Source organism: Roseomonas haemaphysalidis (genome assembly GCF_017355405.1).
In the GTDB taxonomy this organism is placed as follows: Bacteria; Pseudomonadota; Alphaproteobacteria; order Acetobacterales; family Acetobacteraceae; genus Pseudoroseomonas; species Pseudoroseomonas haemaphysalidis.
Window position 1 is genome coordinate 1,954,574 of record NZ_CP061177.1, and the last position, 112,694, is coordinate 2,067,267.

The window sequence follows — 112,694 nt, forward strand, 5'->3', positions numbered from 1 at the left end:
GAAATGCGTCTTTGCCCGCCAGGCACAGATGATATTCTTTTTTCAGCCGAACATTATCATTGGCAAATCAATGCCCCGCAGATTCAGCTTTCTTGTGCGAATCGACACCGAATCGTCTCAATAACAAAACGGAGTCCACGCAGCGGATTCGTTGATAACCAAAGAATTAACGCCGTCTATGCGAAAAACCGCGGGTTGCATGCAACCGATGCAAACCCGATTCGGCGCCAAGCCGCCCGGCCTCGCGCTGATGCGAAACGCCGGCAGGTTTACAGGCCAGGGACGGAGGGGGCGGGGAGGGGGCGGCGGCCGGTCGCCGCCGCCCCTTTGTCCGGCTCAGCGCGGGGCGCGCCGGATGTTCCACAGCACGGGGAAGCCGAAGTCGACCACCCCCTGCAGCTCGCGCCGCCACGCGGCGGGGCTGGAGAACTGCCCGGTGAGCGGGAAGTTCACGTTGAGCAGCGCCTGGCGGTTGATGTCGGCCATGATGGCCCGGCGGCGCTCCGGGTCGGCTTCCGCCTCGAAGCGCCGCAGCAGGGGCGTCATCGCCTCGTCGCAATACAGCCAGGGCGCCGTGCCGGTGCAGTTGTAGCCGATGCCCACGTTGCTGAGCGGGTCCGACATGTCGAAGCCCGTGTAGATCACCGGCACCGCGCTCCAGCCGCCGCGCTCCACCGGCTCGCGGCTCAGCCACCGCTGCGCCGCCGTGGCCCAGTCGAGCGTCTGCTGGTCCACGTTCAGGCCGATCCGCTTCATGCGGTCGGCCACCACCATGGCCATGGGGTTGATCAGCGCGGAATCCGCCGGGTGCAGCAGCACCACCCGCTCGTTGTTGTAGCCGGAGTCCCGCAGCATCTGCCGCGCCCGCTCCAGGCTCTGGTCGCGCAGGGCCTCGCCGCCCGCCTCGCTGCTGTAGCGCGTGCCGCACAGGGTCATGGACTGGCAGCTCGGCAGGAACATGCCGTCCGGCAGCCCGTGCACCGCCACGATCTCCGACTGGTCCAGCGCCATCTGCAGCGCCTGGCGCACCTTCAGGTTGTTGAAGGGTGGCTGCGCGTGGTTCAGCGCCACCCCGCCCATGATCTGCGCGATGCCGCCGGGCTTGGCGATCACCAGGTTGCGGTCGCGCGACAGCACCGGCAGGAAGTCCAGCGGCGCGTATTCCAGGTAGTCCACCTCGCCGTTCTGCAAGGCCGCGGCGCGCGTCGCGGGGTCGGAGATGTTGATCATCTCCGCCCGCTCGATGAACACCGCCTTGCCGCCGGCCAGCCCGTCCGCCGGCTCGTCGCGCGGCTTGTAGCGGGGGTTGCGGCGGAAGGTGGCGCGCTCGCCCGGCACCCACTGGTCGGCCTGGAACAGGAAGGGGCCGGAGCCCATGATCTCCTTGACCGCTTCCGTCGGCGGCGTGCTGCCGGCGATGCGCGCCGGCATCATGAAGGGCACGTGCACGCTGGGCTTGGCCAGGGCATCCAGCACGCCCCCGAAGGGCCGGGACAGTTGCAGCACGAAGCGGTCCGGCGCCTCGGCCCGCAGTTCCTTTGTCGCGGCCAGCAGGCGGCGCCCGGAGGAATCCCGCCCGCCCCAGCGGCGGAGGGAGGCGACGCAGTCCTCCGCCGTCACGGGCGTGCCGTCGTGCCATTCCAGGCCGGGGCGCAGCGTGAAGGTATAGGTCAGCCCATCGTCGCTGACCGTCCAGCCTTGCAGCATCTGCGGCCGGATCTCGCCCTTGCCGTCCAGCGCCACCAGGGTGTCGAACACCATGTAGGCGAAGTTGCGCGTGACAAAGGAGGTGCCGACGATCGGGTCCAGCACCTGCAGCCCGACATTGACCACCAGCCGGAGCGGCCGCTCGGCCGGCTGCGCGCCGGCGGCACCGAGCCCGGCGCCCAGCAGCGCCGCCGCCAGCACCCCGCGCCGCAGCCAGCGGCCGGGGCGGGCCATCACGTCACTTCGCTTCATGGGCGGCGCTCCAGGCCTCGGCCACCTCGGCACCGGTGGCGAACCAGACATCGGGAAAGGTCTTGATCCACTGGATCATCTCGCGCAGCAGCGCGACGCGCCCGGGGCGGCCGCTGATCTGCGGGTGCATCACCAGGTTGTACAGCCCGCCCCAGCGGTAGATCTCGCGGAACTCGTCCTGGAAGATCTCGCGCAGGTGGCTGTTGGGAAAGATCGGCCGCGGGCTCTTGATGGAGAACAGCGCGTGCGGCGCGTCGTCCAGGCTCCAGTGCCAGGGCAGCTCGATCGGCCCGCGCCCGCCATCCGGCAGCTCCAGCCGGTAGGGGTTGATGTCGGACATCAGCGAGCTGTCGTAGAGAAAGCCGTGCTTCTGCAGCAGCCCCACCATGCTGTCGCTGCTTTCGCCGGCGGGCGAGCGGTAGCCGCGCGGCGTCACGCCCAGCACGCGCTTCAGCGCGTCCAGGCCCTTTTCCATCTCCTCGACCTCCTTGTCCGGGAAGTCGGGGTCGATCCAGTTGTGGGAATAGGAGTGGTGCGCCACCTCGTGGCCACCGCGCAGGATCATCTCGCCACGGCTGGCATGGTTCTCCACCGTCCAGCCGGGCACGAAGAAGGTGGCCTTGACCTCCTCCTCCGCCAGGGTTTCCAGGATCTTGGGCACCGCCACCCGGGCGCCGTAGACGCCCTGGGACAGGATGCCGGGGCGGCGCGCATTGGCCGGGTCGCGCGACAGCCACAGCGTTTCCGCGTCGAAGTCGAAGGTCAGCATCACGGCGACGCGGGCGCCGTTGGGCCAGTTCACTCGCATGTCGATCAAGCTGTGTTCCTTAGCTGCGGTCCGCGTCGCGCGGGGGGTTGCGCCCGTCCAGCCAGCCGCCGTCCGCCACGATCACCTGCCCGGTGACGAAGCTGGCATCGGCGGAAGCCAGAAAGGCGATGACGGCGGCGATCTCTTCCGGCCGCGCGCTGCGGCGCAGCGGCGTGGCGTCCAGCATGGCGCGGCGGTAGTCGGGGTTGCGCAGGTGCCCCTCGGTCATCGCCGTTTCGATCACGCCGGGCGCCACGGCGTTGACGCGCAGCCCGCGCGGCCCCTGCTCGGCGGCGAGCTGCCGGGTGAACTGCGCGATGCCCGCCTTGGCCGCCGCATAGGCCGCCGTGCCGGGGTAGCCCGCCAGCCCGAACACCGAGGACAGGTTGACCACCGCGCCGCCCGGCCGCGCCAGGTGCGGCAGCACGTCCCGCGTGACGCGCAGCACGGCGCCCAGGTTGGTGTCCAGGAACCGCGCGATCAACGCGTCGTCGCTGGCTTCCAGCGAGCCGGAGCCGCCGATGCCGGCGTTGTTGACCAGGATGTCGATGCGCCCGAAGGCGGCCAGCGCCGCTTCCGCCAGCCGCCGGCCCGCATCGGGCGCGGTGATGTCGAGCTGCAGGGTGGCGGCGTTCGCGGGCGGCTGCGGGATGGGCGCGCGGTCGGCCAGCAGCACCCGCGCGCCTTCCGCCGCCAGCCGCGCGGCGGTGGCGGCGCCGATGCCGCCGGCCGCCCCCGTGACAATGGCGGCCAGGCCGGCAAAGCGCGTCGGGTCAGGCAAGGCGGCCTCCATCCACGGGCAGCGACACGCCGGTGACGAAGCCCGCGCCCTCGCCCAGCAGAAACAGCACGGTATCCGCCACCTCGCGCGCTTGGCCGAAGCGGCCCAGCGGGTGGCGGGCGCGGAACTCGGCCATGCGCGCCGCCGGGTCGGCGGCGGCGGCGAAGGTGGCATCCAGCATGGGCGTCTCGATGGAGCCGGGGCAAACGCAGTTGACGCGGATGCCTTCCGGCGCGTGCGCCAGCGCCAGGCTGCGGCTGAGCATCACCACCGCGCCCTTGCTGGCGGAATAGGCGGGCAGGGACAGCGAGCCGGTGAGCCCCGCCGCCGAGGCCAGCGTCACCACCGCGCCGCCGCCCGCCGCGCGGATCTGCGGGATGAAGCACTTGGCCGCCAGCCAGGTGCCCTTGACGTTGACGTCGAACAGCCGGTCCCAGTCGGCCTCTTCCGCTTCCACCGCCGGTGCGGTGGGCCCCAGCATGCCGGCGGCGGTGACCAGCAGGCTGGCGGGGCCGAAGCGGTCGAGCCCCGCGGCCGCCGCCCGCGCCATGTCGGCGGCGGAGCTGACGTCGATCACCACTGTCAGTGCGTCCGGGCAGCGGGCGGCCAGCGCCTCCAGCCCGGCGGCGTCGCGGTCCATCAGCAGCAGGCGGGCGCCTTCCGCCGCGAGCGCTTCCGCGACGGCGCGGCCGAGGCCGGATGCGGCGCCGGTGATGGCCGCCACGCGGCCCGCGAAACGTCCCGTCATGCAGACCCTCCGGTCGTGGCCAGGACGCGTCGCTGGACGTCCGGCCGTATTGCTGAGCAATATGGTCGCATTGCTCAGCAAGGGTATGAAGCAGTGGAGCGGCTGTCAAAGGGAAAGGACCCCGGGGTGGACGAGCGGCTGTTCCTGCAGTCGCTGGCGCGCGGCCTGCAGGTGCTGGAAGCCTTCGAGGGCGTGGCGCAGCCCTTGTCGCTGGGCGGGCTGGCGGCGGCCACGGGGCTGGACAAGAGCGCCACCCAGCGCATCGCCCACACCCTGCTGGCGCTGGGCTACCTGGAGCGCGACCCGGGCGGGCAGGGGCTGGTGCCGGGCAAGCGCCTGCTGGACCGCGCCTTCGACATGCTGCGCCTCAACCCCCTGGTGCAGCGCGCGACGCCCGTGCTGCAGGAGCTGCGCCGCACCGTGCAGGAACGCGTGGACCTCAGCTTGCCGGATGACACGCAGATCATCTACGCGGTGCGGCTGCAAAGCCGGCGGGACACGTTGTCGGCCACGCTGGTCGGCCGCCGCATGCCCGCCTTCGCCACCTCCGGCGGGCGGGCCATGCTGGCGGCGATGCCGGAAGCGGAGGCGGAGGACATCCTGGCGCGCTCCGACCGCCGGCCGCTGACGCCGGCCACCATCACCGACCTGCCCGGGCTGCGCGGCAAGCTGGCGGAAGCGCGGCGGGACGGCTTCAGCATGGCGCTGGAGGAATCGCTGCGCGACGAGGTGGTGCTGGCGGCGGCGGTGCTGGATGCGCAGGGCCGCCCGGTGGGGGCGGTGCACGTGGCGGGCTCGCTGGCGGAATGGGACGCGCAGCGGTTCCGCCGCCGCATCGGCCCGCTGGCCATGCAGGCGGCGCGCGCGCTGGGCGGCTTCGCCTGACGGGGCGGGAGAACGATCAGGCCGTTGCGGCGTTACCAGCGCACCCATACCGAGCAAGGACATGAGCATGGATGACGACCGCGTCTGGACCTTCGAGGAAAGCCTCTGGACCGCCGATGCCGAGCATTACCGCGAGTCGATCGACGACGAATGCCTGATGGTGCTGCCGGCGCCCCCCTTCGTGATGAGCGGCCAGCAGGCCGTGCAGGCCGTGACCGAAACGCCGCGCTGGTCCAAGGTGGAACTCTCCGAGCGGCAGGTGAAGCGGCCGCAGGAAGGGCTGATCGTCATCGCCTACAAGGCCAGTGCCGAGCGTGACGGCATTCCGCCCTACGTGGCGCACTGCACCTCCACCTACCGCCGCCTGTCGCATGAGAACTGGAAGGTGGTGCAGCACCAGCAGACGCCGCCGCTGGTGTCCTCCTCCGCCGCCGACGACTAAGGGGCGGGGGGCGCCGGCTCCGGGGCCGTGTCCCCGGGGCCGGGCTCGCCGCGCGGCGGCGGCACGCCGGCATGGCCTTCCAGCCGGTCGCGGTGCAGCGCGGCGCGGGCCACCAGCATCAGCGTGACCGGCGTGGTGGCCAGCACCAGGATGCCGATCAGCACCTCGTGCAGCACCAGCCGGGTTTGCAGCACCGAAAAGAAGATCACGGACGCTAGTAGGATGCAGGCCATGCCGTAGGAGGTGCCGATGGTCGGCGCGTGCAGCCGCTCGTAGAAATCCTTGAGCCGCAGCAGGCCGATCGAGCCGGTCAGCGCGAAGCCGGCGCCGGCCAGCAGCAGCAGCGCCACGGGAATGGCCGCCCAGATCGGCAGGTCCGCCACGTTGGCCCAGGGCGGCAGCTCGGCGGCGTGGCGCCAGAAGCCGATATCCACCTCCCTCATTCGATCACCTCGCCGCGCATCAGGAACTTCGCCAGGGCCGCCGTGCTGACGAAGCCCAGCAGCGCGATCACCAGCGCCGCCTCGAAATACAGCACGGTGCCGGAGCGGATGCCGAAGGTCAGCAGCAGCAGCATGCCGTTGATGTAGAGGGTGTCGAGGCCCACCACCCGGTCCTGCGCGCGGGGGCCGCGCACGGCGCGCCAGCAGGCGCACAGCATGCCGGCACCCAGCATCACCTGCGCCAGCAGCAGCGACCAGCCCAGCAGCGCGGCGCTCACCGGCGTGGCTCCGCCGCGGCGGGGAAGATCTGCAGCAGCGGCGCCTCGTAGCGCTCCTTGACGATACGCACCCACTCCTCCTCGTCGATCAGGTCCAGCACGTGCAGCAGCAGCCAGCCGTCGTCGCTGTCGAATTCCACCCAGGCGGTGCCGGGCGTGGCGGTCAGGATCACGGCCAGCACCGCCAGCGCCTGCGGGTCGCGCAGCGCCAGCCGGATGCGGATGAAGCCCGAGCGGCGGTCCGCCCGCCGGTGCAGGATCACCCGCGCCACGGCGATGTTGGAGCGCAGCGTGTCCGCCGCCACGGTGCCGATCAGGCGCAGCACCAGCAGGGGGCGGCGCAGTCGCGCGCGGCCCGGGCGCAGCGCGGCCATGGCCCAGCCGCAGCCCAGCGCCACCGCCAGCCCGACCAGCGCCGGGCCGGGCGCGGCGCTTTCGGCCAGGAGCAGCCACATGACGAACAGCCCGGCCGAGACGACCGGGTGTGGCAGCAGGCGCCTCATCGCGCGGCCCCCGCGGGGGCGGACAACTCGCGCCCCGTCACCTGCCGCACGTAGTCCTCCGGCGCATGCAGCGCGATGGCGGCCTGGTCCATGTAGCGCAGCACCGGGCCGGCGGCGGCGGTCATGCCGATGCAGGTGCCCAGCAGCAGCAGCACGGGCGCGATCTCCACCACGCCGACGCGCGGCACCACGCGGTCGGATGCCGCCCAGATCACGCGGATGCCCGCGCGCGTCATGGCGATCACGGTGGCCAGCCCCGACAGCACCAGGGCCAGCAGCAGCGCCCAGCCGCCGGTGGATACCGCCGCCGGGCCGCGGCCCAGGCCCTGCGGGTTCAGGATGCCGCTGAGCATGGCGAACTTGGCCACAAAGCCGGACAAGGGCGGCAGCCCGGCCAGGAGCAGGGCGCAGCACAGGAAGCTGAGGCCCAGCACCGCCATGGTGGCGGGAATGGCGACGCCCACCTCGTCGTCGTCCTCGTCATCCTCCTCGCCGTCGCCGAAGGCTTCCAGCGTCACGGCCAGAACGTCGGCGCCCACGTCGCGGCCGCGTTCCAGCAGGTCGATCAGGAGAAAGAACGCGCCGATGGCGAGCGAGGAGGTGGCCAGGTAGTACAGCGCGCCGCCGGTGACGGAAACCTGCCCCGCGCCCACCGCCGCCAGCAGCGTGCCCGACGAGATCAGCACGCTGGCGCCGGCCAGCCGCGACAGGTCCTGCGTCGCCAGCACGCTGATGGCGCCAAAGGCGATGGTCATGATGCCGCCGGCCAGCAGCCAGCTGCCGCCGAAGCCGGCGGAGCTGCCCGCGTCGTCGCCGAACAGCAGCAGCGACAGGCGCAGCACGGCGTAGACGCCCACCTTGCTCATCATGGAGAAGATGGCGGCGGCGGGCGGGCTGGCGGCGGCGTAGGTGCGGGGCAGCCAGAAGCCCAGCGGCCACATCGCCGCCTTGACCAGGAAGGCCATGCCGAGCAGCGCGGCGCCGGCTTCCATCAGCGGCCGGTCGGCTGGCGGCAGCTGCGGGATGCGCACCGCGAGGTCGGCCATGTTGAGCGTGCCGCCGACGCCGTAGATCATGCTGACGCCGATCAGGAACAGCAGCGAGGCGGCGAGGTTGATGGCGATGTAGTGCAGCCCCGCCTTGACCCGCGCGACCCCCGAGCCGTGCAGGGCGAGGCCGTAGGAGGCCGCGAGCAGCACCTCGAAGAAGACAAACAGGTTGAACAGGTCGCCGGTCAGGAAGGCGCCGTTCAGCCCCATCAGCTGGAACTGGAACAGCGCCTGGAAATGCGCGCCCACGCGCTGCCAGCGCGACAGCGAGAACAAGAGGGCCGCCAGCCCCAGCACCGCCGTCAGCACCAGCATCAGCGCCGCCAGCCGGTCCGCCACCAGCACGATGCCGAACATCGCCGGCCAGTTGCCCAGGCGGTACACGCTGACCGCGTCCGCCCCGCCGGCATCGGCGCGCAGCAGCAGCAGCACGGCCACCACCAGCATGGCCACGGCCGACAGCACGCCGATGGCGCCGCGCACCTGGCCGCGCTGGTCTTCCAGCGGGATCATCACGGCGCCTGCCAGCAGCGGGATCAGGATCGGCAGGATGACCAGGTGTTGCAGCCAGCCGCTCACCGCGAGCGCCCCCCCTTGCCGTCCACGTGGTCGCCGCCGGTCAGGCCGCGCGAGGCGAGCATGACCACCAGAAACAGCGCCGTGGTGGCGAAGCCGATGACGATGGCCGTGAGCACCAGCGCCTGGGGCAGGGGGTCGGCGTAGACCGCCGGGTCGCCCACGCCGCCGGGCTCCAGCACCGGGGGTGCGCCGACGGGAAAGCGGCCCATGCTGAAGATGAACAGGTTCACCGCGTAGGACAGCAGCGACAAGCCGATGATCAGCTGGAAGGTGCGCGGCCGCATGAGCAGCCACACGCCCGATCCGCCGAGCACGCCGATGCTGAGGGCCAGGATCAGTTCCATCAGTCGTCCCCCCCGGGAATCTGGGCCACCGGCGGGGCGGCGCGCTGGCTGCGCACCGACTGGTGCGCGATGGCGATCAGCATCAGCACCGTGGCGCCGAACACCAGGGCGAAGACGCCGATGTCGAACAGCATGGCGCTGGCCACCGGCAGCTTGCCGAACCAGCCCAGGTCGGCATAGGCGAAGTAGGAGGTCAGGAACGGCACGCCCGCCACCAGGGCGCCGGCGCCGGTCAGCGCCGCCAGCAGGAGGCCCGCGCCCATCCAGCGCAGCGGGTGCACGCGCAGGTGGTCCTCCACCCAGCGGGTGCCGCCGGCCATGTATTGCAGCAGGATGGCGACGGAAGCCATCAGCCCCGCCGCGAAGCCGCCGCCCGGCAGGTCGTGGCCGCGCAGCAGCAGGTACAGCGCGACCAGGCAGATGACCGGAAACATCAGCCGCATCAGCACGGCCGGCACCAGGAGCCAGTCGCGCGCCTCGCCCTGCTGCTGGTCGGGCGTGCCGATGCTTTCCGGCGCGGGCCGGAAGCGGCGCAGCAGCGCGAAGACCGTGAGCGCCACGATGCCCAGCACCGCGATCTCGCCCAGGGTGTCGAAGCCGCGGAAATCCACCAGGATGACGTTGACCACGTTGGTGCCGCCGCCCTCGGTATAGGCGCGCTCCAGAAACGCACGCGAGATACCCTCGGGCGAGGCGCGGGTCATGGTGGCGTAGGAGATGGCGGTGAGCCCGGCGCCGGCGGCGACCGCGATGCCGAAGTCGCGGTAGCGGCGCAGCCGCGCGGACATGTGGCCGGGGCCCGCGCTTTCCTGCCGCTTGGGCAGCCAGCGCAGGCCGAGCAGCAGCAGCACGGTGGTGACCACCTCCACCAGCAGCTGGGTCAGCGCCAGGTCGGGCGCGGAAAACCAGACAAAGGTGAGGCAGGTGACCAGCCCGGCGCCGCCCAGCAGGATCAGCGCCGCGAGGCGGTGGTACTTGGCCTGATAGGCGGCGCCGATGGCGCAGGCGCCGCCCACCGTCCACATCAGCGCCACCACGGGGTCGATGCCGGTGAGCGACACGTCGCCGGCGCGCAGGCCATAAGGCAGCAGCGCCAGCACGGCGGCGGCGAAGGACACGCAAACCAGCAGGCGGAGCTGCATCTGCAGCCCGGCGGTGTGCAGCAGCCGTTCCAGCGTGCGGGCAAAGCGCCACGACAGGAAGACCATCACCTGGTCGAAGATGCGCCGCCCGTCCAGGCCGCGCAGCAGCGGCGTGCCGTCCACGCCCGCGCGCAGGTGCGGCTGCAGGAGGCGGTACAGCAGCACGCCGGCGGCCAGCGCGATCAGGCTCATCACCAGCGGCAGGTTGACGCCGTGCCACACGGCCAGGCTGTAGTCCGGCGTGCTGTCGCCCAGCACGGAGCGGACGGCGACGGCCAGGAACGGCCCGATGGTGGCCGCCGGCAGGATGCCCACGACCATGCAGCCGAACACCAGCACCTCCACCGGCACGCGCATGAACTGCGGCGGCTCGTGCGGGGTGCGGGGCAGGTCAGCCGTGACGGGGCCGAAAAAGGCGCCGTGGATGAAGCGCAGCGAATAGGTGACGGCGAAGATGCCGGCCAGCAGCGCCGCGCCGGGCAGGATGCCGTGCAGCCAGGTGGGGGCGCCGGCGGCCGACACGGCCTCGGTAAAGAACATCTCCTTGGAGATGAAGCCGTTCAGCAGCGGCACGCCGGCCATGGCGGCGGCGGCCACCAGCGCCAGCCGCGCCGTGAAGGGCATGGTCTCGTTCAGCCCGGACAGGCGGCGGATGTCACGCGTGCCGGTTTCGTGGTCGATGATGCCGGCGGCCATGAACAGCGACGCCTTGAAGGTGGCGTGGTTCATGGTGTGGAAGATGGCGGCGACCATGGCCAGCTCGCTGTTCAGCCCGAGCAGCAGGGTGATCAGGCCCAGGTGGCTGATGGTGGAATACGCCAGCAGCGCCTTCAGGTCGTGCTGGAAGATGGCGACATAGGCGCCGACCAGCAGGGTGATCAGCCCGGAGGTGGAAACGATCCAGAACCACGCGTCGGTGCCGGCCAGCACCGGCCACAGCCGGGCCATCAGGAAGATGCCCGCCTTCACCAGCGTGGCCGAGTGCAGGTAGGCCGACACGGGGGTGGGCGCCGCCATGGCCTGGGGCAGCCAGAAGTGGAACGGGAACTGCGCGCTCTTGGTCAGGGCGCCGAGCAGGACCAGCACCAGCATGGGCAGGTAGAGCGCGTGCGCGCGGATGGCATCGCCCGCCGCCAGCACGACGTCGAGGTCGTAGGAGCCGACGATGTGGCCGAGCAGCAGCATGCCGGCGAACAGCGCGAGCCCGCCCGTGGCGGTGATGGTCAGCGCCATGCGGGCGCCGTCGCGCGCCGGGGCCGCGTGCTGCCAGTAGCCGATCAGCAGAAAGGAGAAGAGGCTGGTCAGCTCCCAGAAGAACACCAACTGGATGATGTTGCCCGACAGCACGAGGCCCATCATGGAGCCCATGAAGGCGAGCAGAAACGCGAAGAAGCGCGGGATCGGGTCGTCCGGCGACATGTAGTAGCGGGCGTAGAGCACCACCAGAAAGCCGATGCCCGCCACCATGGCCGCGAAGACCGAGGCCAGCCCGTCCATCCGCAGAACCAGGTTCAGCCCCAGCTCGGGCACCCAGGGGATCTCGAACCGCGCCACCCCGCCATCGGCGATGCCGGCGTAGAGCAGCCACACCATGACCAGCGACAGCAGCGCCACGCCGCCGGCCAGCCAGGCTTCCAGGTTGCGGGCATTGGCCGGCAGCAGCGCCGCCACCAGGGCGCCCAGATAGGGCAGGGCGATCGCGGCCGAGAGATAAAGGGCGTCATGCATCGGGCGCCGGGGTCTCCTGGGTGGCGTGGTGGCCTGGCGGTTCGCGGCAACCGGCCGGGGCCGGGGTGGCGGCGGTCAGTCCTGGTCGGTGGCTTGCAGCATGGCCAGCGCCTCGGCCGGGGAACGGGCCTGGCGCAGCTGGCGCGGCAGCTGGTTGTTGCGCAGCACCCGGCAAACATTGGCCAGCGCCGGCAGAAAGCCCTCGGACGCCGCCTCGGGCCACAGGATCAGGAACACCAGATCCACCGGCTCGCCGTCACGCGCCTCGAAGTCGATCGGCCGCGACAGGCGGGCGAGCAGCGCGAGCTGGGTGTCGAGCCCCGGCAGCCGGGTGTGCGGCATGGCGACGCCCCGGCCGAGCGCGGTGGGCCCCAGGCGTTCGCGCGCCTGCAGGGCATCCAGAATGTCCTCCCGCGGGCGGTTCAGGCGGCGCGACGCCTCGTCCGCCAGCAGGCCGAGCAACTCGGACTTGTCGGCGGGCGCCAGGGTCAGCACGTCGCCGGCGGCGGGAAACAGGTCGGAGATGGTCGTTGCGGTCTTCAAGAGAGGCTGCCTTGCTCCGGAACGGGAGAAATGGGTGGGGCGGCACGGCGGGCGCAAAACAGCTTAGATCGCCCCGGCATGCAACCGCGAGGATGACCTTTCTGTCATATCCGGCACCAGCATCGCCTGGTAGGCCGCGAGGTAGCCCGCCACCATGCGGTCCACGGAGAACCATTCGGCGCGGGCCCGGGGGCCGGCGCGGGGCAGCGCCGGCAGCCCCGCCACGGCGGCCACGGCGGCGGCCTCGTCCTCCACCAGAAAGCCGCTGATGCCGTGCTCGACCAGCTCCGGCATGCTGCCGCGGCGGAAGGCCACGACCGGCGTGCCGCAGGCCATGGCCTCCACCACGGACAGGCCGAAGGGCTCGTCGAAATGGATCAGGTGCAGCAGGCCCAGCGCGCCACCCAGCAGCGCGTCCCGCTCGGCCGGCCCGGCGACGCCGACATAGCGCACCCGGTCGGACAGGTGGGGCGCCACCTCGCGGTCGAAATAGCCCTGGTCCTGCACCAGCCCGGCCAGCACCAGCGGCAGCCCGGCCGCCCGCGCCACGCGGATGGCGTCCGCCGCCCCCTTGTCCGGATGGATGCGGCCGAAGAACAGCAGATAGCCGCCCGGCTCCGGCCGGAAGGTGAACTCCGCCGCCGGGATGCCGTGGTGCACCGTGCTGAGGTAGCGCAGCGCCGGGTGCCGGTCGGCGTCCGAGATCGCCACGAAATGGGTTTTCCCGTCAAAGGCGCGGTAGGCGGGCAGGATGCGCTCGCCGGAAAAGCCGTGGATGGTGGTGACCATCGGCGTTGGCACCAGGCTGGCATAGCTCAGCGGCAGGAAGTCGTAGTGGTTGTGCAGCAGGTCGAAGCCGGCGGCGCCGCCGAAGGCATGGGCGAGGTGCAGCGATTCCCACACCTTGGCATCCATGCCCGGCGTTTCTTCGTAGGGCGTGGGCACCACGGCGCTGAGCCGCGCACCCGTCTGTGCATCGGCGGTGGCGAACAGCGTCACCTCGGCGCCCGCCGCCACCAGCCCCTCGGTCAGCAGCGACACCACGCGCTCCCACGGGCCGTAGCGGCGCGGCGGCACCCGCCAGGCGATCGGCGCGATCATGCCGACGCGCAGCGCGCGATCGGCCCGGGGGTGGCGGGCCAGGGGGTGCAGCGCTCAGTCCCCCGCCGGCGCGGCGACGGCGCGCGGCGGCATCACCGGACCGGACGGCAACAGGGCGGCCACCGACGCCGCCTCGTATTCCGCGACGCCGAGCCACAGGGCCAGGGTGCTTTCGGCGCCCTGGTTGGCGTTGAGGCGGTCCCGGTGCAGGCCGTCCCGGCAGCCGCCGGTGCTGGCGTCGTACAGGCTGAGCTTCAGGGGGTTGCGCCCCAGCAGCCATTCCAGCGCGCGGCGGGCGGCGGCCAGCCACGACGCGTCGCCGGTGGCGCGGTGCGCTTCCAGCACGGCGGACACGGTGGCGTAGACCTCGATCGGCTGGCCGTCCCACAGCGGGCGCGCCTCGCCGGCGGCATAGCAGCGTTCCGAGCCCACCGGCAGAAAGCCGCCGTCGGGCGCGGTCTGCTGCTGTTCCAGCCAGCGCAGCGTGCTCAGCCCGGTGGCCAGCGCCGTGGCGTCCCCGAAGGCCCGGCCAAAGGCGATCAGCCCGTGCGGCAGCTTGGCGTTGCTGTAGCTCAGCGTGCTCTCGAACCAGGGCCAGGCGGGGGTGGCCACGGCGGCGTGCAGGCGCAGCAGGTTGGCGGCGTAGCGCCGGGCCAGAACGGCGCGCTGCAGCTCGTGCCCGCTTTGCAGCGCGTGCTCGGACAGCGCCATCAGCGCGATGGCCTGGGCGCGCGGGCTTTCCAGGGCACCGATGGCGGGCCAGGCGCGGTTCAGCACCTCTGCCGCCGCGCGCCCGATGCCGCCGCCGCCGCCGGCCGCCGCGACCAGGGCGCGCAGGCAGCGGGCCTGGGTGTTGTCGCCGCCGTCCTCGTCCAGCCAGCGGCGGTCATAGCCCATGAAGTTGCGGAACCGCCCGGTGGCCGGGTTCAGCCCGTGGTGCAGAAAGGACAGCGCCCGCCCGGCGATGCGCGCCGCCTCCGGCCGCTCCGGCAGCAGCGCCGCCAGGTGCAGCGCCCGGGCGTTGTCGTCCACTGTGTAGCCTTCGGACAGGTTGGGCAGGGCGTGCAGGGCGTGCTGGAACATGCCCGTGTCGTCCACCAGCGCGGCCACGTGGTCCAGCCGCGCGGCCGGCAGGCGCAGCGGCTGCTGCGGCAGGGCGGTGACCACGCGCAGGCTGCCGAACAGCGCCACGTATTCGCCGGCGACGGCCGGCCAGCGCATCCGCTCGCCGAATTGCCGGGCGCGCTGTTCCAGCGCCTGCCGCCGCCCGGGCTCCGCCAGCAGCGACAGCAGCGCGCCGGCGATGGCCTGCGGGTCCTGAAACGGCACCAGCATGCCGCGGCCGTCGGCCAGCAGCTCCTCGGCGTGCCAGAAGGGGGTGGACACCACGGCGCGGCCGTTGCCCAGCGCGTAGGCCAGGGTGCCGGAGGTGATCTGCTCGCGCGTCAGGTAGGGCACCAGGTAGACGTCGGCGGCGGCCAGGTCGTGGATCAGCTCCTCGTTGTCCACGAAGCGGTCGTCAAAGCGCAGGTGGTCGGCCACGCCCAGCTCCGCCGCCAGCGCCTTCAGCGAATCCCGGTACGCCTCGCCGTGCCGGGCGCGGATGTGCGGATGGGTTTCGCCCAGCACCAGGTAGGTGAGGTCGGGCACGGCGGCCACCACGGCGGGCAGCGCGCGGATCGCCGTCTCGATGCCCTTGTTGGGGGACAGCAGGCCGAAGGTCATCACCAGGGTGCGGCCGGTCAGGCCGAGGTCGGCCTTGGCCACCGCGCGCTCCGTGGCCGAGACATGCACCCCGTGGTGGATAAAGGCGATCTTGTCGCGCGGGATGCCCTGCGCCACCAGCAGCCGCACGGCGCGCTCGCTCATCACCACCAGGCGGGCGGACAGGGCGGACAGCTCCTCGATCACCGCCCACTGCTCGGGCGTGAAGCTTTCCAGCACGGTGTGCAGCGTGGTGACCACGGGCGCGCGCACCCGACGCAGCAGCGTCAGAAGAAAGCTGCCGGCCGGGCCGCCGAAGATGCCGAACTCATGCTGCACGCACAGCACGTCGATGTTGCGGGCGTTCAGGGCGTCGGCCGTGGCCTCGTAGGCCGCGAGGTCGTCCTGCGCCACGGACAGCTGCACCACGGGCGGGTAGGCGTAGTCGCGGCCATCGTTCATCGCCACCACCAGCACCTCGGGCGCCGTCGGGTCGTTTGCCAGGCTTTCGGCCAGGTCGTCGGTGAATGTCGCGATACCGCAACGACGGGGCGAATGGTTGCCGAGCAGGGCGATCCGGGTGGCTGCGGTCATTCAATATGGGTTCCGTCGGCGCCGGGCGCCGCGATGGTGGAGCAGCTGGGACGGGCCGCCGTTGTCGGCGGCCCTGGTGTTCAACGCGCGAAGCCCGCTGCGCGATGCACCGGCGGTGCGGGACGGCCCGTTTCACCGCTTCCCCGCCGCCTGTGCCGTTATCGTGACCGCGCTGTGCCAACGCCTGCATGAACAGGACGTTAACCCTGCAGCAACCGAGATGGACACCATGCAGCCCCCCGCCAGCCCATGCCTGCTCCTGGTCGACGACGACCCGATGGTCCGCGCGTTGCTGACCGTCGGCATGGAGGACCAAGGCTTCACGGTGGTGGAAGCGGCGAGCGGGGAAGCGGCGATGGCGCTGCTCGACGGCGGGCTGTCGCCTTCGGTGGTGGTCACCGACATCGACCTCGGCGGCGGCTGCAGCGGCGTGGAGCTGGCCGACCGGCTGCTGCACAGCCACCCCGGCCTGCGGGTGATCCTGATTTCCGGCCGCGGGCGGCAGCAGGGCGATGCGGCGCAGCGCCCGTTCCTGGTCAAGCCGTTTCCCCTGGCAACGCTGAGCCGGCTGGCGCACGGGGCGCCGCTTTAGCCGAGCGGCGGGCAGGCCTCCATCACCGCCGCGGCGTCCGGCTCGGCACGAAGCCAGGCCACCGGCCGGTCGCTGGCCACGGCCAGTGCGCCGTGCGGCCAGTCGAGCAATTCGGCCGTCCAGGCGCGGTTGTCCGGAAAGCGGCCGTCGCCGATGGCGCGGATGGCGTCAGGGCCCAGGGCGAAGCCGCGGCCGTCGGCCTTGAGCACCGCCTCGCGCAGGCACCAGCGGCGCAGCAGGGCGCGGCCGGGATCGGCCGCCGCATGGATGCCGGCGCGTTCGGCATCGGTGAGCCAGCCCCCGTGGTCGGCCGGGTCGACCGGCTGCCAGGGCTCCAGGTCCAGCCCCAGGCGCAGGCCGCGTCCCAGCGCCACCCCCGCCCAGCCGCCGGCATGGCTGAAGGAGAAGTCGGCCCCGCCGCCGGCCAGCATGGGGCGGCCGCGGGCATCCCGGGTCCAGCCGCGCAGGTCGGCCAGGGCTTCCAGGCCGGCATCGGCCAGCAGCCACCGCAGCAGCAGCCGGGCCGTGGCGCGCGCCACCTGGTCTTCCGGGCGGCGGAAGCGGGCGACTTCCGGCCGCAAGGCCGCCGGCAGCCGCGCGAGCAGCAGCGGCAGCATGGCGGGTGCGGGCAGCCGGCACAGCGCCAGCCGCGCCTCGGGACGGGAAGGTCGCATGGCATGGTGTTGTGCCATGGCCACGCCGGGCCGCGAACCATGCCGATGGCGTGGCCCCGGGTGCTAGTGGAGCGGTTGCCGATCGGCTATGGCGGAGGTGTCGGCATGGCAACACTCGTTGCCTCGGCCAGATGACTGCCGCGCCGCATGGCGGCCAGCCCCAGCAGGGCGGGCGTGGCAGCCGGGATGGAGTTCCGATTTGCCGATTTTGCGTTCCGAGCCCACGCCCCTGCCAGAACGCCGCAGTGGCAACGTGTCCGTCACGCCGCTCGCCATCGAGGGGCCGCTGCTGGTGGAGGTGCGCCGCTTCGGCGACCACCGTGGCTTTTTCATGGAAACCCACAGCCAGCGCGACTTCGAGGCCGTGGGCATCGCCGAGCGCTTCGTGCAGGACAACCATTCCCGCTCGGCCGCCGTGGGCACGCTGCGCGGCATGCATTTCCAGCTGCCGCCGCACGCCCAGGCCAAGCTGGTGCGGGTGCTGCGCGGCCGCATCCTGGACGTGGTGGTGGACCTGCGGCGGGCCTCGGCGACCTTCGGGCGGCACGTCGCCTGCGAGCTGTCCGGCGATACGGGCGAGCAGTTCTTCGTGCCCGCCGGCTTCGCGCATGGCTTCGTGACGCTGGAGCCGGATACGGAGGTCGCCTACAAGGTGACCGACTACTACGCGCCGGAATGCGACCGCGGCCTGGCCTGGGACGATCCCGAGCTGGCGCTGCCCTGGCCCGCGCTGCCCGGCGGCCCCGTGCTGTCGGACAAGGACCGCCATCACCCGCGCCTGCGCGACCTTTCCGCTTCTTTCTGAGAGCTTTTCCCATGCGCCTCATCGTCACCGGCGGCGCCGGCTTTATCGGCTCCGCCCTGGTCCGCCACCTGATCCATGACCTGGGGCACGAGGTGCTGGTGGTGGACAAGCTGACCTATGCGGGCGACCGCCGGACGCTGGCATCCTGCGAGGACGCGCCCGGCTTCCGCTTTCTGGAAGCCGACATCTGCGACGCGGAGCGCATGCGCGCGGCCTTCGGCGAATACGCGCCGGACGCGGTGATGCACTTGGCCGCCGAAAGCCATGTGGACCGCTCCATCGCCTCTGCCGCGCCGTTCATCCACACCAACGTGGTGGGCACCATGGTGCTGCTGGAAGCCGCGCGTGCGCTGGTGGCCGGCTATGATGCCGCGCGGCGCGGGGCCTTCCGCTTTCTGCACGTCTCGACGGACGAGGTGTTCGGCTCGCTCGGCCCCACCGGCGCCTTCACGGAAACCACGCCCTACGACCCGCGCTCGCCTTATTCGGCCAGCAAGGCGGGGTCGGACCACCTGGCGCGGGCGTGGCACGAGACCTATGGCCTGCCCACCATCGTCACCAACTGTTCCAACAACTACGGGCCCTACCACTTTCCGGAGAAGCTGATCCCGCTGGTGACGCTGAACGCGCTGGAAGGCCTGCCGCTGCCGGTCTACGGCGATGGCGGCAACGTGCGCGACTGGCTGTTCGTGGAAGACCATGCGCGGGCGCTCGCCGCCGCGGTGCTGCGCGGCAAGCCGGGCGAGACCTATGCCATCGGCGGCCGCGCCGAGCGCACCAACCTGCAGGTGGTGCATGCCATCTGCGACACGCTGGACCGCCTGCGTCCCGGCCCCAGGCCGCGCCGCGAGCTGATCGCCTTTGTGGCCGACCGCCCGGGCCACGACCGCCGCTACGCCATCGACCCCGCCAAGATCGAGCGCGAATTGGGCTGGCGCTCCTCCGTCACCTTCGAGCAGGGGATCGAGCGCACCGTCGCGTGGTATCTGGACAACGAGGCCTGGTGGCGGCCGCTGCGGGACAAGGTCTATGGCGGCCAGCGCCTCGGCCTGCTCGACACGCCCGCCAAGGCGGCCGGCTGATGCGCATCCTGGTTGCCGGCCGCACCGGCCAGCTGGCGGTGGCGCTGCAGGAGCGGCTGCCGCGCGACGGGCATGAGGTGGTGGCGCTGGAAGCGCCGCAGCTCGACCTCACCGACCGCGGCTCCATCGAGCGCGCCATCGAGAGCGCGGCGCCGGACGCCGTGGTCAACGCCGCCGCCTATACCGCCGTGGACAGGGCCGAGGAGCAGCGGGAGCTGGCCTTCGCGGTGAATGCCATCGGCGCCGGCATGCTGGCGGACGCGGTGGCCAAGCGCGGCCTGCCCTTCGTGCACATCTCCACCGACTACGTGTTTTCCGGCGACGGCGGCGCGCCCTATGCCGAGGATGCCGCGACCGGCCCCATGGGCGTCTATGGCGACAGCAAGCTGGCCGGCGAGCGGGCGGTGCTGATGCACAACCCGCGCAGCGCCATTCTGCGCACCGCCTGGGTGTGCGGGCCGCACGGCGCCAACTTCGTCAAGACCATGCTGCGGCTCGGTGCCGAGCGCGACAGCGTTTCCGTGGTGGCCGACCAGCAGGGCGCGCCGACCTTCGCGGCCGACCTGGCGGACGCCATCGCGCGCATGCTGCCGCGGCTTGCCACGGCGCCGGCCGGCGACGAGGCCTTCGGCCTGTTCCACCTGACCGGCCTGCCGCACACCACCTGGCACGGCTTCGCGGAAGCGATCTTCGCCGGCGCCGCCGCGCGCGGCCACACGGTGCCGGCATTGCGCGCCATCACCACCGCCGAATACCCCACCCCCGCCCGCCGCCCGGCGGACGGGCGGCTGGATTGCGGACGCATCGCCCGCGTCCACGGCATCCAGGCGGCGGACTGGCGGCAGTCGCTGTCGCTGTGCCTCGACACCCTGATCGGTCCTGAAACGGAGACGCGCGCATGAAGGGCATCATCCTGGCGGGCGGCAGCGGCACCCGGCTGCACCCGGCGACGCTGGCCGTCTCCAAGCAACTGCTGCCGGTCTACGACAAGCCGATGATCTATTATCCGCTGTCCGTGCTGCTGCTGGCTGGCATCCGCGACATCCTGATCATCTCCACGCCGCACGACCTGCCGCTGTTCAGGCGCCTGCTCGGCACCGGCGAGCAGTGGGGCATCTCACTTACCTACGTGGAGCAGCCGAGCCCGGACGGGCTGGCGCAGGCCTTCATCCTGGGCGAGGAGTTCCTGGCCGGCGGCCCGTCCACCCTGGTGCTGGGCGACAACATCTTCCATGGCCCCAACCTGGACGACCAGCTCGCCCAGGCCGCCGGCGCGGCGGGGCAGGGCGCTTCCGTCTTCGCCTACCGCGTGGCCGACCCCGAGCGCTACGGCGTGGTGGAGTTCGACGAGCGCTACCGCGCGCTGTCGCTTGAGGAGAAGCCGGTCAAGCCGCGCTCCGACTGGGCGGTGACCGGACTCTACGTCTATGACGGCCGGGCACCGGCGCTGTCGCGCAGCCTGAAGCCCTCGGCGCGCGGCGAGCTGGAGATCACCGACCTGAATCGGCTGTACATGGAGGAAGGGACGCTCAACGTCACCCGCCTCGGCCGCGGCTATGCCTGGCTCGACACCGGCACGCATGACAGCCTGCTGGAAGCCGGCGAATACGTGCGTGCCATCGAGAAGCGCACCGGCATGAAGGTGGCGGCGCCCGAGGAGATCGCCTGGCGCCAGGGCTTCATCGACGACGACGCCCTGCGCGCCCTGGCCAAGCCGCTGAGCAAGGGCGGCTATGGCGCTTATCTGGACGGGCTGATCGGCCACCGCTGAGCAGTGTGCGGCAGGCCCCGCCCGGCTTGCCGCTTCGCGCCCGCCCCCGGCCCGGGGGTCCACCGACCAGCGAGCGATCCATACGCCCCCATGTCCGCATTTCCGCCCCCCGCCGCGCCGGCACCGCATGAATCCCTGCTGCCCGCGGAAATCCTTGCCGCGCAGATGCGCCGCGACCGCGACCGCCTGGCGGCATCCGAGATGATGATCGCGGTGCTGCAGGAACAGCAGCGCCGGCTGGAGCGCACGCCGCCGCAGCGCGCCCTGCGGCAGTTGCAAAGCGCTTATCGCCGCCTGCCGGTCAGCCTGCGGGCCGCCGTACGGCGCCTGCGGGGTGGCGTGCCCGGGGCGGCGCAGGCGCCGGGCGCGGCGGCGGTGGCCGTGGTCCCGCCGGCCAGCCGCGGGCAGGCGCTGGTAATCGACGACCATTGGCCGCAGCCGGACCGCGACGCCGGGTCGGTGGAAATCGTCAACCTGGTGCGGGCCCTGATGGCGCTGGGCTTCGATGTGGTGCTGGCCGCGGCGCGCGACCACGCCGGCGCGCATCCCGCCCGCCTGGCGCTGGAGCGTGATGGCATCCGCTGCCTGTGCCCGGCCGATGCCGCCTCGGTCGAGGATTACCTGGCGCAGCGCGGCAGCTGCCTGGACCTGTGCGTGTTGTGCCGCGTGTATTGCGGCGGGCGGTTTCTGGAGGCGGCGCTGCGCGACGCCCGCCGCAGCCGCATCCTGTTCAACACCATCGACCTCAACTACCTGCGCGAGGAGCGCCGGGCGCGGCTGCAGCAGGACGAGGCCGCCCTGGCCATCGCCGCGCAGGTGCGCATTCGCGAGGAACAGCTGATCCGCGCCAGCGATGCCACGCTGGTGGTGTCGCGCGCCGAGCTGGAGCTGCTGGCGCAGACCGTCCCCGAGGCGCTGGTGGCCGAGCTGCCGCTGGCCCGCCCGCTGTCGCCGCCGGCCACGCCCTTCGCCGGCCGCAGCGGCATCGGCTTCATCGGCGGCTTCGCGCACGCCCCCAACGTCGATGCCGTGCGCTATTTCCTGGATGAGATCTGGCCGCTGGTGCTGCGCCGGCTGCCGGAGCTGGAATTGACCATCGTCGGCCCCGATTTCCCGGTCGGCCTGTTGCACGGCGTGCCGGGGCGAGTGCGCGCGCTGGGGCAGCTGCCGGAGATCGGCCCCTGGCTGGAAGGCCTGCGGCTGACCGTGGCGCCGTTGCGCTTCGGCTCCGGCGCCAAGGGCAAGGTGGCGTCCAGCCTGGCCGCTGGCGTGCCGTGCATCGTCACGCCCGTGGCGGCCGAGGGGATGCTGCTGGACGGCGGGGCGGGCGTGCTGGTGGGCGACACCCCGGAGGCTTTTGCCGCCCGGCTGTGCGAGGCCTATGCCGATGAGGCGCTGTGGCGCGGTCTGTCGGCGTCCGGCCTGGCGCATGCGGCCGCGCATCTGTCGCCGGAGGCTTGGCGGGCGCGGCTCGACCGGCTGCTGCTGCAGATCGGACTTTAGCCCCGCCGCCGCCTAGGCGGGCGCCACGGCGGTGATGGTCATGAAGTCGCTGCCGATCCGGCCCTCGGCCATCGCGCGGTCCTCGGCGGCGAACAGCCGCTCCAGCTCGGCCCGGTCGCCGGCATCGTCCGCGCGGAAGTTCTGCGCGATGTCGCCCAGCACCAGGTGCAGCAGCGCACCCCCCAGGCGGCGCTCCTCGATGACCGTGAAGTGCTCGCGCATCAGCGGCACGATGTCGGCGGCGCGGATCGCCTCGCTGGGATCGATCTCCAGCATCTGCTCGATCGTCGGACGGGTCAGCCGCCCCTTGGGGGTACCGTCCGGCAGCCGCCGCAGCCGCTCGGGCAGCGAATCCAGCAGCGCGTTGCCAAGTTCCAGCTGCACGTCGGTCCATTGAAAGCGGGTCGGGCCGACGAATTCGTGCAGGTGGAAGATGCCGCCGGGCTTCAGCGTTCGCGTCACCGCGGCGAACAGTTCCTCCAACCGGTCCACGTGATGGACCGAGGAATGCGCGAAAACCACATCGGCGCCGCCAGCGGGGAAGTCGGCGACCTCGAGATCCGCCACCTGGTACTCGACGCGGTCGGCGAGGCCAGCCTCCGCCGCCAGCCGGCGGGCTTCCAGAATGGCGCCGTCGGCGAGGTCGATGGCCTGCATGCGGGTCACCAGCCCGCGCGACAACAGGTCGCGTTCCAGCGCCCCGAAGCCGCAGCCGAGCGACAGCGCCTGGCCGATCGGCTGCGGCATGCCGCGCGTGGCCAGCAGCGAGATCAGGTGGCCATAGGCGTCCTGGTCGTCGCGGCCGGTGGCCAGGCGGTTGACGCGGTCCCGCACCATCGGATGCGCCAGCCAGTACTGGCCCAGCACGGCCACGTCGCGCGCCGCCTCGGAGGACCAGACCTCGCTCACCCGGTCCCGGCGCGTGTCCCCGGCGCCGGTCGGCACCGGCGCGGCGGCGTCGGCCGCGGCCTGGCTGGGCCAGCGTGCTTCCGCCAGGCCGTGGGCGCGGAAATGCGCCAGCGCCGAACCCACGGTGCCGTCGGCCACCGCGCCGGCGACGTCGGGATAGGCGGACAGGTACCACGCGGCGTCGAAGCCCGGCTCGCTGTCCGGCTGTTCCGCCTCGTCCGTATCGGGGTGGATGACGGGCGGGGCGCAGCGCGCCTCGAACCAGCCGGCGCCCGCCGGCTGACGCGGCTCCGGCGCCGCGCCGGAGCGGCCGGCGAGGGCGCCCAGCAGCGTGCCGAGCGGGGAGCGCGGCTTATCCGGCGCCAAGCGCAGCACCATCACGTCCTGGTGGTCGTCCCAGCCGCGATCGGCATAGGACACCAGCCGCAGCGGGCTGCCGTCCAGCGCCCGGGCCAGCCAGTCCCGGCTGATCAGCGAGATGCCGTAGCCCTGGCCGCCCGGATAGTCGCGGTAGCCGTAGCCGAGACGCTCATAATCCTCGACCACCGTGCGCGCCCGCCCGCGGCCCAGGCCGTAATCCCAGCTCCGCAGCCGCTGCTCGACGAACTCGCCATGCGACGACACGACCAGCACGGCGCCCGGCGCCATGTGACGCACCATGCAGTCCAGCATCTGCCGCGCCATCAGCTCCGACAGGTGGGTCAGCAGCGAACCGATCCAGATCAGGTCGAAGCGCGCCCCCAGCTCCAGCGTCGGGAAATGCCCGTCCGAGAACACGGCGCGGGCGCCGAAGCGGTCGGCCGTGAAGGCCACGCCGTCGTGGTCGATGTCGGAGCAGGTGATCTCGGCAGCCGGAAAGCGCGCCCGCAGCAGGCGCGTGACGCGGCCGTGGCCGCAGGGCAGGTCCAGGATGCGCCGGGGCGCCGGGCGGCCGGCCAGGGCACCCTCGATCGCCCGCATCGCCGACAGGCCGACCGACAGATAGTGCTCGGTGCTGCCGTCGAACATGGTGTCGTTCGGCGCGATGTCCGTGACCATGGCGGGGAAGGGGAAGCCGGCGGGCGGCGTCAGGCTCGGCATGGCGGAACTCCACTTGCCCATCGGGCAGGTCGTCTGGTCGGAAGCGGCCGGGCGGCTGCCGGAGGCGGGCATGAATTCCCCCCTGTGCAATCCTGTGGCGGTTCCTGTTGCCTGACAATGCAGGGCTTGAACAGCTGCCCGGGCGCGAAAACGGCCACGGTGGCGGGCCGCCCGCTGCCGCGGGGCGGTGACTCGCGCCGGGGTCGGTGATAGTGGACCCCATGGCCGGCTGCCCCCGGCAGGGGGCGACGTGATGGGAGAAGACGCGCAGATGCAGGCTCGGACCGATGATCTCGCGCTCGGCGATGAGATGACCTGGGACCCGGTGCGCATCGTGCAGCCCGGGCCCTGGGCCGGCCACATCCCCTTTGCATTCTGGCTCGTGAAGGCGCTGCGGCCGGCGACGCTGGTGGAACTTGGCACGCATTCGGGAAATTCTTATTTCGCGCTGTGTCAGGCGATGAACGCCTTTTGCCCGGCGGGCCGCGCCTATGCGGTGGACACCTGGCAGGGCGACGAGCATGCCGGCCACTACGGCGAGGAGGTCTTCGCCGACGTCACGCGCTTCAATGCCTCGCATTTCGGGCAGTTCTCCACGCTGATCCGCAGTACCTTCGACGAGGCCCGCCGCTATTTTCCCGAAGGCGACGCCACGGGCGGCATCGACCTGCTGCACATCGACGGCCTGCACAGCTACGAGGCGGTGCGCCACGACTTCGAAACCTGGCGGGCCACGCTGTCGCGGCGCGGCGTGGTGTTGTTCCACGACACCAACGTGCGCGAGCGCGACTTTGGCGTGTGGCGGCTGTGGAACGACCTGCGCGCGCAGTTCCCGTCCTTCACCTTCGATCATTCCAACGGCCTGGGCGTGCTGGGCGTCGGGCCGGAGCAGGCGCCGGAGCTGCGGCGGTTGTTCGCGCTGGACACGGAGGCGGCGGCCGCCTTCCGCCGCGGCATCGCCGCGCGCGGCGTGGCGCTGCAGCGGCAAACCGAGATCCTGACGCTGCGCGACGTGATCGCGGACAAGGACCGCCACATCGGCGACCTGACGCAGCGCATCCAGGGCATGGACGCGGTGGCCCCCGTGGTGGACCAGGGCGCCGCGGCCGATGCGCTGCGCGACGCCGCCTGGCAGCGCGAGCTGGTGGCGCAGCAGCGCGAGGAGATCGCGGCCAAGGACGCCATGCTGCGCTATGTGGGCGATGCCGCCGCGGCCAGCGCCGCCGCGCTGGCGGTGCGCGACCGCGCCATCCTGCGGCGCGACGAGGTGGTGATGCGCCTGGCCGCCGAGCTGCAGCAGCAGCGCGCGGCGCAGGAGCAGGAACGGCACGCGCTGTCGCAACGCGACCGGCAGGAGCGCGACGACCTGGCGCATGCGGTGCAGCTCGCGCAGGCCGAGGCGCAGCGGGCGCAGCACAACGTGCAGGCGGTGATCCAGCAGTATGTCGGCTCCACCTCCTGGAAGGTGACGCGGCCGATGCGGGTGGCCGTGCGGCTGCTGCGCGGCGGCGGGCTGCGGCCGGCCGCGCCGCCGCCAATGGCGTTGCCCGCGCCGGCCGCGCCGGCAGCGCCAGCCCCGCAGGAGCCGCCGGCCGAGGACGCGCCTTCCGCCGTGCAGCAGGCCAAGGCGGCATTGCGCGCGACGCTGTCCGCCCGGCTGGACGCCTTTCTGGCCAGCAGCGCCACGCTGCGCCTGCCGCCCGCCGAGGCGCCCGATGTCAGCATCGTGCTGGTGCTGTTCAACCAGGCGGAGCTGACCTTCGGCTGCCTGGGCTCGATCCTGGAAACGCTGGCGGATGGCCGGCTGAGCGCGGAGCTGCTGATCCTCGACAACGGCTCGACCGACCGCACGGCCGAGCTGCTGGAGCGGATCGAGGGCGCCACCATCCTGCGCGAAGGCGTGAACCTGCACTTCCTGAAGGGCGTCAACCACGCCGCCAGGCAGGCGCGCGGCCGCACCCTGCTGCTGCTGAACAACGACGCCCAGCTGCTGCCCGGCGCGGTGGCCAGCGCGCTGCGGACGCTGGATTCCGCGGCCGATATCGGCGCCGTCGGCGGCCGCATCATCCTGCCGGACGGCACATTGCAGGAAGCGGGCTCCATCGTCTGGAGCAACGGCGCGGCCTCGGGCTACGGCCGCGGGCAGGACCCGAACGACGCCGACTTCATGTTCCAGCGCGACGTCGACTTCTGTTCCGGCGCCTTTCTCCTGACACCCATGGACACCTGGCGTGAGATGGGCGGCTTCGACGAGCGCTACGCGCCCGCCTATTATGAGGAAACCGATTACTGCCTGCGGCTGTGGGAGCGCGGGCTGCGGGTGGTGTACGACCCCGATGTCGCGATCCTGCACTACGAGTTCGGCAGCGCCGCCAGCTCGGAGCAGGCGCTGGCGCTGCAGGCCACCAACCACCGCATCTTCATGCAGCAGCATCGCGACTGGCTGGACGGGCAGTTTCCGCTGGACCCGATGAACGCCATCGCCGCCCGCACCGCGCGCTCCGCCCGCCCCCGCGTGCTGGTGGTCGAGGACCGGGTGCCGAAGGTGGAGCTGGGTGCCGGCTACCCGCGCTCCAACCGCCTGCTGCACGAGCTGGTGGAGGCGGGCGCCGAGGTGGCGCTGTTTCCGATCCACCGCTTCGCCGAAACCTGGCAGGGCGTGCGCCGCGCGCTGGACAAGCGGATTGAGGTGCTGATCAACGCCGAGGGCTCGCAGCTGCGGGCCTACCTGAATGCGCGGCGCGGGCATTTCGACGCGATCATCGTGTGCCGCCCGCCGAACATGGCGCTGTTCGAAGAAGCGATGGGCCATGAGCGCGCCCTGACCGGCGACGCCGTGATCATCTACGACGCCGAGGCGCTGTTCGTGACGCGCGACCTGCAGAAGCGCGCGGCCGAGGGCGTGCCGGCCACCGACCTCGAGCGGCACGAGATGGTGGCCAGCGAGGTGGCGCTGACCCGGCTGGCGGATTCCGTGCTGTCCGTCTCGACCGCCGAGCAGCGGACCCTGGAAGCCTATGGCGCCAAGCAGGTGCGCCTGCTGACCCATGCGATCGAGGACCCGCCGCTGGATACCGGCTTCGGGCAGCGGGACCGCATCGTGTTTCTTGGCGCCATCGGGGCCGACGACGCGCCCAACGCGGACGCGGTGCGCTGGTTCGCGCAGGACGTGCTGCCGAAGCTGCGGCGCAGCCTGGGCCAGGACATCCCGCTCACCGTCGTCGGGTTGAACAAGGCGCCCAGCGTGCAGGCGCTGGAAGGCAGCGCGATCGATTCCCGTGGCATCGTCGACGACCTGCATGCCGGGCTCGCGGATGCGCGTATCATGGTGGTGCCGAGCCGCCTCGGCGCCGGCATTCCGCTGAAGGCCTATCAGGCGGCGATGCTGGGCATCCCGATGGTGGTGACGCCGCTGATCGCCAGCCAGCTGGGCTGGCAGGACGGGCGGGAACTACTGGTGGCCGAGGATGCCGCCGGCTTCGCCGCCGCCTGTGCGCGGCTTTACGAGGACCAGACGCTGTGGGAGGAGATCCGCATCACCGCGCTGGCGCGGGCGCGGCGTGAATGCGCGCCAGAGGCCTTCGCGGACCGGGTGCGGGAGATCCTCCAATCCATCCCGGTGTCGCGCCGCCGCCCGCCCGGGCTGCCGGCGCCGCTGCCGCCGAAGCCACCGGTCCCGGCGGCCGAGGGCATCAACACCAGCCGCCCGATCGAGGTGGATTTCAGCCTGGCGCTGCCCTTCGGCTTCGTGCCCCTGCGCGCCCCGGCGCCACGCGTGGCGGTGATCTGCCACCTGTTCCATCCGGAGATCGCCGCCGAGGTGCGCTTCTACCTGCGCAACCTGCCGGTGCCGGCCAACCTGTTCCTGTCCACCGACACGGAAGCCAAGGCCGCCTTGATCCGTGCGGTCTTCGCGGACTGGGACAGCGGCGAGGTGACGGTGCGGGTGACGCCCAACCGTGGCCGCGACATTGCGCCCAAGCTGGTCGGCTTCGCCGATGCCCATGCCGGGCATGACCTGGTGCTGCACCTGCATTCCAAGAAGTCCGACCACGCGGACTTCCTGGCCCCCTGGCGTGGCTTTCTCTACGAGAACCTGCTGGGCTCGCCGGCCGTGGTGGCCTCGATCCTTGATGCCTTCGCGCGGTTGCCGACGCTGGGCATGGTGGCGCCGCAGCACTTCGAGGGCATCCGCCGCTGGATCGGCTGGAACGGCAACTTCCCGGTGGCCCGGGAGCTGGCGCAGCGCATGGGCTTGCAGATCTCCCCGGTGCGGGCGCTGGACTTTCCATCCGGCTCAATGTTCTGGGCGCGGCCGGCGGCGCTGCAGCCGCTGCTTGACCTCCAGCTGTCGTTCGAGGACTTCCCCGAGGAAAGCGCGCAGCTGGACCACACGCCGGCGCATGCGATCGAGCGACTGTATTTCCTGGCCTGCGAGCGCAGCGGCCATGCCTGGCTGAAGGTGGCGCAGCGCGCCCTTTACGCGCAGACCGGCACCATCACCACGGTGAACAGCCCGGCGGAGCTGGAACGCTTTCTGGGCGAGCGGGGCGTGGCGCTGAGCGGCCCGGTGATGCTGCCGACGCGCGACGAGCCGGCGCCGATGGTGACCAGGGTGCCGCCGGGCCTGGCGCGGCGCCTGGCGCAGCGGGCCTTCTGAGCATGTTCGGCCTGTTCCGCCGCAAGCCCGCGCCGCCACGCAGCGCGGGCGCCGCCCGCGTGTCCGTGGTGGTGCCGCTGTACAACCATGCCGGATACATCACCCCCGCCATCGAAAGCGTGCTGGCGCAGGGCGAGGTGGTGCGCGAGGTGGTGGTGATCGACGACGGCTCGACCGACGATTCCGCCGAGGTGATGCGCCTGCTGGCGGCGCGCGACACGCGCATCCGCTTTCGCGGCCAGCCCAACCAGGGGGCGCATGCGACCATCAACGCCGGCATCGGCGAATGCGGCGGCGAGTTCGTGGCGATCCTGAATTCCGACGACGCCTGGCTGCCAGGGCGGCTGGACGCGCTGGCGCTGCTGCTGGACGCGCAGCCGGACGCCGACCTCGCGGCCTCCGCCATCAGCTTCATGGATGGCAAGGGCGAGGCCATCGCGAACCCCTGGTATGACGAGGCGATGGGCTTTCTGCGCGCCGGGGCTGATACCGGCACCGCGCTGGTCAACGCGAACTTCCTGATGACCACCTCGAACTTCCTGTTCCGGCGCGACCTGGTCGGGCGCATCGGCGGCTTCGCCGCGCTGCGCTACACGCATGACCTGGACTTCGCGCTGCGCGCCCTGGCGCTGGGCCACCGGCTGGCGCTGAGCGACGAGGTGTTGCTGCGCTACCGCCTGCACGGCAGCAACACCATTTCCGAGGATCACCGCAAGGTGCGCCTGGAATGGGCCGCCTGCGCCAGCGCCTACCTGACCCTGTTGTGGGACCGGCCTGGCACGCCGGAGCCCGACTGGCAGGCGGCAGGCGCCGTGCAGGCGGTGCTGCAGCGGCATGAGCTGGCGCGTGCCGCGGGCCCCTGCATGGCCTATCTGCGCCGCCACGGCGGCGGCCGGCTGGACAGCGGGCCGCTGCTGCAGGACGCCGCCTTCCGCGCCCGCATGCTGGAGTGGGTGTGATGCGCGTGTTGTTTCTGAGCAACCTGTACCCGCCCAACGTCGTCGGCGGCTACGAGCGGCTGTGCCACGAGGTGGCGACCGAGTTCGCGGCCCGCGGGCACGCGGTCACGGTGCTGACCAGCACCTATGGGGGGCGTGAAGCCAGCTATCCCGGGCAGCGCGTGATCCGCGAATGGGAGCTGCTGGCGGGTGCCGACATCTACAGCCCGTTCCCGGGCGATGCCGCGGCGCGCGCGGCGGCCAACAGCCGCAACCTGGCCACGCTGCACCGCGTGCTGGACGACGTGCGGCCGGACGTGATCTTCGCCTGGAACCTGTTCTTTCTGGATGGCTCGATCCTGGCGGCGCTGGAAGCCAGCCGCTACCGCTCGGTGGTGATGCTGACCGACAACTGGCTGCTGGTGATGCGCAACCCGGAATTCGTCAGCGGCTTTTTCCGCGACGTGGTGCACGGCACCGGCAGCTTCCTGCCGCCGCCCGCGCCGCCGGCGTGGCGCGCGCTGGCGGGGCGGCTGAAGCGCCGGCTGCAGCGCCTGCTCGGCCGCACGCCGCCACGGCGGCTGGAGGCGGTGTTCGGCGCGCGCTTCATGCGCGACTTCTACGCGGCCGGCGGCGCGCGCTTCCGCCATCACCGCGTGATCCACAACGGCGTGCGGCAGGCGCCGCGCGGCGGCCTGCCGGCGCCGGACCGCGGTGCGCTGGTGCGCCCCGGCACGCTGCGCCTGTTGTTCGCCGGCCGGCTGGTGGACCTGAAGGGCGCCGATACCGCCGTGCGCGCCCTGGCCTTGCTGGACGCCCGGGCGCTGGGCCTGGACCGCGTCACGCTGACCATCCTGGGCGACGGACAGGACGCCGCCTATCTGCGGCGCTTCGAGGACGCGGTGGCCGAAAGCGGCCGCGCCGAGGACATCGAACGCCGGGAGGTCGTGCCGGAGGCCGAGCTTCCGGCCTTGTTCGACGCGCATGACATCTACCTGTTTCCCTCGCTCTACGAGCCCTTCTCGCTGACCCTGATCCATGCGCTGGCCTGCGGCATCCCAACGATCGCCTCCGATGTCGGCGGCAACACCGAGATTGTCGAGCATGGCCGGACCGGCCTGCTGTTCCGCAAGGGTGACGCGGCCGAGCTGGCCGCCGCCATCGCCCGGCTGGCGCGCGACCCGGCGCTGCGCGCGCGGATCGCCGCCGAAGGCCAGCGGGCGGGCGGGCGGTTCACCTTCGAGCGCATGGCCGGCGAGATGGAGCGTTTCCTGCTGACGGATACGGACCGGGCGTGAGCGCGCTCCTGTCCGGCGTGCCGTGCCTGGTGCTGGGCGCAGGCGGCTTTATCGGCACCAACCTGTGCCGCGCGCTGGCGGCGGCGGGCGCCGTGGTGCAGGGTTTCGGCCACGCCCCGGCCTTTCCCGGCGCGTTGCCGGCGATGCGCTGGTCCACGGCCGGCATGGACGACCTGCCCGCCCTGGCACGGGCGCTGCACGGCACGGAGGTGGTGTTCCACCTGCTGGGCGGCAGCGTGCCGGCGGCGGCGGAGCGCGACCCGGTGGACGACTTGCGGCAGAATGCCGCCGGCGCCATCGAGGTGTTCCGCCTGTGCCGCGAGGCGGGCGTGCGGCGCATCGTGTTTCTGTCCTCGGGCGGCACCGTCTACGGCATCCCGCGCAAGCTGCCGCTGGCCGAGGACCATCCGACGGACCCCATCTCCGTTTACGGCATCCACAAGCTCTTGGCCGAGAAGCACCTGGGGCTGGAAGCGCACCGGCAGGGGCTGGAGGCCGTGGTGCTGCGCGCCGCCAATCCCTACGGGCCGTTTCAGCGGCCGGACCGGGGGCAGGGGGTCGTGGCCTCGTTGATCGCGCGGCGCCAGGCCGGGCTGCCGGTGGAGATCTGGGGCGATGGCCGCGTGGTGCGTGACTTCCTGCACGTGCAGGACCTGGCGGAGGCGATGCTGGCCGCCGCTGGCGCCGCGGCGCCGGCCCGGGTGATGAATGTCGGCTCCGGCACCGGCCGGTCGTTGCTGCAGGTGGTGCGGGATGTGGACGCCGTGCTGGGGCTGCATGATGCCCCCGTGTTGCACCGCCCGGCCCGCGCCGCGGACGTACCGGTGAACGTGCTGGACATCACCCTCATCGGGCGAGAGCTCGGCTGGGCGCCGCGTACCGACTGGCTGGAAGGACTGCGCGGTACCGCCGCGTGGCTGGCCGGCCGGCAGCCGGCGGTGGCCGGCGCATGAGCCGCCGCCCGCAATTGCTGTGGAGCGTGGTGCCCGATGGGCGCGCGCAGGGCAGCTGGAACCGCATCACCTCCGCCGTCACGGGCGTCGGGCCCGGCACCATCCTGTACGCCGTGCTGCAGGATGCCGCCGGGGCACCGCTGGCGGACAACCTGTATCTCGGCACCCCGGACCGCAATGCCGAGATCCTGTGCTTCGTGCCGCGGGAAACCGCGCAGGTCAGGCTTTACGCCGTGGGGCCCGCGGCGGTGGCGGTGCGGGCGGCGGCGCCGGCGTTCCGCCCTTTCAGCCGCCTGCGCTCGGCGCTGCGGCTGCTGCGCCAGGCGCCGCCGGCCGCGTTGGCCGGGCTGACGCGGGCTGCCGGCTGGCGGCCACGGCCGCTGCTGCGCGAGCTGCGCCTGTTGCTGGCGGCCACGTTCCGCGCCGCATACAGCGAGCCGCGAGGCTATGACAGCTGGGTCGCCATGTTCGACACCTGGGGGCCGGACGATCTGCCCGCCGCCGGGCCCGGGACCATCGGCTACCTGGTGCTGGCGCGGCAGGCCGGCACCCCGGCGCTGCAGGCGACGCTCGACAGCATCGCCCGCCAGCATTGCGGCGCGCCGCACGCGGTGGCGTTGGCGGCGGACGGCGCGGGCGTGGCGGAAGCCGTCGCGGCACTGGGCACGGGCTATGTCGGCGTCCTGCAGGCGGGCGAGGTGCTGCCCGACCATGCCACGCTGTTGGCGGGCGCGCAGCTGCGCCGCCTGGGCGAGCCCGGCATCGCGATCGCCGACGAGGACGATCTGGACCCGGATGGCCGGCGGCAGGCGCCGCGCTTCAAGCCGGTGCCAGGGCACGTCACCATGCTGTCCGGCATTCTGTCGCGCGGCCTGTGGCTGGTGCGGCGGGAGCTGCTGCAGGGCCATGCCGCCTTGTCGCCGGACCGGGTGGGCTGGGCGGAGGCGCTGCGCCTTGGCTTGTGGCTGGACCGCTACCGGGCGGGGCAGGGGGGCGGCGATGCCCGCATCCCATTTATCCTGACCCACCGGCGACCGGACGCCGAGGCGGCCCCCGCCGCCGTGCTGGCCGAGCTGGTCGGCCAGCACCTGGCGCGGGGCGGGCCGGGCATCGTGCCGCGCCCCACCTGGCCCATCGGCTTCGCGCTGCGCGACGGCGCGGCGCCGGGCGGCAAGGTCACCGCCATCGTGCCTTCCACGCTGCGGGCGCCGCATTCGCTGGCCTGCATCCGCGCGGTGCTGCAAGGCACCGACTACCCGCTGCTGGAGGTCGAGGTCGCCGTCATGCAGCCGGGGCCGCTGGACGCGGTGCAAAAGGCGGCGGCCGCGTCGCTGGCCGGCTTCGCCAACGCCGCCGTGGCCACGCTGGCCGCGCCGCGCTTCAACTTCTCCACCGTCAACAACCACGTCGCCGCCCGCACGCGCGGCGAGTTCATCCTGCTGCTGAACGACGACGTGTCGCCGATCCGCCCCGACTGGCTGCGCTGGATGGTGGCCTTCATGGACGACCCGAAGGTCGGGGCCGTGGGCGCCCGGCTGCTGTATCCGGCCGGGTCGGTGCAGCATGGCGGGGTGATCATGGGACTGTCCGGCCTGTGCGACCATGCGCACCGCTTTCTGCCGGGGGACCAGCCGGGCTACATGGACCGCGCCGTGCTGGCGCAGGAGATGTCGGTGGTCACCGGCGCCTGCCTGCTGGTCCGGCGCACGCTGTTCGAGCGGGTGGGCGGGTTGGACGAGGGCTATCCCAGCGCCTTCAACGACGTGGACTTCGCGCTGCGCATCGGCGAGACCGGGCATTCCGTGGTGTATGCGGCACAGGCCGAGCTGCATCACCATGAGTTGCAGACCTACGGCTCGCATTACGCCGGCGAGCGTTCCGCCTTTCAGGAGGCCGAGGTGCAGCGGATGCGCCGGCGCTGGGCGGCGGTCACGGCGGCGGACCCGTTCCACAATCCCAATTTGGGCCTGGTGGCCGGCCGCGAATGGCAGCCGGCCTTTCCGCCGCGGGTGGGCGACGAGCCGGGCTAGCGCGCCGTCACACCACCACCGGCACGCTGGCCCCGTCCATGGAGATGGTCACGCCGGTGATGTAGCCTGCCATCTCGCTGGCCAGAAAGCAGACGGCGCGGGCAATGTCCTCCGGCTCCGCCATGCGGCCGAGCGGAATGCGCGCGACGGCCGCGGCCTCGGCCGCCGCGACGCTGCCGCCGGCCAGCGCCGCCTCGGCTTCCAGCCCGGAGCGGACGCGGCCGGTGGCGGTGAGCCCCGGGTTCAGCCCCACCACCCGCACGCCCTGCGGCGCATAGGCGGCGCCCAGCCCGGCGGTGGCCAGCATCAGCGCCGCGTTGGCCGCCCCGCCCGCGATGTGCGTGGGCGAGGCGACCTTGCCGCCATTGCCGATGACATTGACCACCACGCCCGCGCGGCGCGCCGCCATGCGCTTGATCAGCGGGTCGATCATGTGGATGTAGGAGAAATACTTGGCATCCATCGCCGCGCGCCAGGCGGCGGGGTTCAGCTCGGCCGGCACGGTGCGCTTGGCGGCCCCCGCCGAGTTCACCAGGATGTCGATGGGGCCGAGCGCGGCCTGCGCCTCGTCCACCGCGCGCAGGGCGGCGTCCGGGTCCGTCAGGTCGGCGGCGATGCAGACGGCATCGCCGCCCAGCGTGGCGCGGGCGGCGTCCAGGTTGGCCTGGCTGCGCGAGCAGATGGCCACCCGCGCGCCTTCCTGACGCAGCAGCACCGCGCAGGCGAGGCCGATGCCCTTGGAGCCGCCGGTGATCAGCGCGGTCTTGTTCGCCAGCCTGAGGTCCATGGCAGCGCTTCCCTGGTTGTGCGGGGAAAGCCTATCGCGCGGCGTGGCGCCTGGACAATCCGCCCGCCCGCCTGTCTGCTGGCCCCACACAGGAGCCACGCCCGCATGCCCACCGACACCCGCTTTCGTTTTGGAATCGAGGAAGAATACTTTCTGGCCGATGCCGCCACCCGCGGCACCCCCGGCCACGGCGTCGAGGCCTTCCACGCCGCCGCCCGCGCGCGGCTGCCTGGGGTGGAGCGCGAGCTGCTGAAAAGCCAGGTCGAGGTCGCCTCCGCCCCCGCCACGGACTTCGCCGAGGCGCGCGGGGTGCTGGCGGGGCTGCGCGGCGGGCTGGCCGGGGTGGGGCGGGAGCACGGCGTGCTGGTGCTGGCCGCCGGCACGCACCCGCTGGCGCAATGGACGGAGCAGACCAACACGGAGAAGGAGCGCTACGAGGGGTTGATGCGCGACCTGCGGATGCTGGGCCGGCGCAACGTCGTTTGCGGCATGCACGTGCATGTCGAGGTGCCGCGCCCGGAGGCGCGGGTGGACCTGATGAACCGCCTCCTGCCCTTCATGCCGCTGCTGCTGGCGCTGTCCTCGTCCTCGCCCTTCTGGCAGGGGCGGGCGACGGGACTGTCGGCCTACCGCCTGTCCGTGTTCGGCGAGATGCCGCGCACCGGCCTGCCGGAGCTGTTCGCGGATGAGGCGGATTATGCGCGCTTTGTCGATGTGATGACGCGCGCGGGTGCGATCGAGAATGCCAGCTTCCTGTGGTGGACGCTGCGCCCTTCGGTGAAGTACCCGACGCTGGAGCTGCGCGTGGCCGATGCCTGCACGCGGGTGGACGACACCATCGCCATTGCCGCCTTGTACCGCTGCCTGGTGCGGCTGGCGGACCGGCGGCCGGATCTGCACCGCGGCCTGACCGGCGCCGACCGCGCCCTGGCGGCGGAAAACCTGTGGCGGGCGCAGCGCGACGGCATCCGCGCCGAGCTGATCGATGCCGAGGCCGGCGTGGCGCGGCCCTTCGCCGAGCATGTCGGGGCGGTGCTGGCGCTGGTGGCGGAGGACGCGGCCGCGCTGGACTGCGAGGCCGCGCTGGCCGGCGTGCCGCGCATCCTGGCGGAAGGCTCCAGCGCCGACCGGCAGCGCGCGGTGTTCACCGAGGCGCGGCGCGCGGGCGGCGACGGCGAGCCGATGCACGCGGTGGTGGACTGGCTGGCTCGGACCACGGCGGAAGGGTGAGGGAGCCCGGGGAAGCACGCCTCCTTCCCCGGGTCCCGTCGCATTTTTCCCGTCAGGGGCGGCGGCGGGAAGGCGGCGTGCCTTCCCGCCTGCCGGTCATTCGGCGGGGGCGGTGACGGGGTTGGCCGCCGGCTTGCGGTCCAGCAGCAGCACCAGCAGGATGGACATGATGGGCAGCGCCGCCATGAACAGCAGGCCGTAGTAGTCGCCGCCCGTGCGGTCCTTGATGATGCCGAAGACCTGCGGCCCGAAATAGCCGCCGAGGTTGCCCACCGAGTTGATCCAGGCGATGCCGGCCGCCGCCGCCACGCCGCTGAGCATGGCGGTGGGCAGCGACCAGAAGATCGGCAGCGCCGCGAAGATGCCGTAGGAGGCGAGCGCGAGGCCCAGCAGCTTGGCCACCAGCCCGTCGTTGCTGGCCGCGATCAGCAGCCCCGCGGTGGCGCAGGCGGCGGCGAAGATGGTGGTCCACTTCCGCTCCCGCACCTTGTCCGAGAAGATGCCCCACAGCACCATGGTCACGGCGCCGACCGCGTAGGGAAAGGCGTTCAGGAAGCCGAGCTGCACGTTGGACACGTTGCCCAGCGCCTTGATGATCTGCGGCTGGAAGAAGCCCAGCGTGTAGAGCGGCGAAACGAGGCCGAGATACACCAGCCCGTAGCCGATGACGCGCGGGTTCAGCAGCGTCTGCCACCACTTGAAGCTGACGACTGCCTCGCGCTCGCGGTGCTCGCGCTCCAGCGTGGTGGACAGCCAGGACTTTTCCTCCGCCGTCAGCCAGTTCGCCTCGGCCGGGCGGTCGGTCAGGTACCACAGCACGCCGCCGGTCATCAGCAGCGCGGGGATCGCCTCGACGATGAACATCCATTGCCAGCCGTGCAGGCCCCAGATGCCGTCCATGTTCAGCAGGTAGCCCGACACCGGCGAGCCGAGCGCGGAGGAGAAGGGGATGGCGAACATGAACCAGCCCACCACGCGGCCGCGATAGGCGGCGGGGAACCACAGCGTCAGGTAGAAGATGACGCCGGGAAAGAAGCCGGCTTCCGCCGCGCCCAGCAGCACGCGCACGACGTTGAAGCTGGTTTCCCCCACCACGAAGGCCTGGGCGCCGGACAGCAGGCCCCAGGTGATCATGATGCGGGCGATCCAGACGCGCGCGCCGAAGCGGTTCAGCGCCAGGTTGCTCGGCACCTCGAACACGAAATAGGCGAGAAAGAAGATGCCGGCGGCGGTGCCGAAGGCGGTGGCGGACAGCCCGAGGTCGGCGCGCATGGCCGGCCCCGCGAAGCCCACGTTCACGCGGTCGAGGTAGGAGATGAAGTAGCAGACGATCAGGAACGGCAGCAGCCGCCACATGACCTTGCGCATGGTGCTGCGCTCGATCTCGCTGACCGGTTGGGTGGGGGCGGCCGCTCCGCCTGTCGCTGCGACCATGTCGCGCATCCTCCGCAGTGTATCGACCGGTTTGGTCCGGCTTGCGAGAGGTTGTGCAACAGAATGGGACGCCGGTCGATGGTTCCTGTCGCGCATTTAAGGAGCGGCGCAACAAACGATCGGCCGGGGGTACGGGTGGCCCCGGCCGTCCGTCAGCTCAGATGCAGCGGCCGCCGTCCACTTCCATGGCGACGCCGGTAATCATGGAGGCTTCGTCCGAGCACAGGAAGCAGGCGGCGTTGCCCATGTCCTCGGGCGTCGAGAAGCGGCCGAGCGGGATGGTGGACAGGAACTTGGCGCGGATCTCGGCGGTGTCCTGGCCCATGAAGGTGGCCAGCAGCGGCGTTTCGCCCGCCACGGGGTTCAGCGCGTTGACCCGCACGCCGAAGGGGGCGAGCTCCACCGCCATGGAGCGCGTGGCGGTGATCACCCAGCCTTTGGACGCGTTGTACCACGTCAGGTTGGGCCGCGGGCTGACGCCGGCGGTGGAGGCGATGTTGAGGATCGCACCCGACTTCTGCTCTTTGAACACCGGCACCATCTCGCGTGCCGCCAAGTAGATGGCTTTGACGTTGATGCCCATGATGGCATCGAACTTGGCCTCGTCCAGCGTGTCCAGCGGCTGCGGGGTGTGGCCGATGCCGGCGTTGTTGACCAGCACGTCCAGCCGCCCGAAGCCGTCCATCGCGCCCGCCAGCATGGCCTTGGCACCCTCGGCGGTGGAAACGTCGGCCGTCACGGCGCGGGCGGCGGCGCCGATGCTCTCGGCCACGCGCTGCGCCGCCGCCGCGTCGCGGTCCGCGACCACAACCCTGGCACCCTCGGCCACGAACTTGCGGACGATGCCCTCGCCGAAGCCAGAGCCGCCGCCGGTGACGATCGCGACCTTGCCTTGCAGTCTCATGCGTTTCTCTTCCCTGTGCGATGTTGTGGCTGTGGCTTTCGGGAGGGGCGCTGCCCCTCCCGAACCCTCCCCGCCAAGGGCCTGAGGCCCCTGGACCCCCATTCTTTCAGAAGGGGGTGCAGGGGATTCCATCCCCTGCCGGGGGAGCCTGAGGGGGCAGCGCCCCCTCAGAACTCAACCGTGCCGGATGGCGATGGTCTTGAGCGAGGCGAAGCCGTACAGCGCCTCGAACCCCTTTTCGCGCCCGTGGCCGGAGCGCTTGACGCCGCCGAAGGGCAGCTCCACGCCGCCGCCCGCGCCGTAGTTGTTGACGAACACCTGCCCGGTCTCGATGCCGCGCGCCATGCGCATCGCCCGGCTGCCGTCGGCGGTCCAGACGCCGGCCACCAGCCCGTAGTCGGTGCCGTTGGCGATGCTGAGCGCCTCGGCCTCGTCCTCGAAGGGGATGACCACCTGCACGGGGCCGAAGATCTCTTCCTGGGCCAGGCGGCTGGAGCCCTGGGCGCCGCTGACCAGGGTGGGGGGCACGTAGTAGCCGCCCGAGGGCGCGTCCTCGCCGATGCGGCCCTGGGCGGCGACGGTCAGGCCGTCCTGCCGCGCGCTGTCGATGTAGCCCTGCACGATCTCCAGCTGCCGGCCGGACACCAGCGGGCCCATGTCCTGGTCCGACATGGCGGTGCCGACGCGCAGCGCCGAGTAGCGCTCGGCCATCGCCTTCAGCACGCGGTCATGCACGCCTTTCTGCACCAGGATGCGTGACGCGGCGGAGCAGGTCTGGCCGGCGTTCTGGATGCCGGCATTGACCAGGAAGGGCAGGGCGGCGTCGAGGTCGGCGTCGTCGAACACCACCTGCGGCGACTTGCCGCCGAGCTCCAGCGTGACGGGCACGGCGTTCCTGGCCGCCGCCGCCTGCACCAGACCGCCCACCAGCACCGAGCCGGTGAAGGAGATGTGGTTGATGCCGGGGTGGGCGGACAGCGCCGCGCCCGCTTCCTCGCCAGTGCCGGACACGATGTTGATGGCGCCCGCCGGGAAGCCCGCTTCCTCGGCGATGCGGGCATAGGCCAGCGCGGTCAGGCAGGCTTCCTCGGCCGGCTTGATCACCACGGCGTTGCCCATGGCGAGCGAGGCGGTGACGGAACGGCCGATGATCTGCATCGGGTAGTTCCAGGGCACGATGTGCCCGGTCACGCCCACCGGCTCGTAGATCGACAGCACGGTGTAGCCGTCGAGATAGGGGATGCTGTCGCCGTGCACCTTGTCGGCGGCGCCGCCATAGAATTCCAGGTAGCGGGCCAGCGCCACGGCATCGGCGCGGGCCTGCTTCAAGGGCTTGCCGACGTCCAGCGCCTCCATCCGCGCCAGCTCCTCGACGCGCTCCAGCACCAGCCGGCCCATGGTGGACAGCAGGCGCCCGCGCTCCGTGGCGGTCAGCTTGCCCCAGGCGCCGCGCCGGGCCTCCTTCGCGGCGGCCACGGCGGCGTCGATGTCCTCGGCGCCGCTGCGGGCGATCTCGGCCAGGCGCTGGCCGTCCGAGGGGTTGAGCAGCGGCATGGTTTCGCGCCCGGCGGCGGCGCGCCAGCTGCCGCCGATCAGGTTCTGCCGCGTGTCGAACGATGCGCCGTCCATGCCGTGTCCTTCCTCGCCTGGGGGCCGCCTCTCGCGGCGGCTTCGCGCGGCAGGCGTATCGCCTTCCGGGCGCCCGATCCAGACCGGAGGCCGCAGAAAGCCCTAGCCGCCGTGCGGGCGGCGGCCGGGGGGCGTGCCGGCGGTGAAGGCGGCTTCCGTCATGGTGGGCAGGTCGAAGCGGTCGCGCGTGGTGGCGTAGCCGTGGCCGCCCATGCGGCCCAGCGCGTCCAGCACCGTCGGGTCCACGTGCAGCCGCTCGTCCACCGCGTCGGCGCGGATATGGGCGTGCACCACCTCGCCCAGGATGATCTCGCGCGACGAGCCGATCTCCAGAAAGGAATGCAGCCGGCATTCCAGCGCGGCCGGCGCCTGCGCGATGCGCGGGCAGGAGATCGCCGTGCCCGGCACGGTGGCGAGGCCGGCCAGCGCCACCTCGTCCACCCCCTCGCCGAACGGCACGGCAGTGACGTTCATGGCTTCGGCCAGGGCGTCCGACACGATGTTGACGGTGAAGAACCCGGTGGCGCGGATGTTGCGCCCCGTGTCCTTGGGCGCGCCGTCCGCCTTGACCTCCACCCCCAGCGCCACGATGGCGGGGTCGGCGGACAGGCAGTTGAAGAAGCTGAAGGGCCCGGCGTTGACGCGGCCTTCGGCATCCACCGTGGTCACCCAGGCGATGGGGCGCGGCACCACCGTGCCGATCAGGATCTTGTAGCGGTCGCGCGGCGAAAGCCGGGAAAAGTCGAAGCCGGTGTGCATCATGCGGGAAGCGCCTTGGCCGGGGTCGCGGAAGCCAGGGGTGTACCGTGTTGGCGCTTGTCGGGCGAGCCGGGGGGGCGAGCGGGGCGGGTTGCCATTGGCCCATGATGCGGCAAGCTGGCGGCTTCCGTTGCCAAAGGCGCCCGCGATGACCCAGGACCTGTTGCTCAAGAACGTGCGCCCCATGGCCGGCGCCGCCACGGACATGCTGCTGCGCGGCGGCCGCATCGCGCGCATCGCCCCGGGGCAGGAGGCAGCGGGCGCGCTGGTGGAGGATGGCGGCGGCGCGCTGGTGATCCCCGGGCTGGTGGAAGCGCACACCCACCTGGACAAGACGCTGTGGGGCATGGGCTGGGTGCCCAACAGCGCCGGCCCCCGGCTGATCGACAAGATCGACAACGAGCGGCGGCTGAAGCACGAGCTGGGCATCGACCCGGCGCGGCAGTCGGCGCGGCAGGTGGTGCAGTCGCTGCGCATGGGCACCACGCAGATCCGCACGCATGTGGACGTGGACGTGGCGGTGGGCGTGGCGGGCATCGCGGGGGTGATGGAAACCCGCGCGCGCTTCGCCGACAGCATGGACATCGAGGTGGTCGCCTTTCCGCAATCCGGCATCCTGGCCCATGCCGGCACGGTGGAGCTGCTGGAGGAGGCCATGCGCATGGGCAGCGACGTGGTGGGCGGGCTGGACCCCTGCGGCATCGACCGCGACCCCAAGGGGCACCTGGACGTGGTGTTCGGGCTGGCGGAGCGCTTCGGCAAGCCGGTGGACATCCACTTGCACGAGCTGGGGCTGCTGGGCGCCTTCAGCATGGAGCTGATCTTCGAGCGCATCCGCGCGCTGGGCATGCAGGGGCGGGTGACGGTCAGCCACGCCTTCTGCCTGGGCGACCCGGACGCCGCCATGGTGGGCGCGCTGCTGGACGAGATCGCGGCGCTGGATGTCGCCATCATGACCACCGGCCCGGCCAGCCGCCCGGCGCCGCCGGTGGCCAGGCTGTTGGCCATGGGCATCCGCACCTGCGCGGGCTCGGACGGCATCCGCGACACCTGGCAGCCCTACGGCACCGCGGACATGCTGGAGCGCGCCATGCTGGTGGGCCTGCGCAACAACTTCCGCCGCGACGACGAGCTGAGCATGGCGCTGGCGGTGTGCACCACCGGCGGCGCCGCCACCATGCGCACCGAGGGCTACGGGCTGGAGGAGGGCTGCACCGCCGACCTGGTGCTGGTGCCGGGCGAAACGCTGGCGGAAGCCATCGTCAGCCGGCCGGAACGGGCGCTGGTGGTCAAGCGCGGCCGGGTGGTGGCGCGCGCCGGCCACGCGCTGGTGCAGGCGCCGTAGCGGCGGCGGCGGGCGGTGGTGGACCTCGGCGGGGGCTTCCTGCAAGCTGGCCGCCGAGCGCCGCCGCGCCCAACGGAGCGGCGCCAGGAGAAACGCCGATGAGCCAAAGCAAATCCGCCCCGCGCTTCCGGGGCGTCTTTCCCGTGGTGCCGACCATCTTCGACGAGCGCGGCGCCCTGGACCTGGAAGGGCAGAAGCGCGCGGTCGACTTCATGATCGACGCGGGCTCGGACGGGCTGTGCATCCTGGCCAACTTCTCCGAGCAGTTCGTGTTGAGTGACGAGGAGCGCGAGCGGCTGACCCCGCTGATCCTGGACCACGTGGCCGGCCGGGTGCCGGTGATCGTCACCACCACGCATTTCAGCACGCAGGTCTGCGCCGAACGGTCGCGCCGCGCGCAGGATGCCGGCGCCGCCATGGTGATGGTGATGCCGCCCTACCACGGCGCCACCATCCGCCTGCCGGAAGCCGGCATCTTCGAGTTCTTCCAGGGCGTGTCGGACGCGATCGACATCCCGATCATGATCCAGGACGCGCCGGTCAGCGGCACCGTGCTGTCCGCGCCCTTGCTGGCGCGCATGGCGCGCGAGATCGCGCAGGTCAGCTACTTCAAGATCGAGGTGCCCTTCGCCGCCGGCAAGCTGCGCGAGCTGCTGGCCCTGGGCGGCGAGGCCATCGAGGGCCCGTGGGACGGCGAGGAGGCCATCACCCTGATGGCGGACCTGGAAGCCGGCGCCACGGGCGCGATGACCGGCGGCGGCTTTCCCGACGGAATCCAGCAGATCATGCGCCCCTGGGCGGCGGGGGACCGGGAAGCGGCGGCCGCCGCCTATCAGCGCTGGCTGCCGCTGATCAACTACGAGAACCGGCAATGCGGCCTGTTGGCGGCCAAGGCGCTGATGCGCGAAGGTGGCGTGATCCGCTGTGACGCCCCCCGCGCGCCCCTGCGCCCCCTGCACCCGGACACCCGCGCCGGGCTGCTGGCGGTGGCGCGGCGCGCGGACCCGCTGGTCCTGCGCTGGGGGCGCTAGGCCGCCAGGATCGCTTCCACCACGCGCTGCACCTCCAGCGCCTCGCGCAGCGTGGCGAGCCCGTGCGGCTCGCCCCGCGTCATGGCCGCCAGCTTGTCCATCTGCGCGCGCAGCGTGATGGGGCGCATGCGGTCGTTGGGCACGGCGTCCGGCGCGGTGGCCCAGCGGCCGTCATCGGCGCGGCGCTCGGCCAGCGACCAGTTGCGCAGGCGGATGGCGCCGTGCCCGCCTTCCAGCACCCAGCTGTTTTCCTCGTCCGCCGCAATGGCTCCGACGCTGCCGGACAGCGTCACCGGCAGGCCGCCGGCGGTGAGCGTCGCCTCGATGCGCGTTTCCGCACCATCGCCTTCCGGATAGGTGACGGCGGCCGATTGCAGCAGCAGCGGGCCGAGCTGGCGGCGGGCCAGGAACAGGAAGTGCGACACCACCTCCCGCGTGAAGCCGCCTTCGGCGCGCCGCGCCAGCCAGCCGGCGGCTTCATGCTGCCAGCCGCGCGGCCAGCGGCCGAAATGCGTGCCGATCGCCAGCGACCGGGTCGCGCCGATGCCGTCCCGCCAGGCGGCGATCTGTGCCACGGCGGGCGAGGACGCCATGGGGAAGTTGACCGCCGCCCGCGCGCCGGCGGCTTCCGCCTCGGCCACAAAGGCTTCCGCGTCCGTCAGGTCGGTGGCCAGGGGCTTTTCCAGGAACACCGCGCGGCCCGCGGCCAGCGCCTGGCGCGCCAGCGGCAGGTGCGCGGCCGGCGGCGCGGCAATGTAGAGCACGTCGCACTGTTCGATCACGCTGCCGGCGTCGGGCGCCATGCGCTGCGCCGGGTCGGCGGCGGCGAGGCGTGCCGCGGCGGCGGGCGAGGGGTCCCACACGCCGGACAGCCGGAATTCCGGATGCGGCAGCGCCTGGGTCAGCAGGCGCTCCCCCATGATGCCGAAGCCGATGATGCCGAGCGCCAGTGCCGCCATGGGGAAAGCCTTTCCGTGATGCGGCGGCAAGGTAGGGCGCGGCGGGGGCCGTGTCAGGCCTACACCTCGGTGCGGCGCAGCAGATAGTCCAGCCCGCCGACGCGGAACCAGCGGTAGCCGAAGGGCTCCAGCAGGATGTGGTGGCGGCCCTTCTTGTCCGGGCGGCTGTGGTCGTCGGACAGCAGATTGACCAAAAGGCTGTCATGCGAGCCGGACGCGCCGGGGTCGATCTCCACTTCCCGCGCCTCGGGCCCGAAGTTGTGCAGAAACAGCGCGGAGTTCTCCAGCCAGTCGTAGCGCATGGCCAGCACGCTGGGCGCGCCGGTGTCGACGATCTCGAAGTCGCCCCAGCCGATCTCGGGCACTTCCTTGCGCATGCGGATCACGCGCTCGGTCCAGTTCAGCAGCGATTCCGGCTCGCGCCGCTGGCGGGCGACGTTGACGTGCTCGAAGCCATAGGCGCCGCCGGTGATGACGGGCTTGTGCGGGCGCGGGTTCTTGCTGAAGCCGCCATGCGGCTCGTCCGACCATTGCATGGGCGTGCGGGCGCATTCGCGTTCCGGCAGGCTGAGGTCGTCGCCCATGCCGATCTCGTCGCCGTAGCGCAGCACGGGCGTGCCGGGCAGGGTCATCATCAGGGAATAAGCCAGTTCCAGCCGCCGGCGGTCGCCTTGCAGCATGGGCGCCAGGCGGCGGCGGATGCCGCGGTCGTAGAGCTGCATGTTCTTGTCCGGCCCGAAGGCGGCGAACACCGCCTGCCGCTGCTTGACCGTCAGCCGCCCCAGGTCCAGCTCGTCGTGGTTGCGCAGGAACAGGCCCCATTGCCCGGTGGCCGGGCGCGGCTTGGTGGCCTTCAAGGCCTTGCTGAGCGGGCGGGTGTCGCTGCTGGCCAGGGCGTAGAACAGGTTCTGGTTGACTTGGAAGTTGAACATCATGTGCATGCGGTCGCCGTCGGCGCCGAAATAGTCCATGTCCGTGTCGGGCAGCACGTTGGCCTCGGCCAGGATCACGGCATCGCCCTTGCGCCATTGCAGGAACTCGCGAAAGGTCCGCAGCATGGCGAACTGCTCGTTCGGCTTGCGCACCTTGGCGCCCTTGGTGGCGATCACGAAGGGCACCGCGTCCATGCGGAAGCCGGACACGCCGAGCTGCAGCCAGAAGCCCATGATCTTCAGGATCTCGGCCTGCACCAGCGGGTTGGCGGTGTTGAGATCGGGCTGGAACTCGTAGAAGCGGTGGAAATAGTACTGCTTGGCCAGCGCATCACGCGTCCAGGTGCTTTTCTGCACGCCGGGAAAGACGATGCCCTCGTTGGCGTTGGGCGGCTTGCGGTCGGACCAGACGTACCAGTCGCGATACTTGGAGTCCTTGCTGCGCCGCGCGTCCTGGAACCATTCGTGCTGGTCGGAGGTGTGGTTCACCACCAGGTCGATGATCACGCGGATGCCGCGCTGCTTGCAGCCGTGGGTGAATTCCACGAAGTCGCCCAGCGTGCCGTAGCGCGGGTCGACGCCGTAGTAGTCGCTGATGTCGTAGCCGTTGTCCCGCTGCGGGGAGGGCTGGAAAGGCATCAGCCAGATGGTGGTGGCGCCGAGGCCCTGGATGTAGTCCAGCCGCCGCGTCAGCCCCTCGAAGTCGCCGACGCCGTCGCCATTGGCGTCCATGTAGTCGCTGACCGACAGGCAGTAGACGATGGCGTTCTTGTACCAAAGGTCCTTGATCATCCGTGGCCTTCCTGCCTGCCGCGAAGGCGGCCTGATCGCAGGCCGTCACGCGGCGCGCCCGCTGCATTCCGCCGGGTCGCGCGATGGGATGCGACCCCGGGCCGGCGAAGCATCCCCGCCACCCGGAACCAACCTTCCACCGCGCCACGCCGCCCGGCGTGGCCTGACCGCGCCGAGGCCGACAGGTTTGGGTGATCTCCCGGGCCCGGTCAATGCCACGGCCGGCGGAGGCCAGAATTCCACCATGGGTGGAATCGACGCACACACGCAGCTTGTGATGAGACCGGCACGGTGGACGGGGCCTAGCCTCGGCTGGTGCGGCGCTTCATGGGTAGCGTCGCTCGCCGTGGCCTGTTGGGGGAACGGCAGGCCACCGCCGCCCGGCGGGAGGGGGGTTCCACTCCGCCGGGCGGTCGCAGCCGTGCCGTTTGGCTGATGCGGCCGATGGGCGACAGGTCGTTGCGGAAGGCCAGGCCTGCCGCCGCAGGCCAGGGCGGCTCAGTTGGCGGCGTCGTTGCCCAGGTAGCGCAGCCGGGTGCGGGTCCACCATTCGCTTCGCAGCGTGTCCAGCAGGGTCACGTCCAGCGCCACGCGCATCGGGTGGTCCTGCGGCAGCGCGATGGCGTAGTTCTGGCTGTCCAGCGTGATGGGCAGCACTTCCAGTTCCGGGAAGTCCTGCTGGATGGTCCAGGCCAGCAGCGGGCGGTCGTACACGAAGGCATCGATCCGCCCGGCCTTCAGGGCGCGCAAACCCTGTGCTGGCAAGCCGTAGCTTTCAAAGCCCACGGTCTGCGCGTTGAGAAAGTCCACGGTGGAGGAGCCGCTCACGGCACCCACCCGGATGGAGCGCAGGTCGCCGACGTTGCGCACCACGCCCTGCAGCCGCTGCGTGGTCAGGGCCGAGGTGATGCCGGCGATGAACACGGCGATGGTCACCACCGACGCGACCATCCAGATCACCGCGAGGATCCGGCCCGGCAAGGTGCGCGGGCCGTCCTGCGCGGCACCCGCCTGCGTCATGGCGACGGCCGACCACCAGGCGCCGGCGATAAAGCCGCGCAGCGGCGGGCCGCCGTAAGCCTCGTGGTGCTTGCGTTCGAACAGCCAGATCAGCGTGCCGACCAGCAGGGCGATGCCGAGCAGCGTGAGCACGCCTTGCAGAAAGCCGAATGACAGAAAGGTGCGCAGCACCGGAAGCCAGGCCGTCGCCCCGCCGCGGCCGACCGCGACGCCCAGCCCGGTCGCGAAGAAGGGCTGGGTGAAGTCCATCACCTGCCGCCGCGCCGCCGTGACGGTCAGCGCCGCCGCGGCCGCGTCCACCTGCCCGGTGGTCACGGCGTCCAGCAGCGCCTGAACCGTGTCGCGTTCCTCGAAGCGGTAGCGCACGCCCAGCCGCTCGGCCAGGTGGCGCCACAGGTCGATGCTGATGCCTTCCCAGGCTCCTTCGGCGTTTTTCATGGAGAAGGGCGGCGCGACCCGCGTGCCGATCACCAGTTCACGCTGGGTCAGGTCGGCTGGCAGGGACACCTGGGCGATGGCCGGCGCCAGCCCGCACAGCCAGCCCAGCAACGCCAGAAGCGCCCATGCCTTGCGCATCGGGCAGGCCTCAGACCGGCCGGCGGCGAAGTTCGTCCCGGATTTCCGCCAGCAACACTTCCGAGGCCGTCGGCATCACCGTCTTGGCCTTCTCGGCATCTGCCCGCAGGTTGACCCGCGTCAAGGCCCGCACCACCCAGAACACCGCGAAGGCGACGATCAGGAACTTGATGCAGGCGTTGATGAACAACCCGATTCCCAGGGCGACGGCGCCGGAAGCGCGGGTGGCCTCGAAGGTCGCGAGCCGCTCGCCCTTCACCACCACGAAGATGTTGGAGAAATCCACGCCGCCGATCAGCAGGCCGATGATGGGGTTGAAGATGTCCTCCACCAGCGACGACACGATCGCGGTGAAGGCGGCGCCGATGATGATGCCCACGGCAAGGTCGATGACGTTGCCACGGGTGATGAACATCTTGAACTGCTGCACCCAATCCGGGGTCCAACCGCGCTTCGCTTCAGACATCGTACTGACCTTGCAATTGTTCTTCACAGGCTATGCATGGATCGGAGCATGGCTAGTCCTGAATCCGGATGCTTCCCGCCGGATCACGGGATTTTGAGTCGCAGCGGCGTCGCGATGCTGGGTGTCATGGTCCGGTCATTTGCTGTCGGCGCCGGCCACCGCGCGTCACGGACGCATCGCGGCGCCGAGTCCTGTGGGCTCGGCATTGAAGGATCTGTTTGGCGCGGCGGCATCCATCGCCGCCGCGCCACGTTGCCCCTGCAACCAGATTGCAAAGGGCATGCGATGCTGATCTCGACCCGTCTGCACGGCATGATCGACTACGCGGTGGCGCTGACGTTGGGCGGGCTTGCCGCCTGTCCCGCCGTGCCCGGGCGAATCCGCGGGCTGCTGGGCGCCGCCGGCGCCTTGCATGCTGGCTACGCCGTGGCCACGGACTACGAGGGCGGGGCCAGGCCCGTGATCAGCATGCCGCAGCACCTGGCGCTGGACACGCTGGGCGGCGCGGCGCTGATCGGCGCCGGGGTGCTGATGCGGCGGCAATCCACCGCCGCCCGTGCCGGGCTGGTGGCAGCCGGGCTGCTGGAGCTCGCGGTGGTGTCCGCCAGCTCCAGCCGTCCGCGCGGCGGGCCGGGCACGGGCTTCGGCGCCGTGGGGCGCCTGCTGGACCCGGAGGCGCGCTGGGCCACCCGCGCCAGCTACCCGCCGCTGGACGTGCCCAAGCCGGTGGCGCAGGACGTGTTCATCGTGGACAGCCAGATGTCCGGCGCCATGGGCTCCGTGCTGCCGGTGCGCATGACGGTGCTGCGACTGCCCGATGGCGGGCTGCTGCTGCATTCGCCCACCCGCTACAGCATCGCGCTGAAGCGCGCGCTGGAGGCCATCGGGCCGGTGCGCCATCTGGTGGCGCCCAACCTGGCGCACTGGGTGTTCCTGAAGGACTGGCAGGCGGCCTGCCCGGACGCGACCACCTGGGCGGCGCCGGGGCTGCGCGGCCGCAAGCAGGTGCGCGATGCCGGCCTCCGCCTGGATGGGGAGCTGGGCGGCACGGAGCCGGCCGCCTGGGGCGGCACGGTGGAGCTGGTGATGGTGCCGGGCGGCCTGGGCTTTCACGAATGCGCGCTGTTCCATCACCCCAGCCGCACCCTGTTGCTGACCGACCTCGTGATGAACCTGGAAGCCCGCAAGGTGCCGGCCCTGCTGCGGCCCGTGCTGCGCGCCTTCGGCATGACCGACGGCATGCCGCCGCCCTATCTGCGCGCGGTGGTGAAGCTGCGGCGGGGCGAGGCGTCACGCGCCGCGCGGCACCTGGTGTCGCTGCGCCCGGACCGCGTGGTCTTCGCGCATGGGCAGTGGTTCGAGCGGAACGCCACCGGTGCCCTGCGCCGGGCGCTGCGCTGGCTCCTGCCGTAGCGGCCAACCGGCGGGCCGCCGCCGCGTTGCTGCAGCGTCATGACAGGAGGGATGGGGTGCATGGAAAGTCTGGCATGGTGGCAGCGGGGCATCGTCTACCAGGTCTATCCACGCTCCTTCCAGGACAGCAACGGCGATGGGGTGGGCGACCTGCGGGGCATCGCCGCCCGGCTGGACCATCTGTCGGCGCTGGGCGTGCAGGCCTTGTGGCTGTCGCCGATCCAGCCCTCGCCCATGGCGGATTTCGGCTACGACGTTTCCGACTACCGCGGCATCGACCCGCTGTTCGGCACGCTGGATGACTTCGACCACCTGTTGCAGCACGCGCATGCGCGCGGGCTGAAGCTGATCCTGGACTTCGTGCCCAACCACAGCTCCGACCGGCACCCCTGGTTCCTGGACAGCTGCTCGGGGCGCCACAGCGCCAAGCGGGACTGGTACATCTGGCGCGACCCGGCGCCGGGCGGCGGCGTGCCCAACAACTGGCTGAGCCACTTCGGCGGCAGTGCCTGGGAATGGGACGAGGCGAGCGGCCAGTATTACCTGCATTCCTTTCTCAAGGAGCAGCCGGACCTCAACTGGCGTAATCCCGAACTCCGCAGCGCCATGCTGGATGTCCTGCGCTTCTGGCTGGACCGCGGGGTGGACGGCTTCCGGGTGGACGTGATCTGGCTGATGATCAAGGATGACCGCTTCCGAGACAATCCGGAGAACCCGGGCTGGCGCCCCGGCATGTCCTCGCACGACCGGCTGCTGGACCTCTACACCGGCGACCTGCCGGAGGTGCACGACATCATCGCGGAGATGCGCCGCGTGGTGGACGGCTACGGCGACCGGCTGTTGATCGGCGAGATCTATCTCCCGGTGGAAAAGCTGGTCACCTATTACGGGCGCGACGGCGGCGGCGCGCACCTGCCGTTCAACTTCCAGCTCATCCGCGCGCCCTGGACCGCCAGCGAGGTGGCGCGCATCATCCGCGACTACGAGGCCGCGCTGCCGGCCGGCGCCTGGCCCAACTGGGTGCTGGGCAACCACGACCAGCCGCGCATCGCGTCCCGCGTCGGCGCCGCGCAGGCGCGCGTGGCGGCCATGCTGCTGCTGACGCTGCGCGGCACGCCCACGCTGTACTATGGCGACGAGATCGGCATGACGGACGTGCCCATTCCGCCCGAGCTGGTGCAGGACCCGGCCGAAAAGAACCAGCCCGGCATCGGCATGGGCCGCGACCCGCAGCGCACGCCCATGCGCTGGGACGAGACGCCGGGGCGCGGCTTTTCCCAGGCGAAGCCCTGGCTGCCGATGGGGCAGGGCGGGCCTTCCGTCGCCGCGCAGCACAACGACCCGTCCGGCATGCTGGCGTTGCACCAGAGCCTGATCGCGCTGCGGCAAGGCAATGCCGCCCTGTTCGGCGGTGCGATCGAGGCGGTGGAGGTGCATGGCGACGTGCTGGCCTTTCGCCGGACCAGCGGCGCGGAGCGGGTGCAGGTGCTGCTGAACATGGGCGAGGCGCAAAGCGTGTCCGTGGCGGCGGGCCGGGTGCTCCTGTCCACGTTGCCGGACGCACCGGACCGCGTGGCCGCCGGGCCGCTGCCGCTGCGCGCGGCGGAAGGGCTTATCCTGCGGCTGGACTGACCGCCGCGCCGCCTGTCCAGACCCCGCGCACCGCCAGGGCATCGTCCAGCAACACGATGTCGGCGCGCGCGCCGGGGCGGAGGTGGCCGTGGCTTTCCAGCCCCAGCAGCCGGGCGGGCAACAGGCTGGCCATGCGCAGCGCCTGTTCCAGCGGCAGCCCGGCCTGCCGCACCATCACCCGCACGGCCCCGGCCAGCGACAGGTCGGCGCCGGCCAGCGTGCCATCCGCCAGCGTCAGCCGCCCGCCGCGCCGCGTCACGGCGCGGCCGCCAAGCGTGAAATGATCGCCCGCCACGCCCAGGGTGGGCATGGCGTCGCTGACCAGGAACAGCCCGTCGCCCTTCAGCCGCGCGGCCAGGGCCAGCATGGCGGGGTGCACGTGAAAGCCGTCGGCGATGATGCCGCAATGCAGCCCCGGCCGTTCCAGCGCGGTGCCGACCATGCCGGGCTCGCGGCTGCCCAGCGGGCTCATGGCGTTGAACAGGTGGGTGACGAGGCGCGCGCCGGCGGCCTCGGCGGCCAGCACCGTCTCGCGCCCGGCGTCGCTGTGGCCGAGCGACACCAGCACGCCGGCGGCGGCCAGGGCGGTGATCTGCGCGGGCGTCGCGGCTTCCGGCGCCACGGTCACCAGCAGGCGCGGCAGGCCGGTGCCGCACAGCGCCGCGAGGTCCGCCGCCCCCATGGGACGGATCAGCGCCGGGTCGTGCGCGCCCTTGCGGCGGGGGTCGAGGTGCGGGCCTTCCAGGTGCAGGCCCAGGCAGCCGGGCAGGGCGCAGGCCCGCACCGCCGCGATGGCGCGGCGCGTGAGGTCCGGCGTATCCGTGATCAGCGTGGGCAGCAGGGCGGTTGTGCCCTGCTCGGCGTGCGCCGCGACGATGGTGGCGATGCCATCCGGCGTCGGCGTTTCGTTGAACAGCACGCCGCCGCCGCCATTGACCTGCAGGTCCACGAAGCCCGGTGCCAGCAGGCCGCCTTCCAGCCGCGAAACCTCGGCGCCTGCGGGCAGCGCCGCTTCCGGCAGCAGCGCCGCCACGCGGCCGCCCTCCAGCAGCAGCGCGTGGCCGTGATGCGTGGCGTGGCCATCGAAGATGGCGGCGCCGAGCAGCGCGCGCATCATGCCGCGTGGGCCGCCAGCATCGCCGCGCCCAGCAGGCCGGCGGTGTCGGGAAAGGAGGAAGGGCGCAGCAGCGGTTCGGCGGTGCGGCGCAGGATGCGCGCGCGCACCGCCGCGTCCAGCGCCGCGATCAGGTCCGGCGCGTTGCTCAGCCCGCCGCCCACCGGCACCACGGAAGCGCCACACAGGTTCACCGCCATGGCCAGCGGCCCGCTCAGCATTTCCACCCAGGCGGCCACGCTGCGCCCGGCCGCCGCGTCGCCATCGCGCCAGCCCTGCACGATGGCGGGACTGCTCAGCGCGGCGCCGCCCAGCGCGGCGTGCAGCCGCTCCAGCCCGCGCGCGCTGCCGAAGCTGTCGGCGCAGCCCCGCTGGCCACAGCCGCAGGGGAAGCGCGGCACCGCGGTGCCGTCGGCCAGCTGCGACATGGCGACGGGCCCATGCCCCCATTCGCCGCCCACGCCGCCCGCGCCGCGCACCAGCCGCCCGTCCGCCACCAGACCGCCGCCGACCCCGCTGCCGAGGATGATGCCGAACACCACGCGGTGCCCCTGGCCGGCGCCGCGCGTGGCCTCCGCGAAGGCGAAGCAGTCGGCATCGTTGTCGATGCGCACAGGCCGGTTCAGCGCCGCCGCGAGCTGCGCCGCCAGCGGGCGGCCGTTCAGGCAGGGGATGTTGGCGCATTGCGCGGTGCCGCTGTCCGGGTCCACCGTGCCGGCCAGGGACAGCGCCAGCGGCACCCCGGGGGCGTCGTCCGCGAAGCGGCGCAGCGCGAGCACGAAGGCGTCCCGGTCACGGGCCGGGGTCGGCACCCGGCCGGCCGGACGGAGCGTGCCGTCCGCTTGCAGGATGCCGAATTTCAGGAACGATCCGCCGATATCGGCACACAACATCCGCAACGCGTCTCCCGGTCCGGCACCAGCTTACCGCCCCGGCGGGGGCACGCCAAACGGGCTGCCGCTTGACACCCGGGGAGCGCCTGCGCAGGGTCGGATGGCACCAACGCCAAGCCCCGCCAGAGGGCGCCCCTGGAGGAGAGTCCTATGCTGCGCCGTCATTTCCTGGGCGGGGTTTCCCTCGCCGCCATTGCGCCGCTGGCCATGCCGCGGCTGGCCCGCGCGCAGAACGCCGCAACGCTGCGCTTCGTGCCCTTTGTGGACCTGTCGCTGCTCGACCCCGTGGCCACCACCGCGACGCCCACGCGCAACCATGCCTTCCTGGTGTTCGATACGCTGTACGGCCTGGACGCCGATTTCCAGCCGCAGCCGCAGATGGTGCAGGGCCATGTGGTGGAGGACGACGGCAAGCTGTGGAAGCTGACGCTGCGCGACGGGCTGAAGTTCCACGACGGCAGCGCCGTGACGGCCAGGGACTGCGTGGCCAGCATCCGCCGCTGGGCCGCGCGGGATTCCTTTGGCCAGGCGCTCACCGCCGCGACCGACGAGATGGATGCGCCGGACGACAAGACCATCCGCTTTCGCCTGAAGAAGCCGTTCCCGCTGTTGCCGGCGGCGCTGGCCAAGGCCTCGCCCAGCATGTGCGCCATCATGCCGGAACGGCTGGCCAGCACGGACCCGTCCAAGCAGGTGACGGAGATCGTGGGCTCCGGCCCGTTCCGGTGGCTGCCGGACCAGCAGCTCGCCGGGGCCCGCGCGGCCTATGCGCGGTTCGAAGGCTACGTGCCGCGCGCCGATGGCACGGTGGGTGGCACCGCCGGCCCCAAGGTGGCGCATTTCGAGCGCGTGGAATGGACCACCATGCCGGATGTCTCCGCCGCCGCATCCGCGCTGCGGGCGGGCGAGGTGGACTGGTGGGAAACGCCGTCGCCCGACCTCGTGTCCCTGTTGAAGCGCGACCGCAACCTGCGGGTGGAGGTCAAGGACCGGCAGGGGCTGACGCCCATCCTGCGCTTCAACTGCATCCAGCCGCCGTTCGACAACGTGGCGCTGCGGCGCGCGGTGCTGGGGGCGGTGGACCAGTCGGAGTTCATGCAGTCCTACAGCAGCGACCCCGAGACGTGGCACGTCAAGCTCGGCATGTTCTGCCCCGGCACGCCCATGGCCAACGACGCAGGCTTCGACAAGTTGTTCGGCAAGACCGACATCGCGCGCGCCAAGGCGGCGGTCGTGGCCAGCGGCTACAAGGGCGAGAAGGTGGCGTTCCTGCTGCCGATGGACCATCCCGTCAGCGCACCGTTGGGGCAGCTCGGCATCGACCTGTTCCAGCGCATCGGCCTGAACGTCGATGTGCAGGCCATGGACACGGGCACGCTGTTCCAGCGCCGCAACTCGCGCGAGCCGGTGGAGAAGGGCGGCTGGAGCGTGTTCCCTTCCATGGTGTCCGGCCTCAACATCCTGGACCCGGCGGTGACCAGCGTGGCGCGTGCCAATGGGCTGCAGGGCTGGTACGGCTGGCCCACCAGCCCGCGCGCCGAGCAATTGCGCGACGCTTGGATGGAGGAGCGCGACCCCGCGCAGCAAAAGGCGCTGGCGGTGCAGATGCAGCAGCAGGCGTGGGAGGATGCCACCTTCCTGCCCACCGGGCAGATCTTCCAGCCCATGGCCTGGCGCCGCGGCATCGACGGCGTGCTCGATGGCTTCGTGAAATTCTGGAACGTACGGCGGACCTGATGCAACAAGTGAAACTCGGCTTCATCGGCTATGGCGAGATCGGCAGCACCCTGGGCGCCGAGCTGCGCGGCGCGGGGCTGGCGGAGGTGGCCAGCTTCGACAACGGCGCCTTTGACGGCCCTTACGCTGCGCTGATCCAGGGCCGCGCCGGGGCGGCGGGGGTGGCGCTGCTGCGCTCGCCGGCCGAGCTGGCGGAGCGTTGCGACATCCTGGTGGGGGTGACGCCCGGATCGGCCTCTGTTTCCAGCGCCGAGGCCATCGCGCCGCATCTCACCGCGCGGCACCTGTTCATCGACATCGCTTCCGCCACGCCCAAGGTGAAGCAGGCCGTGGCGGCGGCGCTGGCCGGCAGCGGCGCGCTGGTGGCGGACGGCTCCATCGTCGGCACGCCGAAGGACGGGCTGGCATTGCCCATCCTGGCCAGCGGCCCGGCGGCGGAAGCGGTGCGGGACGCGCTGGTGCCCTGGGGCATGAAGATCGATCCCGTGGGGCCGGAGCTCGGCACCGCCTCGGCCATCAAGATCCTGCGTTCCGTGCTGATCAAGGGCATCGAGGCGCTGCTGGACGAGATGCTGCTGGGCGCCCGCCGCTACGGGCTGGACGATGCCGTGCTGGCCTCGGCCTCCAAGACCCTGGCGCGGCCGTTTCCCGAGCTGGCGGCGGGGCTGCTGACCACCGGCGTGATCCATGCCAAGCGCCGCGCCGAGGAAGCCGGCATGGCGGCCGAGGCACTGGCCGACGTGGGCATCGAGCCGATGATGACGCGCGCCACCGAGGCCCGGCTGCAATGGGTGGAGGCCCTGGCGTTGAAGGAGCATTTCGGCGGCCGGGTGCCGGACAGCTGGCAGGATGCCCTGGCGGCGATCGAGGCGCGCATGCCGCCGGCCGGCGGCGGCGGTCAGTAGGCCGACCAGCCCGCCAGCGTGCCCGTGGGGGCCTGGGCGGACACCAGCCCGCCGCCCTCGAACGCCCGGTCCGAGGGATCGGGCGCCGCCGCGAAGGTGGCCCCGCCGCCGCCGCCCCAGGGGCCGAGGTTGGGCGAGATGCGCGCCACGTAGTTTTCCGTCTCGTCGGGCAGGATCTTGGCGCCGGACAGGTACAGCGCCACGCGGTCCGGCCCGGCGTTGTAGGCGGCCAGGAAATTTGGCGAGCCGAAGCGGTCGAACATCTGCTTCAGGTAGGCGGTGCCGGCCAGGATGTTGTCGCGCGGCTCGTAGGGGTCGTTGCCGAGGCCGAGGCCCGGGCGCAGCCGGTCCCAGGTGGCGGGCATGATCTGCATCAGCCCCATGGCCCCGGCGGGGGAGGTGATCAGCGAGCCGTCCGCCAGCACCAGCCGGCCGCCGGATTCCTGCTGCATCACCGCGCGCACCCAGTTTTCCGGAAAGCCGACGCGCTGCGCCGCCTCGCGGATATAGGGGCCCCAGGGGTCGCCCGGCGGGCCGGGCACGGGGTAGGTGACGGCGGCCTCGGCCCGGTAGGCGGTGGCCTCGGCGCGCGACACGGCGGGGCTGTAGCCGTAGTCGCCCAGGCCGTCGTAGCCGCGCCGGCCGTCCCAGGCGACCGTCGGCAGCGGCGGCGGGCCGCAGGCCGCCAGCACGGTTGGCAGCAGCAAGGGCAGCAGAAGGCGCAGCCGCATGGTCGGTCCCCCCGGATCGATGTCGCGCAGCGGTGATAGCGGGTCCGGCGCGCCGCGTCAGCGCCGGGGCGCGGAAACGTGCTTTTCCCTGGCCTGCCGCAGGTTTTTGCGGCTTTGCTGGCGGGGGGAGGGTCGCTGAATGGCTGGAATCGGTATCCACCACGTCACCGCCATCGCCGGCAAGGCGCGCGGCAACCGCGCCTTTTATGCCGGGGTGCTGGGGCTGCGGCTGATCAAGCGCACGGTCAACTTCGACGATCCCGGCGCCTTTCATCTGTATTACGGCGACGCCGAAGCCAGCCCCGGCTCGGTGATCACCTTCTTTCCGTGGGAACACGCGGCGCCCGGGCAACTGGGCACCGGCGAGGTGCAGGAGATCGCGCTGCGCGCGCCGCCGGCGGCCATGGGCTTCTGGCAGAGCCGGCTGGCCCCGCATGGCGCGGTGGAGCACACCCGCTTCGGCGAAACGGTGCTGCGGCTGCGCGACCCGGACGGGCTGCGCCTGGCGGTGGTGCCGTGCCCCGGCGTGGAGCGGGAGCCCGCTTGGCAGGCGGAGGGCATCCCGCCCGCCTTTGCCCTGCGCGGGCTGCACGGGGTTTCGCTGCTGCTGGCCGATGCCGCGCCCACCGCCGCCATCCTGTCCGACGTGCTGGGCTTCGCCACGCTGGGCCGCGAGGGCGACACCGTGCGCATGCGGGCGGTGGGCGCGCGGGACAGCCAGGTGGTGGACATCGAGGTGTCCGGGCAGGCGAGGGCGGGGCGGCTCGGCCGTGGCTCCGTGCATCACCTGGCGTTTCGCGCGCTGGACGACACGGGGCAGGCCGCCGTGGCGGCGCGGCTCGCGGAATGGCACGGCATCCAGGCCAGCCCGCAGCGGGACCGCGCTTATTTCCGCTCCATCTACTTCCGCGAGCCGGGCAACGTGCTGTTCGAGGTCGCCACCGACACGCCCGGCTTCACGGTCGACGAGCCGTTGGCGGCGCTGGGTCAGGCGCTGCAACTGCCCCCCTTCCTGGAGGACCAGCGGGACGCGATCCTGCAACGGCTGCCGCCGCTGGACTAAGCCGGGCGTCTTCAAGCTGTCATCGTCGCGTCATCGGGCTGTCGTGCCACGGGGCTAAGTGCCGCGCATCGCAAGCGGGGGACGCTCGGGCGTGACGCAACGGCGCAACGTACTTCTGATCGTGGTGGACCAGTGGCGGGCGGACTTCGTGCCGGTCCTCGGCGCGGGCTTCCTGAAGACGCCCAACCTGGACCGGCTGTGCCGGGAAGGCGTGACCTTCCGCAACCACGTGACCACCGCGGTGCCCTGCGGCCCGGCGCGCGCCAGCCTGCTGACCGGGCTGTACCTGATGAACCACCGGGCGGTGCAGAACACCGTGCCGCTGGACGCGCGCCACATGAACCTTGGCAAGGCGCTGCGCGGCATCGGCTACGACCCGGCGCTGATCGGCTACACCACCACCACGCCCGACCCGCGCGAAACGACGCCGGAGGACTTCCGCTTCACGCTGCTGGGCGACCTGATGGACGGGTTCCGCAGCGTCGGCGCCTTTGAGCCCAGCATGGACGGCTATTTCGGCTGGCTGGCGCAGAAGGGCTTCGCGCTGCCCGAGAAGCGCGAGGACATCTGGCTGCCGGAAGGCGAGGACGCCGTACCCGGCGCCACCGACCGCCCCAGCCGCATCCCGGCGCATCTGTCGGACACCGCCTATTTCACCGAGCGTGCGCTGACCTACCTGAAGGGCAAGGGCGAGAAGCCCTGGTTCCTGCATCTCGGCTACTACCGCCCGCATCCGCCCTTTATCGCCTCCGCGCCCTACAACAGCATGTACCGGCCGGAGGACATGCCCGCCGTGGTCCGTGGCCGCAGCTGGCAGGAGGAGGCGGCGCAGCACCCGCTGCACGGCTTCTACCTGAACGGCATCAGCCAGGGTTCGTTCTTCCACGGCGCCGGCGGCGCGGCCTCGGAACTCGACCCCGCGACCATCGCGCAGATGCGCGCGACCTATGCCGGCATGATCTCCGAGGTCGACGACGCGCTGGGCGAGGTCTTCGCGCATCTCGATGCCACGGACCAGTGGAAGGACACGCTGGTGATCTTCACCAGCGACCACGGCGAGCAGCTGGGCGACCACTACCTGCTGGGCAAGATCGGTTATCACGACGAGAGCTTCCGCATCCCGCTGGTGGTCAAGGACCCCGACGCCCCGGCCGCCGCCGGGCGCATCGAGGACTGCTTCACCGAAAGCGTGGACGTGCTGCCGACCATCCTGGACTGGCTGGGCGGCAGCATCCCACGCGCCGCGGACGGCCGCTCCGTCCTGCCGGTGGTGCGCGACGGCGTGCCGGAGGATTGGCGCGACCACCTGTTCTACGAATACGACTTCCGCGACGTGCATTACTCCAAGCCCGAGGGTGCGCTGGGCCTGCACATGGACGACAGCTCGCTTTGCGTCGTGCAGGACGCGAAATGGAAGTACGTGCACTTCGCGGCGCTGCCGCCGCTGCTGTTCGACCTGGAGCAGGACCCGGCGCAGCTCCGCAACCTGGCCGATGATCCCGCGCATGCCGCCGTCGTCGCCGCCTGCGCGCAGCGCGCGCTGTCGCACCGCATGAAGCATGCCGAGCGCACGCTGACCCATTTCCGCTCCACGCCCCAGGGGCTCGAGGAACGCCAGCCATGATCAACCTGTCCCGCCGCGCCCTGCTGGGCGCGGGCGCCGGCGCCGCCCTGCTGCCGCGCTTCGCCATCGCGCAAGCCGACAACCGGCCGACCATCAGCATCGCCGTGCAGAAGATCAGCAACTCCAACACGCTGGAAGTGCTGCGCGAGCAGTCCAACGTAGGCGAGCGGATCTTCTTTTCCTCGCTGTGGGAAGGCCTGATCGGCCGCGCCTGGCTGGACGAGCTGAAGGAAGTGCCGCTGCTGGCCACCGAATGGCGGCGCATCAGCGACAGCGTGATCGAGCTGAAGCTGCGCCCCGGCGTGAAGTTCCACAACGGCGACGAGATGACGGCCGAGGACGTGGCCTTCTCCTTCGGCTCGTCGCGCATGTTCGGCGACACGCCGGCCACCGCCCAGGGCCGCACCATTCCGGTGCGCGGCGACGCCATCCCGACCCGCGCGGGGCGCGAGCTGCCGGCCGAGATCCCGGCCGTGGCGCGCCGCTCCTGGCCGGCGCTGGAGCGGGTGGAGGTGGTGGACCAGTACACGGTCCGTTTCCACAACGCGACGCCGGACGTGACGCTGGAAGGCCGCCTCGCGCGCTATGGCAGCGAGATCATGAGCCGCCGCGCCTATACCGAGGCGCCGACCTGGTTCGACTGGGCGCGCAAGCCGGTGACCACCGGCCCCTACAAGGTGGTGGAGTTCCGCCCGGACCAGATGCTGGTGCTGGACGCGCATGACGAGTACTGGGGCGGCCGCCCGCCCATCAAGCGCATCCGCTTTCTGGAGGTGCCGGAGGTCTCGGCCCGCATCAACGCGCTCCGCTCGGGCGAGGTGCAGTTCGCCTGCGACATCCCGCCCGACCAGATCCCGGGCATCGAAAGCAACGCGGCCTACGAGGTGCAGGGCGGCACCATCCTGAACCACCGCCTCAGCATCTTCGACAAGAACTTCCCGGCGCTGGCCGATGCGCGCGTGCGCCGCGCCTTCACCCACGCGATCGACCGCCAGATGATCGTGGACAGCCTGTGGAGCGGCCGCACCGTGGTGCCCAAGGGCCTGCAGTGGGACTACTACGGCGACATGTTCGTCAGCGACTGGTCGGTGCCGAAATACGACCCGGCCGAGGCGAAGCGCCTGCTCAAGGAAGCCGGCTACAAGGGCGACCCGATCCCCTACCGCCTGCTGAACAACTACTACACCAACCAGACGCCCACGGCGCAGGTGCTGGTGGAGATGTGGAACCAGGTGGGCCTCAACGTCCAGATCGAGATGAAGGAGAACTGGACGCAGATCCTGGAGCGCAGCCCGGGCCGCGCGGTGCGCGACTGGTCCAACTCCGCGCCGTTCAACGACCCCGTCTCCTCGCTGGTGGCGCAGCACGGGCCGAACGGCCAGCAGCAGCAGGTCGGCGAATACAGCAACGACGAGCTGAACCGGCTGTGCACCGAGCTGGAAACCAGCACCGACCGCCCGCGCCGCAAGCAGGTGTTCCGCCGGCTGCTGGAGATCGCGGAGCGCGAGGACCCGGCCTACACGGTGCTGCACCAGAACGCGACCTTCACCGCCAAGCGCCGCGACATCCGCTGGCGGGCGGCGCCGGCCTTTGCCATGGACTTCCGCAGCGGCAACTGGGGCGGCTGAGCATGACCCGCGCCCCGCTGGTCGAGATCCGCGACCTGGCCGTGTCGTTCGACGGCGCGCCGGCGCTGCGCGGCATCTCGCTCGCCATCGGCAAGGGGGAAAGCCTCGGGCTGGTGGGGGAAAGCGGCTGCGGCAAGTCGGTGACGTGGCTGGCGGCGCTGGGCCTGCTGCCGGCCAAGGCGCGCGTGACCGGCAGCGTGCGGCTGGACGGCGAGGAGATCCTGCACGCGCCCGCCGCCACGCTGGACCGCGCGCGTGGCGGGCGCATCGCCATGATCTTCCAGGACCCCGCCAGCAGCCTGAACCCGGTGCACCGCATCGGCCGGCAGATCGTAGAATCCCTCAAGCTGCACCGAGGGCTGTCCGGTGATGCGGCGCGCGAGGAAGCCCGCCGCCTGCTGGACCAGGTGGGCATGCCCGACGCGCGGCGGCGGCTGGATGCCTATCCGCATGAGTTGTCCGGCGGGCAGAACCAGCGGGTGATGATCGCCATCGCGCTGGCCGGCCAGCCGGAGCTGCTGGTGGCGGACGAGCCGACCACGGCGCTGGACGTGACCATCCAGGCGCAGATCCTGCAACTGCTGTCCGACATCCGCCGCGACACCGGCATGGCGCTGGTCCTCATCTCGCACGACCTCGGCGTCATCGCCGAGACCTGCGACCGTGTGGCGGTGATGTATGCCGGCCGCATTGTCGAGGAAACGCGCACCGAGCGGTTGTTCGAGGCGCCGACCCACCCTTACGCCGAGGGGCTGATGGCCGCGCTGCCGCCGCTGCACGGCCCGCGCCGGCCGCTCGCCGCCATTCCCGGCGGCGTGCCGGAGCCCTGGGCCATGCCGCCCGGCTGCGCCTTCGCCCCCCGCTGCCCGCGCCGGGTGGCCGCCTGCGACGCCACCTGCCCGCCGCTGCTGCCGGTGGTGCCGGGGCACCGCGCCGCCTGCATCCGCCCCGGCAGCGCGCCGGTGCGGGCGCCGCTCTCGCCCCGGCTGCTGCCGGCATGACGCCGCTGTTGCAGGCGCGCGGGCTGGTGCGCCGCTACGTGATGCGCCGCGGCCTGCTGGGCCGCGCCACGGAGGTGCGCGCGGTCGATGGCATCTCCCTGAACCTTTATCCCGGCCAGGTGCTGGGGCTGGTGGGCGAGTCCGGCTGCGGCAAGTCCACCACCGGCCGCATGGTGCTGGGGCTGGAGACGCCCGACGCCGGCGACGTGACCTTCGAGGGCGCGGCCATGCCGCCCCCCGGCACCACCGAATGGCGCCGCCAGCGGGCGCGCATGCAGATGGTCTACCAGGACCCGCTGGGCGCGCTGGACCGCCGCCTGCCGGTGGCGGCGCAGATCGCCGAGCCGCTGGAGATCCACGGCCTCGGCGGCGCCACGGAGCGCGCCGCGCGGGTGGAGGCATTGCTGCGCCAGGTGGGCCTGCGCGGCGACCACGGCGCGCGCTACCCGCATGAGCTTTCCGGCGGCCAGCGGCAGCGCGCCGTGCTGGCGCGCGCCCTGGCGACCGACCCGGTGCTGCTGGTGTGCGACGAGCCGATCAGCGCGCTGGACGTGTCCATCCAGGCGCAGGTGATGAACCTGCTGGTGGAGCTGCAGCAAAGCCGCGGCATCGGCATGCTGTTCGTCAGCCACGACCTGCGCGCCGTGCGGCAGATGAGCCAGCGGGTGGCGGTGATGTATCTCGGCCGCATTGTCGAGGAAGGCGAGCCGGACGCCGTGCTGCACGACCCGGCGCACCCCTATGCGCAGGCGCTGGTCTCGGCCATCCCGGACCCGCAGCGGCGCGGCCACCGCATCGTCTTGCAGGGCGACCCGCCGAACCCGGCGGCGCGCCCCAGCGGCTGCGCCTTCCACCCCCGCTGCGCCATGGCCACCGCCGTCTGCGCCCGGGAAACCCCGGTGCTGAAGCCGCGCGCCGCCGACGGCCGCCTGGTCGCCTGCCACGTGGTGCATGGCGAGGCCGGCGCCACTTTGCAAAGGGCCGCGTGAATGCTGCGCTTTCTCGGCACGCGCCTGGCGCGCGCCCTGCTGACCCTGGTGCTGGTCGTCACCTTCGCTTTCGTGGTGCTGCGGCTGTCGGGCGACCCGGCGCTGCTGATCATGTCCGCCGACGCGCCGCCCGAGGCCATCGCCGCTTTTCGCCGGGCCTGGGGGCTGGATGACCCGATCTGGGTGCAATACCTCAACTACTTCGGTGCCATATTCCACGGCGACCTCGGCCGCTCCATGCGCGACGGGCGCGACGCGATCGACCTGGTGGCCGAGCGCATTCCGGCCACGCTGGCGCTGACCATCCCGGCGCTGGTCATCAAGATCGGCCTCGGCATCCCCGCCGGCGTGCAGGCGGCGCTGCACCGCAATTCCTGGGTGGACCGGCTGGTGATGTTCCTGGCCGTCGCGGGCTTCACCGTGCCGTCCTTCGTGCTGGGGCTCTTGCTGGTGCTGGTCTTCGCGGTGCAACTCGGCTGGCTGCCGTCCGGCGGCCAGGAAGGCTGGCGGCACGCCATCCTGCCCATCGTCACCATGGGCATGGGGGGTGCCGCCGTGCTGGCGCGCTTCACGCGCTCCGCGATGCTGGAAGTGCTGGGCCAGCCCTACATGCGCACGGCGCTCGCCAAGGGCGTGCCCTGGCATGTCGCGGTGCGGCGCCACGCGCTGCCCAACGCCGCCATCCCGACCGTCACCATCGTCGGCTTCATGGTGGGCAGCCTGCTGGCGGGCGCGGTGGTGGTGGAAAGCGTGTTTTCCTGGCCGGGCGTCGGGCGGCTGCTGGTGGTGGCCGTGGCCAACCGGGACCTCGCCGTCGTGCAGTGCATCCTGCTGCTGGTGGCGGCCACCATGGTCGCCGCGAATTTGGTGGTGGACCTGCTGTACGGCGTGCTCGACCCGCGCCTGCGCGTTTCGACGGCAAAGGCCTGAAGCATGTCCGACCTCGCCCTGTCCGCCGAGCCCGCCGTCGCCGCGCCCCCGCGCCGCAAGCGCGCCGGCATCCCGCCCGCCATCATGCTCGCCTTGCTGTGGGTGGCGCTGATGCTGTTCGTGGCGCTGGCGGCGGACCTGATCCGGCCCTTTCCCTACACCGCGCTGGACCTGCGCAACCGCCTGGCGCCGCCGGTCTTCATGGGCGGCCCCTGGCTGCACCCGCTGGGCACGGACGAGCTGGGGCGGGACGTGTTGTCGCGCCTGATCGCCTCCATCCGCATGTCGCTGCTGATCGCCTTCGGCGCCACCATCATTGCCGCCGTGCTGGGCACCGTGCTGGGCTTTCTGGCCGCCCATTTCCGCGGCATTGTCGAGCAGGCGGTGATGGCGCTGGTGGACTTCCAGGCGGCCATGCCCTTTCTGATCCTGGCGCTGTCGGTGCTGGCCTTCTTCGGCAACTCGCTGACGCTGTTCATCTGCCTGCTCGGCCTGCACGGCTGGGAACGCTATGCCCGCATCGCGCGCGGGCTGGCCATCAGCGCCGGCGCGCAGGGCTACGCGGCGGCGGTGCAGCAGCTCGGTGCCTCGCCCTGGCGGGTGTATGGGCGGCACGTCCTGCCGAACATTGCCTCGACGCTGATCGTCTCGATGACACTGGCCTTTCCCGAGATCATCCTGCTGGAAAGCGGGCTGTCCTTCCTCGGCCTCGGCGTGCAGCCGCCGTCCACCTCGCTCGGCAACATGGTGGGCTACGGGCGGGAATACCTGACGCGGGCGCCATGGATCCTGCTGGCGCCATCCACCATCATCGTCCTGACGACGCTGTCCATCTCGCTCCTGGGCGACTGGCTGCGTGACCGGCTGGACCCGACGCTGCGGTGAGGGGGTAAGGGCCGGGGGAAGGAATTCCCCCGGCCCCTGAGAAATGGAAGAAGGGGCCCGGGGAAGTCCTTCCCCGGCCTTGCCTTCAATCCGCCTGCACCTTCCCGTCCCGCACCACCTGTCCCCACTTCTCGATCTCGGCCGTCAGGAACTCGCGAAAGCGTTCGGGGGTGGAGGGCATGGGGGTGGAGCCCTCGGTCGTCAGCCGCTCGCGCATCGCGGGCAGGGCGAGGGCCTTGCCGATCTCGGCGTTGAGCTTCGTGACGACGGCGGCGGGCATGCTGGCGGGGCCGACCACGCCGGTCCAGTTCACCGCCTCGAAGCCCGGGTAGCCGGATTCCGCGATGCTCGGCACTTCCGGCAGGCTGGGCAGCCGGTCCAGGGAGGTGACGGCCAGCGCGCGCATGTCACCGGAATCCAGCATGCCGCGCACGGCCAGCGGGTTGGCGGAATAGATCTGGATGCGGTCCGCCATCAGGTCGGTCATCACCTGCCCGGCGCCGCGATAGGGCACGATGACGATGTCGATCTCCGCGCGGCGGACGAACATCTCGACCGACAGGTGCCCCACCGTGCCGCTGCCGGGGTGGCCGGCGGTCAGCGCGCCCGGGCGGGCCTTGGCGGTGCGCACCAGGTCCGACAGCGTCTTCATGGGCGAGGCCTTGGCGACCACCAGCACGTTGGGCTGCGAGGCCACCAGCGAGATCAACGAAAGGTCACGCAGCGGCTGGTAGGGGATGGTGGGGTAGAGCGTCGGGTTGATGGCGAGGTTGGAGGTCTGCCCCAGCCCGATGGTGTGCCCGTCCCGCGCCGTGGCCACGGCGTCGATGCCGATGTTGCCGCCGGCGCCGGGGCGGTTCTCCACCACCACGTTCCAGCCGGTGTTGGCGGTCAGGCGCTGCGCCAGCTCGCGCGCCACCACGTCGGTGCCGCCGGCGGGCGGGTAGGGGACGATCATGCGCAGCGGCCGGTCGGGCCAGGCGGCCTCGGCCTGGGCCAGGCGGGGCAGGACAGGCAGCAGCGCGGCGGCCTGCAGCAGGGTACGGCGGTTCATGGCGTTTCCTCGGGCCACCTCGGGGGCGGCCTCTTGTTTCAGTTCGGCAGGGTTGCGCGCAGCTGGGACAGGATCTCGTCCGTGTGCTGGCCGGGCGCGGGGAGGTCGGACCGCACGCCGAGCCGCTCCGCCCCGAACTGCACGGGCAGGGCGGGGACGCTGGTGGCGGTGCCGTCCGGCAGGGTCAGCGGCAGCAGCCCGCCATTGGCCCGCAGGTGCGGGTCCTCGAACAGATCGCCGGGCTGGTTGATGCGGGCAAAGGGCAGCCCGGCCTTCTCGCACAGCGCTTCCAGCTCGGCGGCGCTGCGCCGGCCGAGCAGTGACTGCACCAGCGGGATCAGCGTGTCGCGCCCCTGGGCGCGCAGCGTGTTGCTGCCCCATTCGGGACCGAGCAGCGACGGCTCGCCCAGGGCGGCGGTGAAGATCTCCCACTGCCGCTCGGTGACGACGCCAATGAACAGGCTGATGCCGTCCGCCGCCTGGAACACGTCGTAGACGCCCCAGGCGCGCTTGCCGGCGGCCATGGAGGGCGGTGCCGCGCCGGTGATGGCCTGCTGCAGCATGTGGGTGGACACCAGAAAGGCGGCGTTCTCGAACAGCCCGGACTGCACGTATTGCCCGCGCCCCGTCTGCTCCCGGGCCCGCAGCGCCGCCAGGATGGCGATGGCGCCGAACATGCCGCCCATCATGTCGTTGACCGGCGCGCCGGCGCGCAGCGGGCGGCCGGGCGGACCGGTCATGTAGGCGAGGCCGGACATCATCTGCACCACCTCGTCCAGCGCCGTGCGCTGCTCGTAGGGGCCGGACAGGAAGCCCTTCAGCGAGCAATACACCAGGCGCGGGTTGCGGGCGGAAAGCGCGTCAAAGCCGAGGCCCTTGGCTTCCAGCCCGCCGGGGCGGAAGTTCTCGATCACCACGTCGGCGGTGTCGCAAAGCTTCAGCAGCGTTTCCACGTCGGCCGGGTCGGCGGTGTCGAGCTGCACGGACTTCTTGTTGCGGCTGAAGGCGGCGAAGAAGCCGGTGCCGGAGGAGGTGAGGTAGCGCGTGCGGTCGCCGCGGCCGTGCGGCTCGATCTTGATGACCTCGGCGCCGAGGTCGGCCAGCACCAGCCCGCAGGTCGGGCCCATCACCATGTGGGAGAACTCGACGACGCGGATGCCCGCCAGCGGCAGGGCCGCGCTCATGCCGCGCGCTCCGTGCGGGTGGCGCGCCCGGTACCCTCGGGCACCGCGCCGCGCGTGGCGTAGGAAAAGCCCTTCTCGGTGCCGACATCGGGGATGTGGCCGTAGAGCGCCTCGCCCGGCAGCGCTTCCGCCAGCACCGCGCGCGCCTCGGCCAGCTTGGCGAGGTCGATGCCGGTGTCGAGGCCCATCGCTTCCAGCATCCAGACCAGGTCCTCGGTGACGATGTTGCCGGTGGCGCCCGGGGAATAGGGGCAGCCGCCGATGCCGCCCTGCGAGGAGTCGAAGGTGGAAACGCCGACTTCCAGCGCCGCCACCACATTGGCCAGCCCCTGGCCGCGCGTGTTGTGCAGGTGGGCGCCGCCGGCCTTGCCGCCGAGCTCGGCGTGCAGCCGGGTGAACAGCCGCTTCACCTGCGCCGGGTTGGCGTAGCCGACGCCGTCCGACAGCCCGACGCTTTCGGCCCCTTGCGCCGCGAGGCGCACCGCGATGTCGATCACCCGGTCCTCCGGCACCGCGCCCTCGATGGTGCAGCCGAAGGCGGTGGACACGCCGACCTCGATCTCCGGCCGCGCGCCCTCGGGCAGGCCGTTCCGCCAAGCCATGATCTCGCCGATCTGCGCGATGGCGTCGTCGGTGCCTTTGCCGACATTGGCACGGCTGTGGGAATCGCTGGCCGAGACGGGGATGGTGATCTTGTGCGCGCCCGCCGCCGCCGCGCGCTGCGCGCCCAGGAGGTTCGGCGCCAGCGCCAGCACGGTGATGCCGGGGATGCGGAGCGCCGCCGCCACCACCTCCGCCGCATCCGCCATCTGCGGCAGGCGCTTCGGGTTGACGAAGGAGCCGACCTCGATCTCCCGGAGCCCGGCCGCGGCCAGCGCCTGGATCCAGCGGATCTTGGCGGCCGTCGGCATGGTGCGGTGGATGGATTGCAGCCCGTCGCGCGGGCCGACTTCGCTGACCAGGACGGCCATGGGCGCGCCTCCTATTTTCTATTGTGCAGAAATTATTTCTTCTGTTAGGAAATATACGAAACGGCCAGCCACAGGGTCAAGCACCATGAACGACCCCACCCCCCGCCGCCGCGGCCGCCCCCGCGCGACCGACGCCGCCGAGGCGCCGCGCGTCGAGGCGGTGGAACGCGCCCTGTCATTGCTGGAAACCTTCGCCGACGGCCGGCCCCGGCTGTCGCTGGCCGAGATGGCGCAGCGCGCCGGGCTGTACCCCAGCACCGTGCTGCGGCTGGCGGCCTCGCTGGCGCAGTTCGGCTACCTCCGGCGGGACGAGGACGGGATGTTCCGCCTGGGCCCGGCGCCGCTGCGGCTGGGGGCGCTGTACCAAGCGGGCTTCAACCTGGCCGAGGTGCTGCGCCCGGCGCTGGCCCGGCTGGTGGAGCGCAGCGGCGAAACGGCGGCCTTCTACGTGCGTGATGGCGAGGACCGCATCTGCCTGTACCGCCAACACGGCCCCCGCCCGATCCGCCACCATGTGGAGGAAGGGGCCCGGCTACCGGTGGCGGTGGGCGCCAGCGGGCGGGTGCTGAGCGCCTTTGGCGGCGGCACGACGGAGCTGGACGCGGCCATCCGCACCGCCGGCGTGTATCTGTCGCGGGGCGAGCGGGACCCGGAATCGGCGGCGGTGGCGGCGCCGGTGCTGGGGGCGGGCGGGCGGCTGGTCGGCGCGCTCAGCGTCACCGGGCTCTTGGGGCGCATCGACACCCCGGACAGCCCGGCGCTGCTGCGGCTGGTGGCGGAGGAGGCCGCCGCCGTCAGCCGCATGCTGGGCGGCTAAAGGAAGCGGTGCCCCACCGCCGGGTGCGGCGCCGCGAGGCGCGGGCCGGCGCCGAACAGCTTGTCGCGCAGCGTGCCGGGGGCATAGGCGGTCTTGAAGGCGCCGCGCTCCTGCAACAGCGGCACGACCATGGCCACCACGTCCTCCAGCCCTTCCGGCAGCACGGTGCGGGACAGGTTGAAGCCGTCCACGTCGGCCTCCGCCACCCAGCCCATCAGCGCGTCGGCCACCTGTTCGGCGGAGCCCACGATGGGCGGCTGGCGGCTGCCCAGGATGAACTGGTCGATCAGCCGCCGCTTGGTGAAGACCGGGCCGGCCGCGCGCTTCATCGCCTCCACGTTGGACTGGATCGCCTGGGTGGGCGCGGTCTCGATCGGCTCGTCCATGCCAAAGCGGGCGAAATCGATGCCGAGGGAGGCGGAGGCATGCGCCAGCGCGCCTTCGACGCTGGCGTGGCGGCGGTAGTCCTCCAGCTTGTTTCGCGCCTCGGCCTCGGTGCGGCCGACCACCAGGGTGGCGCCGACCAACACCTTCAGCGGCCGCTCGGCCTGGGTTCGCAGCCCCGCCACCAGCTTGGCCACCGCCGGCCTGGCACCGCCATTGACGAAGACGCATTCCGCGTGCCGGGCCGCGAAGCGCTGCCCGCGCGCCGAGGCACCGGCCTGGAACAACAGCGGCGTGCGCTGCGGCGAGGGTTCGCAGAGATGCACCGCGTCGATCCGGTACTGCGCGCCGTGGTGACGCACGGCCCGCACCCGGGCCGGATCGGCGTAATGCCCGGCCGCCGCGCCGCGCGCGCGGGCGTCCTCGGACCAGGAGCCTTCCCACAGCGCGTAGGCGAGGTCCATGTATTCGTCGGCCAGGTCGTAGCGGTCGTCATGCGCCATTTGCTGCGCCAGCCCCATGGCGCGCGCCGCGCTGTCCAGGTAGCCGGTGACGATGTTCCAGCCGATGCGCCCCTGCGTCAGGTGGTCCAGCGTCGACATGCGGCGGGCGAAGAGATAGGGCGTCTCGTAGGCCAGGTTGCAGGTGATGCCGAAGCCGAGATGCTCGGTCACCGCCGCCATCGCCGGCACCAGCAGCGCCGGGTCCAGCAGCGGCACCTGCACCGCCTCGCGCAGCGCGGCGTCGGGGCTGCCGCCGAAGACGTCGTAGATACCGAGCACGTCGGCCAGGAACAGCCCGTCGAACAAGCCGCGCTCCAGCGTGCGGGCCAGCGAGGTCCAGTGCCGCAGCGAGGCGTAGTTCGTACTGGTGTCGCGCGGGTGGCGCCACAGGCCCTGCTGGATATGGCCGACGCAGGCCATGTCGAAGGCATTGAGGATGATCTGCCGGGGCGCGCTCACAGAAAGCGGCCGCGTTCGAAGATTTCCAAGGTGTAGTCCTTGTAGCTCATGCCGAGTTCCTCCGCCCGTGCTAGCCGGCGCAGGGCGACCTCGCGCGGCGGCGTCTTCCAGGCCTTCTTGTGGGCGCGGCGCCACACGAACTGCCCCCAGGTGACGGCGTGGTCCGGTTCGTCCAGCGGCGGTCCGCCATTATGCCCGATGGTCATGCGCGTTCCCCGTGACAGGCGATGCTGCGATCACTATGATGGACGAATGACGACGATACAAGATGAGTCGGCGCTCACCGCCTCGCTCGCCGCCCGCCTGCGGCTGGAACGCGAGGCGCGCGGCTGGTCGATCGCCGAGCTGGCGGAACGCTCGGCGGTGTCGCGCGCCATGATCAGCAAGGTGGAGCGTGCGGAGGCCAGCCCGACGGCGGCGCTGCTGGGGCGGCTGGTGGCGGCGCTGGGGCTGACGCTGTCCACCCTGCTGGCGCGGGCGGAAGGCGATGCCGGGCAATCCGGCCGCGTCGCCCGTGCGAAAGACCAGCCACTGTGGCGGGACCCGGAAACGGGCTACCGCCGCCGCGCCGTCTCGCCCCGGGGCACGGTGCCGGAGCTGGTGGAGGTGGAGCTGCCGCCGGGCGCCGAGGTCGCCTATCCCGCCGCCACATACCAGGGATGGGCGCATGTGATCTGGGTTTTGCACGGCGCGCTGCTGTTCCACGAGGGCGCCGCGCGGCACCGGCTGGACGCCGGCGACAGCTTGGCGCTGGGGCCGCCGCAGGACTGCGCCTTTGTCAATGAATCGGAAAAGCCCTGCCGGTACCTCGTGGTCCTCGCACCGCGGTGATACCCTGCCGGCGACTTGAACCGGGGAAACGACCATGAGCCAGACCTTCGCCCTCGCCATCCATGGCGGCGCCGGCGCCATCCGCCGCGACCTGATGACGCCGGACGCCGAGGTGCAGTACCACGAGGGCCTGCGCCACAGCCTGCGCGCCGGCCACGCCGTGCTGGCCGCAGGCGGCAGCGCGCTGGATGCCGTGACGGCGGCGGTGATGTCGCTGGAAGACAACCCGCTGTTCAACGCCGGGCGCGGCGCCGTCTTCACCCGCGCCGGCGTGCAGGAGATGGACGCGGCGGTGATGCGCGGCGAGGACCGCGCAGCCGGCGCCGTCGCCGGCATCATGGGCCCGCGCAACCCCGTGCAGGCGGCGCGCGCGGTGATGGAACGCTCCGAGCACGTGCTGCTGATGGGGGCGGGCGCCATGGCCTTCCTGCGCGAGCAGAACCTCGCCATGGCGGAAGCCAGCTACTTCCACACCGACAGCCGCTGGCAGGCGCTGCAGAACGAGCTGGAGCGCCAGGCCTCCGCCGCGCCCGACACGCGCGACGATGCCGCCAAGCACGGCACCGTCGGCGCCGTGGCGCGCGACCAGCGCGGCAACGTCGCCGCCGCCACCTCCACCGGCGGCATGACCGCCAAGCTGCCGGGGCGCATCGGCGACAGCCCGGTCTTCGGCGCCGGCACCTGGGCGGACAACGAGACCTGCGCCGTTTCGGCCACCGGCCATGGCGAGTACTTCATCCGCTGGGCCGCGGCGCACGACATCGCCGCCCGCATGCGCTACCGCGGCGACACGCTGGCGGTGGCTGCGGAAAGCGTGGTGGAGGAGCTGGGGCGCATCGGCGGCTCCGGCGGGCTGATCGCTATCGACGCGGCGGGGCGCGTGTCGCTGCCGTTCAACAGTGCGGGGATGTACCGGGGGCAGATCGGCGCGGATGGGGTGGCGTGGACGGGGATCTATCGGGAGGCGATGCGCTCGTGACTCGAGAGGGGCTCTGCCCCTCTCAAACTCTCCCCGCCAGGGGATTGAATCCCCTGGACCCCCGATTGTGCTCGGCATTGCCCCTGGCAGGCGAAGCGTCAACAGATGGGGGTGCAGGGGATCCGATCCCCTGCCAGGGGAGCTTGAGGGGACAGCGTCCCCTCAACAGCGCCACGCCTTCAGGCCAGGTGGCACGCCGCCTCCCGCCCCTCTGCCACCGGCCGCAGCAGCGGCCGTTCCACCATGCAGCGGTCGAAGGCGAGCGGGCAGCGGGCGTGGAAGGGGCAGCCCGGCGGTGGGCGCAGCGGCGAGGGCAGCTCGCCCGCGATGGGCTGGAAGCTCACCGCATCCGCGTCCAGCACCAGTTTCGGCACGCTATCCAGCAGGGCGCGGGTATAGGGGTGGCGCGGGTCGGCATAGACCGCGCCGGCGGGCCCGGTCTCGACGATGCGGCCGAGATACATGATGGCCACGCGGTCGCAGAGGTGGCGCACCACCGCCAGGTCGTGGCTGATGAACAGCATGGTCAACCGCAGCTCGCGCCGCAGCTTCAGGAACAGGTTGACGATCTGCGCCTGGATGGAGACATCCAGCGAGGCCACCGGCTCGTCGCAGACCAGGATGTCCGGCTGCATGGCCAGCGCGCGGGCGATGGCGATGCGCTGGCGCTGGCCGCCGGACATCTGGTGCGGGAAGCGGTCCGCGTAGTCCCGCGTCAGCCCCACCTGTTCCAGCCAGCGGCCAACATAGTCGCGGGCCTCGGCGCCTGTGGTCAGCTTGTGGGCGACGGGGCCCTCGGCGATCGCCTGGCCGACGCGCATGCGCGGGTCGAGCGAGGCGAAGGGGTCCTGGAACACCATCTGCACGCGGGTGGTGGCCTTGTGGCCGCCGCGCATTGGGGCCTCGCCGCCCAGCCGCGCTGTGCCGCTGCTGGGGGCGTGGATGCCGGCGACGACGCGGCCCAGCGTGGACTTGCCGCAGCCGGATTCACCCACCAGCCCCAGTGCCTCGCCCTGTTGCAGGAGGAGGTCCACGTCCTGCAAGGCGCGCAGGCGCGGCGGCCCCTCGCCGCGGCCGATGGCCATGCCGACGCGCTGCACCAGCGAGGGCCGCTTGCCGAAGACCTTGCTGACGCCTTGGAGGGAAACCAGCGCGGTCATGCGGCGAGGTCCGGCAGGGGGTGGTGGCAGCGGAAGTCGCGCCCGCCCTCGGCCGTGATCCCCGGCATGGTCTGCGCGCAGAGCGCGGTGCCGGCGGGGCAGCGGGCGATAAAGGGGCAGCCGGGCGGCAGGTCCAGCAGCGATGGCGTGGAGCCGGGGATCTGCCGCAGGTCCTGCCCCGGCTCGGCCTGGGAGGGCAGGGAGTCCAGCAGCCCGCGCGTGTAGTGGTGGCGCGGCGCGGACAGCACCTGCCCGGTCGGCCCGCTTTCCACGATGCGCCCCGCATACATCACCGCGATCTTGCCGGCGAGCGAGGACACGGTGGCGAGGTCGTGGCTGATCCAGATCAGCGCCGTGCCGGTCTGGCGCACCAGATGCTTCATCTCGGCCAGGATCTGCGCCTGGATGGACACGTCGAGCGCCGTGGTCGGCTCGTCCGCCACGATCACGGCGGGGCTGTGCAGCAGGGCGATGGCCAGCGCCACGCGCTGCCGCATGCCGCCGGAGAATTCGTGCGGATAGGAATCCAGCCTGCGCGCCGCATCGGGAATGCCGACGCGGTTCAGCACGTCGGTGCAGCGGGCGGTGGCCTCGGCCTCGCTCATCTTCTCATGCGCGGCCAGCGCCAGCCGCATCTGGCGGCGGACGGTGAGCACCGGGTTCAGCGTCATGGCCGGGTCCTGGAAGACCATGGAGATGGTCTTGCCGCGCAGGCGGCGAAGCTCGCGCTGCGGCAGGCCGACCAGCTCCTGCCCCATCAGCTTGACCGACCCGGCGGCGATGCGGCCGGGCGGGTCGATCAGCCCGAGCAGGGAAAAGCCGGTGATGCTCTTGCCCGAGCCGGACTCGCCCACCAGCCCCATCACCTCGCCGCGTTCCAGCGTGAAGGAGATGCCGTCCACCGCCTTCACCACGCCCGCGCGGGTGTGGAACTGGGTGGCGAGGTCTCGCACCTCCAGCAGCGGGGCGCTCACCGGCGCAGCCTCGGGTTCAGTTGGTCGCGTACCTGGTCGCCCACCAGGTTGATGGCGACGATCAGCACGATCAGCGCGACGCCCGGGTAGATCGAGATCCAGTAGCGGCCGGACAGCATGTACTGGAAGCCGTTGGAGATCAGCATGCCGAGGGACGGCTCCGTCGGCGGCAGGCCAACGCCGAGGAAGGAGAGGGTGGCTTCCAGCGAGATGGCGCTGGCCACCTGCACCGTGCCCACCACCAGCAGCGGCGCCATGCAGTTGGGCAGGATGTGGCGGAACACCACGGTGCGGCCGGGCAGCGGCGTGGACAGCGCCGCTTCCACATAGTCCTTCTGCCGTTCTGCCACCGCCGCGCCATGCGCGGTGCGGGCGAAGTAGGCGTATTGCGCGGCCACCAATGCCGCGATCAGCGGCCAGCGCCCCTGGCCCAGCAGCGCCGCCAGCACGAAGGCCAGCAGGATGGCGGGAAAGGACAGTTGCAGGTCGACGATGCGCATCAGCACCGCCTCCACCCGCCCGCCCAGATAGGCCGCCGTGGTGCCGATGGCGGCGCCCAGCGTGAAGGCCACGGCGCCGGCGACCAGCCCCATCTGCAAGGAGATGCGCAGCCCGTAGAGGATGGCGGACAGGAGGTCGCGCCCCTGCGCGTCGGTGCCCAGCAGGTGGGTGTAGCCGTTGGTGCCGACGTAGCCGGGCGGCCGCCGCGCGTCGCGCAGCGTCAGCGACGGCAGGTCGTAGGGGTCCTGCGGCGCGAAGAGCGGCGCCAGCACGGCCAGCAGCACGATCAGAAGCACCACGATGGCGGCAGCCAGCGCCACCTTGTTCTCGGCGAATTCGCGCGCGAAGCGGCGCAGGTTGGGCGACAGGATCACGCGTTGCGCCCCCGGCGGATGCGCGGGTCGAGCAGCGCGTAGGCGAGGTCGACCAGGAGGTTGATGGTGATGAACAGCAGCGCGACCAGCACCAGGTAGGCGACCATCACCGGCCGGTCGAGCGAGCCGATGGAATCAATGATCAGCTTGCCGAGCCCGGGCCAGGAGAAGATGGTTTCCGTCACCACCGCGAAGGCCAGGGTGGAGCCGAACTCCAGGCCGAACACGGTGACGATCGGCACCAGGATCAGCCGCAGCACGTGGTGGCGCAGCACGGTCCATTCCGACAGCCCGGCGGCGCGGGCGAACTTCACGGTGTCCGACAGCATGATCTCCCGCGTGCCGGAGCGCGCCAGCCGGATCATCATGGACAGCTTGAACAGCGCGAGGTTGGCGGCCGGCAGCAGCAGGAACTTCCAGCCCTCGGCCGTCAGGAAGCTCCAGTCCATGCCGAGCACGGCGACGGTGGGGCCGCGGCCGCCCGCCGGCATCCAGCCCAGCGTGACGGCGAAGGTGAGGATCAGCACCAGCCCCACCCAGAAGGAGGGGACGGAGAAGCCCAGCACCGACAGCGCCATGACCGCCTTGGCCGCCGGGCTGTCCGGCTTGTAGCCGGCATACATGCCGAGCGGCACGCCGATCAGCGTCGCGCTGATCACCGCGATCAGGGTCAGCTCCAGCGTCGCCGGCAGCCGCGAGCCGATCAGCTGCAGCACGGGGATGTTGTAGACGAAGGAGGCACCGAGGTCGCCCTGCAGCAGCCGGCCGAGAAAGCGCAGGTACTGCACGTAGAGCGGCTGGTCGAAGCCATAGGCCGCGATGGCCTGGGCGCGGATTTCCTGCGTGGCATCCGGCGCCAGCATGACGTCGATCGGATTGCCGATGGCGAAGACGCCGAGGAACACCAGCATCGACATGACCAGCATCACGGCCACGGCCTGCGCCAGCCGGCCGGCGATGAATCCCGCCATCTCAGTCCCAGTCCTGCTCGATGGCCGCGCGCGTCTCGGCCACCGCCACCTCCCAGATCGCCAGCATCTCCGCGTCGGGGCGACCGTAGCGGCCGTGGAAGTTGCCGTCGCCCAGGATCTCGCGCCGTGTCAGCGGGTCCACGCGCGCCATGCGCTCCAGCGCCGCGCGGGGCTTCACGCCGTCCGGCTGCGGGCGGCCGGGCAGGCGGGTCCAGGGGAAGTTCTCCATCCAAGAGGCGTGCGAGGCCTCGGGGTCCGTTTCCCGCACCTTCTCCAGCGTCCGGGGCGCCCGCCACCAGTCGTGCAGCTTGACGCGCGCATCGGTGCGCCGGCCCAGCCATTCCGCGAAGACGGTGCCGACCGGCGTGTTGCCGCCATGCCCGTTGACCACCAGGATGCGCCGGAAGCCGCCGCGGTACAGGCTTTCCAGGATGTCTTCCAGCACGGCCGCATAGGTCGCCATGCGCAGCGACACGGTGCCCGGATAGGCCGCGAAGCCCGGCACCATGCCGTAGGGCAGCACGGGAAACACCGGCACGCCGGACAACGCCGCAGCCTCCTCCGCCACGCGGCCGGCCAGGATGCTGTCGGTGCAAAGGCTCAGATAGGCGTGCTGCTCGGTGCTGCCGATGGGCAGCACGCAGCGGTCGTCCTGCGCCGCGCGCACGGCCATTTCCATCCAGTTCATGTCGGCTGCGAGCATGCCGGCGGCGCGTCCTCGGGGTCGTGGTCGGGGTTGGCGATAAAGTCCCGAATGGAACTTGTTATGGAGATTGACGGGCGGTTTCAGGCGGTGTCAAGTTCCAACTGGAACGATCATCGGGCGCCGAAAGGTTGCAAAGCACGCCGTGAGACTGGCTTTCGAGGATGCCGACATCGCAGAACCGGACGCCGGCGCGGGCCTCGCGCCGCTGCTGTCCGCCAAGCTGTGGAACAACCCCTGCTGGCTGTCCTTCCGTGTCAACTTCGCCGCCGCCGCCTTCAACCGCCACGTTTACCCGGGCATCGAGCGCCGGCACGCGCTGAAGCGGCAGGAAGTGATGGTGATCTATTCGCTGCGGCTGCGCGACGGGCTGAGCGCCAGCGAGATCGTGCAGTCCTCGGCCTTTCCCAAGAACACCATCAGCCGTGCCATCCAGGTGCTGATCGGCCGCAAGCTGATCCGCCGCGCGACGGATGCGAGCGACCGGCGCAGCTTCGTGCTGCGCCTGACCCCGGCGGGCGAGCGCATCGTCGACGAGGCGATCCCCCCCATGGTCGAGCGCGAGCACGAGATGCTGTCCGCCCTTTCGCCGGCCGAGCAGCACATGCTGCACGCGCTGCTGACCAAGATGATCGTGGCCTCGCCCACGTGGCGCGAGTCCTGCGAGCCAGAGGAGAAACCGGCATGAACCGCCCGACCTGCAGACTGTTGTCCCGCCGCGCGCTGGCCACCTGGCTCGCGCTCACCCCCGTGCTGGCCGCGGCACCCGCCATGGCCGCCGAAACGCTGACCGTCGGCGTGCGCGCCGGGCCGCTGTCGATCGACCCGCACTTCACCGCCAGCGCCACCAGCGCCGAGGCGCTGAAGCACGTGTTCGACACGCTGGTCGTGTCCGGCAACAACCTGGAGCTGCGCCCGGGGCTGGCCGAAAGCTGGACGGCGATCGACGCCACCACCTGGGAGTTCAAGCTGCGCCAGGGGGTCAAGTTCCACGACGGCTCGGACTTCACGGCCGAGGACGTGAAGTTCTCCATCGAGCGCATTCCGCTGGTCACCGGCCCCAACCCCGCCACCATCTACGTGCGCCGGGTGAAGGAGGTGCAGATCGTCGACCCGCACACCATCCGCATCGTCACGCCGACGCCGGCGCCGACGCTGCCCAACGACTTCGTGCGGCTGTTCGTGGTGTCCAGCAAGGCGGCGCGCGACTTCTCCACGCGCGAGACGGCGAACGAGGGCTTCAACACCGGCCGCGCCGCCATCGGCACCGGCCCCTACCGCTTCGTTTCCTGGACGCCCAAGGAGCAGCTCGTCCTCGACCGCTTCGACGGCTACTGGGGCGGCGCCGAGCCCTGGGACCGGGTGATCCGCAAGGAACTGCCCAACGACACCACGCGCGTGGCCCAGCTCAAGGCCGGGCAGGTGGACATCATCGCCCGCGCGCCCGCCGCCGACGTGCCGACGCTGGAGCGCGACCGCAGCCTGGCGATCGTGAAGACCGACAGCGCCTACATGTTCTACATGGAGTTCGACTTCCGCGAGAGCTCGCCCACCATCACGGCGCGCAACGGCAGCGCGCTGCCGGCCAACCCCTTCCGCGACCCCCGCGTGCGCGAGGCGATCGACATCGCGATCGACCGCGAAACGCTGGCCGAGATTGCCATGGAAGGCATGGGCAAGCCGGGCACCCAGCTCGTGACGCCGCAGATCTTCGGCTACAACGCGCAGCTGCCCGTCACCAAGCCCGACCCGCGGCGCGCCCGCGCCCTGTTGGCCGAGGCCGGCTACCCCAACGGCTTCCGCGTGCCCTTCAACTTCACCAATGACGGCCTGCCGGGCGACCGCGCGGTGGGCACCTCCATCTCGCAGATGCTGTCGGCGGTGGGCATCGACGCGGTGGCCAACGCGCAGCCGGGCGCGGTGTGGTCGCCCGCCCGCACGCGCGGCGACTACGCCTTCTACCAGGGCGGCTGGGGCACGCTGACGGGCGAGGCGAACTACACCCTGTCCTCCCTGGTGCACAGCAACGACCCGGCCAAGCGGATGGGCGCCTTCAACAACCGCAACTACCGCAACGCCGAGCTGGACCAGGCGATCGAGGCGGCGGACGTGGAGATGGACGAGGCCAAGCGCCGCGCCTATCTGGAGCGCGCCGCCGCCATCGTGGCGCAGGACCGCCCCTCGCTGCCCATCGCCGGCATCGTCACCGCCTGGGCCATGCGCCGCGACCGCGTGACCATCACCCCGCGCGCGGACGAGGACACGCTGGCCATGAACATCCGCCGCCCGGCCCGCTGAGCCGCCGCTTGGCCGGCGGCGGGGGTTGGCTTATCCCTGCCGCCGGCTTCCGGATGCTTCGCCCATGTTCTCCGCCCCCGATCTCGCCGCCGCGCTGGACCGCCTGAAGGCGGCGGCGCCGCTGGTCCACAACATCACCAACACCGTGGTCGCCAACTTCACCGCCAACGCCCTGCTGGCGGTCGGCGCGTCCCCCGCCATGGTGCAGGCGGAGGAGGAGGCGGGCGAGTTCGTGCTGCGGGCGCAGGCGCTGGTGGTCAACATCGGCACGCTGTCGGCGCCGCAGCGCGCGGCCATGCGGGTGGCGGTGGCCGCCGCCAGCCCCGCCGGCATTCCCTGGGTGCTGGACCCGGTGGCGGCCGGTGCCACCGCCTATCGGCTGGACACGGCGCGAGAGCTGCTGGCGCGCCGCCCCACCGTGCTGCGCGGCAATGCCTCGGAAATCCTGGCGCTGGCGGGGCAGGGTGGCGCCTCGCGCGGGGTGGACAGCACGGCGGCGGCGGAGATGGCGCGCGACGCGGCACGTATGCTGGCCCGCCAGGGTGGCATCGCCGTCGCCGTCACCGGCGCGGTGGATTACGTGACGGATGGCGAGGCGATGCTGGGCATCGCCAACGGCCACCCGATGCTGACCCGCGTCACCGGCACGGGCTGCACCGCCACGGCACTGACGGGCGCCTTTCTCGGCGCCGGCCTGCCCGGCGTGGCGGCGGTGGCCTCGGCGCTGACCCTGCTGGGCGTGGCGGCGGAGGACGCGGCAAGCGGCGCCGCCGGCCCCGGCAGCTTCGCCGTGGCGCTGCTGGACCGGCTGCATGCGATGGACGGCGCGACGCTCGCCGCCCGCGCCCGCTGGCGGTGATGGGGTGACGCGGCGGCCCCGGGCGGGCCATGATGGCCGGGCAACGGTACCGCGAGGACGACGCGCATGGATGTTCCCGACCTGAAGCCGCATTCCTCCCACTGGGGCGTGTTCCGCGCCGGCTGGCAGGGCGACACGCTGGTGGTGGAGCCGCATCCCTCGGACCCCGACCCCTCGGCCATCCTGCAGAATTTCCCCGAGGCCGTCCGCCACCGCGCCCGCATCGCGCAGCCGATGGTGCGGCGCGGCTGGCTGGAGCATGGCCCCGGCCCCACCGACCGGCGCGGGCGGGACGAGCTGGTGCCCGTGTCCTGGGACCGCGCGCTGGACCTGCTGGCGGGCGAGCTGCGGCGGGTGCGGGACGCGCATGGCGTCGAGGGTATCTTCGGCGGCTCCTACGGCTGGTCCTCCGCCGGGCGGTTTCATCACGCGCAAAGCCAGGTGCACCGCTTTCTGAACATCGCCGTCGGCGGCTACGTCCGCTCGGTCAACAGCTACAGCGCGGGGGCGGCCAACGTCATCCTGCCGCACATCCTGGGGCCGTTCGAGCCGGTGACGCGCCACAGCGTCACGTGGGAGGCCATCGTCCAGCATACCGGGCTGGTGCTGGCCTTCGGCGGCATGGCGGTGCGCAACAGCGCGGTGGGCGGCGGCGGCGTCAGCCGCCACGTGGAGCGCGGCGCAATGCGCGAGGCCGCGGCGCGCGGCTGCCGCTTTCTGCTGTTCGGCCCGCTGCGGGACGACCTGCCGCAGGAAGCCGGCGCCGAATGGGTGCCGCTTTCCCCCGGCACCGACACCGCGCTGATGCTGGGCCTGGCGCATACGCTGGCGACCGAGGGGCTGCACGACCGGGCCTTCCTGGACCGCTTCTGCGTTGGCTACCCGGAGTTCGAGGACTACCTGCTGGGCCGCACGGACGGCGTGGCCAAGGACGCCGCCTGGGCCAGCGCCATCTGCGGTGTGCCCGCCGACCAGATCATGGCCATCGCGCGCCAGGCGGCCGGCCAGCGCGTGCTGGTGACCATGGCGCATTCGCTGCAACGCGCCGAACATGGCGAGCAGCCGGTCTGGATGGGCATGGTGCTGGCGGCGATGCTGGGGCAGATCGGCCTGCCCGGCGGCGGCTTCAACTACGCGCTCGGCTCCATCGCGCATTACGGCAAGCGCATGGTGGCGGTGCCGGTGGCGGGCCTGCCGCAGGGCCGCAACCCGGTGCGCGCCTTTATTCCCGTGGCGCGCATCAGCGACATGCTGCTGAACCCCGGCGCGCCCTTCGACTACAACGGGCAGGCGCTGACCTATCCGGACGTGAAGCTGGTCTACTGGGCCGGCGGCAACCCGTTCCACCACCACCAGGACCTCAACCGCCTGCGCGAGGCCTTCGCGAAGGTCGACACGCTGGTGGTGCACGAAAGCGCCTGGACCGCCACCGCGCGCCACGCCGACATCGTGCTGCCCGCGACCATGACGCTGGAGCGCGAGGATATCGGCGCCACCACCACCGACCCGCTGATGGTGGCGATGCACCGCCTGGCCCCGCCCTTCGCGGAAGCGCGCGACGACTACGACATCTTCGCCGCCCTGGCCGAGCGCCTGGGCAAGCGCGAGGAATTCACCGAGGGCCGCGACGCGCGAGGCTGGATCGAGCATCTCTACGAGCGCACCCGCGCCGCGCTGGCCGAAAAGAACCTGCCCGCCCCCGACTTCGAGACCTTCTGGCAGCAGGGCGAGCTGGAGATGCCGCTGGAGGAGGACACCGGCGGCATCGTCGGCGCCTTCCGCCGCGACCCGGAAGCGGCACCGCTGCCGACGCCGAGCGGCAAGGTGGAGATCGCCTCCGCCACCATCGCGGCCTTCGGCTACGACGACTGCCCCGGCCACCCGACCTGGATGGACCGCGTGGAAGTGCCGGGCGGCGAGGCGCCGCTGTGGCTGGTGGCCAACCAGCCCGCCACCCGCCTGCACAGCCAGCTCGACTTCGGCGGCACCAGCGCCGGCTCCAAGCATCGCGGCCGCGAGGTGATGCGCATCCACCCCACGGATGCCGGCGCGCGCGGCGTCGCGGAGGGCGACATCGTCCGCCTGTTCAACCAGCGCGGCGCCTGCCTCGCCGCCGCCGCGCTGAGCGAGGACCTGATGCCCGGGGTGGTGCAACTGCCCACCGGCGCCTGGTACGACCCGGCCGACGCCGAGGACGCCAAGCCGCTCTGCGTGCACGGCAACCCCAACGTGCTGACGCGCGACGCCGGGACCTCCCGTTTGTCGCAGGGCTGCACAGGGCAGTTGACGGCGGTGCAGGTGGAACGCTTCACGGGCAACCTGCCGCCGGTGAAGGCCTGGGACCCGCCGGTGGGGTGAGAAAGGTCGGGGGAAAGAATTCCCCCGAACCCCCATCTTTTTCCTGATCCATGGCGCTGCGGGCGTGGTACGGGCGAAACGTCTGAACGGCCGCAGCCGGATGACAGGCAAAAAGAAAAGAAGGGGTCCGGGGAATTCTTTCCCCGGCCTTTTTCTCAGATCGGCGACCCCGGCGGCACCGGCAGCGTTCCCGCCTTCCGAAAGTTTTCCGGCGCGTGGAAGAAGGCGTCAATCATTTCCATCGCCTCCGCCCGATGCGCCGCCGTCACGGGGTCCGCGTCCGGCCACGCCGTGCCGCGGAGCCCGCGCACCGCCTGCCGCGCCAGCGCGCGCACGATGGGCGAGCCATTGGCGGCCAGCGCCAGCAGGTGGCGCAGCGCCACGTAATCCACCCGCAGCTTCACCGCGCCGGCCAGGCCTTCGGGCGCGGCGGCGTGCCAGGTGGCGTCCAGCAGGGCGGCGAGCACGTCGTGCAGGCCGGGCAGGGTGCTGTCGCGCGCGTGGTGCTCGGCGAGGCGCGCGGCGCGGTCGGGAGCCAGCAGCAGGGCCAGGGTGTGGGTGGCGGCGGCCTCGGCGGCGCCCAAGGGGTCGAAGGTCAGGCCGGTGTGGCCGGGGAAGCTGTCGCGCGTGCGGTTGAGTTCCGGCGGGCGGGGCGGCAGCAGGGCGAGCAGGGATTCCGGCAGGGTCAGCGCCGCCGGATCGAGGGTGGCCAGCACGGCGCGCAGCGCGCGGCGCTGGTCGTCGGCCGGCACCAGGGTGGCGGGCTTCTGGCCGTCGCCGCGCAGGGCGTAGCGGAAGTCGAGGCCGCCCAGCAGCTTCACCGCCGCCTCGGTCTGGTAGCGGTGCAGCAGGAAGAGGGGCACCAGCAGGTCGGCCAGCGAGGCCAGCGGGCGGCCGGGCTTGATGGCGCGCTCGCCGAAGCGCGACAGGGCGGCGGCGCGCACCCGCATCAGCCGGTCGAGTTCCTCGGCCGCGTCGGCGCCGGTGTCCCAGTGGTGGCCCTTGGGGTGGACGCCGCTGTCCGGCATGCCGTCCTGCTGCGCCAGGGTGTAGAGGCCCTCGTTCCGCTCGGCATCCATCAGGATGGCGTCCAGCCCGGCCCTTTCCTGCTCGGGCGTCGTGCCGGGCGGGAACTGGTGGTAGCCCCAGGTGATGGAGATCTCGTCCCAGCGGCCGATTGCGGTGCCGTAGGCGGCGGAGAGATCCACCTTGCCTTCGGCATCCAGTGTCAGCAGCGGCGCCGGGTAGTCGCAGACCGACATGTCCTGGCCGTGGATGCTGGCGATGTGGTTGTGGTCCAGCCCCAGCGTGTGGCCGACCTCATGCGCCGAAAGCTGCCGCAGGCGGGCCAGCATCAGTTGCTCCACCTCGGGGCAGGGGGTGCCGTCCTCGTAGGGGGACAAGAGCGCCTCGGCGATGCCGCGCAGGTGGCGGTCGCGCAGCGCGGTGATGGTGACCTGGCCCTGGATGATCTCGCCCGTGCGCGGGTCCCAGATCATGGTGCCGTAGGAAAAGCCGCGGGAGCCGCGCGGCACCCAGGTGATCATGTTGAAGCGGATGTCGAGCGGGTCGGCATCCTCCGGCAGGAATTCCACGCGGAAGGCATCGCGGAAGCCGGCGGCCTCGAAGGCGCGGTTCCACCAGCGGGCGCCTTCCAGTAGCGCGGTCCGCATCGGCTCCGGCGCGCCGCGGTCGAGGTAGTAGGTGATGGGCTCGACCGGGTCGCTCAGCAGGGCGGTGGGGTCCTGCTTTTCCAGCCGGTGGCGGATGGCGTAGTGCACATCCATCGGCTGCTCCAGCGAGCGGCCGAAATCGTGGAAGATGACGCTGTTGAAGAAGGAGCTGCGCGGGTCGAACTCGCGCGGCTTGTAGCCGTCGTCGGGCAGCTCGATGAAGCAGTGGCGCAGCCGCAGCGTGATGCTGCGCGGGTCGGGCGCCATCGCCGCCAGCCCCTCCGTGCGGCCATCGCCCCACCAGAAGGGCAGGCGCTGGGCCTGGGGGTTGCTGAAGGTGAGGATCGCCTCGGCCTGGCTGTTGCGGGGAAAGGCGCGGGTGCCTTCATCCGCGATGGCGCAGCGCGCGGCATCCAGCGTGTAGCTGCCTTCGCCCAGTGCCGAGAGCTGCCCGGCCAGCCCGCGCGAATCCCGCAGGAAAAAGGCGGTGGCGTCGGCCAGCAGCGCGCCGTCGCGCTCTTCCGCGATGTCGAAGCGCCACAGCACGGATTCGGCGAAGGACTGGCGCACCGCCAGTTTCTGTGGCGCCTCGGGCGATGAGGTGCGCCAGGCCCAGTTGGGCGCCACCAGCAGCAGGGCCGTGCCGCGCCGCTCGAAGCGCACGATGGTGGGGCGGCTGAGGTCGCCGCGCTGCATGCGGTTGTCGCCCAGCGCGTGGGACAGGCGGTCGAGATAGAGGAAATCCTCGCCCAGCCGCCGCACCTCGATGAACAGGCGGCCGGCGTTCTCGTCCCACAGCAGCGGCACGAAGCCGTCCAGGCGCCGCGCGCGGGCGAGGGGACCGGCGGCGCGGTCGGGGATGTCGTGCAGGGGCTGGGGCGTTCTCATGGCGCGGCAGCATTCGCCCGGGGCGGCGCGCGGTCAACCGCTTCCCCCCGCCGGGCCGCTTGGCGCTGAAGTGCGGCATTGTCGCCGTGCTAGGGGATGCGGCGTTCCGCGAGCGGCTGATCCTGGTCGGCCTCGCGCCCGGGCAGCAGCCCGACGGCCTGGCGGAGGCACGTGGCTTCTTGTCGCGCGGGGTCGCGACGTTGCAGGACGTGGTGCAGCGCACGGGCGCGCGGCTGGAACACTAAGGGCGCAACGACCGCGCGGCGCGGTTGCATCGGCTGCAAACATCTGCCACGTCAGCCGGATGCTCAACCGCCGCCTTCTCCTGTCCGGCACCGGCGCGCTGCTCGCCGGCTGCTCCACCGCCGCTCCGCCGGTGTCCGCGCCCCCGGCGCCCGTCATGCCCGCCATGGCCGCCCCGCCGCCCCCGGTGGCCGCGGCGCCGGCCCCCGGCGCGCCGCTGGACACCACGGGCTACGACAGCTTCCTGGTCGCGCTGCGCGCCGAGGCACGGCGCAGCGGCATTTCCGAGCCGACGGTGCGCGCCGCGCTGGGCAACATCCGCCCGCTGCCGCGCGTGCTGGAGCTGGACCGCAAGCAGCCCGAGGGCGTGCTGAGCTGGGAACAGTACCGCGACCGCATCGTGTCGCAGAAGCGCATCGACGATGGCCGCCGCGCCTATGCCGAGAACCGCGCGCTGCTGCAGCAGATCGAAAGCCGCTACGGCGTGTCCGCCCGCGTGATCGTGGCGATCTGGGGCATGGAAACCAACTACGGCGGCAACACCGGCGGCTTCAACGTGGTGGAAGCGCTGGCCACCCTGGCGTGGGAAGGCCGCCGCGCCGCCTTCTTCCGGAAGGAGCTTCTGGCGGCGCTGCGCATCATCGACGAGGGCAACATCTCGGCCGACAAGATGACCGGCTCCTGGGCCGGGGCCATGGGCCACCCGCAGTTCATGCCCACCAGCTTCGAGCGGCTGGCGGTGGACTTCGACGGCGACGGGCACCGCAACATCTGGGAAAGCAAGGCGGACGCGCTGGCCTCGATCGGCAACTACCTGGCGCGCAACGGCTGGCAAACCGGCCAGGGCTGGGCGATGGAAGCCCGCCCGCCCGGCGGCTTCGACATCGAGCGCGTGGACACGGACACCAAGCGCAGCATGGCCGAATGGTCGCGCCTGGGCTGGCGGCAGGCGGATGGCGGCCCGCTGCCGGCCACCGGCACGGAAGCGACGCTGGCGGTGCCGACCCGCAGCTCGGGCCAGGTGTTCCTAGGCCTGCCGAACCTGCGCGTCATCCGCCGCTACAACTCGCCCATGAACTACGGGCTGGCCGTGGGGCTGCTGGCCGACCGCGTGGCCTGACACGGGATGGCGGGCTGGCATGGGTCGCGATCCATGCCATGCTGCTCATGACCGAGGCGCCGCCTCCGCGGGCGCCCGCAGGAGAGCCCGCCATGCCGCCACGCCTGACCCGCCGCGCCACCCTGGCCCTCGGCGGCGCCGCCGCGCTGGCCCGCCCCGCGCTGGCCCAGGATGCCTCGCGGGTGCTCCGCTTCGTGCCGCATGCCAACCTGACGACGCTGGACCCGCTGTGGTCCAGTGCGCTGGTGTCCTACTGCGCCGCCAGCATGATCTTCGACCGGCTTTATGGGCTGGACGATGCGCTGGTGCCGCAGCCGCAGATGGTGCGGGGGCACGAGCTCTCTGACGACGGGCTGCAGTGGCGCTTCACGCTGCGCGAGGGGCTGCTGTGGCATGACGGCACGCCGGTGCTGGCGAAGGACTGCGTCGCTTCCATCGACCGCTGGGCGCAGCGGGACGGCTTCGGCCTGCGGCTGAAGGCGCAGATGCAGGAGATGCGGGCGCTGGACGACCGGCGCTTCGAGATCCGTCTGGCGCGGCCCTTTCCGCAGATGCTGTTCGGCCTGGGCGCCACCGCCTGCTTCATGATGCCGGAGCGCACGGCGGCGACGCCCGCTTCCGCCAGCATCACCGACTACACGGGCAGCGGACCCTTTGTTTTCCGCGAGGATGAATGGGTGGCCGGCGCGCGCGCCCTGTTCGAGCGCAACCCCCGCTACGTGTCCCGCCCCGAGCCGCCGCAGTTCTGGGCCGGCGGCCGGCCGGTGAACTTCGACCGCGTCGAGTGGCACATCATGCCCGACCCGGCCACCGCCGCCTCCGCCCTGCAAACCGGCGAGGTGGACTGGGTGGAGCGCCCGCTGGCCGACCTGCTGCCGGTGCTGCGCCGCCAGCGCAGCCTGAAGGTGGAGGTGCTGGACCCGCTCGGCTCCTGGGCCGAGATCCGCTTCAACACGGCGGTGCCGCCCTTCAACAACCCGAAGGTCGGCCGCGCGCTGCTGCCGGTGGTCAAGCAGGCGGACTTCCTGCAGGCCTTTCTGGGCGACCAGCCGGAGATGATGGACACCGCGGCCGGCATCTTCCTGCCCGGCACGCCGCTGGCGAACAAGGCGGGCATGGACATCCTGACCGGCCCGCGGGACCTGGAGCTGGCCCGCCACCTGCTGCGCGAATCCGGCTATGCCGGGGAGCCTGTGGTGATGCTGGAAGCGACCGACCTCAGCAATTCCGCCGCCTTCTCCCCCGTCGCGCGGCAGTTGTTCGAGCAGGTGGGGCTGAAGGTCGATTACCAGAGCATGGACTGGGGCACGCTGGTCAGCCGCGCGCAGAGCGCCCAGGGCAACTGGAGCTGCTACCCCATCGCCTGGGCGGGGCTCTGGATCACCAACCCGGCGATGCACGCCCACCTCTACGGCACCGCCCCCAACCCGCGCATGACCGCGCTGCGCGACGCCTGGTTCGATGCGCCGGACCTGCCGGCGCAGCGCGCGGTGGCGGAGAAGATCCAGCTGCAGGCCTTCGAGGAGCCGCCGCTGCTGCCGCTCGGTCGCTACTTCAACGCGCAGGCCTACAGCACGCGGCTTTCCGGGTTCGTGAAGGCGCCGACGGCGACCTTCTGGAACCTGCGGAAAGCCTGAGCCGGCCTCAGTCCGCCCGCGCGCCCGAGGCTTCCACCAGCGGCACCCAGGTGTCGATCTCTTCCTTGACGTATTGCGCGAAGCGCGGCGGCGTCCAGCCGCGCATGCCGGGCGTGCCCAGCTCCTTCAGCTTGCCGTCGATGGCGGGGTCGGCCAGCGCGGCCTCGATCGCCGCCGCCATCTTGGTGGTGATCGCGGGCGGCAGGTTGGCGGGGCCGAAGATGCCGTACCAGGAATAGGACTTGTAGTCCGGGATGCCGAGCTCGCTTTGCGCCGGCACGTCCGGCAGCAGGGGCGAGCGCTCGGTGCCGTTGACGAACAGCACGCGGGCCTGCCCGGACTCGTGCAGCGGCTTGAGCAGGGACGGGATGTCGTGGGTGAATTGCGTTTCCCCCGCGATCAGCGCCGCGAAGCTCTGCCCCGCGCCGCGATACGGGATGTGCTCGGCCTGCGCGCCGATCTGGCGCAGGAAGTTGGCGCTGGCGATGTGCCCGGTCGAGCCCGCGCCGCTGCTGCCGTAGGAATAAGCGCCGGGCTTGGCCTTCAGCGCCGCCACGAACTCCGGATAGCTTTTCACGTCCCAGCCGCGCTGGGTGATGCCGAAGCTGATGGGAATGAACACGGTGGGCGCCACCGCCGTCAGGTCGCGCACCGGGTCATAGGGCAGGTTGCGGTACAGCCCCTTGGCGATGCCGGTGGAGCTCAGCGTGGCCAGCACGAAGCTGTAGCCGTCGGGCGCCGACTTCGCGACCGAATCGGTGCCCACCGTGCTGCCGGCGCCGGGGCGGTTCTCGATCACGATGGTCTGGCCCAGCAACTCGCCGAGCTTGGGCGCCAGCAGGCGCATGGTGATGTCCGTGCCGCCGCCGGTCGCGAAGGGCACCACCATGCGGATGGGCCGGTTGGGCCAGGCGGCGTCGCGCTGCGCCTGCGCCCGCTCGGGCAGCAGCAGGGCCGGCACGGCCAGGGAGCCGGCCATGGCCAGCAGGGAACGGCGGCCAGGGGCCGGAAGCACGATGGTCATCGAAAGGCGGTCTCCTGCGGGTGGGGGTCAGGCTTTCTCGAAGGCGGCGCGGCGTGGGCGGCGGACCAGCGCGGCGCCGCGGGCGCGTTCGGCCAGCAGCAGCAGCGCCAGCTCGGCGGCGGCCTCGATGTGGTGGATGCAGGCGGCCTCGGCGGCGGCCGGGTCGCGCAGCATCACCGCATCGGCAATGGCGCGCAGCTCGAACACGCTTTGCGCGCTGCGGCCGGGCCAGCGGGTGGAGCTGAAGCGGAAGAACGCCAGGCGGTTGTGCAGCCCCAGCATCGCCTGCCGCAGCGCCTCGTTGCCCGCGCCGTCGTTCAGCGCCTCGTAGAAGGCGGTGTTGGCCTGCAGCACGCCCAGCATGCTGCCGGCTTGGCGCGCATGGTCCAGCGCATCCACCGCCATGTGCAGCGCCGCATGGTGGTGCATGTTGCCGCGCAGCGCGCACAGCCGGCCGGCCTGGCCTTCCAGCATGGCGCGCAATTCGTACAGGTCGCGCGCCTCGGGCTCGGACAACACGGCCACCATGGGGCCGCGATGCGGCACGCTGTGCAGCAGCCCCTCGGATTCGAGCTGGCGCACCGCCTCGCGCACCGTGGTGCGGCCGGCGCCGGTCAGGGCGGACAGGCTGCGCTCGGTCAGCCGCTGCCCGGGCTGCAGGTCGCCGGCGACGATGGCGGCGCGCAGCATTTCCTCGGCCATCTGGCGCACGGTGGCGGGCGGGTGCTCGGTATCCTGCATGCCGGCAGCTTGCGCAGATGTTGCGGTGCGGTCAACGGGATTGACAGACAATCGGCATGGTTGAAGTCTGGCAAAAACGGGGAGTAGGACAGCATGGCGGAACCGGTGGTCATCTGGGGCGCGGGCGCGATCGGCGGCACGATCGGCGCCTATCTGGCGCGGGCGGGGCAGGAGGTGCTGTTCGTGGACGTGGTGCCCGAGCACGTGGCGGAGATCGCCGCCGGGCGCCTGCGGATCGAGGGTCCGGTGGACAGCTTCACCACCGGCGGCCCGGCCGTGACGCCGGACCGCGTGACCGGCCGGCACAAGCGCATCCTGCTGGCGGTCAAGGCGCACCACACCGAGGCCGCGACGCACGCGCTGGCGCCCTTTTTGGCCGAGGACGGCATGGTCGTGTCCTGCCAGAACGGGCTGAACGAGCTGGTGATCGCCGACATCGTGGGGCGGGAGCGCACCATCGGCGCCTTTGTCAACTTCGGCGCCGACTACATCGAGCCGGGGCGCATCCTGTTCGGCAACCGTGCCGCCGTGGTGGTGGGGGAGCTGGACGGCAGCACCACCCCGCGCCTGCGGGACCTGCACGAGCAGCTGCGCGTGTTCGAGCCGGACGCGGTGCTGAGCGACAACGTCTTCGGCTACCTCTGGGGCAAGGCGGGCTATGGCGCGATCCTGAAGTCCTCGGCGCTGGACAACCAGTCCATCGCCGACTTCATCGCCAACCCGGCGCGGCGCGCCACCATCGTCGCCCTGGTGCGGGAGGTGCTGGCGGTGGCGGCGGCCGAGCAGGTGGACGTGCTGGGCTTCAACGGCTTCGACCCCGCCGGTTTCCTGCGGGGCGACGACGCGGCCATCGCCGCCTCCATGGCGAAGATGGAAGCCTTCAACCGCGGTTCCGCCAAGTCGCACAGCGGCATCTGGCGGGACCTCGCGGTGCGCAAGCGGCAGTCGGATGTCGCGGCGCAGCTCGCGCCGGTGCGCGCCGCCGCCCGCCGCCACGGCCTGCCGTCCGCCATGATGGACCGGCTGGTCAAGCTGATCACCGAAATCGAGGCCGGGCGGCGGGACATCGGTCCCGCCAGCGCCGACGCCCTGGGCGATGCCATGAAGGAGCGCGTGTGATGACCGCCGAAGCCCGTGAATTCGCCGCCGCCGTCCAGGCCGCGGAGATGATGAGCAACCTGTCCACCATGGCGCGCTGGCGCAAGCTGACCGGCACGCCGGAGGAAGGCGAAAGCATCCGCTTCATCCAGCAGCGCATGGACGCCTACGGCTTCCGCACCGAGCTGCTGATGCACGATGCCTATGTGAGCCTGCCGGGCCCCGCGCATGTCACGGTGGATGGCCAGCGGCTGCAGGCCATCACGCATTCCATGTCGCTGTCCTCGCCGCCGGACGGGCTGTCCGGCCGGCTGGTCGATCTCGGCGCGGGCGACGAGGCGGCCTTCGCACGGGATGCCGACCTGCGCGGCGCCATCCTGCTGCTGGATGGCATCGCCAGCCCGGCGGCGGCCAGCCGCGCGGCGCGCGTGGGCGCGGCGGGCACGCTGCATGTCAGCCCGCACGAGCACCTGCACGAGATGTGCATCTCCCCTGTCTGGGGCAGCCCCGGTGCCGAAACGGCGGCGCAGATGCCCGCCACGGTGGCCTGCACCATTTCGCAGGCGGATGGCCAGGCGCTGCGCGCCCGGTTGGCGGCGGGCGACGCTCCGGCGGTGGTGCTGCACGCCACGGTGGACACCGGCTGGCGACCGATCCCGCTGCTGGTGGCGGAGCTGGACGCGCCGGATGCCACGGCCCCCTTCATCCTGTTCAGTGGCCACCACGACACCTGGTTCGAGGGCGTAATGGACAACGGTGCCGCCAACGCCACCATGATGGAGGTGGCGCGGCTGGCCGCCACCCGCCGCGCGGAATGGAAGCGCGGCCTGCGCTTCTGCTTCTGGTCTGGCCATTCCCAGGGCCGCTACGCCGGTTCCACCTGGTATGCCGACACACATTGGGCCGAGCTGGATGCCCGCTGCGCCGTGCACGTGAACGTTGATTCCACCGGCGGCCAGGGCGCCACCGTGATGACCGAGGCGCCGAGCGACGGCGCGCTGGTGGGCTTCGCGACCCAGGTGCTGCGCGACGAGCTGGGCGTGCAGCACGAGGGCAAGCGCAACGGCCGCAACGGCGATGCCTCCTTCTGGGGCATCGGCCTGCCCAGCCTGTTCAGCACGCTGAGCCACCAGCCGCCGTCCACGGTGGCGATGCGCAACCCGCTGGGCTGGTGGTGGCACACGCCGCATGACCTGCTGGAACAGATCGACCCCGACTTCCTGGCGCGCGACACCAAGGTCTATGCGCATGCCGTGTGGCGTTTGCTGACCGAGCCGCAATTGCCGCTGGACCCGGCCGCGACCGCCGCCAGCCTGCTGGCCGAGCTGCAGCGCTGTGAAACCCCCATGCTGCCGCTGGATGCTCTCGCCGACGAGGTGGCCGCCTTGCAGGAGCGGCTGGAGCGCGGCGCGCTGGAGGATGCGGAGGCCATGCGGGTGTGCCGCGCGCTGGTGCCGCTGGACTTCACTTCCGGCGACCGCTTCGCCCACGACCCGGCCTTGCCGCAGCCGGCCTGGCCGGTGCTGGAGCCGCTGCGTGCCCTGGCCCGGGCGGAAGAGGGCAGCGAGGCGGCGCACCGCTTGGTCGTTTCTGCCCGCCGGACCACCAACCGGGTGCGCCATGCGGTGCGTCAGGCCATGCTCGCCCTGGCCTGACGCCCCCCGGGGCATGGCAACGGAAGCCGCCGGGCCGCATGGCCCCCCCCCGGGGTCGTGTGCGCCGGGCGCCTGTCGCGGCGTCCGCACGGGAGCCATGCGGCTCCGCATTCTTGACATGAACAGGCAGGCTGGCCCAGGAATGGCGCAACATCATTCCAAAATGACCGGCCCTGCTGTTCTTTCCAAAGTGACACGGCGGAAAGGCAAGCGTGGCCGAAAGGGAAACGTTGTCCATGCTGCGTCGTCAATTCCTGGGCGGGGTTTCCCTCGCCGCCATTGCGCCGCTGGCCATGCCGCGGCTGGCCCGCGCGCAGAACGCCGCAACGCTGCGCTTCGTGCCCTTTGTGGACCTGTCGCTGCTCGACCCTGTGGCCACCACCGCGACGCCCACGCGCAACCATGCCTTCCTGGTGTTCGACACGCTGTACGGCCTGGATGCCAGCTTCCAGCCACAGCCGCAGATGGTGCAGGGCCATGTGGTGGAGGACGACGGCAAGCTGTGGAAGCTGACGCTGCGCGACGGGCTGAAGTTCCACGATGGCACCGCCGTGACGGCCAGGGACTGCGTGGCCAGCATCCGGCGCTGGGCGGTGCGCGACACCTACGGACAGGTCTTGATGGGCGTGACGGACGAGCTGTCCGCGCCCGATGACAAGACCATCCAGTTCCGGCTGAAGAAGGCGTTCCCGCTGCTGCCGGCGGCGCTGGCCAAGCCATCCCCCAGCATGTGCGCGATGATGCCGGAACGGCTGGCCAAGACCGACCCCTTGAAGGCGGTGCCCGAGTTGGTGGGCTCGGGACCGTTCCGTTGGGTGCCGGCGGATTACATGTCCGGGGCCCGCGCGGCCTATGCGCGGTTCGATGGCTACGTGCCGCGCGCCGATGGCACGGTGGGTGGCACCGCCGGCCCCAAGGTGGCGCATTTCGAGCGCGTGGAATGGCTGACCATGCCGGATGCCTCGGCGGCCGCCTCCGCGCTGCGGGCGGGCGAGGTGGACTGGCTGGAAACGCCGTCGCCGGACCTGGCCAGCCTGTTGAAGCGCGACCGCAACCTGCGGGTGGAAGTCACGGACCGCCAGGGGCTGACGCCGCTGTTCCGGTTCAACTGCATCCAGCCGCCGTTCGACAACGTGGCGCTGCGGCGCGCGGTGCTGGGGGCGGTGGACCAGTCGGAGTTCATGCAGTCCTACAGCAGCGACCCCGAGACGTGGCACGTCAAGCTCGGCATGTTCTGCCCCGGCACGCCGCTGGCCAACGACGCAGGCTTCGACAGGCTGTTCGGCAAGACGGACATCGCGCGCGCCAAGGCGGAAGTCGTGGCCAGCGGCTACAAGGGCGAGAAGGTGGCGTTCCTGCTGCCGATGGACCATCCGATCAGCGCGCCGCTGTCGCAGGTGGCGATCGACCTGTTCCAGCGCATCGGCCTGAACGTCGAGGCCCAGGCCATGGACACCGGCACCCTTTACGCCCGCCGCAACTCGCGCGAGCCGGTGGAGAAGGGCGGCTGGAGCATCTTCCCCTCCATGGTCGCGGGGCTGAACCTGCTGGACCCCGGCGTGCACATCTGGACGCGCGGCAACGGCGCCGCCGGCTGGTTCGGCTGGCCCACCAGCCCGGAGGCGGAGCGGCTGCGCGAAGCCTGGTTCTATGAAAGCGACCCCGCCAAGCAACAGGCGCTGGGCACGCAGATCCAGGTGCAGGCCTGGCAGGACGCCACCATCATCCCCACCGGGCAGATCTTCCAGCCCATGGCCTGGCGCCGCGACATCGACGGCATGGTCGATGGCTTCGTGAAGTTCTGGAACGTGCGGCGCGTGTGAGCCAGAGCGCGGGCTGTCAGCGCAACACGCTGGCACCCGCCGCCACATGGGCCAGAGCCAAGCCGCAGCGCTGCCGATGCGCCGCGGCGAAGGCGTCGCGTTCCAGTGCCTCGCATTCGTCCAGGTAGCGCAGCAGCCGCCGCTCGGCGCGCGCCGAGCTCGCGGCCTTGCGGCGAAAGGCGCGCCACAGCATCAGCGCGTTGACGGCCCAAGCGTCATAGGCATGGGACTGCAGTCGGCGGCGGATGGCGGGCGGCAGGGCGTCGAAGGCGGCCCAGTCGTCGCCGGGGTGGCGGCGCCACAGGGTTTCGCGGGCGGTGATGTCATTCGGCATGGAAGTTATGATATAACATAACAATTCAACCGAAAAGCCGGGAGCGTCAGTCCCGGCGTCGGTAACGCGAAACCCCGTCCGCGCCGTCCAGCCGTTCCACCAAGCCGCTGCCGATCAGCCGGTGCAAGTGCGCCAGCCCCTCGCCGATCACGAAGCCGGTCTGGCTGTCCGGCATGTCGCGCGGGAACAGCACCTTGGCGGCCTCATAGGCGGTCATTGGCTCCGTCAGCGCGGCGGCGAGGGTGCGCAGCCGTTCGGCATGGTGGGCGTCCAGCCAGTCCAGGCGGGCATGCAGTTCGGAAAACGGCTCGCCATGCGATGGCAGCACCAGCGTGTCGGCGGGCAGGTCGCGGAAGGTGGCGTTGCTGGCCAGGAAGTCGGCCAGCGGGTCGGCCTCCGGCTCCCAGCTCACCAGGCCGATATAGGGCGAGATGCGGGGCAGGATCTGGTCGGCGCCGATCAGCACCTGCAGCGCCGCGCAGTACAGGCAAACCATCTCGGGCGCGTGGCCGCGGCCGATCCGGACCTGCCAGTCGTGGCCGCCGATCCGCAGCATCTGCCCCGCCGCGAGCACCTGATACGCCTTGGGCACCGGCACGACCTCGGCCCGGAACAGCGGCGCGCGGGTGGTCAGGTGGTCCAGGTAGCTTTGCGGCGCACCGGCCTCGGCGCCCTGGCGGATCTGCCCGGCCATCAGTGCCCCGGGGTCCTCGGCCAGCAGCAGGCGGGTCAGCAGGTATTCGCTGCGGCTCATCAGCAGCGGGGCGTTCCAGCGCTCGCACATCCACCCCGCCAGCCCGACGTGGTCGTAATGGAAGTGCGTGATCAGCACGCGGGTGATCGGCCGGCCGTCCAGCACGGTGGCGAAGATGCTGTCCCACAGCTCGCACGCTCCGGGGACGGCACCGCCGGCATCCACCAGCAGCCAGCCCTCACCGTCGCGCAGCAGCCAGGCGTTCACGTGGCCGGGCGGAAACGGCAGCGGCATGCGGACCCAAAGCAGGCCGGGCAGGATTTCGGTGGTCTCGCCGGGGAGGGGGGGCTGCATCGCGTGCTTTCGCTGTGGATGGAATGCGGGGGTAACGCGGCGGGTGGCGCCGCGGCAACCGCCCGGGCCGCGATGCAGCGATGTCAGCGGCGGCCGAACAGCTTCTCGAACTCCGGCTTGCCGACGCGCAGAAAGGTGGGGCGGCCGTGCGAGCAGGTGGCGGCACGCGGCGTCGCCTCCATTTGGCGCAGGAGGGCGGCCATCTCTTCCGGCTTCAGGCGGCGGCCGGCGCGGATGGAGCCGTGGCAGGCCATGCGGGCGATGGCGGCATCCAGCCGCCGGTCCAGCGCCGTGGCTTCCTCCCATTCCGCCAGCTCGGCGGCGAGGTCGCGCAGCAGCGGCGCGGGGTCGGGGTTGCCCAGCAGCGCCGGCATGGCGCGCACCAGCAGGGCACCACCGCCGAAGCCCTCGATCTCCAGCCCCAGCTTGGCCAGCAGCGGGGCGGCCTCGGCCAGCCGGGCGGCGTCCAGCGCCGGCATCTCCACCACCGCCGGCAGCAGCAGCGCCTGGGTGCGCACGGTGCCGCCATCCAGGAACTGCGCCCGCAACTGCTCGTGCATCAGCCGCTCATGCGCCGCGTGCTGGTCCACCAGCACCAGGGCACCATCGGGGGCCTCGGCCAGGATGTAGGTGTCCAACAGCTGCGCCAGGGGGCGGCCCAGCGGCTGGTCGGCCTCGGCCGGCAGGGGCGCTGCGGCGGCGGGGGCCGTGGTGGCATAGGGCGCGGGCGCGGGCAGGCGCAGGCCGGGCTGCCAGGACGGGCGCGGCGGCGGGGTCAGCGCGGGCAGGGGGGTTTCCGCGAAGCCGGGGGCGGCATAGGCGGGTTGCGGCGGCGGCATCGGCGCCGGCGCGGGAGGCGGCGCGGCGGCGGGCGCGGTGCCGGCGCCCACCGCCAGCGCCCGGCGCAAGGCCGAGATCAGCGCGCCGCGCACATTGGCGGCGTCGCGGAAGCGCAGCTCGGTCTTCATGGGGTGGACGTTGACGTCCACCGCCCCGGGCGGCAGGTCGAGGAACAGGGCGGCCACCGGCTGGCGGCCGTTGGCGATCAGGTCGCGATACGCCACGCGCAGCGCCGCGCGCAGCAGCGGGTCGCGCACCGGGCGGCGGTTGACCACCAGGTGCTGCTCGGCCCCCGTGGCGCGGGTGTGGGTCGGCAAGGCCGCCACGCCGTCCAGCGCCAGCTCGCTCCACAGGCCCGTGACGGGCACGGAGGCACGGGCGAACTCCGGCCCCAGCAGCGCCGCGACGCGGCCTACCCGGTCACCGGCGGCGAGGTTCAGCACCTCGCGCCCTTCGACCTCGACGCGGAAGGCGACCTCGGGCCAGGCCAGCGCGAGACGGCGCACGGCCTCCACGGCATGGGCCGCCTCGGTCGGCGGGGTCTTCATGAACTTGCGCCGGGCGGGGGTGGCGAAGAACAGGTCCCGCACCTCGATGCGCGTGCCGGGGGCGCCCGAAGCCGGCGCCGCCTCGCCCTTGCGGCCGGCTTCCACCTCCAGCCGATGGGCATCCGCGCCCGGCTTGCGGCTGGTGATGCTCATGCGGGACACGGCGGCGATGGAAGGCAGCGCCTCGCCCCGGAAGCCCAGGGTGGCGATGGCGAAGAGCGTCGCCTCGTCCGGCAGCTTGGAGGTGGCGTGGCGCTCGACGGCGAGGACGAGATCCTCGGCCGTCATGCCGGCGCCGTCATCCTCCACCAGGATGCGCGACAGGCCGCCGCCTTCCAACGCCACGGAGACGTGGCGGGCGCCGGCGTCCAGCGCGTTCTCCACCAGCTCCTTCACCGCCGCCGCCGGCCGCTCCACTACCTCGCCGGCGGCGATCCGGTCGGCGGTGGCGGAAGGCAGCAGGCGGATCGGGTTCAGTTGTCCAGGCCCTGCCATGCGCGCAACTGGCCGATCAGCCCGGCGGTGGACGGGTCATGCGCCCCGACGCGGCCTTCCGGCAGCAGCTCGGGCAGGATGGAGGTGGACAGCTGCTTGCCCAGCTCGACACCCCATTGGTCAAAGGCATCGACGTCCCACAGCACGCCCAGGCAGAACACCTTGTGCTCGTAGAGCGCCACGATCTGGCCGAGCATCTGGGGGTCGAGGCGCGGCAGCAGCAGCGTGGTGCTGGGCCGGTCGCCGGGGAAGACGCGGTGCGGCAACAGGCGCTCCACGTCTTCGGCGCTTTTGCCGGCGGCGGTCATCTCGGCACGCACCTCGTCCTCGCCGCGGCCGCGCAGCAGCGCCTCCGCCTGCGCCAGCCCGTTGGCCAGCAGCAGGCGGTGGTTGCCGGCATACGGGTGGCTGGGGTTGGCGATCAGCACGAAGTCGGCCGGCACGGGCGTGGTGCCCTGGTGCAGCAGCTGCATGAAGGAGTGCTGCGCGTTGGTGCCCGGTTCGCCGAAGATCACCGGCCCGGTCAGGTGCTTCACCGGCAGTCCGCCCTTGGTCACCCGCTTGCCGAGGCTTTCCATCTCCAGCTGCTGCAGGTGGGCGGGAAAGCGCGACAGGCGGTGGTCGTAGGGCAGGATGGCGTGGTTATCAAGACCCAGGCCATTGACGTGCCACACCGTGGTCAAGGCCAGCAGCAGCGGCAGGTTGGCGGCGGGCGGCGCGGACAGGAAATGCTCGTCCATGGCGCGGGCGCCGGCCAGCAGCCGGATGAAGTCGTCCCAGCCGCAGCCCAGCGCGATGGATAGGCCGATCGCCGACCACAGCGAGAAGCGCCCACCGACCCAGTCGTGGAACCCGAAGACGCGGTCCGACGGCACGCCGAACTCGGCGGTCGCCTTGTGGTTGGTGGACAGTGCCACGAGGTGCTGGCGCATCCCCTCGGTGCCCAGGGTCTGTTCCAGCCAGCCGCGCACCACCCGGGCATTGGCCATGGTTTCGGCCGTGGTGAAGGTCTTGGAGGCGATCAGCACCAGGGTGCGACCGGGGTTCAGCCGGGGGCGGATCAGCTCCCAGTTGTGCGCGTCCGCATTGGCCAGGTAGAGCGGCCGCATGGGCGAGCCCTCGTGCCACATGGCGCGCGACGCCATGAAGGGACCGAGGTCGGAGCCGCCGATGCCGATGTTGATAACGTCGGTGAAAGTCTCGCCCGTGGCGGAGCGGATCTCGCCGGCATGCACCGCGCGGGTGAAGCGCTCCATCGCCGCCATGGTGGCGTCCACGTCGGCCGAGGCGTCGTCCACCCCGCCATCGGCGCGGCGGGCCTTGAAGCCGGCGCCGGGCGGCGCGCGCAGCGCCATGTGCAGCACCGCGCGGTCCTCGGTGTTGTTGACGCGCTCGCCGGCGGCCATGGCATCGCGCGCCGCCATCACGCCGGTGGCCTCGGCCAGCCCCAGCAGGGCCTGCATGGCCGCATCGTCGATCGCGGTCTTGGACAGGTCCAGCAGCATGTCGCAGGCCTGCCAGTGGAACTTCTCGAAGCGCGCGGCATCGCGCGAGAACAAGGAGCGGATCGCCGTGGCCCCGGGCCTCTGGGCCAGGGCAAGGAGCCGGTTCCAGGCAGCGTCGGGCGCAACAGGCGTCATCACGGGTTCCGTTTGTCCCACCGCGTGAGGCGCGGCGGTCTTTTGGCGCATTCGGCTGATTCCGGTCGCGCGGTGAGCATCGTAGCCGTTTTGGCGCCGATGTTACAGCCCTTCCGGCTGCCCCGCGATGGTGACGGACAGCGCATCCGGCTTCAGCAAGCGCGCGGCCATGGCCGCCGCCCGGTCACGGCCGATGGCGCGCAGCCGCTCCGGCCGCTTTTCGAGCCAGTCCAACGGCCGGTCGTTGCGCCGCATGGCCAGCAGCGTGCCGGCGATGCTGCGGCTGTCGGTGAACTGCAGGGGCTGGGAGCCGGTGAGAAAGGAAATGGCGTCGTCCATCTCCTGCTGCGTCGGCCCGCCCTCGGCCATGCGCTGCCATTCCTCGCGCAGCAGGGCCAGCATCTCGCCCACGCGGGCATTGGCGGTGGCGGCGGAGCCGACCAGCGCGCTGCCGCGGAACAGCGAGTCCAGCCCGGCATAGATGCCGTAGGTCAGGCCGCGCTCCTCGCGGATCGACTTCATCAGGCGCGACGAGAAGCCGCCGCCGGAAAACACGCGCATCACCACCTGCGCCACTTCCCAATCCGGGTCGCGCACGGGAATGCCCTGCTGGCCGAAGATCACGCTGGACTGGGTGGCGGACACCGGCACCACCTGGGTGCCGAAGCCGGTAAAGGCGGGCAGCGCGGGCAGGGCCGGTGGCGTGCCGGCCGGCAGGGCGCCGAACAGCTCGGGCAGCAGGGCGGCCAGCTCCGCCGCCGTGATGGCGCCGCTGGCGGCCACCAGCAGCCCTTCGCGGTGCACCTGCCGGCCCAGCACCGCCTTCATGCCGTCCACCGTGATGGCGGCGATGCTGTCGGCGGTGCCGTTGGCCGGCCGCCCGGCGGGGTGGCCCGGGAAGGCGGCGGCCCAGAAGGCGCGCCCGGCGCGGCCGCGCGGGCTTTCCAGCGCCTGCCGGGCCCCCGCGATGGCGCGGGTGCGGATGCGCGCCACGGCTTCCTCGTCAAAGCGCGGCGCGGTCATGGCCATGCGCGCCAGCTCCACGGCGCGGGGCAGCGCGGGCTTCAGGGCCCGCAGGTTGCCGTCGAAGCTGTCGCGGTCGGCATCAAAGCCGATGCCGATGGCTTGGTCGCGCGCCGCGTCCACGAAGGCCAGCGCGTCCAGGTTGCCCGCGCCCTCGGTGAGCAGGGACGACAGCATGGAGGTGGCGCCGTCCTGCCCCTCGGGGTCCAGCGAGGCACCGCCGTCCCAGCCCCAGGCCAGCGACACGACGGGGATGGAATGGTCCTCGGCCAGCCAGGCGGTGAAGCCCTGGGCCTTGACCACCTGGATCGGCAGGCTGAAGCCGGCGGGGGCGGGCATGGCGCCGCTCATGCCCCGCCCACCCCTTCGGGCAGCAGCCAGCCGGTCATGGCGGGGCGCGACAGCACGGCGCGCGCCGCGGCCTCCACCTGGCCGCGCGTCACGGCGCGGATGCGGGCGGGCCAGTATTCCGCGACATCCAGCGGCAGCCCGGCGGCGAGCGTGGTGCCCAGGATGCGCGGCGTGGCGCCGATGCCATCCAGCGCCAGCACGGCGCCGGCGGTGAGCTGGCGGGTGGAGCGCGCCACCTCCTCCTCCGTCACGCCCTGGTCCAGCAGGGTGGCGATCGCCGCATCCAGCGCCGCTTCCAGCCGGGGCGGCGGCGTGGCGCGGGCGGGCGTGACCTGCACCTCGAAGGTGCCGATGCCCACGGCGTCGCTGTCGTAGCCGGCGCCCGCCGTGACGGCGAGGCCGGTGCGCACCAGCGCGTTGTGCAGCCGCGAGCCCTGGCCGCCGCCCAGCACATGCGCCAGCACTTCCAGCGGAAAGGCGTGGCGCGCGTCGGCGCCGTTGAAGGCGGGGGCGGCGGTGACCAGCGTGGGCGCCACCCAGCCGCGCAGAAAGGCGGCTTCCTGCACCTGCGGGTCGTTGCGTACCAGCCGGCTTTCCAGCGGCGTGGAGGGCGCGGGGGCACGGCCGCGCGCCGGGGCGGTGAAGGCGGCGCCGCGCGCCGGCACGCCGCCGTATTCCTGTTCCGCCACCTTGGCGAATTCGGCGCGCGTCACGGCGCCGACCACCACCAGCGTGGCATTGGCCGGGCTGTAGCAGCGGCTGAAGAAGCCGGTCATGTCGTCGCGCGTCAGGCCAGCGATGTCCTCGGCCCAGCCGATCAGCGGCCGGCCGCGCCAGTGCTGGCGGCCCCAGAAGGTGGCGTCGTACTGCTCGCGGAAGCGCCCGCGCGGCGTGCTTTCCGTGCGCTGGCGGCGCTCTTCCAGCACCACCTGCCGCTCGGCATCCAGCTCGGCGGGGGGGAACAGCGGGCCGGCCATGCGGTCGGCTTCCATCATCGCCACCAGTGGCAGCCGGGACGCCTCCACGTGCTGGTGGTAGGCGGTGACATCGCGCGAGGTGAAGGCGTTGTCCTGCCCGCCTTCCTGCGCCACGCGGCGCGAGAACTGGCCGGACGGCACCCGGGCGCTGCCCTTGAACATCATGTGCTCAAGAAAATGCGCGAGGCCCGACTTGCCGGCCGGGTCGTCGCCCGCGCCGGCGCCGTAGAACACGTAGTGCGCCACCACGGGGGCCCGCCGGTTCTCCACATGCGCCACGGCCAGCCCGTTGGGCAGGTACCACAGGGCCGCGTTGAACAACGGTGCCTCATCGGCCGGCGGCTGAAAGGGCGCGGGTTGCGCCGCGGCCTCGCCCGGGGTCAGCAGGGTCGCGCCAAGCGCGGGGAGGGCGGCTGCGGCGGCGAGCGCCGCGCGGCGGGTGATCGGGGGCATGTCACCCTCCCATGTCGCGTTCTCGCCGCCGGGTGCAAGCCCCTCCGGCGCCATGGCGGGCCCGGCGGCGTTCAGAAGATGCCCGAGAACAGGCCCTGGCGGCGCCGCTGGATGATGGCGGTCTCGCCCTGGTCGGCTTCGCGGCCGAGGGCGGCGTTCTCGCGCAGGCGCTGCGCCTCGCGCTGCGGGTCCACCGCCACGCCGGCGGCGGGGGCGTCGCGCCAGAACATCAGGCGGTCCACCAGCCCGCGCTGCGGCTGCTCCAGCCGCAGGCTCTCCTGGTCCACCTGGCTGCGCACGCCGGGCGCCACCTGGCCGCCGGCGGCGGCGACCAGCGCACTTTCCCCGCGCGAGGGGGCGGAGGCGGCACCCACGCCATAGGCCGCGCCGGGGGCCAGGATGGCCTCGCCGGCGGCGCCGCCCTGCAGCTCCTGCGGGCGCGGGGTGCCGGGGCGGGGCACCGGCAGCTCACCCAGCGCCGGCGGCAGCGACAAGGGCGCGCGGGTGACCACGGCGAATTCGTCCGGCGCGTCCCGCGTGAAGCCCAGGGTGCGGGCGGTGTCCTGGCCACAGCCGGCCAGCAGCGGCAGCGCCAACAGGGAAACGGCGGCGGCGGCGCGGGCCGCGGGGCGGTGAGACTGCGTCATGCCACTTCCTTACCTGCCTGCCTGGGCCGGAACAAGGCATCCGCCATCAGGGCCACCACGCCCAGCACGATGGCGGCATCGGCCACGTTGAAGACATACCAGTGCCAGCCGGCCAGCCAGGTGTCCACGAAGTCCACCACCGCGCCGAAGCGCAGCCGGTCGATGACGTTGCCGATGGCCCCGCCGATCACGGCGCCCAGCGCCACGGTGGTGGTGCGGTTTTCCGACTTGGTGAGCCAGCGCACCAGAAAGGCCACCACCAGCAGCGCCAGCACCGCCAGCCCGACGCGGTGCCAGGGCGTGTCCCCCGCCAGCAGGCCGAAGGTGACGCCGCGGTTCCACACCATGGCGAAGTCCATGCCGGCGCCGCCGAGGTCGAGCAGCCGCAGCCGCCCGATCTCCGGCAGCCGCACCACCTCCAGGATCCACCACTTGGAAAGCTGGTCCGCCGCCAGCACGGCGGCGGCGATGGCGAGGCCAGGCTTCAGGCTCATGCCCCGCCTTCCCGGACGGTGGCGTCCGCTTCGGCCACCACCGCCTCGCAGCGGCGGCACAGGGTGGGGTGGGCGGCGGACAGCCCGACCTCGGGCAGCACGCGCCAGCAGCGGTCGCACTTGTGACCGGGGGCCAGCCCGGTGCGCACCGCCAGCCGGTCGCCGGCGTTGCCGTCCGGCGTACCGTCGGCTTCGAGCGCCGGCGGCGGCGCGGGGTCGAGGTCCACGCGGGACACGATCAGCATCTCCTCCCACACCGACGGCGGCAGCAGCTCGCGCTCGCCTTCCGCGAAGGCGAAGACCACCTCGGCCTGCAGCGAGGAGCCGATGCGGCCTTCCTTGCGGTCCACCTCCAGCAGCTGCGTGGCGCGGCGGCGGATGTCGCGCACCCGGGCCCACTTGGCGGCCAGCGCGTCGTCACGCCATTCCGCCGGCAGGTCGGGGAACAGTTGCAGGTGCACGCTGCCTGCGTCGGGGAAGCGGGCGAGCCAGGCTTCCTCCGCCGTGAAGGGCATGACCGGCGCCAGCCAGGCGGTCAGACAGCGGTGCAGGGCGGCCAGCACCGTGCGCGCCGCGCGGCGGCGGGGGCTGCCCTTGCTGTCGCAGTACAGGCTGTCCTTGCGCACGTCGAAGTAGAAGGCGGACAGGTCCGTGGCGCAGAAGGCATGGATCTCGGGGTAGACGCCGTTCCAGTCGTAATCCGCCACGGCCTTGCGGATGCGCGCGTCCAGCTCGCTCAGCCGGTGCAGCACCCAGCGCTCCATCTCCGGCAACAGGGCATGCGGCAGAATCTCGGCGTCGTCGAAGTCGGCCAGGTTGCCCAGCAGCCAGCGCAGGGTGTTGCGCAGGCGGCGGTACAGCTCGGCCTGCTGCGCCAGGATGCCCTTGCCGATGCGCAGGTCGTCCGCGCTGTCGGAATTCATCACCCACAGCCGCAGGATGTCGGCGCCGTACTGCTTGAACACCTCCTGCGGCGCCGTGACGTTGCCGAGCGACTTGGACATCTTGCGCCCGGTCTCGTCGAGCACGAAGCCATGCGTCAGGATGGCCTTGAACGGCGCCACGCCGCGCGTGCCGACGCTTTCCAGCAGCGAGGAATGGAACCAGCCGCGATGCTGGTCCGAGCCTTCCAGGTACAGGTCGGCCGGGAAGGGCAGGTCGCGCTCCGGCGTCAGGGTGAAGGCGTGGGTGGAGCCGGATTCGAACCAGACGTCCACGACGTCCATCACCTGCTCGAAGTCGTCCGGGTTGCGATCGTTGCCCAGGAAGCGCTGCGCGGCGCCGGGCTGGTACCAGGCGTCGGCGCCCTCGGCCCGGAAGGCCGCGTCGATGCGTTCCAGCACCGCCGGGTCGCGCAGCGGCTCGCCGGTCGACTTGCTGACGAAGATGGCGATGGGCACGCCCCAGGCGCGCTGGCGGGAGATGCACCAGTCCGGCCGGCCGGCCACCATGGAGCCGATGCGGTTGCGCCCCTGGTCCGGCACGAAGCGGGTCTTGCTCAGGGCCTCCAGCGCCTTGGCGCGGATCTGGTTGGCGTCGTCCATGGCGATGAACCACTGTGGCGTGGCGCGAAAGATCACCGGCTTCTTGGAGCGCCAGCTGTGCGGGTAGCTGTGGGTGATGAAGCCCTTGCCGGACAGCTTGCCCACGGCGGCCAGCGCCGCCCAGACCGGCTCATGCGCCTTGAACACATGCGTGCCGGTGAAGCCCGGCGCCTGCACGGTGTAGGTGCCGTCATCGGCCACAGCCTCCGTCACCGGCAGGCCGTAGGCGCGGCCGAGGGCGAAGTCGTCCTCGCCATGCGCGGGGGCGATGTGCACCACGCCCGTGCCGGCCTCGGTGGTGACGAACTCGCCCGGCATCAGCGGGACGTCGAAGCCGTAGCCGCCGGCGCCCGGCGCCCAGTCGCGCAGCGGGTGGGCGGCGGTGGCGCCGGCCAGCTCGGCGCCCTTGAAGACGCGCAGCACCGTATGTGCCGCGATGCCCGCTTCCTTGCCGTAGCTCGGCAAAAGCGCCCCGGCCACCACCAGCCGGCGGCCAGGGGTCAGCAGCGCGGCGTCCTCCACCGCATCCACCCGCACCAGCGCGTAGTCGATCTCCTCGCCATAGGAGAGGCCGCGGTTGGCCGGGATGGTCCAGGGGGTGGTGGTCCAGATCACCACCTCGGCACCGACCAGGTCGGGCGCGGCGGCGGCGAGGATCGGGAAGTTGGCGAACAGGATGGCGGACTTGTGGTCGTGGTACTCGACCTCCGCCTCGGCCAGCGCGGTCTTTTCCACCGGGCTCCACATCACCGGGCGCAGGCCGCGGTACAGCGAGCCGTTCATCAGGAACCGGCCGATCTCGGCGGCGATCACCGCCTCGCTCTCATGGTCCATGGTGACGTAGGGGTGGTCCCAGTCGCCCAGCACGCCCAGGCGCTTGAACTCCTCGCGCTGCACGCCCAGCCAGTGCTGCGCATAGGCGCGGCATTCGGCGCGGAACTCCAGGACGGGGACGCTGTCCTTGTCCTTGCCCTTGGCGCGGTATTCCTCCTCGACCTTCCATTCGATCGGCAGGCCGTGGCAGTCCCAGCCGGGCACGTAGCCGGCATCAAAGCCCGCCATCTGCGCCGCGCGGTTGATCACGTCCTTCAGCGTCTTGTTCAGCGCGTGGCCGATGTGCAGCGGGCCGTTGGCGTAGGGCGGGCCGTCATGCAGCACGAACTTGGCCCGGCCCCGCGCGGCGCGGCGCTGGGTGCCCCACAGATCCTCGGCCTGCCACCGCGCCAGCCAGTCGGGCTCCCGCTTCGGCAGGTCGCCCTTCATGGGAAAGGCGGTCCGCGGCAGGAAGACGGTGCCGCGGTAGTCGCGGGCCGCCGGGGTTTCCGGGGTGGGGGCGTCGGTCATGGGAAGAGGTGTCCAGCAGGCGGAAAGGAAGGGAACGGCGCGGCGAACGGCAAACCCGGCCCTCGTCAGAGGACCGGGCGGATAATTCGCGTCCCTGCGGCAGCGGACATCGGGGCCATGCGCCGGGTTTTGCGGCGGCGCAGGGCAGGGGTCAAGCAGCGGGCCGGTGGCCCGCGACGCGCAGCACCGCCTCGGCAAAGGCGGCCGGGGCTTCCTGGGGCAGGTTGTGGCCGACATGCGGCAGCCAGCGCTGCTCGAACGGCCCGGCGAAGTGCCGGGCCACCTCCGGGTCGGGGCGGGACACGCCGTCGGCCTCGCCGTCCAGGCTGATGGCGGGCACCGTGATGGCGGGCTGCGCGGCCAGGCGGCGCTCGATCTCCTCCAGCACAGGGTCGCCTTCCGCCAGCCCGAAGCGGTGGCGGTAGGACTGCACCACCACCGCCACGAAGTCCGGGTTCTCGAAGCTCGCCGCGCTGCGGGCGTAGGTGGCGTCGTCGAAGCGCCATTCCGGCGACCACAGCCGCCACAGCAGGCGGCAGAACTCGGCCCGCCGCTCGGCCAGCCCGGCGGCGCCGCGCTCGCCATGCAGGTAGTACTGGTACCACATGCGGTGCTCGACCTCCGGCGCGACCGGGCGGCCCGCCTTGGCGATGTCCTGGATGTTGTAGCCGTTGCCGGTGACCAGCCCGCGCGCCCGGTCCGGCCACAGGGCCGCCACCACGCAGGCGGCGCGCCCGCCCCAGTCGTAGCCCGCCAGCACCGCCTGCGGGATCGCCAGCGCGTCCAGCAGCGCCAGCAGGTCCGCCCCCAGCGCCGCCTGCTGGCCGGAGCGCGGCGTGTCGAGCGACAGGAACCGGGTGGGGCCGTAGCCGCGCAGCCAGGGCACAATCACCCGCGCGCCCTGGGCGGCGAGGCGCGGCGCCACCTCGTCGTAAGCATGCGCGTCGTAGGGAAAGCCGTGCAGCAGCACCACGGGCCAGCCGTCCGGCGGCCCGCTTTCGCGAAAGGCTGTGCGCAAGACGCCGGCTTCGATCTGTTTCAACATGGCTGCCTCCCTTGCCTTGGCCCGGGAGGCTAGCACGATGCGGTCAGGCGCCGAGAAGCCGCCGCGCCGCCGCCGCATCCTCGCCGATCTGCGCCACCAGCGCGTCCAGCCCGGGAAAGCGCCGCTCTTCCCGCAGGAAGTGCAGGAGGCGGACGCCCACCTCCTGCTCGTAGAGGTCGCCCGCGAAGTCGAAGAGGTGCGCTTCCACCCGGCTTTCCGTGCCGCCCACGGTGGGGCGGGCGCCGATGTTCGCCACGCCCGGCACCACGCGCCCGTCGGCCAGCGCCACCTGCACGGCGTAGACGCCGCGCGCCGGCTCCAGCTGCCGGCCGAGCGGCACGTTGGCGGTGGGGAAGCCGATGGTGCGGCCACGCTTGTCGCCATGGCTGACGGGGCCGGAAATCTCCCACGGCCGGCCCAGCTTGGCTGCCGCGCGCTCCGGGTAGCCGTCCTGCAACAGGCGGCGGATGGCGGTGGAGGAGATGGTGCCGTCGTCATCCGCCACGGGGGGCACGACGCTGATGCCGATGCCCAGCGCCTCCGCCCCCCGCGCCAGCATGGCCACGTCGCCGCCGCGCCGGTGGCCAAAGGCGAAGTCGGCGCCGCAGGCCAGGTGGCGGGCGCCCAGGGCGCCGTGCAGGATGTCGTGGATAAAGGCCTCGGCCGGCAGCGCGGCCAGGGCGGCATCGAAGGGCAGGGCCAGCACCGTGGCGCAGCCGAGCGGCCCGAAGGCGGCGAGCTTGGCCGGCAGCAGCGTCAGGCGGAAGGGCGGGTCGCCGGGGCGGAAGAACTCGCGCGGGTGCGGCTCGAAGGTCAGCACCGCCAGCGGCAGGTCGGGGCGCGCGGCGTGGGCGGCGGCCAGCACCGCGTGGTGGCCGCGGTGCACGCCATCGAAGTTGCCCAGCGCCACGGTGGCGCCGCGCGCCGCCGGCGGCACCGCCCGCCAGTCCTGGAGCAGCAAGGGGGCGGCGGCCATGCCGGTCAGCGCTGCGCCGGGCTGGCCCAGCTCTTGGCGAGCGGCGCCTCGAAGGTGCTCAGCGCGTCCAGCGCCGCCGCCGGCTCGGCCACGAACTGCGCGATCGGGCGCTGCTCGGGCTTCACGAAGCCATTGGACACCATGTGGTCGAACAGGCTGGCCATGCCCTGCCAGTAGCCTTCCACGTCCAGGAACACGAGGCCCTTGTCGTGGATGCCGAGCTGCGTCCAGGTGAAGGCCTCCACCGCCTCCTCCAGCGTGCCCACGCCGCCGGGCATGACGATGAAGCCGTCCGACAGGTCGGCCATCATCTTCTTGCGCTCGTGCATGGTGCCGACGACGTGCAGCTCCGTGATGGCGCCGTGGCCGACCTCGCGGTTCATCAGCACCTCGGGGATGATGCCGATCACCTCGGCGCCCGCCTTCATGGCGGCGTCCGCCACGATGCCCATCAGCCCCACATGGCCGCCGCCATACACCAGCCCGAGGCCCCGTTGTGCGATGGCCTCGCCCATCTGCCGGGCGGCCGCGGCATAGGCCGGGTTGTTGCCGGGGTTGGCGCCGCAGAACACGCACACGCGCTTGAGGGGCTTGGGGGCGGGGGGCAGGCTGTCGGTCACGGTTTCTCCGGGATGCGAAAGGGACAGGGGGCCGGCACGCGGCCCTTGCCGCTGGCCTTAGACCCGGCGCCCCGGCGGAACAAGGCCGGCGCTCAGCCGCCCATCAGCCCGCGCAGCACCGGCACGGCCGCGCCCAGCAGCGCCACCCGCGCCTGTTCGCGCGGGCTGTGCGCCGTGTCCATCACCTCCGGCCCCAGGATCACGCAGGGCGCGACCTCCTGCAACTCGCTGGCATCGGTGCCGAAGGGGCGGGTTTCCGCCGGGCGGCCCGTGGCGGCCTCGCAGGCGCGCACGAAGGGGTGGTCGGCGGCGGCCTCGGGCGGCAGGCCCTGGCGCAGCACCGTCAGCCCCACCCCCGCCCGCGCCGCCGCCGCCTGCACCGCCGCCACGGTGCCGGATGGGTCGATGCCGCGGCTGTAGCGGAACTTGATGCGGGCCGTGGCCCGGGGCACCGTGACGTTCACCGCCGCGCCGTGGTTGTCCAGCACCAGGTTGAAGTCAGAAAACGGCGGGTCGTAGGCCGCGTCGTGCAGCGAGGCATCCTGTCGCAGCCTTTCCGCCAGCGCCTTCATCTCCACCAGAAAGGGGATCAGCGCCCAGTTGGCGTTGCGCCCCACCCCCAGCGAGGAATGCGCCTGCACCCCCTCGGCCACCGCGATGAAGTCGATGTTGCTGCGGTGGCCGCGCACCGGCACCATGCCCGTCGGCTCTGCCACCACGATGCCGCGCGGCGCGGCGCGGCGGGCCAGGGCGGAACGGTCCGCGATCAGGCGCGCGCCCTGCTTGGTGGTTTCCTCGTCCGTGGTGATCAGCAGCGTGGCGGGCACGCCCGCCGGCAGGCCCCGGGCCGCGACGATGCAGGCGGCCAGCGGCCCCTTCATGTCGGCGGCACCCAGCCCGTGCAGCACGCCGTCCGCGTCGATACGGCCGGAAAAGGGGTCCTCGGTCCAGCCGGTGTCCGGCACCGTGTCCATGTGGCCGGACAGCGCGACGCCCCCGGGCGGGCCGCGATGCGCCACCAGCACGCATTTCTCCGTGCCCTGCGCGTCCGCGAAGCCCAGGCGCTCCACCTCGAAGCCTTGCAGCTCCGCCACGATGCGGTCGGCCAGCAGGTGGTTGGACTGGAAGCTGCGGCTGTCGATCTGCACGAGGGCGGCGGCCAGGCGGGCCACGGAATCGGTATCGTTCATGGCGCCAGTCCACCTTGCGGAGGCCGGCGTGGCAAGCCACGCTTGGGGCGATGACCGAACCCGCCTATCTCGACCCCCGCACTGGCCGGACCTGGCCGCTCGCCACCCCCCGCTGGTGCGGCCCCGACCGCCAGCCGCTGTTGCTGACGGACCTGCCCGGCATCACCCGCGGGCAGGTGGACGGCGCCGAGCGCAGCCTGTGGCGGTACCGCGCCGCCTTTCCCTTCGTGCCCGAGAAGCCGATCTCGCTGGGCGAGGGCTGCACGCCGCTGGTGCGCGCGGAATGGGCCGGCGCGCCGGTGCGCTTCAAGTGCGAATGGTTCATGCCAAGCGGCAGCTTCAAGGACCGCGGCGCTTCCGTGATGCTGTCGCTCCTGCGCGCCCAGGGGGTGGCGGAGGTGCTGGAGGATTCCTCCGGCAACGGCGGCGCCGCCATCAGCACCTACGCGGCGGCGGGCAGCATGCGGGCCAAGATCCTGGTGCCCGATTCCACCAGCCCCGCCAAGACCGTGCAGTCCCGCGCCGCCGGCGCCGCCATCGAGATGGTGGCCGGCAGCCGGCAGGACTGCGCCGACGCCGCCCTGGCCCAGGCCGACCGCATCTTCTACGCCAGCCACAACTGGCACCCGTTCTTCCTGCACGGCACCAAGACCCTGGCCTACGAGCTGTGGGAGGACCTGGGCTTCCGCGCGCCGGACAACGTCATCATTCCCTGCGGCGCCGGCTCCAACGTGCTGGGCTGCGGCATCGGCTTCGGCGAGCTGATCCGCGCCGGGCAGATCCAGCGGCTGCCGCGCATCTTCGCGGCGCAGCCGGCGCATTGCGGTCCCATCGCCCGCGCCTTTCTGAAGCAGCCGGCCGAGGCCGCGCGCCCCACCATCGCCGAGGGCACCGCCATCGCCGAGCCGCTGCGGCTGCCGGAGGTGCTGTCCGTGCTGCATGAAAGCCGGGGCGGCGCCGTGCTGCTGGAGGAAGGCGAGATCGCGGAAGCCACGCGCGGCCTGGCACGGCAGGGATTCTATGTGGAGCCCACCTGCGCCCAGGCGGCGGCCGCCTTCGCGCGGCTGCTGGCGGCCGGCACCATCCGCGCCAACGAGACCACCGTGGTGGTGCTGACCGGCACCGGCCTGAAGTCCACCCAGCGCCATGCGGAACTGATCGGGATGAAGCTGTGACCGCCAACCCCCGCGTCGCGCTGCTGGGCTTCTCCATCGAGTGCAACCGCTTCGCGCCCGTGGCGGGGCGCGAGGACTTCCGCGTCTGGCTGGAAGGCGAGGCGATCCTCGCGGATGCCCGCGCGCGCAGCCCCAGCGCGCTGGCGGAGATGCCCGGCTTCGTGGCGGCCATGGACCGTGCCGGCCCCTGGCAGCCGCGCCCGATCCTGCTGACCATGGCCGAGCCGAACGGCCCGGTGGAGCAGCCGGTGTTCGACGCCATGATGCGGTCCTGGCGCGCCGGGCTGGAGGCGCTGCGCGGCGCGGTGGAGGGCGTCTACTGCGTGCTGCACGGCGCCGGCCTGACCACCGGGCTGGACGACCCCGAGGGCACGGTGCAGGCGCTGGTGCGCGAGGTGCTGGGCGAGGGCGTGCCGATGGTCTGCAGCTACGACCTGCACGCCAATGTCTCGGACGGCATGGTGCGCGATTGCGACGCCTTTGTCGGCTACCGCACCAACCCGCATCTCGACATGCGCGAGCGGGGCGAGGAGAGCGCCGCGCTGTTGTGCCGCCTGATGGCGGGCGAGCGGTTCCACCGCGCCTTCCGCCGCCTGCCGATCGTGGCACCCCCGGTCAGCCTGCTGACGGCCGAGGGGCCTTATGCCGAGGTCATCAACCTGGGCCAGGCACGCGCCGCCGTGCTGGGCCCGGCGCGGGTGGCCAACGTGTCCGCCATGGCCGGCTTCGCCTATGGCGACACGCCGTTCAACGGCTTCGCCATTGTCGTCACCGGCCCCGACGCGGCGGCCACCGAGGCACTGGCGGAGGAGCTGGCGCAGGCCACCTGGGCCCGCCGCGCCCGCTTCGTGGCCCGGCTCACCTCGCTGCGGGAAGCGACGGAGCGGGCGCTGACCAGCGAGGTGCCGCTGTGCTTCGCCGATGTCGCGGACAACCCGGGCGGCGGCGGGCGCGGCAACACCATGTTCATCCTGGAAGCCTTCCACAAGGCAGGCGTGCGGGACGCGATCTTCGGCATCATCCACGACCCGGCGCTGGCGGCGGAAGCGCATGCGCTGGGGCAGGGGGCGGCCTTCACCGCGCGCTTCAACCGCGATGGCGTGCAGGGCTTCAGCAAGCCCTTCGCCGCCGGGGCACGGGTGCAGGCGCTGTCGGACGGCAAGGTGGTTGGCCGGCGCGGCATCTACGCGCGCACCGCCATCGACCTGGGACCCACGGCGGCGCTGGCGCTGGGGGGCATCACGGTGGTGGTAGTCAGCCGCCGCGCGCAATGCGCGGACCCGGTGTTCCTGGAGCATCTCGGGCTTGATGTCGGCGCGGCGCGGGTGGTGGTGGTCAAGTCGCGCGGGCATTTCCGCGGCGGCTTCGACGAGTTCTTCAGCGCGCCGCGCATCTTGGAGGTGGACGTGCCGGGCCTGACCTCCCCGGTCTTGGACCGCTTCCACTGGACCAAGCTGCCGCGCCCGGTGCTGCCGCTGGACCCGGAGGCATGCTGGCCCTAGCGGCGCAGCAGCGCGGCGGGCCGGCGCCGCTCCCACCCCTCGCGCTCCAGTTCCGGCGTGTCGTCCTCGGCTTCCGGAAAACCCAGGCAGAAATAGCCGATCAGGGTCCAATGCCCCGGCACGTCCAGCGCGGCAGCCACCGCCGCGGGGTCGAGGATCGACACCCACCCCATCCCGATGCCCTCGGCCCGCGCGGCCAGCCACAGCGTGTGCACCGCCAGCACCGCCGAATAGGCGCTGGTTTCCGGCATGGTCCGCCGCCCCAGCCCATGGCCCTGCGCCGGGTCTGGCTCGGCGAAGACCGCCAGATGGCAGGGCGCCTCGTCCAGCCCGGCCAGCTTCAGGCGGGCATAATGCGCGGTGCGGCCGGCCGGCGCGGCGGCGGCGTTGCTGGACGCGAAATTGGCGCGGATGGCGGCGCGGCGGGCGGCGCTGTCCACCGCCACGAAGCGCCAGGGCTGGCTCAGGCCGACCGAGGGGGCGTGATTGGCGACCTCCAGCAGCCGTTCCAGCAGGCCGCCGGGCAGCGGCGTGGTGCGGAAGCGCCGCACGTCCCGCCGCCAGCGGAACAGCGCGGCGAGCTGCCGGCGGAAGCCGTCGTCAAAGGGCGGCGGGTTCACTCGGCCGGAATGGCCGCCGCCGCCTGCCGCGCGCTGCCCTTGGCGGTGCCCATGCACAGCAGCGACAGCGCCAGCAGCCCCGCCACCAGCGGCATCACCAGATGCGGCAGTCCGTGGTCCAGCAGCAGCCCCACCGCCGGCGTCATGGCGCCGCCCAGCGGCAGGCCGGAGGAGATGAAGCCGAACACCTTGCCGATCTGCCCCGGCGGCG

The 112,694-nt window shown here is 72.0% G+C and carries 97 protein-coding genes (1 of these 97 cut by a window edge); 42 read left to right on the forward strand and 55 right to left on the reverse strand.

All coding sequences use genetic code 11. The features are described 5' to 3' along the window. Positions 1-336: 336 nt before the first annotated feature. From IAI59_RS09000 to IAI59_RS09015, 4 genes are read right to left on the reverse strand one after another with little or no spacing between them, the layout of a single operon-like run. Positions 337-1,959, reverse strand: coding sequence for an ABC transporter substrate-binding protein (locus IAI59_RS09000; RefSeq protein ID WP_207416205.1), 1,623 nt, complete (start codon positions 1,957-1,959; stop codon positions 337-339). Next, positions 1,946-2,767: a polysaccharide deacetylase family protein gene (locus tag IAI59_RS09005; RefSeq protein ID WP_237180582.1), complete on the reverse strand. Its 822-nt coding sequence runs from the start codon at positions 2,765-2,767 to the stop codon at positions 1,946-1,948. The genes IAI59_RS09000 and IAI59_RS09005 overlap by 14 nt, the downstream gene beginning before the upstream one ends. A 19-nt stretch (positions 2,768-2,786) precedes the next feature. Next, entirely contained in the window at positions 2,787-3,548 is a 762-nt protein-coding gene (locus IAI59_RS09010) for an SDR family NAD(P)-dependent oxidoreductase (protein WP_207416207.1), read from the reverse strand. Continuing rightward, positions 3,541-4,296: an SDR family NAD(P)-dependent oxidoreductase gene (locus tag IAI59_RS09015; protein WP_207416208.1), complete on the reverse strand. Its 756-nt coding sequence runs from the start codon at positions 4,294-4,296 to the stop codon at positions 3,541-3,543. Before IAI59_RS09015 ends, IAI59_RS09010 begins: the two co-directional genes overlap by 8 nt. A gap of 126 nt (positions 4,297-4,422) precedes the next feature. Here IAI59_RS09015 and IAI59_RS09020 point away from each other — a divergent pair, with 126 nt between their 5' ends. Together IAI59_RS09020 and IAI59_RS09025 are read left to right on the forward strand one after the other, a co-directional pair. Beyond that, the gene (locus tag IAI59_RS09020) at positions 4,423-5,181 is read left to right on the forward strand and encodes an IclR family transcriptional regulator (protein WP_237181097.1); all 759 of its coding nucleotides are present in this window, start codon (positions 4,423-4,425) and stop codon (positions 5,179-5,181) included. 67 nt (positions 5,182-5,248) lie between these two features. Next, positions 5,249-5,623 (forward strand): nuclear transport factor 2 family protein, encoded by a 375-nt coding sequence (locus tag IAI59_RS09025; protein ID WP_237180558.1) that lies wholly within the window; start codon positions 5,249-5,251, stop codon positions 5,621-5,623. Here the strand turns inward: IAI59_RS09025 and mnhG are convergent. From mnhG to IAI59_RS09070, 9 genes are all read right to left on the reverse strand, one after another. Further along, positions 5,620-6,066 (reverse strand): monovalent cation/H(+) antiporter subunit G, encoded by a 447-nt coding sequence (mnhG, locus tag IAI59_RS09030; protein WP_207416211.1) that lies wholly within the window; start codon positions 6,064-6,066, stop codon positions 5,620-5,622. The two genes, IAI59_RS09025 and mnhG, sit on opposite strands and share 4 nt — an antisense overlap. Beyond that, on the reverse strand, positions 6,063-6,344 hold the full coding sequence (locus IAI59_RS09035) for a K+/H+ antiporter subunit F (RefSeq protein ID WP_207416212.1): 282 nt from the start codon (positions 6,342-6,344) through the stop codon (positions 6,063-6,065). The genes mnhG and IAI59_RS09035 overlap by 4 nt, the downstream gene beginning before the upstream one ends. Then, on the reverse strand, positions 6,341-6,847 hold the full coding sequence (locus tag IAI59_RS09040) for a Na+/H+ antiporter subunit E (protein ID WP_207416213.1): 507 nt from the start codon (positions 6,845-6,847) through the stop codon (positions 6,341-6,343). The genes IAI59_RS09035 and IAI59_RS09040 overlap by 4 nt, the downstream gene beginning before the upstream one ends. Further along, positions 6,844-8,475 carry a monovalent cation/H+ antiporter subunit D gene (locus IAI59_RS09045; RefSeq protein ID WP_237181098.1) on the reverse strand — a complete coding sequence of 544 codons (1,632 nt, stop codon included), beginning with the start codon at positions 8,473-8,475 and terminating at the stop codon, positions 6,844-6,846. Before IAI59_RS09045 ends, IAI59_RS09040 begins: the two co-directional genes overlap by 4 nt. Next, the gene (locus IAI59_RS09050; RefSeq protein WP_207416214.1) at positions 8,472-8,819 is read right to left on the reverse strand and encodes a Na+/H+ antiporter subunit C; all 348 of its coding nucleotides are present in this window, start codon (positions 8,817-8,819) and stop codon (positions 8,472-8,474) included. Before IAI59_RS09050 ends, IAI59_RS09045 begins: the two co-directional genes overlap by 4 nt. Further along, complete coding sequence (locus tag IAI59_RS09055; RefSeq protein WP_207416215.1) at positions 8,819-11,689, reverse strand: monovalent cation/H+ antiporter subunit A; 2,871 nt, start codon at positions 11,687-11,689, stop codon at positions 8,819-8,821. The genes IAI59_RS09050 and IAI59_RS09055 overlap by 1 nt, the downstream gene beginning before the upstream one ends. Positions 11,690-11,764: 75 nt before the next feature. Next, positions 11,765-12,232 carry a PTS sugar transporter subunit IIA gene (locus IAI59_RS09060; protein WP_237180559.1) on the reverse strand — a complete coding sequence of 156 codons (468 nt, stop codon included), beginning with the start codon at positions 12,230-12,232 and terminating at the stop codon, positions 11,765-11,767. 63 nt (positions 12,233-12,295) lie between these two features. Further along, complete coding sequence (locus tag IAI59_RS09065; RefSeq protein WP_207416217.1) at positions 12,296-13,333, reverse strand: glycosyltransferase family 4 protein; 1,038 nt, start codon at positions 13,331-13,333, stop codon at positions 12,296-12,298. A 54-nt stretch (positions 13,334-13,387) separates the two neighbouring features. After that, positions 13,388-15,631, reverse strand: coding sequence for a glycosyltransferase family 4 protein (locus tag IAI59_RS09070; protein ID WP_207416218.1), 2,244 nt, complete (start codon positions 15,629-15,631; stop codon positions 13,388-13,390). A gap of 61 nt (positions 15,632-15,692) precedes the next feature. Here IAI59_RS09070 and IAI59_RS09075 point away from each other — a divergent pair, with 61 nt between their 5' ends. Next, a complete protein-coding gene (locus tag IAI59_RS09075) occupies positions 15,693-16,223 on the forward strand; it encodes a response regulator (RefSeq protein WP_207416219.1) in 531 nt (176 codons plus the stop codon). Here IAI59_RS09075 and IAI59_RS09080 read toward each other — a convergent pair. Then, positions 16,220-16,897, reverse strand: coding sequence for a 4'-phosphopantetheinyl transferase family protein (locus IAI59_RS09080; RefSeq protein WP_207416220.1), 678 nt, complete (start codon positions 16,895-16,897; stop codon positions 16,220-16,222). The genes IAI59_RS09075 and IAI59_RS09080 overlap by 4 nt on opposite strands. A 199-nt stretch (positions 16,898-17,096) precedes the next feature. On the opposite strand from IAI59_RS09080, the gene rfbC reads away from it, so the two are divergent. The 5 genes from rfbC (at position 17,097) to IAI59_RS09105 (ending at position 22,058) form a co-directional block, all read left to right on the forward strand. Then, positions 17,097-17,702: a dTDP-4-dehydrorhamnose 3,5-epimerase gene (rfbC, locus tag IAI59_RS09085; protein WP_408887604.1), complete on the forward strand. Its 606-nt coding sequence runs from the start codon at positions 17,097-17,099 to the stop codon at positions 17,700-17,702. Positions 17,703-17,713: 11 nt separating this feature from the next. Further along, on the forward strand, positions 17,714-18,784 hold the full coding sequence (gene rfbB / locus IAI59_RS09090) for a dTDP-glucose 4,6-dehydratase (protein WP_207416222.1): 1,071 nt from the start codon (positions 17,714-17,716) through the stop codon (positions 18,782-18,784). Beyond that, a complete protein-coding gene (gene rfbD / locus IAI59_RS09095; protein WP_207416223.1) occupies positions 18,784-19,686 on the forward strand; it encodes a dTDP-4-dehydrorhamnose reductase in 903 nt (300 codons plus the stop codon). The genes rfbB and rfbD overlap by 1 nt, the downstream gene beginning before the upstream one ends. Beyond that, entirely contained in the window at positions 19,683-20,555 is an 873-nt protein-coding gene (gene rfbA, locus IAI59_RS09100) for a glucose-1-phosphate thymidylyltransferase RfbA (RefSeq protein ID WP_207416224.1), read from the forward strand. The genes rfbD and rfbA overlap by 4 nt, the downstream gene beginning before the upstream one ends. Positions 20,556-20,645: 90 nt before the next feature. Then, positions 20,646-22,058, forward strand: a complete 1,413-nt coding sequence (locus IAI59_RS09105; protein ID WP_207416225.1) for a glycosyltransferase — start codon at positions 20,646-20,648, stop codon at positions 22,056-22,058. A 12-nt stretch (positions 22,059-22,070) separates the two neighbouring features. On the opposite strand, the gene IAI59_RS09110 is transcribed toward IAI59_RS09105, so the two are convergent. After that, on the reverse strand, positions 22,071-24,119 hold the full coding sequence (locus IAI59_RS09110; RefSeq protein WP_207416226.1) for a class I SAM-dependent methyltransferase: 2,049 nt from the start codon (positions 24,117-24,119) through the stop codon (positions 22,071-22,073). A 199-nt stretch (positions 24,120-24,318) separates the two neighbouring features. Here IAI59_RS09110 and IAI59_RS09115 point away from each other — a divergent pair, with 199 nt between their 5' ends. Genes IAI59_RS09115 through IAI59_RS09135 form a run of 5 tightly spaced genes read left to right on the forward strand, consistent with a single transcriptional unit; the run spans position 24,319 to position 33,926 of the window. Next, positions 24,319-28,707 (forward strand): rhamnan synthesis F family protein, encoded by a 4,389-nt coding sequence (locus IAI59_RS09115; protein WP_207416227.1) that lies wholly within the window; start codon positions 24,319-24,321, stop codon positions 28,705-28,707. A 2-nt stretch (positions 28,708-28,709) separates the two neighbouring features. Next, complete coding sequence (locus tag IAI59_RS09120) at positions 28,710-29,666, forward strand: glycosyltransferase family 2 protein (RefSeq protein ID WP_207416228.1); 957 nt, start codon at positions 28,710-28,712, stop codon at positions 29,664-29,666. Next, the gene (locus IAI59_RS09125; RefSeq protein ID WP_207416229.1) at positions 29,666-30,943 is read left to right on the forward strand and encodes a glycosyltransferase family 4 protein; all 1,278 of its coding nucleotides are present in this window, start codon (positions 29,666-29,668) and stop codon (positions 30,941-30,943) included. The genes IAI59_RS09120 and IAI59_RS09125 overlap by 1 nt, the downstream gene beginning before the upstream one ends. Then, the gene (locus IAI59_RS09130) at positions 30,940-31,896 is read left to right on the forward strand and encodes an NAD-dependent epimerase/dehydratase family protein (protein WP_207416230.1); all 957 of its coding nucleotides are present in this window, start codon (positions 30,940-30,942) and stop codon (positions 31,894-31,896) included. The genes IAI59_RS09125 and IAI59_RS09130 overlap by 4 nt, the downstream gene beginning before the upstream one ends. Continuing rightward, positions 31,893-33,926, forward strand: a complete 2,034-nt coding sequence (locus tag IAI59_RS09135) for a glycosyltransferase (protein WP_207416231.1) — start codon at positions 31,893-31,895, stop codon at positions 33,924-33,926. The genes IAI59_RS09130 and IAI59_RS09135 overlap by 4 nt, the downstream gene beginning before the upstream one ends. Positions 33,927-33,933: 7 nt before the next feature. Here the strand turns inward: IAI59_RS09135 and IAI59_RS09140 are convergent, their stop codons facing one another. After that, positions 33,934-34,713, reverse strand: coding sequence for an SDR family NAD(P)-dependent oxidoreductase (locus IAI59_RS09140; protein WP_207416232.1), 780 nt, complete (start codon positions 34,711-34,713; stop codon positions 33,934-33,936). A 105-nt stretch (positions 34,714-34,818) separates the two neighbouring features. Between IAI59_RS09140 and IAI59_RS09145 the strand changes: the two genes are divergently transcribed. After that, the gene (locus IAI59_RS09145; protein WP_207416233.1) at positions 34,819-35,943 is read left to right on the forward strand and encodes a carboxylate-amine ligase; all 1,125 of its coding nucleotides are present in this window, start codon (positions 34,819-34,821) and stop codon (positions 35,941-35,943) included. A gap of 96 nt (positions 35,944-36,039) precedes the next feature. On the opposite strand, the gene IAI59_RS09150 is transcribed toward IAI59_RS09145, so the two are convergent. The 4 genes from IAI59_RS09150 to IAI59_RS09165 form a co-directional block, all read right to left on the reverse strand. Further along, positions 36,040-37,377, reverse strand: a complete 1,338-nt coding sequence (locus IAI59_RS09150) for an MFS transporter (protein WP_237180560.1) — start codon at positions 37,375-37,377, stop codon at positions 36,040-36,042. A 157-nt stretch (positions 37,378-37,534) separates the two neighbouring features. Continuing rightward, the gene (locus tag IAI59_RS09155; protein ID WP_207416234.1) at positions 37,535-38,281 is read right to left on the reverse strand and encodes a glucose 1-dehydrogenase; all 747 of its coding nucleotides are present in this window, start codon (positions 38,279-38,281) and stop codon (positions 37,535-37,537) included. Between the two features lie 174 nt (positions 38,282-38,455). Next, entirely contained in the window at positions 38,456-39,910 is a 1,455-nt protein-coding gene (locus IAI59_RS09160; RefSeq protein WP_207416235.1) for an aldehyde dehydrogenase family protein, read from the reverse strand. A 102-nt stretch (positions 39,911-40,012) separates the two neighbouring features. Beyond that, complete coding sequence (locus IAI59_RS09165; RefSeq protein ID WP_207416236.1) at positions 40,013-40,672, reverse strand: flavin reductase family protein; 660 nt, start codon at positions 40,670-40,672, stop codon at positions 40,013-40,015. A 145-nt stretch (positions 40,673-40,817) separates the two neighbouring features. Here IAI59_RS09165 and IAI59_RS09170 point away from each other — a divergent pair, with 145 nt between their 5' ends. Both IAI59_RS09170 and IAI59_RS09175 read left to right on the forward strand, forming a co-directional pair. Then, the gene (locus IAI59_RS09170) at positions 40,818-42,014 is read left to right on the forward strand and encodes an amidohydrolase family protein (protein ID WP_207416237.1); all 1,197 of its coding nucleotides are present in this window, start codon (positions 40,818-40,820) and stop codon (positions 42,012-42,014) included. Between the two features lie 98 nt (positions 42,015-42,112). After that, the gene (locus IAI59_RS09175) at positions 42,113-43,045 is read left to right on the forward strand and encodes a dihydrodipicolinate synthase family protein (protein WP_207416238.1); all 933 of its coding nucleotides are present in this window, start codon (positions 42,113-42,115) and stop codon (positions 43,043-43,045) included. Here the strand turns inward: IAI59_RS09175 and IAI59_RS09180 are convergent. The 4 genes from IAI59_RS09180 to mscL all read right to left on the reverse strand — a co-directional run bounded on the left by IAI59_RS09180 (position 43,042) and on the right by mscL (position 47,790). After that, on the reverse strand, positions 43,042-44,004 hold the full coding sequence (locus IAI59_RS09180; RefSeq protein WP_207416239.1) for a Gfo/Idh/MocA family protein: 963 nt from the start codon (positions 44,002-44,004) through the stop codon (positions 43,042-43,044). The two genes, IAI59_RS09175 and IAI59_RS09180, sit on opposite strands and share 4 nt — an antisense overlap. A 59-nt stretch (positions 44,005-44,063) precedes the next feature. Then, complete coding sequence (locus IAI59_RS09185) at positions 44,064-45,728, reverse strand: alpha-amylase family protein (protein WP_207416240.1); 1,665 nt, start codon at positions 45,726-45,728, stop codon at positions 44,064-44,066. 498 nt (positions 45,729-46,226) lie between these two features. Beyond that, positions 46,227-47,324 (reverse strand): substrate-binding periplasmic protein, encoded by a 1,098-nt coding sequence (locus tag IAI59_RS09190; RefSeq protein WP_207416241.1) that lies wholly within the window; start codon positions 47,322-47,324, stop codon positions 46,227-46,229. Positions 47,325-47,334: 10 nt separating this feature from the next. Beyond that, positions 47,335-47,790, reverse strand: coding sequence for a large-conductance mechanosensitive channel protein MscL (gene mscL / locus IAI59_RS09195; protein ID WP_207416242.1), 456 nt, complete (start codon positions 47,788-47,790; stop codon positions 47,335-47,337). 285 nt (positions 47,791-48,075) lie between these two features. Between mscL and IAI59_RS09200 the strand changes: the two genes are divergently transcribed. Together IAI59_RS09200 and IAI59_RS09205 are read left to right on the forward strand one after the other, a co-directional pair. Continuing rightward, positions 48,076-49,203 (forward strand): DUF4336 domain-containing protein, encoded by a 1,128-nt coding sequence (locus IAI59_RS09200; RefSeq protein WP_207416243.1) that lies wholly within the window; start codon positions 48,076-48,078, stop codon positions 49,201-49,203. Positions 49,204-49,263: 60 nt separating this feature from the next. Next, the gene (locus tag IAI59_RS09205; RefSeq protein WP_207416244.1) at positions 49,264-50,835 is read left to right on the forward strand and encodes an alpha-amylase family glycosyl hydrolase; all 1,572 of its coding nucleotides are present in this window, start codon (positions 49,264-49,266) and stop codon (positions 50,833-50,835) included. Here IAI59_RS09205 and nagA read toward each other — a convergent pair. Together nagA and IAI59_RS09215 are read right to left on the reverse strand one after the other, a co-directional pair. Next, a complete protein-coding gene (gene nagA, locus IAI59_RS09210) occupies positions 50,816-51,952 on the reverse strand; it encodes an N-acetylglucosamine-6-phosphate deacetylase (protein ID WP_207416245.1) in 1,137 nt (378 codons plus the stop codon). The genes IAI59_RS09205 and nagA overlap by 20 nt on opposite strands. After that, a complete protein-coding gene (locus IAI59_RS09215) occupies positions 51,949-52,842 on the reverse strand; it encodes an ROK family protein (RefSeq protein ID WP_207416246.1) in 894 nt (297 codons plus the stop codon). The genes nagA and IAI59_RS09215 overlap by 4 nt, the downstream gene beginning before the upstream one ends. A 150-nt stretch (positions 52,843-52,992) precedes the next feature. Between IAI59_RS09215 and IAI59_RS09220 the strand changes: the two genes are divergently transcribed. Next, a complete protein-coding gene (locus IAI59_RS09220; RefSeq protein ID WP_207416247.1) occupies positions 52,993-54,579 on the forward strand; it encodes an ABC transporter substrate-binding protein in 1,587 nt (528 codons plus the stop codon). Continuing rightward, the gene (locus IAI59_RS09225; RefSeq protein WP_207416248.1) at positions 54,579-55,484 is read left to right on the forward strand and encodes an NAD(P)-dependent oxidoreductase; all 906 of its coding nucleotides are present in this window, start codon (positions 54,579-54,581) and stop codon (positions 55,482-55,484) included. Before IAI59_RS09220 ends, IAI59_RS09225 begins: the two co-directional genes overlap by 1 nt. On the opposite strand, the gene IAI59_RS23455 is transcribed toward IAI59_RS09225, so the two are convergent. Next, a complete protein-coding gene (locus IAI59_RS23455) occupies positions 55,478-56,215 on the reverse strand; it encodes a lytic transglycosylase domain-containing protein (RefSeq protein ID WP_207416249.1) in 738 nt (245 codons plus the stop codon). The genes IAI59_RS09225 and IAI59_RS23455 overlap by 7 nt on opposite strands. Before the next feature lie 139 nt (positions 56,216-56,354). Between IAI59_RS23455 and IAI59_RS09235 the strand changes: the two genes are divergently transcribed. The 7 genes from IAI59_RS09235 (at position 56,355) to IAI59_RS09265 (ending at position 64,335) form a co-directional block, all read left to right on the forward strand. Beyond that, entirely contained in the window at positions 56,355-57,278 is a 924-nt protein-coding gene (locus IAI59_RS09235; RefSeq protein ID WP_207416250.1) for a ring-cleaving dioxygenase, read from the forward strand. A 91-nt stretch (positions 57,279-57,369) separates the two neighbouring features. Further along, a complete protein-coding gene (pehA, locus tag IAI59_RS09240; protein ID WP_207416251.1) occupies positions 57,370-58,902 on the forward strand; it encodes a phosphoric/sulfuric ester hydrolase PehA in 1,533 nt (510 codons plus the stop codon). Continuing rightward, entirely contained in the window at positions 58,899-60,530 is a 1,632-nt protein-coding gene (locus IAI59_RS09245; protein ID WP_207416252.1) for an ABC transporter substrate-binding protein, read from the forward strand. The genes pehA and IAI59_RS09245 overlap by 4 nt, the downstream gene beginning before the upstream one ends. A 2-nt stretch (positions 60,531-60,532) precedes the next feature. Next, on the forward strand, positions 60,533-61,531 hold the full coding sequence (locus IAI59_RS09250; RefSeq protein ID WP_207416253.1) for an ABC transporter ATP-binding protein: 999 nt from the start codon (positions 60,533-60,535) through the stop codon (positions 61,529-61,531). Further along, positions 61,528-62,520, forward strand: coding sequence for an ABC transporter ATP-binding protein (locus IAI59_RS09255; protein WP_207416254.1), 993 nt, complete (start codon positions 61,528-61,530; stop codon positions 62,518-62,520). Before IAI59_RS09250 ends, IAI59_RS09255 begins: the two co-directional genes overlap by 4 nt. Next, a complete protein-coding gene (locus IAI59_RS09260) occupies positions 62,521-63,450 on the forward strand; it encodes an ABC transporter permease (RefSeq protein WP_207416255.1) in 930 nt (309 codons plus the stop codon). Positions 63,451-63,453: 3 nt separating this feature from the next. Further along, positions 63,454-64,335: an ABC transporter permease gene (locus IAI59_RS09265; RefSeq protein WP_207416256.1), complete on the forward strand. Its 882-nt coding sequence runs from the start codon at positions 63,454-63,456 to the stop codon at positions 64,333-64,335. Between the two features lie 85 nt (positions 64,336-64,420). Here the strand turns inward: IAI59_RS09265 and IAI59_RS09270 are convergent, their stop codons facing one another. The 3 genes from IAI59_RS09270 to IAI59_RS09280 are packed head-to-tail and all read right to left on the reverse strand — an operon-like array spanning position 64,421 to position 67,544. Further along, positions 64,421-65,389 (reverse strand): Bug family tripartite tricarboxylate transporter substrate binding protein, encoded by a 969-nt coding sequence (locus IAI59_RS09270; RefSeq protein ID WP_207416257.1) that lies wholly within the window; start codon positions 65,387-65,389, stop codon positions 64,421-64,423. A 38-nt stretch (positions 65,390-65,427) separates the two neighbouring features. Then, positions 65,428-66,573, reverse strand: a complete 1,146-nt coding sequence (locus IAI59_RS09275) for a CaiB/BaiF CoA transferase family protein (RefSeq protein ID WP_207416258.1) — start codon at positions 66,571-66,573, stop codon at positions 65,428-65,430. After that, entirely contained in the window at positions 66,570-67,544 is a 975-nt protein-coding gene (locus tag IAI59_RS09280; protein WP_207416259.1) for a hydroxymethylglutaryl-CoA lyase, read from the reverse strand. Before IAI59_RS09280 ends, IAI59_RS09275 begins: the two co-directional genes overlap by 4 nt. An 85-nt stretch (positions 67,545-67,629) precedes the next feature. Between IAI59_RS09280 and IAI59_RS09285 the strand changes: the two genes are divergently transcribed. Next, the gene (locus IAI59_RS09285) at positions 67,630-68,361 is read left to right on the forward strand and encodes an IclR family transcriptional regulator (RefSeq protein ID WP_207416260.1); all 732 of its coding nucleotides are present in this window, start codon (positions 67,630-67,632) and stop codon (positions 68,359-68,361) included. Here IAI59_RS09285 and IAI59_RS09290 read toward each other — a convergent pair. Continuing rightward, positions 68,358-69,707: an LLM class flavin-dependent oxidoreductase gene (locus IAI59_RS09290; RefSeq protein WP_272877385.1), complete on the reverse strand. Its 1,350-nt coding sequence runs from the start codon at positions 69,705-69,707 to the stop codon at positions 68,358-68,360. The genes IAI59_RS09285 and IAI59_RS09290 overlap by 4 nt on opposite strands. Next, entirely contained in the window at positions 69,704-69,913 is a 210-nt protein-coding gene (locus tag IAI59_RS09295; RefSeq protein WP_207416261.1) for a hypothetical protein, read from the reverse strand. Before IAI59_RS09295 ends, IAI59_RS09290 begins: the two co-directional genes overlap by 4 nt. A gap of 46 nt (positions 69,914-69,959) precedes the next feature. Here IAI59_RS09295 and IAI59_RS09300 point away from each other — a divergent pair, with 46 nt between their 5' ends. Together IAI59_RS09300 and IAI59_RS09305 are read left to right on the forward strand one after the other, a co-directional pair. Beyond that, a complete protein-coding gene (locus tag IAI59_RS09300; protein ID WP_207416262.1) occupies positions 69,960-70,538 on the forward strand; it encodes a helix-turn-helix domain-containing protein in 579 nt (192 codons plus the stop codon). A gap of 34 nt (positions 70,539-70,572) precedes the next feature. Then, positions 70,573-71,517, forward strand: a complete 945-nt coding sequence (locus tag IAI59_RS09305) for an isoaspartyl peptidase/L-asparaginase family protein (RefSeq protein ID WP_207416263.1) — start codon at positions 70,573-70,575, stop codon at positions 71,515-71,517. A 179-nt stretch (positions 71,518-71,696) separates the two neighbouring features. Here the strand turns inward: IAI59_RS09305 and IAI59_RS09310 are convergent, their stop codons facing one another. Genes IAI59_RS09310 through IAI59_RS09330 form a run of 5 tightly spaced genes read right to left on the reverse strand, consistent with a single transcriptional unit; the run spans position 71,697 to position 76,200 of the window. After that, the gene (locus IAI59_RS09310) at positions 71,697-72,677 is read right to left on the reverse strand and encodes an ABC transporter ATP-binding protein (protein WP_207416264.1); all 981 of its coding nucleotides are present in this window, start codon (positions 72,675-72,677) and stop codon (positions 71,697-71,699) included. Continuing rightward, on the reverse strand, positions 72,674-73,651 hold the full coding sequence (locus tag IAI59_RS09315; protein ID WP_207416265.1) for an ABC transporter ATP-binding protein: 978 nt from the start codon (positions 73,649-73,651) through the stop codon (positions 72,674-72,676). Before IAI59_RS09315 ends, IAI59_RS09310 begins: the two co-directional genes overlap by 4 nt. Next, a complete protein-coding gene (locus IAI59_RS09320) occupies positions 73,648-74,526 on the reverse strand; it encodes an ABC transporter permease (protein WP_207416266.1) in 879 nt (292 codons plus the stop codon). Before IAI59_RS09320 ends, IAI59_RS09315 begins: the two co-directional genes overlap by 4 nt. Further along, positions 74,523-75,497, reverse strand: a complete 975-nt coding sequence (locus IAI59_RS09325) for an ABC transporter permease (protein WP_207416267.1) — start codon at positions 75,495-75,497, stop codon at positions 74,523-74,525. Before IAI59_RS09325 ends, IAI59_RS09320 begins: the two co-directional genes overlap by 4 nt. Position 75,498: 1 nt before the next feature. Then, on the reverse strand, positions 75,499-76,200 hold the full coding sequence (locus tag IAI59_RS09330) for a creatininase family protein (RefSeq protein ID WP_207416268.1): 702 nt from the start codon (positions 76,198-76,200) through the stop codon (positions 75,499-75,501). 145 nt (positions 76,201-76,345) lie between these two features. Here IAI59_RS09330 and IAI59_RS09335 point away from each other — a divergent pair, with 145 nt between their 5' ends. From IAI59_RS09335 to IAI59_RS09350, 4 genes are all read left to right on the forward strand, one after another. After that, positions 76,346-76,888 (forward strand): MarR family winged helix-turn-helix transcriptional regulator, encoded by a 543-nt coding sequence (locus tag IAI59_RS09335; RefSeq protein WP_207416269.1) that lies wholly within the window; start codon positions 76,346-76,348, stop codon positions 76,886-76,888. Continuing rightward, entirely contained in the window at positions 76,885-78,498 is a 1,614-nt protein-coding gene (locus tag IAI59_RS09340) for an ABC transporter substrate-binding protein (protein WP_207416270.1), read from the forward strand. Before IAI59_RS09335 ends, IAI59_RS09340 begins: the two co-directional genes overlap by 4 nt. A gap of 64 nt (positions 78,499-78,562) precedes the next feature. Next, complete coding sequence (gene thiM / locus IAI59_RS09345; RefSeq protein ID WP_207416271.1) at positions 78,563-79,357, forward strand: hydroxyethylthiazole kinase; 795 nt, start codon at positions 78,563-78,565, stop codon at positions 79,355-79,357. A gap of 66 nt (positions 79,358-79,423) precedes the next feature. Further along, positions 79,424-81,715 carry a molybdopterin guanine dinucleotide-containing S/N-oxide reductase gene (locus IAI59_RS09350; RefSeq protein WP_207416272.1) on the forward strand — a complete coding sequence of 764 codons (2,292 nt, stop codon included), beginning with the start codon at positions 79,424-79,426 and terminating at the stop codon, positions 81,713-81,715. A 155-nt stretch (positions 81,716-81,870) separates the two neighbouring features. On the opposite strand, the gene IAI59_RS09355 is transcribed toward IAI59_RS09350, so the two are convergent. Continuing rightward, on the reverse strand, positions 81,871-84,276 hold the full coding sequence (locus IAI59_RS09355) for a zinc-dependent metalloprotease (RefSeq protein WP_207416273.1): 2,406 nt from the start codon (positions 84,274-84,276) through the stop codon (positions 81,871-81,873). Between the two features lie 59 nt (positions 84,277-84,335). Here IAI59_RS09355 and IAI59_RS09360 point away from each other — a divergent pair, with 59 nt between their 5' ends. The 3 genes from IAI59_RS09360 to IAI59_RS09370 all read left to right on the forward strand — a co-directional run bounded on the left by IAI59_RS09360 (position 84,336) and on the right by IAI59_RS09370 (position 87,276). Then, entirely contained in the window at positions 84,336-84,521 is a 186-nt protein-coding gene (locus IAI59_RS09360) for a hypothetical protein (RefSeq protein WP_207416274.1), read from the forward strand. 59 nt (positions 84,522-84,580) lie between these two features. Beyond that, positions 84,581-85,639, forward strand: coding sequence for a lytic murein transglycosylase (locus IAI59_RS09365; protein ID WP_237180561.1), 1,059 nt, complete (start codon positions 84,581-84,583; stop codon positions 85,637-85,639). Between the two features lie 92 nt (positions 85,640-85,731). Beyond that, complete coding sequence (locus IAI59_RS09370) at positions 85,732-87,276, forward strand: ABC transporter substrate-binding protein (protein WP_207416275.1); 1,545 nt, start codon at positions 85,732-85,734, stop codon at positions 87,274-87,276. Positions 87,277-87,283: 7 nt separating this feature from the next. Here IAI59_RS09370 and IAI59_RS09375 read toward each other — a convergent pair whose 3' ends face one another. Together IAI59_RS09375 and IAI59_RS09380 are read right to left on the reverse strand one after the other, a co-directional pair. Continuing rightward, positions 87,284-88,300, reverse strand: coding sequence for a Bug family tripartite tricarboxylate transporter substrate binding protein (locus IAI59_RS09375; RefSeq protein WP_207416276.1), 1,017 nt, complete (start codon positions 88,298-88,300; stop codon positions 87,284-87,286). Positions 88,301-88,327: 27 nt separating this feature from the next. Beyond that, positions 88,328-89,041, reverse strand: a complete 714-nt coding sequence (locus tag IAI59_RS09380; RefSeq protein ID WP_207416277.1) for a GntR family transcriptional regulator — start codon at positions 89,039-89,041, stop codon at positions 88,328-88,330. A gap of 93 nt (positions 89,042-89,134) precedes the next feature. Here IAI59_RS09380 and IAI59_RS09385 point away from each other — a divergent pair, with 93 nt between their 5' ends. The 3 genes from IAI59_RS09385 (at position 89,135) to IAI59_RS09395 (ending at position 93,617) form a co-directional block, all read left to right on the forward strand. After that, positions 89,135-90,160 (forward strand): ketopantoate reductase family protein, encoded by a 1,026-nt coding sequence (locus tag IAI59_RS09385; protein ID WP_207416278.1) that lies wholly within the window; start codon positions 89,135-89,137, stop codon positions 90,158-90,160. Then, positions 90,160-91,794: a M28 family metallopeptidase gene (locus tag IAI59_RS09390; RefSeq protein WP_207416279.1), complete on the forward strand. Its 1,635-nt coding sequence runs from the start codon at positions 90,160-90,162 to the stop codon at positions 91,792-91,794. The genes IAI59_RS09385 and IAI59_RS09390 overlap by 1 nt, the downstream gene beginning before the upstream one ends. A 236-nt stretch (positions 91,795-92,030) precedes the next feature. Further along, positions 92,031-93,617, forward strand: coding sequence for an ABC transporter substrate-binding protein (locus IAI59_RS09395; RefSeq protein ID WP_207416280.1), 1,587 nt, complete (start codon positions 92,031-92,033; stop codon positions 93,615-93,617). 16 nt (positions 93,618-93,633) lie between these two features. On the opposite strand, the gene IAI59_RS09400 is transcribed toward IAI59_RS09395, so the two are convergent. The 13 genes from IAI59_RS09400 to IAI59_RS09460 all read right to left on the reverse strand — a co-directional run bounded on the left by IAI59_RS09400 (position 93,634) and on the right by IAI59_RS09460 (position 109,186). Next, positions 93,634-93,951, reverse strand: a complete 318-nt coding sequence (locus IAI59_RS09400; protein ID WP_207416281.1) for a DUF6525 family protein — start codon at positions 93,949-93,951, stop codon at positions 93,634-93,636. Between the two features lie 46 nt (positions 93,952-93,997). Further along, entirely contained in the window at positions 93,998-94,999 is a 1,002-nt protein-coding gene (locus IAI59_RS09405; RefSeq protein ID WP_207416282.1) for an MBL fold metallo-hydrolase, read from the reverse strand. 83 nt (positions 95,000-95,082) lie between these two features. Next, a complete protein-coding gene (mutL, locus tag IAI59_RS09410) occupies positions 95,083-96,882 on the reverse strand; it encodes a DNA mismatch repair endonuclease MutL (protein WP_207416283.1) in 1,800 nt (599 codons plus the stop codon). Further along, positions 96,861-98,522: a glucose-6-phosphate isomerase gene (gene pgi / locus IAI59_RS09415; RefSeq protein WP_207416284.1), complete on the reverse strand. Its 1,662-nt coding sequence runs from the start codon at positions 98,520-98,522 to the stop codon at positions 96,861-96,863. The genes mutL and pgi overlap by 22 nt, the downstream gene beginning before the upstream one ends. 102 nt (positions 98,523-98,624) lie before the next feature. Next, the gene (locus tag IAI59_RS09420) at positions 98,625-99,896 is read right to left on the reverse strand and encodes a M16 family metallopeptidase (protein WP_237180562.1); all 1,272 of its coding nucleotides are present in this window, start codon (positions 99,894-99,896) and stop codon (positions 98,625-98,627) included. After that, positions 99,893-101,326 (reverse strand): M16 family metallopeptidase, encoded by a 1,434-nt coding sequence (locus IAI59_RS09425; protein ID WP_207416285.1) that lies wholly within the window; start codon positions 101,324-101,326, stop codon positions 99,893-99,895. The genes IAI59_RS09420 and IAI59_RS09425 overlap by 4 nt, the downstream gene beginning before the upstream one ends. 71 nt (positions 101,327-101,397) lie before the next feature. Further along, entirely contained in the window at positions 101,398-101,973 is a 576-nt protein-coding gene (locus tag IAI59_RS09430; protein WP_207416286.1) for a DUF3035 domain-containing protein, read from the reverse strand. Beyond that, positions 101,970-102,467, reverse strand: a complete 498-nt coding sequence (gene lspA, locus IAI59_RS09435) for a signal peptidase II (RefSeq protein ID WP_207416287.1) — start codon at positions 102,465-102,467, stop codon at positions 101,970-101,972. The genes IAI59_RS09430 and lspA overlap by 4 nt, the downstream gene beginning before the upstream one ends. Next, positions 102,464-105,355 (reverse strand): isoleucine--tRNA ligase, encoded by a 2,892-nt coding sequence (ileS, locus tag IAI59_RS09440; protein ID WP_207416288.1) that lies wholly within the window; start codon positions 105,353-105,355, stop codon positions 102,464-102,466. The genes lspA and ileS overlap by 4 nt, the downstream gene beginning before the upstream one ends. A gap of 151 nt (positions 105,356-105,506) precedes the next feature. Next, the gene (locus tag IAI59_RS09445; protein ID WP_207416289.1) at positions 105,507-106,400 is read right to left on the reverse strand and encodes an alpha/beta fold hydrolase; all 894 of its coding nucleotides are present in this window, start codon (positions 106,398-106,400) and stop codon (positions 105,507-105,509) included. A gap of 43 nt (positions 106,401-106,443) precedes the next feature. Next, positions 106,444-107,376, reverse strand: a complete 933-nt coding sequence (locus tag IAI59_RS09450; RefSeq protein WP_207416290.1) for a bifunctional riboflavin kinase/FAD synthetase — start codon at positions 107,374-107,376, stop codon at positions 106,444-106,446. 5 nt (positions 107,377-107,381) lie between these two features. Continuing rightward, entirely contained in the window at positions 107,382-107,996 is a 615-nt protein-coding gene (locus IAI59_RS09455; RefSeq protein WP_237181099.1) for an LOG family protein, read from the reverse strand. Between the two features lie 92 nt (positions 107,997-108,088). Next, positions 108,089-109,186, reverse strand: a complete 1,098-nt coding sequence (locus IAI59_RS09460) for a M20/M25/M40 family metallo-hydrolase (RefSeq protein ID WP_207416291.1) — start codon at positions 109,184-109,186, stop codon at positions 108,089-108,091. 50 nt (positions 109,187-109,236) lie between these two features. On the opposite strand from IAI59_RS09460, the gene IAI59_RS09465 reads away from it, so the two are divergent. Then, positions 109,237-110,361, forward strand: coding sequence for a threonine synthase (locus tag IAI59_RS09465; protein WP_207416292.1), 1,125 nt, complete (start codon positions 109,237-109,239; stop codon positions 110,359-110,361). After that, positions 110,358-111,863, forward strand: coding sequence for a M81 family metallopeptidase (locus tag IAI59_RS09470; RefSeq protein WP_207416293.1), 1,506 nt, complete (start codon positions 110,358-110,360; stop codon positions 111,861-111,863). The genes IAI59_RS09465 and IAI59_RS09470 overlap by 4 nt, the downstream gene beginning before the upstream one ends. On the opposite strand, the gene bluB is transcribed toward IAI59_RS09470, so the two are convergent. Continuing rightward, positions 111,860-112,483 (reverse strand): 5,6-dimethylbenzimidazole synthase, encoded by a 624-nt coding sequence (gene bluB, locus IAI59_RS09475; protein ID WP_207416294.1) that lies wholly within the window; start codon positions 112,481-112,483, stop codon positions 111,860-111,862. The genes IAI59_RS09470 and bluB overlap by 4 nt on opposite strands. After that, positions 112,480-112,694: the final stretch of an MFS transporter gene (locus IAI59_RS09480; protein WP_207416295.1), read on the reverse strand. It continues 1,012 nt past the right edge of the window; only the last 215 of its 1,227 coding nucleotides appear in the window; its start codon lies beyond the right edge, outside the window — the gene reads right to left on this strand; the stop codon is at positions 112,480-112,482. The genes bluB and IAI59_RS09480 overlap by 4 nt, the downstream gene beginning before the upstream one ends.

What these genes read in the sequence shown, in the direction of transcription:
- IAI59_RS09270 (WP_207416257.1), bottom strand. Translation starts at nt 65,389, where the DNA reads ATGAACCGCCGTACCCTGCTGCAGGCCGCCGCGCTGCTGCCTGTCCTG.
- IAI59_RS09295 (WP_207416261.1), bottom strand. Translation starts at nt 69,913, where the DNA reads ATGACCATCGGGCATAATGGCGGACCGCCGCTGGACGAACCGGACCAC.
- IAI59_RS09370 (WP_207416275.1), top strand. Translation starts at nt 85,732, where the DNA reads ATGCCGCCACGCCTGACCCGCCGCGCCACCCTGGCCCTCGGCGGCGCC.
- IAI59_RS09255 (WP_207416254.1), top strand. Translation starts at nt 61,528, where the DNA reads ATGACGCCGCTGTTGCAGGCGCGCGGGCTGGTGCGCCGCTACGTGATG.
- IAI59_RS09425 (WP_207416285.1), bottom strand. Translation starts at nt 101,326, where the DNA reads ATGCCCCCGATCACCCGCCGCGCGGCGCTCGCCGCCGCAGCCGCCCTC.
- IAI59_RS09155 (WP_207416234.1), bottom strand. Translation starts at nt 38,281, where the DNA reads ATGAGACTGCAAGGCAAGGTCGCGATCGTCACCGGCGGCGGCTCTGGC.
- IAI59_RS09250 (WP_207416253.1), top strand. Translation starts at nt 60,533, where the DNA reads ATGACCCGCGCCCCGCTGGTCGAGATCCGCGACCTGGCCGTGTCGTTC.
- IAI59_RS09120 (WP_207416228.1), top strand. Translation starts at nt 28,710, where the DNA reads ATGTTCGGCCTGTTCCGCCGCAAGCCCGCGCCGCCACGCAGCGCGGGC.
- IAI59_RS09275 (WP_207416258.1), bottom strand. Translation starts at nt 66,573, where the DNA reads ATGAGCGCGGCCCTGCCGCTGGCGGGCATCCGCGTCGTCGAGTTCTCC.
- rfbD (WP_207416223.1), top strand. Translation starts at nt 18,784, where the DNA reads ATGCGCATCCTGGTTGCCGGCCGCACCGGCCAGCTGGCGGTGGCGCTG.
- thiM (WP_207416271.1), top strand. Translation starts at nt 78,563, where the DNA reads ATGTTCTCCGCCCCCGATCTCGCCGCCGCGCTGGACCGCCTGAAGGCG.
- IAI59_RS09235 (WP_207416250.1), top strand. Translation starts at nt 56,355, where the DNA reads ATGGCTGGAATCGGTATCCACCACGTCACCGCCATCGCCGGCAAGGCG.
- IAI59_RS09205 (WP_207416244.1), top strand. Translation starts at nt 49,264, where the DNA reads ATGGAAAGTCTGGCATGGTGGCAGCGGGGCATCGTCTACCAGGTCTAT.
- nagA (WP_207416245.1), bottom strand. Translation starts at nt 51,952, where the DNA reads ATGATGCGCGCGCTGCTCGGCGCCGCCATCTTCGATGGCCACGCCACG.
- IAI59_RS09340 (WP_207416270.1), top strand. Translation starts at nt 76,885, where the DNA reads ATGAACCGCCCGACCTGCAGACTGTTGTCCCGCCGCGCGCTGGCCACC.
- IAI59_RS09065 (WP_207416217.1), bottom strand. Translation starts at nt 13,333, where the DNA reads ATGATCGCGCCGATCGCCTGGCGGGTGCCGCCGCGCCGCTACGGCCCG.
- IAI59_RS09400 (WP_207416281.1), bottom strand. Translation starts at nt 93,951, where the DNA reads ATGCCGAATGACATCACCGCCCGCGAAACCCTGTGGCGCCGCCACCCC.
- IAI59_RS09025 (WP_237180558.1), top strand. Translation starts at nt 5,249, where the DNA reads ATGGATGACGACCGCGTCTGGACCTTCGAGGAAAGCCTCTGGACCGCC.
- IAI59_RS09150 (WP_237180560.1), bottom strand. Translation starts at nt 37,377, where the DNA reads ATGGTCGCAGCGACAGGCGGAGCGGCCGCCCCCACCCAACCGGTCAGC.
- IAI59_RS09330 (WP_207416268.1), bottom strand. Translation starts at nt 76,200, where the DNA reads ATGCTCGCAGCCGACATGAACTGGATGGAAATGGCCGTGCGCGCGGCG.
- IAI59_RS09175 (WP_207416238.1), top strand. Translation starts at nt 42,113, where the DNA reads ATGAGCCAAAGCAAATCCGCCCCGCGCTTCCGGGGCGTCTTTCCCGTG.
- IAI59_RS09465 (WP_207416292.1), top strand. Translation starts at nt 109,237, where the DNA reads ATGACCGAACCCGCCTATCTCGACCCCCGCACTGGCCGGACCTGGCCG.
- IAI59_RS09165 (WP_207416236.1), bottom strand. Translation starts at nt 40,672, where the DNA reads ATGATGCACACCGGCTTCGACTTTTCCCGGCTTTCGCCGCGCGACCGC.
- IAI59_RS09375 (WP_207416276.1), bottom strand. Translation starts at nt 88,300, where the DNA reads ATGACCATCGTGCTTCCGGCCCCTGGCCGCCGTTCCCTGCTGGCCATG.
- IAI59_RS09190 (WP_207416241.1), bottom strand. Translation starts at nt 47,324, where the DNA reads ATGCGCAAGGCATGGGCGCTTCTGGCGTTGCTGGGCTGGCTGTGCGGG.
- IAI59_RS09145 (WP_207416233.1), top strand. Translation starts at nt 34,819, where the DNA reads ATGCCCACCGACACCCGCTTTCGTTTTGGAATCGAGGAAGAATACTTT.
- IAI59_RS09380 (WP_207416277.1), bottom strand. Translation starts at nt 89,041, where the DNA reads ATGCAGGATACCGAGCACCCGCCCGCCACCGTGCGCCAGATGGCCGAG.
- IAI59_RS09350 (WP_207416272.1), top strand. Translation starts at nt 79,424, where the DNA reads ATGGATGTTCCCGACCTGAAGCCGCATTCCTCCCACTGGGGCGTGTTC.
- IAI59_RS09260 (WP_207416255.1), top strand. Translation starts at nt 62,521, where the DNA reads ATGCTGCGCTTTCTCGGCACGCGCCTGGCGCGCGCCCTGCTGACCCTG.
- IAI59_RS09310 (WP_207416264.1), bottom strand. Translation starts at nt 72,677, where the DNA reads ATGACCGCGCTGGTTTCCCTCCAAGGCGTCAGCAAGGTCTTCGGCAAG.
- IAI59_RS09395 (WP_207416280.1), top strand. Translation starts at nt 92,031, where the DNA reads ATGCTGCGTCGTCAATTCCTGGGCGGGGTTTCCCTCGCCGCCATTGCG.
- IAI59_RS09110 (WP_207416226.1), bottom strand. Translation starts at nt 24,119, where the DNA reads ATGCCCGCCTCCGGCAGCCGCCCGGCCGCTTCCGACCAGACGACCTGC.
- IAI59_RS09285 (WP_207416260.1), top strand. Translation starts at nt 67,630, where the DNA reads ATGAACGACCCCACCCCCCGCCGCCGCGGCCGCCCCCGCGCGACCGAC.
- IAI59_RS09005 (WP_237180582.1), bottom strand. Translation starts at nt 2,767, where the DNA reads ATGCGAGTGAACTGGCCCAACGGCGCCCGCGTCGCCGTGATGCTGACC.
- IAI59_RS23455 (WP_207416249.1), bottom strand. Translation starts at nt 56,215, where the DNA reads ATGCGGCTGCGCCTTCTGCTGCCCTTGCTGCTGCCAACCGTGCTGGCG.
- IAI59_RS09040 (WP_207416213.1), bottom strand. Translation starts at nt 6,847, where the DNA reads ATGAGGCGCCTGCTGCCACACCCGGTCGTCTCGGCCGGGCTGTTCGTC.
- ileS (WP_207416288.1), bottom strand. Translation starts at nt 105,355, where the DNA reads ATGACCGACGCCCCCACCCCGGAAACCCCGGCGGCCCGCGACTACCGC.
- IAI59_RS09140 (WP_207416232.1), bottom strand. Translation starts at nt 34,713, where the DNA reads ATGGACCTCAGGCTGGCGAACAAGACCGCGCTGATCACCGGCGGCTCC.
- IAI59_RS09445 (WP_207416289.1), bottom strand. Translation starts at nt 106,400, where the DNA reads ATGTTGAAACAGATCGAAGCCGGCGTCTTGCGCACAGCCTTTCGCGAA.
- IAI59_RS09160 (WP_207416235.1), bottom strand. Translation starts at nt 39,910, where the DNA reads ATGGACGGCGCATCGTTCGACACGCGGCAGAACCTGATCGGCGGCAGC.
- IAI59_RS09385 (WP_207416278.1), top strand. Translation starts at nt 89,135, where the DNA reads ATGGCGGAACCGGTGGTCATCTGGGGCGCGGGCGCGATCGGCGGCACG.
- IAI59_RS09225 (WP_207416248.1), top strand. Translation starts at nt 54,579, where the DNA reads ATGCAACAAGTGAAACTCGGCTTCATCGGCTATGGCGAGATCGGCAGC.
- IAI59_RS09460 (WP_207416291.1), bottom strand. Translation starts at nt 109,186, where the DNA reads ATGAACGATACCGATTCCGTGGCCCGCCTGGCCGCCGCCCTCGTGCAG.
- IAI59_RS09200 (WP_207416243.1), top strand. Translation starts at nt 48,076, where the DNA reads ATGCTGATCTCGACCCGTCTGCACGGCATGATCGACTACGCGGTGGCG.
- IAI59_RS09450 (WP_207416290.1), bottom strand. Translation starts at nt 107,376, where the DNA reads ATGGCCGCCGCCCCCTTGCTGCTCCAGGACTGGCGGGCGGTGCCGCCG.
- IAI59_RS09055 (WP_207416215.1), bottom strand. Translation starts at nt 11,689, where the DNA reads ATGCATGACGCCCTTTATCTCTCGGCCGCGATCGCCCTGCCCTATCTG.
- IAI59_RS09355 (WP_207416273.1), bottom strand. Translation starts at nt 84,276, where the DNA reads ATGAGAACGCCCCAGCCCCTGCACGACATCCCCGACCGCGCCGCCGGT.
- mutL (WP_207416283.1), bottom strand. Translation starts at nt 96,882, where the DNA reads ATGGCAGGGCCTGGACAACTGAACCCGATCCGCCTGCTGCCTTCCGCC.
- IAI59_RS09215 (WP_207416246.1), bottom strand. Translation starts at nt 52,842, where the DNA reads ATGTTGTGTGCCGATATCGGCGGATCGTTCCTGAAATTCGGCATCCTG.
- IAI59_RS09180 (WP_207416239.1), bottom strand. Translation starts at nt 44,004, where the DNA reads ATGGCGGCACTGGCGCTCGGCATCATCGGCTTCGGCATCATGGGGGAG.
- IAI59_RS09390 (WP_207416279.1), top strand. Translation starts at nt 90,160, where the DNA reads ATGACCGCCGAAGCCCGTGAATTCGCCGCCGCCGTCCAGGCCGCGGAG.
- IAI59_RS09015 (WP_207416208.1), bottom strand. Translation starts at nt 4,296, where the DNA reads ATGACGGGACGTTTCGCGGGCCGCGTGGCGGCCATCACCGGCGCCGCA.
- IAI59_RS09115 (WP_207416227.1), top strand. Translation starts at nt 24,319, where the DNA reads ATGCAGGCTCGGACCGATGATCTCGCGCTCGGCGATGAGATGACCTGG.
- IAI59_RS09125 (WP_207416229.1), top strand. Translation starts at nt 29,666, where the DNA reads ATGCGCGTGTTGTTTCTGAGCAACCTGTACCCGCCCAACGTCGTCGGC.
- IAI59_RS09265 (WP_207416256.1), top strand. Translation starts at nt 63,454, where the DNA reads ATGTCCGACCTCGCCCTGTCCGCCGAGCCCGCCGTCGCCGCGCCCCCG.
- IAI59_RS09170 (WP_207416237.1), top strand. Translation starts at nt 40,818, where the DNA reads ATGACCCAGGACCTGTTGCTCAAGAACGTGCGCCCCATGGCCGGCGCC.
- IAI59_RS09300 (WP_207416262.1), top strand. Translation starts at nt 69,960, where the DNA reads ATGACGACGATACAAGATGAGTCGGCGCTCACCGCCTCGCTCGCCGCC.
- IAI59_RS09245 (WP_207416252.1), top strand. Translation starts at nt 58,899, where the DNA reads ATGATCAACCTGTCCCGCCGCGCCCTGCTGGGCGCGGGCGCCGGCGCC.
- lspA (WP_207416287.1), bottom strand. Translation starts at nt 102,467, where the DNA reads ATGAGCCTGAAGCCTGGCCTCGCCATCGCCGCCGCCGTGCTGGCGGCG.
- IAI59_RS09325 (WP_207416267.1), bottom strand. Translation starts at nt 75,497, where the DNA reads ATGGCGGGATTCATCGCCGGCCGGCTGGCGCAGGCCGTGGCCGTGATG.
- rfbB (WP_207416222.1), top strand. Translation starts at nt 17,714, where the DNA reads ATGCGCCTCATCGTCACCGGCGGCGCCGGCTTTATCGGCTCCGCCCTG.
- mnhG (WP_207416211.1), bottom strand. Translation starts at nt 6,066, where the DNA reads ATGAGGGAGGTGGATATCGGCTTCTGGCGCCACGCCGCCGAGCTGCCG.
- IAI59_RS09185 (WP_207416240.1), bottom strand. Translation starts at nt 45,728, where the DNA reads ATGATCAAGGACCTTTGGTACAAGAACGCCATCGTCTACTGCCTGTCG.
- IAI59_RS09365 (WP_237180561.1), top strand. Translation starts at nt 84,581, where the DNA reads ATGCTCAACCGCCGCCTTCTCCTGTCCGGCACCGGCGCGCTGCTCGCC.
- IAI59_RS09105 (WP_207416225.1), top strand. Translation starts at nt 20,646, where the DNA reads ATGTCCGCATTTCCGCCCCCCGCCGCGCCGGCACCGCATGAATCCCTG.
- rfbA (WP_207416224.1), top strand. Translation starts at nt 19,683, where the DNA reads ATGAAGGGCATCATCCTGGCGGGCGGCAGCGGCACCCGGCTGCACCCG.
- mscL (WP_207416242.1), bottom strand. Translation starts at nt 47,790, where the DNA reads ATGTCTGAAGCGAAGCGCGGTTGGACCCCGGATTGGGTGCAGCAGTTC.
- IAI59_RS09000 (WP_207416205.1), bottom strand. Translation starts at nt 1,959, where the DNA reads ATGAAGCGAAGTGACGTGATGGCCCGCCCCGGCCGCTGGCTGCGGCGC.
- IAI59_RS09070 (WP_207416218.1), bottom strand. Translation starts at nt 15,631, where the DNA reads ATGACCGCAGCCACCCGGATCGCCCTGCTCGGCAACCATTCGCCCCGT.
- IAI59_RS09220 (WP_207416247.1), top strand. Translation starts at nt 52,993, where the DNA reads ATGCTGCGCCGTCATTTCCTGGGCGGGGTTTCCCTCGCCGCCATTGCG.
- IAI59_RS09420 (WP_237180562.1), bottom strand. Translation starts at nt 99,896, where the DNA reads ATGAGCGGCGCCATGCCCGCCCCCGCCGGCTTCAGCCTGCCGATCCAG.
- IAI59_RS09305 (WP_207416263.1), top strand. Translation starts at nt 70,573, where the DNA reads ATGAGCCAGACCTTCGCCCTCGCCATCCATGGCGGCGCCGGCGCCATC.
- IAI59_RS09405 (WP_207416282.1), bottom strand. Translation starts at nt 94,999, where the DNA reads ATGCAGCCCCCCCTCCCCGGCGAGACCACCGAAATCCTGCCCGGCCTG.
- IAI59_RS09135 (WP_207416231.1), top strand. Translation starts at nt 31,893, where the DNA reads ATGAGCCGCCGCCCGCAATTGCTGTGGAGCGTGGTGCCCGATGGGCGC.
- IAI59_RS09080 (WP_207416220.1), bottom strand. Translation starts at nt 16,897, where the DNA reads ATGCGACCTTCCCGTCCCGAGGCGCGGCTGGCGCTGTGCCGGCTGCCC.
- IAI59_RS09280 (WP_207416259.1), bottom strand. Translation starts at nt 67,544, where the DNA reads ATGGCCGTCCTGGTCAGCGAAGTCGGCCCGCGCGACGGGCTGCAATCC.
- IAI59_RS09050 (WP_207416214.1), bottom strand. Translation starts at nt 8,819, where the DNA reads ATGGAACTGATCCTGGCCCTCAGCATCGGCGTGCTCGGCGGATCGGGC.
- pgi (WP_207416284.1), bottom strand. Translation starts at nt 98,522, where the DNA reads ATGACGCCTGTTGCGCCCGACGCTGCCTGGAACCGGCTCCTTGCCCTG.
- IAI59_RS09430 (WP_207416286.1), bottom strand. Translation starts at nt 101,973, where the DNA reads ATGACGCAGTCTCACCGCCCCGCGGCCCGCGCCGCCGCCGCCGTTTCC.